104 protein-coding genes (2 of these 104 running past the window's edge) are annotated in these 113,931 nt (G+C 64.9%); 45 read left to right on the plus strand and 59 right to left on the minus strand.

The window, feature by feature from the left end; all coding sequences use genetic code 11:
- The 12 genes from CR105_RS11215 to mltG form a co-directional block, all read right to left on the minus strand.
- A protein-coding gene (locus tag CR105_RS11215; protein ID WP_099788527.1) for a YbaN family protein crosses the window boundary here: on the minus strand, positions 1 to 318 show its 5' portion. Its footprint begins 81 nt before the window's first position; 318 of the gene's 399 nt are visible here — the first part of the coding sequence; it begins with the start codon at positions 316 to 318; its stop codon lies beyond the left edge, outside the window.
- 144 nt (positions 319 to 462) lie between these two features.
- Positions 463 to 693 carry a DUF6139 family protein gene (locus CR105_RS11220; RefSeq protein WP_099788528.1) on the minus strand — a complete coding sequence of 77 codons (231 nt, stop codon included), beginning with the start codon at positions 691 to 693 and terminating at the stop codon, positions 463 to 465.
- Between the two features lie 115 nt (positions 694 to 808).
- A complete protein-coding gene (locus CR105_RS11225; protein ID WP_099788529.1) occupies positions 809 to 1,009 on the minus strand; it encodes a hypothetical protein in 201 nt (66 codons plus the stop codon).
- A 141-nt stretch (positions 1,010 to 1,150) separates the two neighbouring features.
- Positions 1,151 to 1,399: a hypothetical protein gene (locus CR105_RS11230; protein ID WP_099788530.1), complete on the minus strand. Its 249-nt coding sequence runs from the start codon at positions 1,397 to 1,399 to the stop codon at positions 1,151 to 1,153.
- A 112-nt stretch (positions 1,400 to 1,511) separates the two neighbouring features.
- Entirely contained in the window at positions 1,512 to 2,435 is a 924-nt protein-coding gene (locus CR105_RS11235) for a class I SAM-dependent methyltransferase (RefSeq protein ID WP_099788531.1), read from the minus strand.
- 182 nt (positions 2,436 to 2,617) lie between these two features.
- A complete protein-coding gene (locus tag CR105_RS11240; protein WP_229413890.1) occupies positions 2,618 to 3,247 on the minus strand; it encodes an ankyrin repeat domain-containing protein in 630 nt (209 codons plus the stop codon).
- Between the two features lie 49 nt (positions 3,248 to 3,296).
- Positions 3,297 to 4,079, minus strand: coding sequence for a TatD family hydrolase (locus CR105_RS11245; protein ID WP_099788533.1), 783 nt, complete (start codon positions 4,077 to 4,079; stop codon positions 3,297 to 3,299).
- 20 nt (positions 4,080 to 4,099) lie between these two features.
- Positions 4,100 to 4,618 (minus strand): GNAT family N-acetyltransferase, encoded by a 519-nt coding sequence (locus CR105_RS11250; RefSeq protein ID WP_099788534.1) that lies wholly within the window; start codon positions 4,616 to 4,618, stop codon positions 4,100 to 4,102.
- Between the two features lie 16 nt (positions 4,619 to 4,634).
- Positions 4,635 to 5,012, minus strand: a complete 378-nt coding sequence (locus CR105_RS11255; RefSeq protein ID WP_099788535.1) for a PilZ domain-containing protein — start codon at positions 5,010 to 5,012, stop codon at positions 4,635 to 4,637.
- A 10-nt stretch (positions 5,013 to 5,022) separates the two neighbouring features.
- Positions 5,023 to 6,060: a DNA polymerase III subunit delta' gene (locus CR105_RS11260; RefSeq protein WP_099788536.1), complete on the minus strand. Its 1,038-nt coding sequence runs from the start codon at positions 6,058 to 6,060 to the stop codon at positions 5,023 to 5,025.
- Positions 6,061 to 6,145: 85 nt separating this feature from the next.
- Complete coding sequence (gene tmk / locus CR105_RS11265; protein ID WP_099788537.1) at positions 6,146 to 6,775, minus strand: dTMP kinase; 630 nt, start codon at positions 6,773 to 6,775, stop codon at positions 6,146 to 6,148.
- A gap of 14 nt (positions 6,776 to 6,789) precedes the next feature.
- A complete protein-coding gene (mltG, locus tag CR105_RS11270; protein WP_099788538.1) occupies positions 6,790 to 7,776 on the minus strand; it encodes an endolytic transglycosylase MltG in 987 nt (328 codons plus the stop codon).
- 101 nt (positions 7,777 to 7,877) lie between these two features.
- Between mltG and ygfZ the strand changes: the two genes are divergently transcribed.
- Genes ygfZ through CR105_RS11285 form a run of 3 tightly spaced genes read left to right on the plus strand, consistent with a single transcriptional unit; the run spans position 7,878 to position 9,955 of the window.
- Positions 7,878 to 8,930, plus strand: coding sequence for a CAF17-like 4Fe-4S cluster assembly/insertion protein YgfZ (gene ygfZ, locus CR105_RS11275; protein ID WP_099788539.1), 1,053 nt, complete (start codon positions 7,878 to 7,880; stop codon positions 8,928 to 8,930).
- A gap of 3 nt (positions 8,931 to 8,933) precedes the next feature.
- On the plus strand, positions 8,934 to 9,224 hold the full coding sequence (locus CR105_RS11280) for a DUF4936 family protein (protein WP_099788540.1): 291 nt from the start codon (positions 8,934 to 8,936) through the stop codon (positions 9,222 to 9,224).
- Complete coding sequence (locus tag CR105_RS11285; protein ID WP_099788541.1) at positions 9,215 to 9,955, plus strand: NRDE family protein; 741 nt, start codon at positions 9,215 to 9,217, stop codon at positions 9,953 to 9,955. Before CR105_RS11280 ends, CR105_RS11285 begins: the two co-directional genes overlap by 10 nt.
- 44 nt (positions 9,956 to 9,999) lie before the next feature.
- On the opposite strand, the gene CR105_RS11290 is transcribed toward CR105_RS11285, so the two are convergent.
- The 5 genes from CR105_RS11290 to CR105_RS11310 all read right to left on the minus strand — a co-directional run bounded on the left by CR105_RS11290 (position 10,000) and on the right by CR105_RS11310 (position 15,365).
- Complete coding sequence (locus CR105_RS11290) at positions 10,000 to 10,902, minus strand: SDR family oxidoreductase (protein WP_099788542.1); 903 nt, start codon at positions 10,900 to 10,902, stop codon at positions 10,000 to 10,002.
- An 11-nt stretch (positions 10,903 to 10,913) separates the two neighbouring features.
- Positions 10,914 to 11,696 (minus strand): SDR family oxidoreductase, encoded by a 783-nt coding sequence (locus tag CR105_RS11295; protein WP_099788543.1) that lies wholly within the window; start codon positions 11,694 to 11,696, stop codon positions 10,914 to 10,916.
- 172 nt (positions 11,697 to 11,868) lie between these two features.
- Positions 11,869 to 12,171, minus strand: a complete 303-nt coding sequence (locus tag CR105_RS11300; RefSeq protein ID WP_099788544.1) for a Dabb family protein — start codon at positions 12,169 to 12,171, stop codon at positions 11,869 to 11,871.
- Positions 12,172 to 12,183: 12 nt separating this feature from the next.
- Positions 12,184 to 14,037, minus strand: a complete 1,854-nt coding sequence (locus CR105_RS11305; protein WP_099788545.1) for an acyl-CoA dehydrogenase — start codon at positions 14,035 to 14,037, stop codon at positions 12,184 to 12,186.
- A gap of 149 nt (positions 14,038 to 14,186) precedes the next feature.
- The gene (locus CR105_RS11310) at positions 14,187 to 15,365 is read right to left on the minus strand and encodes an acetyl-CoA C-acyltransferase (RefSeq protein ID WP_099788546.1); all 1,179 of its coding nucleotides are present in this window, start codon (positions 15,363 to 15,365) and stop codon (positions 14,187 to 14,189) included.
- Between the two features lie 257 nt (positions 15,366 to 15,622).
- Here CR105_RS11310 and CR105_RS11315 point away from each other — a divergent pair, with 257 nt between their 5' ends.
- Positions 15,623 to 17,326 (plus strand): MFS transporter, encoded by a 1,704-nt coding sequence (locus tag CR105_RS11315; protein ID WP_099788547.1) that lies wholly within the window; start codon positions 15,623 to 15,625, stop codon positions 17,324 to 17,326.
- Between the two features lie 182 nt (positions 17,327 to 17,508).
- Entirely contained in the window at positions 17,509 to 17,853 is a 345-nt protein-coding gene (locus CR105_RS11320) for a four-helix bundle copper-binding protein (RefSeq protein WP_099788548.1), read from the plus strand.
- A gap of 30 nt (positions 17,854 to 17,883) precedes the next feature.
- Here CR105_RS11320 and CR105_RS27770 read toward each other — a convergent pair whose 3' ends face one another.
- The gene (locus CR105_RS27770) at positions 17,884 to 18,114 is read right to left on the minus strand and encodes a hypothetical protein (RefSeq protein ID WP_131021678.1); all 231 of its coding nucleotides are present in this window, start codon (positions 18,112 to 18,114) and stop codon (positions 17,884 to 17,886) included.
- Positions 18,115 to 18,137: 23 nt separating this feature from the next.
- Here CR105_RS27770 and CR105_RS11325 point away from each other — a divergent pair, with 23 nt between their 5' ends.
- Entirely contained in the window at positions 18,138 to 19,781 is a 1,644-nt protein-coding gene (locus CR105_RS11325) for a DUF4394 domain-containing protein (RefSeq protein WP_099788549.1), read from the plus strand.
- A 534-nt stretch (positions 19,782 to 20,315) separates the two neighbouring features.
- On the opposite strand, the gene CR105_RS11330 is transcribed toward CR105_RS11325, so the two are convergent.
- The 7 genes from CR105_RS11330 to CR105_RS11360 form a co-directional block, all read right to left on the minus strand.
- Positions 20,316 to 22,403, minus strand: coding sequence for a 3-hydroxyacyl-CoA dehydrogenase NAD-binding domain-containing protein (locus CR105_RS11330; RefSeq protein ID WP_099788550.1), 2,088 nt, complete (start codon positions 22,401 to 22,403; stop codon positions 20,316 to 20,318).
- A gap of 136 nt (positions 22,404 to 22,539) precedes the next feature.
- Complete coding sequence (locus CR105_RS11335) at positions 22,540 to 23,244, minus strand: ABC transporter ATP-binding protein (protein ID WP_180288161.1); 705 nt, start codon at positions 23,242 to 23,244, stop codon at positions 22,540 to 22,542.
- Complete coding sequence (locus tag CR105_RS11340) at positions 23,241 to 23,993, minus strand: ABC transporter ATP-binding protein (RefSeq protein ID WP_099788551.1); 753 nt, start codon at positions 23,991 to 23,993, stop codon at positions 23,241 to 23,243. Before CR105_RS11340 ends, CR105_RS11335 begins: the two co-directional genes overlap by 4 nt.
- Complete coding sequence (locus tag CR105_RS11345; protein ID WP_099788552.1) at positions 23,990 to 25,261, minus strand: branched-chain amino acid ABC transporter permease; 1,272 nt, start codon at positions 25,259 to 25,261, stop codon at positions 23,990 to 23,992. Before CR105_RS11345 ends, CR105_RS11340 begins: the two co-directional genes overlap by 4 nt.
- Positions 25,258 to 26,202 carry a branched-chain amino acid ABC transporter permease gene (locus tag CR105_RS11350; RefSeq protein WP_099788553.1) on the minus strand — a complete coding sequence of 315 codons (945 nt, stop codon included), beginning with the start codon at positions 26,200 to 26,202 and terminating at the stop codon, positions 25,258 to 25,260. Before CR105_RS11350 ends, CR105_RS11345 begins: the two co-directional genes overlap by 4 nt.
- A 142-nt stretch (positions 26,203 to 26,344) precedes the next feature.
- Positions 26,345 to 27,589, minus strand: a complete 1,245-nt coding sequence (locus CR105_RS11355; RefSeq protein WP_099788554.1) for a branched-chain amino acid ABC transporter substrate-binding protein — start codon at positions 27,587 to 27,589, stop codon at positions 26,345 to 26,347.
- A 73-nt stretch (positions 27,590 to 27,662) separates the two neighbouring features.
- Positions 27,663 to 29,315 carry a 3-(methylthio)propionyl-CoA ligase gene (locus CR105_RS11360; protein WP_099788555.1) on the minus strand — a complete coding sequence of 551 codons (1,653 nt, stop codon included), beginning with the start codon at positions 29,313 to 29,315 and terminating at the stop codon, positions 27,663 to 27,665.
- A gap of 359 nt (positions 29,316 to 29,674) precedes the next feature.
- On the opposite strand from CR105_RS11360, the gene CR105_RS11365 reads away from it, so the two are divergent.
- The 6 genes from CR105_RS11365 (at position 29,675) to CR105_RS11390 (ending at position 34,126) form a co-directional block, all read left to right on the plus strand.
- Positions 29,675 to 31,069 (plus strand): protein adenylyltransferase SelO, encoded by a 1,395-nt coding sequence (locus tag CR105_RS11365; RefSeq protein WP_229413892.1) that lies wholly within the window; start codon positions 29,675 to 29,677, stop codon positions 31,067 to 31,069.
- Positions 31,070 to 31,088: 19 nt separating this feature from the next.
- Complete coding sequence (gene msrB, locus CR105_RS11370) at positions 31,089 to 31,484, plus strand: peptide-methionine (R)-S-oxide reductase MsrB (protein WP_099788557.1); 396 nt, start codon at positions 31,089 to 31,091, stop codon at positions 31,482 to 31,484.
- An 11-nt stretch (positions 31,485 to 31,495) separates the two neighbouring features.
- A complete protein-coding gene (locus CR105_RS11375; RefSeq protein ID WP_099788558.1) occupies positions 31,496 to 32,128 on the plus strand; it encodes a septation protein A in 633 nt (210 codons plus the stop codon).
- The gene (locus CR105_RS11380) at positions 32,125 to 32,400 is read left to right on the plus strand and encodes a BolA family protein (protein WP_099788559.1); all 276 of its coding nucleotides are present in this window, start codon (positions 32,125 to 32,127) and stop codon (positions 32,398 to 32,400) included. The genes CR105_RS11375 and CR105_RS11380 overlap by 4 nt, the downstream gene beginning before the upstream one ends.
- 109 nt (positions 32,401 to 32,509) lie before the next feature.
- Positions 32,510 to 33,289, plus strand: coding sequence for a peptidylprolyl isomerase (locus CR105_RS11385; RefSeq protein ID WP_099788560.1), 780 nt, complete (start codon positions 32,510 to 32,512; stop codon positions 33,287 to 33,289).
- Between the two features lie 69 nt (positions 33,290 to 33,358).
- Positions 33,359 to 34,126 carry a peptidylprolyl isomerase gene (locus tag CR105_RS11390; RefSeq protein ID WP_099788561.1) on the plus strand — a complete coding sequence of 256 codons (768 nt, stop codon included), beginning with the start codon at positions 33,359 to 33,361 and terminating at the stop codon, positions 34,124 to 34,126.
- 80 nt (positions 34,127 to 34,206) lie between these two features.
- Here CR105_RS11390 and CR105_RS11395 read toward each other — a convergent pair whose 3' ends face one another.
- Positions 34,207 to 35,022, minus strand: coding sequence for a hypothetical protein (locus CR105_RS11395; RefSeq protein WP_131021677.1), 816 nt, complete (start codon positions 35,020 to 35,022; stop codon positions 34,207 to 34,209).
- A gap of 264 nt (positions 35,023 to 35,286) precedes the next feature.
- On the opposite strand from CR105_RS11395, the gene relB reads away from it, so the two are divergent.
- Positions 35,287 to 35,490 (plus strand): type II toxin-antitoxin system RelB family antitoxin, encoded by a 204-nt coding sequence (relB, locus tag CR105_RS11400; protein WP_099788563.1) that lies wholly within the window; start codon positions 35,287 to 35,289, stop codon positions 35,488 to 35,490.
- Positions 35,465 to 35,740, plus strand: a complete 276-nt coding sequence (locus CR105_RS11405) for a type II toxin-antitoxin system RelE/ParE family toxin (RefSeq protein WP_099788564.1) — start codon at positions 35,465 to 35,467, stop codon at positions 35,738 to 35,740. The genes relB and CR105_RS11405 overlap by 26 nt, the downstream gene beginning before the upstream one ends.
- 89 nt (positions 35,741 to 35,829) lie before the next feature.
- Here the strand turns inward: CR105_RS11405 and purL are convergent, their stop codons facing one another.
- On the minus strand, positions 35,830 to 39,855 hold the full coding sequence (gene purL / locus CR105_RS11410; RefSeq protein ID WP_099788565.1) for a phosphoribosylformylglycinamidine synthase: 4,026 nt from the start codon (positions 39,853 to 39,855) through the stop codon (positions 35,830 to 35,832).
- A 275-nt stretch (positions 39,856 to 40,130) separates the two neighbouring features.
- Here purL and CR105_RS11415 point away from each other — a divergent pair, with 275 nt between their 5' ends.
- The gene (locus tag CR105_RS11415) at positions 40,131 to 41,759 is read left to right on the plus strand and encodes a tetratricopeptide repeat-containing response regulator (RefSeq protein WP_099788566.1); all 1,629 of its coding nucleotides are present in this window, start codon (positions 40,131 to 40,133) and stop codon (positions 41,757 to 41,759) included.
- 18 nt (positions 41,760 to 41,777) lie between these two features.
- Here the strand turns inward: CR105_RS11415 and CR105_RS11420 are convergent, their stop codons facing one another.
- The gene (locus CR105_RS11420; protein ID WP_099788567.1) at positions 41,778 to 45,374 is read right to left on the minus strand and encodes a hydantoinase B/oxoprolinase family protein; all 3,597 of its coding nucleotides are present in this window, start codon (positions 45,372 to 45,374) and stop codon (positions 41,778 to 41,780) included.
- A gap of 115 nt (positions 45,375 to 45,489) precedes the next feature.
- On the opposite strand from CR105_RS11420, the gene CR105_RS11425 reads away from it, so the two are divergent.
- A complete protein-coding gene (locus CR105_RS11425) occupies positions 45,490 to 47,010 on the plus strand; it encodes an NAD(P)H-hydrate dehydratase (RefSeq protein ID WP_099788568.1) in 1,521 nt (506 codons plus the stop codon).
- Here the strand turns inward: CR105_RS11425 and CR105_RS11430 are convergent.
- Positions 46,982 to 47,698, minus strand: coding sequence for an ABC transporter ATP-binding protein (locus tag CR105_RS11430; RefSeq protein WP_099788569.1), 717 nt, complete (start codon positions 47,696 to 47,698; stop codon positions 46,982 to 46,984). The two genes, CR105_RS11425 and CR105_RS11430, sit on opposite strands and share 29 nt — an antisense overlap.
- Between CR105_RS11430 and CR105_RS11435 the strand changes: the two genes are divergently transcribed.
- Entirely contained in the window at positions 47,697 to 48,323 is a 627-nt protein-coding gene (locus tag CR105_RS11435; protein WP_099788570.1) for an arylesterase, read from the plus strand. The two genes, CR105_RS11430 and CR105_RS11435, sit on opposite strands and share 2 nt — an antisense overlap.
- A complete protein-coding gene (gene mnmH, locus CR105_RS11440) occupies positions 48,320 to 49,375 on the plus strand; it encodes a tRNA 2-selenouridine(34) synthase MnmH (protein WP_099788571.1) in 1,056 nt (351 codons plus the stop codon). Before CR105_RS11435 ends, mnmH begins: the two co-directional genes overlap by 4 nt.
- A 21-nt stretch (positions 49,376 to 49,396) precedes the next feature.
- Here mnmH and CR105_RS11445 read toward each other — a convergent pair whose 3' ends face one another.
- From CR105_RS11445 to CR105_RS11455, 3 genes are all read right to left on the minus strand, one after another.
- On the minus strand, positions 49,397 to 50,335 hold the full coding sequence (locus tag CR105_RS11445; protein WP_099788572.1) for a universal stress protein: 939 nt from the start codon (positions 50,333 to 50,335) through the stop codon (positions 49,397 to 49,399).
- Positions 50,336 to 50,505: 170 nt separating this feature from the next.
- Complete coding sequence (locus CR105_RS11450; RefSeq protein ID WP_180288162.1) at positions 50,506 to 51,333, minus strand: universal stress protein; 828 nt, start codon at positions 51,331 to 51,333, stop codon at positions 50,506 to 50,508.
- A 249-nt stretch (positions 51,334 to 51,582) separates the two neighbouring features.
- The gene (locus CR105_RS11455; RefSeq protein ID WP_099788574.1) at positions 51,583 to 52,056 is read right to left on the minus strand and encodes a phosphate-starvation-inducible PsiE family protein; all 474 of its coding nucleotides are present in this window, start codon (positions 52,054 to 52,056) and stop codon (positions 51,583 to 51,585) included.
- Between the two features lie 152 nt (positions 52,057 to 52,208).
- Here CR105_RS11455 and CR105_RS11460 point away from each other — a divergent pair, with 152 nt between their 5' ends.
- The 3 genes from CR105_RS11460 to CR105_RS11470 all read left to right on the plus strand — a co-directional run bounded on the left by CR105_RS11460 (position 52,209) and on the right by CR105_RS11470 (position 55,976).
- Positions 52,209 to 54,977, plus strand: coding sequence for a cation-translocating P-type ATPase (locus CR105_RS11460; protein ID WP_099788575.1), 2,769 nt, complete (start codon positions 52,209 to 52,211; stop codon positions 54,975 to 54,977).
- Between the two features lie 121 nt (positions 54,978 to 55,098).
- Positions 55,099 to 55,524: a universal stress protein gene (locus tag CR105_RS11465; protein WP_099788576.1), complete on the plus strand. Its 426-nt coding sequence runs from the start codon at positions 55,099 to 55,101 to the stop codon at positions 55,522 to 55,524.
- A gap of 29 nt (positions 55,525 to 55,553) precedes the next feature.
- Positions 55,554 to 55,976: a universal stress protein gene (locus tag CR105_RS11470; protein WP_099788577.1), complete on the plus strand. Its 423-nt coding sequence runs from the start codon at positions 55,554 to 55,556 to the stop codon at positions 55,974 to 55,976.
- A 74-nt stretch (positions 55,977 to 56,050) separates the two neighbouring features.
- On the opposite strand, the gene CR105_RS11475 is transcribed toward CR105_RS11470, so the two are convergent.
- On the minus strand, positions 56,051 to 56,983 hold the full coding sequence (locus CR105_RS11475; protein WP_099788578.1) for a LysR family transcriptional regulator: 933 nt from the start codon (positions 56,981 to 56,983) through the stop codon (positions 56,051 to 56,053).
- Between the two features lie 177 nt (positions 56,984 to 57,160).
- Here CR105_RS11475 and CR105_RS11480 point away from each other — a divergent pair, with 177 nt between their 5' ends.
- From CR105_RS11480 to CR105_RS11505, 6 genes are all read left to right on the plus strand, one after another.
- Positions 57,161 to 59,668: an NAD-dependent epimerase/dehydratase family protein gene (locus tag CR105_RS11480; protein WP_099788579.1), complete on the plus strand. Its 2,508-nt coding sequence runs from the start codon at positions 57,161 to 57,163 to the stop codon at positions 59,666 to 59,668.
- A 54-nt stretch (positions 59,669 to 59,722) separates the two neighbouring features.
- Positions 59,723 to 60,037 (plus strand): hypothetical protein, encoded by a 315-nt coding sequence (locus CR105_RS11485; protein WP_099788580.1) that lies wholly within the window; start codon positions 59,723 to 59,725, stop codon positions 60,035 to 60,037.
- A 223-nt stretch (positions 60,038 to 60,260) separates the two neighbouring features.
- The gene (locus tag CR105_RS11490) at positions 60,261 to 62,222 is read left to right on the plus strand and encodes a serine protein kinase (protein ID WP_099788581.1); all 1,962 of its coding nucleotides are present in this window, start codon (positions 60,261 to 60,263) and stop codon (positions 62,220 to 62,222) included.
- Between the two features lie 17 nt (positions 62,223 to 62,239).
- Complete coding sequence (locus CR105_RS11495) at positions 62,240 to 63,451, plus strand: DUF444 family protein (protein ID WP_099788582.1); 1,212 nt, start codon at positions 62,240 to 62,242, stop codon at positions 63,449 to 63,451.
- Complete coding sequence (locus CR105_RS11500; RefSeq protein ID WP_099788583.1) at positions 63,451 to 64,827, plus strand: SpoVR family protein; 1,377 nt, start codon at positions 63,451 to 63,453, stop codon at positions 64,825 to 64,827. Before CR105_RS11495 ends, CR105_RS11500 begins: the two co-directional genes overlap by 1 nt.
- A gap of 354 nt (positions 64,828 to 65,181) precedes the next feature.
- Positions 65,182 to 66,705, plus strand: a complete 1,524-nt coding sequence (locus CR105_RS11505) for a tetratricopeptide repeat protein (protein WP_099788584.1) — start codon at positions 65,182 to 65,184, stop codon at positions 66,703 to 66,705.
- A gap of 18 nt (positions 66,706 to 66,723) precedes the next feature.
- Here the strand turns inward: CR105_RS11505 and CR105_RS11510 are convergent, their stop codons facing one another.
- Both CR105_RS11510 and CR105_RS11515 read right to left on the minus strand, forming a co-directional pair.
- Complete coding sequence (locus tag CR105_RS11510) at positions 66,724 to 68,457, minus strand: FAD-binding oxidoreductase (RefSeq protein WP_099788585.1); 1,734 nt, start codon at positions 68,455 to 68,457, stop codon at positions 66,724 to 66,726.
- Between the two features lie 9 nt (positions 68,458 to 68,466).
- A complete protein-coding gene (locus tag CR105_RS11515; protein WP_099788586.1) occupies positions 68,467 to 69,210 on the minus strand; it encodes an N-acyl amino acid synthase FeeM domain-containing protein in 744 nt (247 codons plus the stop codon).
- 301 nt (positions 69,211 to 69,511) lie between these two features.
- On the opposite strand from CR105_RS11515, the gene CR105_RS11520 reads away from it, so the two are divergent.
- From CR105_RS11520 to CR105_RS11540, 5 genes are all read left to right on the plus strand, one after another.
- A complete protein-coding gene (locus CR105_RS11520; RefSeq protein ID WP_131021676.1) occupies positions 69,512 to 70,432 on the plus strand; it encodes an EDSAP-1 family PEP-CTERM protein in 921 nt (306 codons plus the stop codon).
- Between the two features lie 145 nt (positions 70,433 to 70,577).
- On the plus strand, positions 70,578 to 72,101 hold the full coding sequence (locus CR105_RS11525; protein ID WP_099788588.1) for an XrtA system polysaccharide chain length determinant: 1,524 nt from the start codon (positions 70,578 to 70,580) through the stop codon (positions 72,099 to 72,101).
- Positions 72,102 to 72,111: 10 nt separating this feature from the next.
- Complete coding sequence (locus tag CR105_RS11530; RefSeq protein WP_099788589.1) at positions 72,112 to 72,894, plus strand: XrtA-associated tyrosine autokinase; 783 nt, start codon at positions 72,112 to 72,114, stop codon at positions 72,892 to 72,894.
- Between the two features lie 18 nt (positions 72,895 to 72,912).
- The gene (locus CR105_RS11535) at positions 72,913 to 73,737 is read left to right on the plus strand and encodes a polysaccharide deacetylase family protein (RefSeq protein WP_099788590.1); all 825 of its coding nucleotides are present in this window, start codon (positions 72,913 to 72,915) and stop codon (positions 73,735 to 73,737) included.
- Between the two features lie 88 nt (positions 73,738 to 73,825).
- Positions 73,826 to 75,010, plus strand: a complete 1,185-nt coding sequence (locus CR105_RS11540) for a TIGR03088 family PEP-CTERM/XrtA system glycosyltransferase (RefSeq protein ID WP_099788591.1) — start codon at positions 73,826 to 73,828, stop codon at positions 75,008 to 75,010.
- Here CR105_RS11540 and CR105_RS11545 read toward each other — a convergent pair.
- Together CR105_RS11545 and CR105_RS11550 are read right to left on the minus strand one after the other, a co-directional pair.
- Positions 75,007 to 76,122, minus strand: coding sequence for a glycosyltransferase family 4 protein (locus CR105_RS11545; protein WP_099788592.1), 1,116 nt, complete (start codon positions 76,120 to 76,122; stop codon positions 75,007 to 75,009). The genes CR105_RS11540 and CR105_RS11545 overlap by 4 nt on opposite strands.
- Positions 76,123 to 76,136: 14 nt before the next feature.
- Positions 76,137 to 77,573: an oligosaccharide flippase family protein gene (locus CR105_RS11550; protein WP_099788593.1), complete on the minus strand. Its 1,437-nt coding sequence runs from the start codon at positions 77,571 to 77,573 to the stop codon at positions 76,137 to 76,139.
- Positions 77,574 to 77,729: 156 nt separating this feature from the next.
- Between CR105_RS11550 and CR105_RS11555 the strand changes: the two genes are divergently transcribed.
- Together CR105_RS11555 and CR105_RS11560 are read left to right on the plus strand one after the other, a co-directional pair.
- Complete coding sequence (locus CR105_RS11555) at positions 77,730 to 79,010, plus strand: putative O-glycosylation ligase, exosortase A system-associated (protein WP_099788594.1); 1,281 nt, start codon at positions 77,730 to 77,732, stop codon at positions 79,008 to 79,010.
- A complete protein-coding gene (locus CR105_RS11560; RefSeq protein WP_099788595.1) occupies positions 79,007 to 79,915 on the plus strand; it encodes a polysaccharide deacetylase family protein in 909 nt (302 codons plus the stop codon). Before CR105_RS11555 ends, CR105_RS11560 begins: the two co-directional genes overlap by 4 nt.
- On the opposite strand, the gene CR105_RS11565 is transcribed toward CR105_RS11560, so the two are convergent.
- On the minus strand, positions 79,842 to 80,711 hold the full coding sequence (locus CR105_RS11565; protein WP_099788596.1) for a class I SAM-dependent methyltransferase: 870 nt from the start codon (positions 80,709 to 80,711) through the stop codon (positions 79,842 to 79,844). The two genes, CR105_RS11560 and CR105_RS11565, sit on opposite strands and share 74 nt — an antisense overlap.
- Entirely contained in the window at positions 80,686 to 82,527 is a 1,842-nt protein-coding gene (locus tag CR105_RS11570; RefSeq protein WP_099788597.1) for an asparagine synthetase B family protein, read from the minus strand. Before CR105_RS11570 ends, CR105_RS11565 begins: the two co-directional genes overlap by 26 nt.
- 312 nt (positions 82,528 to 82,839) lie before the next feature.
- Here CR105_RS11570 and CR105_RS11575 point away from each other — a divergent pair, with 312 nt between their 5' ends.
- The 3 genes from CR105_RS11575 to CR105_RS11585 are packed head-to-tail and all read left to right on the plus strand — an operon-like array spanning position 82,840 to position 84,733.
- Positions 82,840 to 83,085, plus strand: coding sequence for an acyl carrier protein (locus tag CR105_RS11575; RefSeq protein WP_099788598.1), 246 nt, complete (start codon positions 82,840 to 82,842; stop codon positions 83,083 to 83,085).
- The gene (locus CR105_RS11580) at positions 83,082 to 83,933 is read left to right on the plus strand and encodes a hydrolase 2, exosortase A system-associated (RefSeq protein WP_099788599.1); all 852 of its coding nucleotides are present in this window, start codon (positions 83,082 to 83,084) and stop codon (positions 83,931 to 83,933) included. Before CR105_RS11575 ends, CR105_RS11580 begins: the two co-directional genes overlap by 4 nt.
- Positions 83,930 to 84,733: a hydrolase 1, exosortase A system-associated gene (locus CR105_RS11585; protein WP_099788600.1), complete on the plus strand. Its 804-nt coding sequence runs from the start codon at positions 83,930 to 83,932 to the stop codon at positions 84,731 to 84,733. The genes CR105_RS11580 and CR105_RS11585 overlap by 4 nt, the downstream gene beginning before the upstream one ends.
- A 16-nt stretch (positions 84,734 to 84,749) precedes the next feature.
- Here the strand turns inward: CR105_RS11585 and prsR are convergent, their stop codons facing one another.
- Together prsR and CR105_RS11595 are read right to left on the minus strand one after the other, a co-directional pair.
- Positions 84,750 to 86,102 carry a PEP-CTERM-box response regulator transcription factor gene (gene prsR / locus CR105_RS11590; RefSeq protein WP_099788601.1) on the minus strand — a complete coding sequence of 451 codons (1,353 nt, stop codon included), beginning with the start codon at positions 86,100 to 86,102 and terminating at the stop codon, positions 84,750 to 84,752.
- Positions 86,103 to 86,125: 23 nt separating this feature from the next.
- Positions 86,126 to 87,553, minus strand: coding sequence for a TIGR03013 family XrtA/PEP-CTERM system glycosyltransferase (locus CR105_RS11595; protein WP_229413893.1), 1,428 nt, complete (start codon positions 87,551 to 87,553; stop codon positions 86,126 to 86,128).
- Positions 87,554 to 87,693: 140 nt separating this feature from the next.
- On the opposite strand from CR105_RS11595, the gene nadB reads away from it, so the two are divergent.
- From nadB to CR105_RS11610, 3 genes are read left to right on the plus strand one after another with little or no spacing between them, the layout of a single operon-like run.
- Positions 87,694 to 89,310: an L-aspartate oxidase gene (gene nadB, locus CR105_RS11600; RefSeq protein WP_099788603.1), complete on the plus strand. Its 1,617-nt coding sequence runs from the start codon at positions 87,694 to 87,696 to the stop codon at positions 89,308 to 89,310.
- Between the two features lie 55 nt (positions 89,311 to 89,365).
- Positions 89,366 to 90,262: a DMT family transporter gene (locus CR105_RS11605; protein ID WP_099788604.1), complete on the plus strand. Its 897-nt coding sequence runs from the start codon at positions 89,366 to 89,368 to the stop codon at positions 90,260 to 90,262.
- An 11-nt stretch (positions 90,263 to 90,273) separates the two neighbouring features.
- The gene (locus tag CR105_RS11610) at positions 90,274 to 91,098 is read left to right on the plus strand and encodes an NAD-dependent protein deacetylase (RefSeq protein ID WP_099788605.1); all 825 of its coding nucleotides are present in this window, start codon (positions 90,274 to 90,276) and stop codon (positions 91,096 to 91,098) included.
- Here CR105_RS11610 and nadC read toward each other — a convergent pair.
- The 9 genes from nadC to queE form a co-directional block, all read right to left on the minus strand.
- Positions 91,095 to 91,961: a carboxylating nicotinate-nucleotide diphosphorylase gene (gene nadC / locus CR105_RS11615; RefSeq protein WP_099788651.1), complete on the minus strand. Its 867-nt coding sequence runs from the start codon at positions 91,959 to 91,961 to the stop codon at positions 91,095 to 91,097. The two genes, CR105_RS11610 and nadC, sit on opposite strands and share 4 nt — an antisense overlap.
- The gene (nadA, locus tag CR105_RS11620) at positions 91,961 to 93,097 is read right to left on the minus strand and encodes a quinolinate synthase NadA (RefSeq protein ID WP_099788606.1); all 1,137 of its coding nucleotides are present in this window, start codon (positions 93,095 to 93,097) and stop codon (positions 91,961 to 91,963) included. The genes nadC and nadA overlap by 1 nt, the downstream gene beginning before the upstream one ends.
- Before the next feature lie 20 nt (positions 93,098 to 93,117).
- On the minus strand, positions 93,118 to 94,716 hold the full coding sequence (locus CR105_RS11625) for an ABC-F family ATPase (protein ID WP_099788607.1): 1,599 nt from the start codon (positions 94,714 to 94,716) through the stop codon (positions 93,118 to 93,120).
- Between the two features lie 156 nt (positions 94,717 to 94,872).
- Positions 94,873 to 96,150 (minus strand): NAD(P)/FAD-dependent oxidoreductase, encoded by a 1,278-nt coding sequence (locus CR105_RS11630; RefSeq protein WP_099788608.1) that lies wholly within the window; start codon positions 96,148 to 96,150, stop codon positions 94,873 to 94,875.
- Entirely contained in the window at positions 96,143 to 97,057 is a 915-nt protein-coding gene (locus tag CR105_RS11635) for an LD-carboxypeptidase (RefSeq protein ID WP_099788609.1), read from the minus strand. The genes CR105_RS11630 and CR105_RS11635 overlap by 8 nt, the downstream gene beginning before the upstream one ends.
- On the minus strand, positions 97,057 to 97,983 hold the full coding sequence (locus CR105_RS11640; RefSeq protein ID WP_099788652.1) for an alpha/beta fold hydrolase: 927 nt from the start codon (positions 97,981 to 97,983) through the stop codon (positions 97,057 to 97,059). The genes CR105_RS11635 and CR105_RS11640 overlap by 1 nt, the downstream gene beginning before the upstream one ends.
- 87 nt (positions 97,984 to 98,070) lie before the next feature.
- Positions 98,071 to 98,556, minus strand: a complete 486-nt coding sequence (gene tadA, locus CR105_RS11645) for a tRNA adenosine(34) deaminase TadA (protein ID WP_099788610.1) — start codon at positions 98,554 to 98,556, stop codon at positions 98,071 to 98,073.
- Entirely contained in the window at positions 98,549 to 98,995 is a 447-nt protein-coding gene (gene queD, locus CR105_RS11650; RefSeq protein WP_099788611.1) for a 6-carboxytetrahydropterin synthase QueD, read from the minus strand. Before queD ends, tadA begins: the two co-directional genes overlap by 8 nt.
- Positions 98,996 to 99,010: 15 nt before the next feature.
- Positions 99,011 to 99,646 carry a 7-carboxy-7-deazaguanine synthase gene (gene queE, locus CR105_RS11655; RefSeq protein ID WP_099788612.1) on the minus strand — a complete coding sequence of 212 codons (636 nt, stop codon included), beginning with the start codon at positions 99,644 to 99,646 and terminating at the stop codon, positions 99,011 to 99,013.
- 164 nt (positions 99,647 to 99,810) lie between these two features.
- Between queE and CR105_RS11660 the strand changes: the two genes are divergently transcribed.
- Positions 99,811 to 100,746: a sensor histidine kinase gene (locus tag CR105_RS11660; RefSeq protein WP_099788613.1), complete on the plus strand. Its 936-nt coding sequence runs from the start codon at positions 99,811 to 99,813 to the stop codon at positions 100,744 to 100,746.
- 111 nt (positions 100,747 to 100,857) lie between these two features.
- Positions 100,858 to 101,850, plus strand: a complete 993-nt coding sequence (locus tag CR105_RS11665) for a sensor domain-containing diguanylate cyclase (RefSeq protein ID WP_099788614.1) — start codon at positions 100,858 to 100,860, stop codon at positions 101,848 to 101,850.
- Between the two features lie 46 nt (positions 101,851 to 101,896).
- Here CR105_RS11665 and CR105_RS11670 read toward each other — a convergent pair whose 3' ends face one another.
- Positions 101,897 to 102,784, minus strand: coding sequence for a hypothetical protein (locus CR105_RS11670; RefSeq protein ID WP_099788615.1), 888 nt, complete (start codon positions 102,782 to 102,784; stop codon positions 101,897 to 101,899).
- A 236-nt stretch (positions 102,785 to 103,020) separates the two neighbouring features.
- Here CR105_RS11670 and CR105_RS11675 point away from each other — a divergent pair, with 236 nt between their 5' ends.
- Complete coding sequence (locus CR105_RS11675) at positions 103,021 to 104,805, plus strand: PHA/PHB synthase family protein (protein ID WP_099788616.1); 1,785 nt, start codon at positions 103,021 to 103,023, stop codon at positions 104,803 to 104,805.
- Here CR105_RS11675 and CR105_RS11680 read toward each other — a convergent pair.
- The 8 genes from CR105_RS11680 to CR105_RS11710 form a co-directional block, all read right to left on the minus strand.
- Positions 104,802 to 105,062: a hypothetical protein gene (locus CR105_RS11680; RefSeq protein WP_099788617.1), complete on the minus strand. Its 261-nt coding sequence runs from the start codon at positions 105,060 to 105,062 to the stop codon at positions 104,802 to 104,804. The genes CR105_RS11675 and CR105_RS11680 overlap by 4 nt on opposite strands.
- A 16-nt stretch (positions 105,063 to 105,078) precedes the next feature.
- Complete coding sequence (locus CR105_RS11685; RefSeq protein WP_099788618.1) at positions 105,079 to 105,867, minus strand: DNA/RNA non-specific endonuclease; 789 nt, start codon at positions 105,865 to 105,867, stop codon at positions 105,079 to 105,081.
- 33 nt (positions 105,868 to 105,900) lie between these two features.
- Entirely contained in the window at positions 105,901 to 106,065 is a 165-nt protein-coding gene (locus CR105_RS28305) for a hypothetical protein (protein WP_180288164.1), read from the minus strand.
- Positions 106,066 to 106,468: 403 nt separating this feature from the next.
- Entirely contained in the window at positions 106,469 to 107,566 is a 1,098-nt protein-coding gene (locus CR105_RS11690; protein WP_099788619.1) for an acyl-CoA dehydrogenase family protein, read from the minus strand.
- A 23-nt stretch (positions 107,567 to 107,589) separates the two neighbouring features.
- Positions 107,590 to 108,465, minus strand: a complete 876-nt coding sequence (locus tag CR105_RS11695; RefSeq protein WP_099788620.1) for an extracellular catalytic domain type 1 short-chain-length polyhydroxyalkanoate depolymerase — start codon at positions 108,463 to 108,465, stop codon at positions 107,590 to 107,592.
- 120 nt (positions 108,466 to 108,585) lie between these two features.
- Positions 108,586 to 109,776 (minus strand): sensor histidine kinase, encoded by a 1,191-nt coding sequence (locus CR105_RS11700; protein ID WP_099788621.1) that lies wholly within the window; start codon positions 109,774 to 109,776, stop codon positions 108,586 to 108,588.
- Entirely contained in the window at positions 109,769 to 110,452 is a 684-nt protein-coding gene (locus tag CR105_RS11705) for a response regulator transcription factor (protein WP_099788622.1), read from the minus strand. Before CR105_RS11705 ends, CR105_RS11700 begins: the two co-directional genes overlap by 8 nt.
- 18 nt (positions 110,453 to 110,470) lie before the next feature.
- Positions 110,471 to 111,457: a helix-turn-helix transcriptional regulator gene (locus tag CR105_RS11710; RefSeq protein WP_229413895.1), complete on the minus strand. Its 987-nt coding sequence runs from the start codon at positions 111,455 to 111,457 to the stop codon at positions 110,471 to 110,473.
- A 59-nt stretch (positions 111,458 to 111,516) separates the two neighbouring features.
- Between CR105_RS11710 and CR105_RS11715 the strand changes: the two genes are divergently transcribed.
- A complete protein-coding gene (locus CR105_RS11715; protein WP_099788624.1) occupies positions 111,517 to 112,158 on the plus strand; it encodes a LysE family translocator in 642 nt (213 codons plus the stop codon).
- A gap of 173 nt (positions 112,159 to 112,331) precedes the next feature.
- Positions 112,332 to 113,931, plus strand: the 5' portion of a protein-coding gene (locus CR105_RS29360; RefSeq protein ID WP_180288165.1) for a methyl-accepting chemotaxis protein. 44 nt of this gene lie beyond the right edge of the window; only the first 1,600 of its 1,644 coding nucleotides appear in the window; its start codon is at positions 112,332 to 112,334; its stop codon lies off the right edge, out of view.

Genomic DNA, 113,931 nt, shown 5'->3' on the forward strand with positions numbered 1-113,931 from the left:
AGCGATGCCGATCGCCAAAAGCAGCACGGCCAGCGGGACACTGTTGAGCTTAAACGCGGAGAACGCCAGGGAGGCCCACAGCAGCGTCAAGGTAATGATCTTGGCCCGTAGCGGTATATCGACGCCCTCTTCCATATTGCGTAAATATTGCCCGAACAGGCGATTGGACAGCAGCCAGCGATGCATGCGATCTGAACCGCGCGCGAAGCACGCCGACGCTAACAGCAGGAAAGGCGTGGTGGGCAATAAAGGCAGGAAAACGCCAAGGATGGCGAGCACAACGGCAATGCAACCGACGATATTCAGCCAAATCTTCATCACTGATTATACAACTGAAGCGTAAGCGTGCGCAGTCGCTTGAAAACAGGACGGTGGGAGGTGAAACGGCGGGTGTCCAGCCAGCCCCGGACGGCGCCGGGCAGCAATTCGACTGGACACGCACAGCTGGCGCGCAGCCAGGAATTAATGCAGTGCGGTTACCGCGTAACCCTTTTCGGCGATCTGCTCGGATACCTTGTTGATCGCGTAGTCGTCCAGGCTGTTGGCGCTGTCATCCATTTCAAACGCCCTGGCTTCTACCAGCCAGTCGGTGTTGGTCACTTCTTCGGGGATATTCCGGGCCTCCGGGACGGCCAAGTATGAGAACTTGCCGTCGTGCTCGGGCTCGGATCTGCGGTAAATGTCCAGGCGCATGATGTGTATTCCTATCAGTGAAGACGGACCGATGCTTTCGGGGTGAAAGTGAAGTCCGAACCTCACCTTAGGCCATCAGCGCAGTGCTGTCTGTTAAGTGCTGCACACTGGGCGCCTAGCGGCCCGGGCCGCTACCGAGAATGCGCGCAGGCAGCATGACGATCGCACGCAACAGGTCGAACACGGCTTCGACGCCAATGCCGATCAGGCGGAATGGCAACAACAGCAGCCAGAACACCGGGTAGAGCACCAGCGCGAGCAAAGCCAGCGGCCAGCACAGGAACAACACCAGCAACCACACCAGGAAACTCAGCATCTAGCGCTCCATTCAGGATGACGTTTAAGTGAGTATGACTGTAGTGCCGCGCGCTGTGTGGTGCAAATGACATGCGACGGAATGCGCGCAGGCGCCCCTGGAGGGTGAAATTCGGCGATAAGCGGGACAAGCCCCGGTGCGTTACTGGCCGACGCAGATGATCTTGGTGGCGTATTCGTTGGCGTTGGCTTTGCGGTTCGACGCCCAGTCGATCACTTCCTGCGCCTGGCCGACCGTCATGATCGACGCCTTTTCCTTGTTCTTGATGAAGGAAACGCCCTCGAACTTGCCTTCCTTGCTGCGCATGACTTTGGCGAACACGGGCGGCTTGCTTTCGCCATCGCTGAGTTTGTTTTGCTGGACGAGGTAACGCTGGTCGAGGTTTTCCATGGGAGGTGCTCAAAAATGTGGGGAATCAAGGACCACATTTTACGGCCTGGCGGCCAACTGCGCAGAGGAAAGCGGTCCGGCCGCGGCGGCCGAACCGAATCCTGTTGAAGACTTAGGCAAACTCTGCAGTGCGCAGGGCCGGCTGGGCAACTGTTTCGACCACCAGGTCGGCGCGGATCGCTGCCTGCAGCGACGGAATCGAACCGCCGGCGCGGTACTGGAAGCTGACCTGCAGCACATCGCCAGGCCGCGCGGCGATCGGCTGCGCCAGCGGCAGCGTCATGTAGTGGTTCAGCCAGTCGATGGTGCTCGACTCTTCTTCGACCACGGCGAGGATGTTCTTGGTGACAAAGCGCATCGCGTTGAGCGTTCCGGCTTTTTCGATGGGGAACTTGCCTTCCCAGGCGATAAGGGTGTCGGTCGGCTGGCTGAAGTCGAGCACGCTGTAGACGGTCGGCTGGGCAAGCTCGATCGTGCCCGGGTAAATCACCGTGGTTTCCTGGAACTGGACGATTGGCGCGTAGAAGCCTTCGAAGTCGTATTCCTGCTGCAACGGCTGGACCGCCATGATGACCGCTTCCGGCAGGAAGACCGGCAACGGACCGCCAAAGCGCGCTAGGTAGCGGCGCTTGAACGATTCCATCACTTCGACCTGCTTTTCGCGCAGCATGCCGACGTGGATCATTTCGCAAATGACGACATCGACCGGCTCCGGCGGCAGGTATTCGAAGGCATCGGCGTGGACGACCTCGACCTTGTGGCCGTTTGGGTTCATGGTCAGCATCTTGCGCGCTTCCTTGACCATGTCCGGGTTGAATTCGACGCAGTAGACTTTGTCGGCCTTGGCCGCGGCAAACCACGACAGCACGCCGGTGCCGCCGCCGAGCTCGAGCACCTTGGCGCCAGGCTTGACGGCATAGTTGATGGCCGACTTGAAACCGTGCATGCGATTCTGGTCCATCAGCATGTTGTGGTGGTAGTGGACGGGGATGAACTGCCCCAGGTAGCAGCTTTCGATTTCGCGTTCGTTCAACATAGGGTTCCTTTTGGTCCAGCCGCCCTGCCCTGTGCCGGGCCAGCGCCTGCGTGTTTTGTAGTACGACATGGCAATTATCGTTACAAAAGCACGTGGGCCATGCGGGGAGGTTAGAAGGTTTTACCTGTCAGTTCGGGCATTGACGAGGGCAGCCGCGACTTTTCGCGCGGCACATCCGAGTCTCAGCGTGGCCGTGCCAGGTGGGCGGCGATGGTGGCGGCGATGCGGGGCTTGTCGGCGCGCTGGGCGATCTGGCCGGCGGTAAGCGATTCGGTGTTCTTCAGGCTGGCGTCGGCGCCTTCGTCGAGCAAAAGCTGGACGGTGGATTCGTGGCCTTCGCGCGCGGCAATCATCAGCGGGGTAAATTTGGCCGGCGCCTCGGCGTCGATGTAGGCGTGGTGATCGATCAATGTCTTGGTGATGTCGTCATCTCCGCTGGCGGCCGAGAAGTGCAGCGCGGTCCAGCCCGGGCGGTTGACGATGGCGCCTTTCGCCAACAAGGCCACCACGGCCGGCTTGTTGTGCTTGAACGCGGCCATCATCAGCGCGGTGTTGCCGTTTGGCGCCTTCTGCTCGAGGTCGAGCGTCGGCTGGGACAGCAGCACGTTGGTCACGCGCGCCGACCCTTCGCGCAGCGCAAGGATCAGTGCGGTCTCACCGCTGATCGGATCGACGGCGTTCGCTAACACGGTGCCGCCCGCCAGCATCTTCTGGACGGTGCCGGGGTCATCCATCTGCACTGCGCGGAAGAAGCTTGCAAGCTGGCCGCGGTCCGCGGCCGCAGCCGGCGCCAGGCCTACAATCGCAGCCATGGTGATATAGCACCAGCGGCGCATGGTTCGGGTAACAATCGACATGAGCTTATCCCCGTACTACGTTGAAAAGGTTAAAGAAGTTATCCGTCGTGTGGGCTGCGACCTGGCTCAGCGGCACATCCTTGAGCGAGGCGATGTATTCGGCAACGTGGCGTACAAAACCGGGTTCGTTCATCTTGCCGCGGTGCGGCATCGGCGCCAGGTAAGGCGAATCGGTCTCGATCAGGGTGCGCTCAAGCGGCACCGCGCGCGCCACCGCCTGCAAGTCCTTGGCGCTCTTGAAGGTGACGATGCCGGAAAACGAAATGTAAAAGCCCATCGCCAGCGCCGCTTCGGCCACTTCCAGCGATTCGGTGAAGCAATGCATCACGCCGGCGACGCCGCCCTTGTCGGTGCCCGCGCCCTCTTCCTGCATGATGCGGATGGTGTCCGCGCTCGCCGCTCTTGTGTGAATAATCAGGGGCTTGCGCGTGATTCTTGATGCTCTTATGTGGGTGCGAAACCGCTCGCGCTGCCATTCGAGGTCGCCTTCCAGCCGAAAGTAATCGAGCCCGGTCTCGCCGATGGCGATGATTTTCGGGTGGTCCGACAGTTCGACCAGCTGTTCGACAGTCGGTTCCGGCGTGTCGATGTAATCTGGATGCACGCCAACCGAGGCGTAGATGTGCGGATATTGCTCGGCCAGCGCGAGCACTTGCGGGAAGTCGGGCAGGTCGACCGACACGCATAGCGCGTGGGTGACCTTGTTCTCTTCCATCTTGGCCAGCAGCTCCGGCATGCGAGCGGCCAGCTCGGGGAAATTGATGTGGCAGTGGGAATCGATATACATCCAGCGATTGTAGCCGGATGCTAGGCGACGCGCTTGCCGAGGATGATCAGGTCGCGCTCGATGCCGTCCAGGTTGGCCACCCGCGGCAGGTTCGCCCAGGTGTCGAAGCCGTATTTGCGGAACAGCGCCAGGCTCGCTTCGTTGTGGCCGAAGATGAAACCGAGCAAGGTGTGCACGTCGATATTCGGAGCGAAGGCGATCGCCTGCTCCAGGCAATAGCGGCCGATGCCCTTGCCGCGCCAGGCCTCGGCGATGTAGATCGACAGCTCGGCGGTGCCGGAATAGGCCGGCCGGCCGTAAAAATTGGAGTACGACATCCAGCCAATCACTGCCGGCTCGGCATCGGTGTCGTCGGCGGCATGAATGACCCACAGCGGCCGGCGGTCGGGATTATGGTCGGAAAACCATTTCTCGCGCGATTCCACGCTGACCGGCTCGGTATCGGCGGTCACTTCGCGCGAGGCGATGGTGGAGTTGTAGATGTCGACAATGACGGGCAGGTCTGCGGGATGGGCGAGGCGATGGGTATAGGACGGCATGAAGCAGCTTGGTAGATTAAAGAGTGTGGGTGGCGCGCGACGAACGCAGCGCGGCGCCGAGGATTTCTTCGATGCGCAGCTTGGCGCGCTGGCCGGTTTCGTCGTCGGGGAAATGCACGCCGATGCCCTGCGCCTTGTTGTTGTTGGCCGCCGGCGGCGTGATCCATGCCACCTTGCCGGCGATCGGATATTTGTTGAGGTCCTCCATCAGCGCCAGGATCAGGTAGATCTCGTCGCCAATCTTGTAGGGCTTGGCGGTGGGCACGAACATGCCGCCATTCTTGAGGAAGGGCATGTAGGCCGCGTAGAGTGCCGCTTTTTCCTTGATGGCAAGCGACAACACCGATGGCCGAGGAATCGTCGGGGCACTCGGGTCGGTGGGATTGCCGGTCATTCAATTCCTCTCAGGGGGTACAGCATGCAGTGTAATCAAGCAGCATTGCTTCTACAAATAATTTCGGCGACAGCGGATGGTCTGCGGTCGCGCGGCGCTCGTTCGTACTCTTGATTGCTTGCAACAGTTTAGCAGTGTGCACCGAGCCAGCCAGCGCCGCAAGTTCCTTCTTGTAGCGGGGGTAATACCTGATGTTGCCCGATAGTTTGAACGAAAACAGGTCGTATAGCCAGCGTTGCTGCCAAGAAACTAGCATACTCAACGGCGCTTTGCTCAACTTGTCGGCGATTTTCAGGGCGCCCTCGATGTTCGGACGGGCCAGCAACTGCAGCAGCGTTTCGAGGTCTTCGCGGTTGCCCGCTTCCGATTGCGCCAGTGCGGACAGCGGTGCCCCGCCCTGCTCGCGCAGCCAGCTGTCGGCGTCGGCCAGGCCTTGCTCCTTGAGCCAGCCGAGCGCGGCGGCGTTGTCGGGCATCGGCAGCGCAAACTTGCGGCAGCGCGACAAGATGGTCGGCAGCAGCCGGTCCAGGCTGTTCGATGACACCAGGAACACGGTGCCCGGCGGCGGCTCCTCCAGCGTCTTGAGCAAAGCGTTCGAGGCATGCAGGTTCAGCGTTTCGGCCGGGTACAGTACAACCACGCGCAGGCCCTGGCGGTGCGTCGAGATGTTCATGAAGTCGGACAGCTGCCGGATCTGTTCGATCTTGATCTCTTTCGACGGCGCCTTGGTCGCCTTGGACTTCTTGCCGGTATCGGCGTCGGTGCCCTCCTCGGCTTCAGGCGGCTCGTCTTCCAGCGCTTCCGGACGCACACGGCGGTAGTCGGGATGGTTGTGCTGGGTGAACCAGCCGCATGAGATGCAGGCGCCACAGGCGAAGCCATCGGGCTGGACGTTTTCGCACAGCAGCGATTGCGCGAACGCTTCGATGAAGCGGGCCTTGCCGGTGCCGGCTTCGCCATGGAACAGGATCGCGTGCGGCAAGCGTTCGCGCATTTCCTGCAGCTGTCGCCAAGCTTCGGATTGCCAGGGATAGATCGAATTACTCATTAAATTCAGGCGCTTGCGAGCTGTTGTTGAGGTGAGAGATTACTTTAACCACGTGTATGCGTGTCTACGTCCACTTGACGGAAACTTAAAGTAGTTTCTCAAGTATGCCAGTTAATGTCGCGCGGGTCTCTTCGATGCTTTTGGTGGAGTCGACCACGACGATGCGCTCAGGGAACTGAGCGGCGCGGCGTAAGTATTCTGTGCGGCAGGCGGCGAAGAAGTCGACCTTCTCCTGCTCGAACTTGTCGAGCGTGCGGGTGGCGTCGAGACGGGCGCGGGCAACGTCGAGCGGGACGTCGAACAGCAACGTCAGCGCCGGCTGCAGGTGCGGGTGCACCCATTGCTCCAGCGCTTCCATCTTGGCACGGTTGAGCCCGCGGCCGCCGCCCTGGTAGGCAAAGCTGGCATCGGTGAAGCGGTCGGAAATGACCCAGTCGCCGCGCGCCAGCGCCGGTTCAATGACTTGCGCCATGTGTTCGCGGCGGCTGGCGAACATCAGCAGCGCCTCGGTTTCGAGGTGCATCTTTTCGTGCAGCAGCATGTCGCGCAGCTTTTCGCCGACGGCGGTGCCGCCCGGCTCGCGCGAGGACACGACCGACTTGCCGCGCGCGCGCAACAAGTCGGCAACGAAGGCGATGTGGGTCGATTTGCCGGCGCCGTCGATGCCCTCAAAGCTGATGAACTTGCCTGGTACTGCGGTGCTATCCTGGGTCATGAAGGCTGCTGCGCTTATCGTTGATATTGGTTCACTGCCCGGTTATGGTCGGTCAGGTTGCCGGAAAATTTGCTGGTGCCGTCACCGCGCGAGACGAAATACAGCGCATCGGTCTTGGCCGGTCCCATCGCCGCCTGCAGCGACTCCACGCCAGGCAAGGCGATCGGTGTCGGCGGCAAGCCGGGCCGCGTGTACGTGTTGAACGGCGTATCGGTTTCCAAGTCCTTCTTGCGGATCTTGCCTTCGTACTTGTCGCCCATGCCGTAGATGACGGTCGGGTCGGTCTGCAGCAGCATACCGAGCTTGAGGCGGTTGACGAACACGCCGGCAATCAGCGCGCGCTCGGACTTCTGCCCGGTCTCCTTTTCGACGATCGAGGCCATCACCAGCGCCTGGTACGGATTGGCGTACGGCAGGCTCGGATCGCGCTTTTCCCACGCCGTCTTCAGGTGCGCCATCATCGTCGTGTGCGCCTGCTTGTAGATATGCATGTCGCTCGAGCCCTTGGCGAACAGGTAGGTGTCGGGAAAGAACAAGCCCTCCGGCGCCTTGTACTCAGGCGAGATCTTTGCCATCAGATCCTTGTCCGACAACCCTGCCGTTTCGTGCTTGAGGCCTTTGTTGCCGGCGATGGCCTGGCGCATCTGCTTGAAGGTCCAGCCTTCGATGATGGTCAGCGACTCCTGCGCGAATTCGCCGCGCACGAGCTGGTCGATCAGGCGGCGCGGCGTCGTGCCGCTCTTGAGCTCATAGCTGCCGGCCTTGATGCGCGAACTTTTCTGCGTCACCCGCGCCAGCAGCGAGAACAATACCGGGTTGACCGGCACGCCGGCCGCGGCGATTTGCTGCGAGGCCGCGCTGACGCCGCTGCCGGCGAGCACTGTGAACGGGATCGGCGCTTCCTGTGTCGAGATCGGCTGCTTTGCCCACCATGCAAAAGCGCCGACGGCAGCGACGGAGACGATAGTGCCGGCGATGATAGTTTTTTTTATGAAGCCCATTCTCACTCTTTTGGTTTTGCGGGGAGTCCGGCGGGAATTTCTCGACATCTCTATAATGAACCCGTAATGATAATGCTTTAAACAGAAACTATTGGGAATTTATGGATAACTGGAACGACTATCTGCTGTCCCAAGGCGCGCGCGTCAGCCCGGATGATACCTTGCAACCGGCACATTTTGGTCATGCATTGAACGTAGGCGAACTTGCCGCCGGCTTCGTGGCCGTAATTGGCGACCAGGGTCTCATCTCTGTGACCGGCGCGGACGCCGCGAGTTTCCTGCATAACCAGCTGACCAACGATGTCGAACACCTCGGCGCCGACGAAGCGCGGCTGGCCGGCTATTGCACGCCAAAGGGCCGGCTGCAGGCCACTTTCATGATGTGGCGCAACGCTGAATCGATCTACCTGCAACTGCCGCGCGAACTGCAACCGGCGCTGCAAAAACGCCTGTCGATGTTCGTGCTGCGCGCCAAGGCAAACCTGGCCGATGGCGGCGCCGGCGTGGTCATGCTGGGCCTCGGCGGCGCCGCAGCGCAAGCTGCTTTGCAACAGCATATCGGCACCTTGCCTGACCATCCTTACAGCAAGGTCGATAACCCGCTGGGCACCTTGATCCGCGTGGCCGACGTGTTCGGGATGCCACGCTACCAGTGGCTGCTGCCGTCCGGCATAGCCGCCACGATCTTGCCGGCGCTGCGAGCCACGCTCGCGCTGGGCGGCAGCCAGGCGTGGGAGCTATCGGCGATCCACGCCGGCGTGCCGCAGATTACCGTTGCGACACAGGAGCAATTCGTACCCCAGATGATCAACTTCGAGCTGCTCGGCGGCGTCAATTTCAAGAAAGGCTGCTATCCGGGCCAGGAAATCGTCGCCCGAAGCCAGTATCTGGGCAAGCTCAAGCGGCGCGCCGCGCTGGTAACGATCGACAATGCCGAGGCGAAGGCCGGCGACGAGGTGTTCGCCCTCGGCGACCCGGACCAGCCGTGCGGCATGATCGTCAATGCCGCGCCGAATGGCGCCGGCGGCGTCGATGCGCTGGTGGAATTGAAGCTGGCGGCGCTGGAAGAAGGCAACATCCGGCTCGGTTCGGCCGACGGTGCGCCGCTGGTTTTCAAGCCGATGCCCTACCCGCTCGACGCCATCGAGGTCTGAACCATGAATGACCTGTACATCTATTATCAGGTGACTGAAGAGCACGCCGCGGCGCTGGAACTGCGCGTGCGCGCGATGCAGGCGCGGCTCGCGGGCGAACGCGGCGTCAATGGCCAGCTCAAGCGGCGCCCGGAAGCGGCCGACGGCTTGCAGACGTGGATGGAGATTTATCCCGCCACACCAGCCGGCTTCGATACCGCGCTGGCCGCTGCGGTGCAGGACGCCGCGCTGCCTGAACTGATTGCCGGCAAACGCCACATCGAAATTTTTACGGATTTACACCCATGTGCTTGATTGTTTTTGCGTGGCAGGTTGTGCCTGGCGCGCCGCTGATCGCCGCCGCCAACCGCGACGAGTTTTATGACCGGCCCGCCAGTGCCGCCTGCAACTGGCCCGAGCACCCGCAGGTATATGCCGGCCGCGACCTCAAGGGTGGCGGCAGCTGGATGGGCATCACCGAGGACGAAGGCGCAGGCGGACCGCGCTTTGCCGCGCTGACCAATATCCGCGGGCCACAGGAACGCCGGCTCGATGCGCCCTCGCGCGGCGCGCTGGTGGCCGATTTTCTCGCCGGCGAGTTGTCGGCGCCCGACTACATCGCGCGCATTGCCGAGGGCGCCGGCGCGTATAACGGCTTCAACCTCGTGCTGGGCGACCGCAACAGCCTGTACTGGTTCTCCAACCGCGGCGACGGCGACGAGCGCAACGGCAAGGCGCTGGAGCCGGGCATCTACGGCATTTCAAACGGTTTGCTCGATTCGCCATGGCCGAAGGTCACGCGCACCAAGGCGCAGTTCGCCAGCCTGCTGTGCCAGGGCGCGCCGGAAGACGCCTACTTCGAGATGCTGGCCGACACGACCCGCGCGCCGGATGTGCGGCTGCCCGACACCGGCATCGAGATCGACCTCGAGCGCGTGCTGTCGGCCGTGTGCATCGAGACGCCGGGCTACGGCACGCGCACGTCGACGGTGGTGAAGTTGTACGCCCACGCGCCGGCCGAGCTGCACGAGCGCGTGCTTCAGTAGCCCCGCAATCGGCTAGCCGGCGCCGCTCGCGCGGTGGATAAAACTTACTGCTTCATCTTGGCGCGCAGCATGTCGCGGATGTGCGGCGCTGACTTGTACGGATCGCTCGGATTGCGCTGGTGTATGATCTCGTCCATCCGCTCGGCAACGTTGCCCAGCGCTCCAGGGTGCGAGTAGATGTAGAACTGGCCGGCGCCGATCGCCTCGAACGTGATTTGCGCCACGTCCGCCGCCGATACCTTGCCCGATTCCACCGCCTTCTGCGTCATCGCCTGCGCCGCCATCTGGCTGGCGGTCGGCCCGGCCGTCATCTTGACGTCGCGCGGCCGGTTGCGATGCGACTGGCTGATGCCGGTCGGCACAAAGTACGGGCACAGCACCGAGGCGCCGATCGGCGCCTCCACCAGTTGCAGGTCGTGGTACAGCGACTCCGACAGCGACACCACCGCGTGCTTGGAGACGTTGTAGACGCCCATTGTCGGCGCATTGAGCAGGCCGGCCATCGACGCCGTGTTGACGATGTGCCCCTCGAAGGACGGATCGCGCGCGGCGCAGTCGAGCATCAGCCGCGTGAAGATGCGCACGCCATGAATCACGCCCCAGACGTTGACGCCCAGCACCCACTCCCAGTCCGCCTCCGAGTTTTCCCAGATTAAGCCGCCCGAACCGACGCCGGCGTTATTGAACACCAGATGCACGGCGCCGAAGCGTTCCATCGTCGCGTCCGCCAGCGCCTGCACCTGCTCGCCTTTGCGCACGTCGCACAACATCGCCAGCACCTGGACGCCGCGCGCCTCCAGTTCGCTGCGGGCCTGGTCGAGCGCGTCCTGCTGCACGTCGGCCAGGACCACTTTCATGCCGCGCTCGGCTGCCTGGTTGGCGAATTCACGGCCCAGTCCGCTCGCGCCGCCGGTGATGACGGCGACCTTGTCGTTAAAGTTTTTCATCGTTGCCCTTGTCAGACCGCGGAAACGCCGCCGTCGATCGCCAGCGTCTGGCCGGTGATGTGTTTGCCGGCATCGGAAGCGAACAGCACGGTCGCGCCCTTCAGGTCCTCGCCGTCGCCAAGGCGGTTCAGCGGCGCCTCTTTGGCCATGTTGTCGGCGCCGACCGCAGCGAGCAGGCCGTGCGTCATCTTCGATGGGAAAAAGCCCGGTGCGATCGAGTTGACGGTGATGCCGTAGGCGCCCCACTCGCCCGCCAGGGTGCGGGTGAAGTTGATCACCGCGCCTTTCGACGTGTTGTAGGCCAGCGTTTTCATCGGGCCCGGCGGGTTGCCCGCCAGGCCAGCGATTGACGAAATATTGATGATGCGACCGTACTTACGTGGAATCATCGACGCCTTGCCGACCGCCTGCGCCACCAGGAAAATGCTGCGGATGTTCAGGTTCATCACCTTGTCCCACGCCTCGACCGGATAGTCTTCGGCCGGCGCGCCCCAGCTGGCGCCGGCGTTGTTGATCAGGATGTCGATCTGGCCGAGTCGCTTCATCGCTTCGTCCACCAGCGGCTGCACCTGGTCGTCTTTCGACAGGTCCGCGGCGATGGCGGACGCGTCGACGCCGCGCGCCTTCAGGTGGGCGACGGCCTCATCGAGCTCGGACTGCTTGCGTGCCGACAGCACGATGCGCGCGCCCTGTTCGCCGAGCGCCTCCGCCATCTGCAAGCCGAGCCCGCGCGAGCCGCCGGTAACCAGTGCCGTCTTGCCGGCAAGTGAAAACAATTCCTGGGAAGTACGCATTTTCTGTTGTCTCCTAATTAATTGGTGTTAGTCACCCCTGGGGTCAGTGCCGGCAAACGCACACGAGCTCAGCCGGCTACCGTTGAGGCCGTGTACGATTGCCGGCACTGACCCCGGTGGGGTTGTTGAGGCCGTGTACGATTGCCGGCACTGACCCCGATGGTTACGATGGTTAGATGTGGTAATCCATGCACTGGCGCGACTCGCGCACAGCGCCGATGAACGGTTTGAGCGCCTGGTGGGTCGGATGGTCGGCATAGGCGTCGAGCGCGCCCTTGCTGTCGAACGCCGAATACAGAACGATGTCGTAGGTCGCTTCAAGGCCAGGCTGGGCCAGCGCGACCTCGAACTTCAGCGTGCCCGGCACCAGCGCGGCGCACGCTTCGAGCTTTTCTTTCATCTTCGCGGCGTTGGTGGCGCGGTCGGCGCCCTCGGCGAAATCCTTCAGTTTCCACATGACGATGTGCTTGATCATTGCTGTTCCTGGTTAGAACCACGCGTCCTGCATGTCGAGCGTGGTGGTGTCGATGCTGGCCAGAAGGGCGAGTTGCGGTCCGACCTTCGGCAGTTCCCATTTGAAGAAGTAGCGGCACGCTTGCAGCTTGCCGCGGTAGAAATCCTGGTCGGTATCGGCCGCGCTAGTGAGCTGGCGTTCGGCCAGCATTGCCTGCTCGAGCCAGATCCAGGCGACCACGGCGTGGCCGACCGCCTCCAGGTAGACGCTGGCGTTGGCCAAGGTCTTGTTCATGTCGCCGGCGGCATACAGCGCAGCGGTCACGGTGGCAACGCGCTGCCAGATTGCATCGAGCTCGTCGGCATACGCTTGCAGTTCGGCCGAGGCGCCGTGCTCGCGCGCGTTGCTGATCGTCTTGCCGATCTCGGCGCTGACGGCGCGGAACAGCGCGCCATCCTGGATCGACACCTTGCGCCCCAGCAGGTCGAGCCCGTGGATGCCGTGCGTGCCTTCGTGGATCGCGTTCAGGCGGTTGTCGCGGTAGAACTGTTCGACGTTGTACTCGCGCGTGTAACCGTAGCCGCCATGCACCTGGATCGCCAGGCTGTTTGCCTCAACGCACCATTGTGACGGCCACGATTTGGCAATCGGCGTCAGGAAATCGAGCAGCTGGCCGGCGTGGCGGCGCGCCTCGTCCGACTCGGCGCTGCGTTGCTCGTCGACCAGCCGCGCGCAGTACAACACCAGGGCTAGCGCCCCTTCGGCATACGCTTTCTGCGCCAGCAACATGCGCCGCACGTCGGTGTGGCCGATGATCGCCACCTGTGGCTTGACCGGATCTTTCTCCGCTGGATGGCGCCCCTGGGGACGGTTGCGCGCGTAGTCGAGCGCATGCAGGTAACCGGTGACGCCGAGCACGGCTGCGCCGAGGCCGACGCCGATGCGCGCCTCGTTCATCATATGGAACATGTTGGCCAGGCCCTGGTGCACATTGCCGACCAGGTAGCCGATCGCGCCGGCCTTGCCGTGCGGCTTGTACTTGCCCTCGCCGAAGTTGAGCAGGCAATTGGTGGTGCCGCGGTTGCCCATCTTGTGGTTCAGGCCAGCCAGGACGACGTCGTTGTGCTCGCCCGGTGCACCGTTCTCGTCGAGCACGAACTTCGGCACGATGAACAGCGAAATGCCCTTGACGCCGGCAATTGGACGGCCATCCGGGCCGGGTATCTTGGCCAGCACCAGGTGCACGATGTTGCCGGCGAGATCGTGCTCGCCGGCGGAAATCCACATCTTGTTGCCTGTCAGCCGGTACTGGCGCTCGCCGTCGGCGCCGTCCACGGGATCCGGCTCGGCGCGGGTGGTGATGTCCGACAAGCTCGATCCGGCCTGCGGTTCCGACAAGCACATCGTGCCGAAAAACTGGCCGGCGAACATCGGCCGCACATACTGCTCGACCTGGCGCGGGGTGGCGCACTTGAGCAAGGTGTTGGCGTTGGCGACGGTCAGGAAGATGTAGGCCGAGGTGGCAACGTTGGCGGCGGTGAACCAGGCGACGGTCGCCTTTTCCATCACCGATGGCAACTGCATGCCGTCGAATTCGTAGTCCTGGCCGGCCGCCAAGAGGCCGGCAGCGGCGAAAGCGTCGAGCGCGGTCTTCACTTCCGGGATGATGGTGACGGTGGTGCCGTCGAAGTGCGGTTCGTTATTGTCGCTCTTCTTGTTATGCGGCGCGAACAGGTCGGTGGCAACTTGCTCGGCGGTGTCGAGCGCGGCGCTGAAGGTCTCGCGGCTGTGGTCTTCAAAACGCTTGCGGGTAGTCAGCGATTCGACGTCGAGCCATTCGAACAGCAAAAAGTCGAGGTCGCGGCGCGAGAGGATTTTTGATTGCATGGACGGATTCCTGGAACGTGCTCGACGGATCAAGGGGGGGAGCAAAGGGGTCTGACCCTGGTTGTTCGTTTGAGGGGCGGACCCCGGTTGAGCTTGCCACTGCGAACCGGGGTCAGCCCCTGAACTGAAACACCCGGGTCGGACCCGTCTCAGACCACTTCGAACAGGCCGGCGGCGCCCTGGCCGCCGCCGATGCACATCGTGACGACGACGTACTTCACGCCGCGGCGCTTGCCCTCGATCAGCGCGTGGCCGACCAGCCGCGCGCCGGACACGCCGTACGGGTGGCCGACGGCGATCGCGCCGCCATTGACGTTGAGGCGATCCATCGGGATGCCGAGCGTGTCGGCGCAATACAGCACCTGCACCGCGAATGCCTCGTTCAATTCCCACAGGCCGATGTCGGACACCGACAGGCCGGCCTTTTTCAGCAGCTTCGGCACGGCGTAGACCGGGCCGATGCCCATTTCGTCAGGCTCGCAGCCGGCCACCGCGAAGCCGCGGAAAATGCCGAGCGGCTGCAGGCCCTTCGCTTGCGCCGTCTGCGCGCTCATCACGATCGCCACCGAGGCACCATCGGAAAACTGGCTGGCATTGCCGGCGCTGATCACGCCGCCAGGCACCGCCGAGCGGATCTTCGAGACCGCCTCGAGCGTGGTGTCGGCGCGAATGCCTTCGTCGGCCGAAATCGTCACTTCGCGCGTCAGCAACATGCCGCTGGCCTTGTCGGCCACGCCCATGGTGGTGGTCATCGGCACGATTTCGGCGTCGAAGAGCCCGGCAGCCTGGGCGGCGGCGGCGCGCTGCTGGCTCTGCACGCCGTATTCGTCCTGGCGCTCGCGGCTGACCTTGTAGCGCTTGGCCACCGTCTCGGCCGTTTGCAGCATCGGCCAGTAGATTTCCGGCTTGTGCTCCATCAGCCACGGATCGGCCAGCATGTGGCGGTTCATTTCCTGCTGCACGCACGAGATCGACTCGACGCCGCCGGCGGCGTAGATATCGCCCTCGCCGGCAATGATGCGCTGCGCCGCGGTGGCGATCGTCTGCAGGCCCGACGAGCAAAACCGGTTGATCGTCATGCCGCCGGTGCTGACCGGGCAGCCGGCGCGCAGCGCGATCTGGCGCGCGATGTTGGCGCCGGTGGCCCCTTCCGGATTGGCGCAACCGATGATGACATCCTCGACCTCGCCAGCTTCGATGCCGGCGCGCGCGATCGCCGCCTGCAGCGCATGGCCGCCCAGAGTGGCGCCGTGCGTCATGTTGAACGCGCCTTTCCACGATTTGGCCAAGGCGGTACGGGCGGTCGATACGATGACTGCATCTAGCATGGAGATCTCCTGAGTAGGTAAATGTGTCTGTCGACACACGGTGTCGTTGCGTACGAGAATAGCACAATTTAGTACGGTCGTTCGCAAATTCTCGCAGTTCAAAAACGACACTTGCGTTAGCGATTTGGATATTCTTTTTGTCAGCTTGGCGTAAGTTTGCAGCAAGCCTGTCGTAAGTTTGGCAGTTCACACTGCGACACAGCTGACGAATACCGGCTATCCGATGAAATCAACATAATCAATACACGGAGACAAACATGGCAATTACCCCCGGCATGACCGCGGACGGCCGCAAGGCAGTCCCAGCACACACGGGCCTCACCAAGGAAGAGCGCAAGGTCATCTTCGCCTCGTCCCTCGGCACCGTTTTCGAATGGTATGACTTTTACCTGTACGGCGCCCTGGCGACCATTATCGGCACCCAGTTCTTCATTGGCGACGCCACCACGAAGTTCATCTTCGCCCTGCTCGCGTTCGCGGCCGGCTTCATCGTGCGTCCATTCGGCGCGCTGGTGTTTGGCCGGCTCGGCGACATGATCGGTCGCAAGTACACTTTCCTGATCACGATCTTGCTGATGGGCGCGTCGACCTTCCTGGTCGGCTTGTTGCCAAGCTACGCTACGATCGGCATCGCGGCGCCGATCATCCTCGTCACCTTGCGCATTCTGCAAGGCCTGGCGCTGGGCGGCGAATACGGCGGCGCGGCGACCTATGTCGCCGAGCACGCACCAGAAGGCAAGCGCGGCTACTTCACCTCGTGGATTCAGACTACCGCAACGCTGGGCCTGTTCCTGTCGCTGATGGTCATTCTGGGCACCCGTACCGCGATGGGCGAAGAGCAGTTCCTCGCATGGGGCTGGCGCATTCCGTTCCTGGTCTCGGTGCTGCTGCTGGCCGTGTCGGTCTGGATTCGCCTGTCGATGAACGAGTCGCCGGCATTCGCCAAAATGAAAGCGGAAGGCAAGACGTCGAAGGCGCCGCTGACCGAAGCTTTCCTGAAAGGCAAGAACGCCAAGATCGTGCTGCTGGCACTGATCGGCCTGACGATGGGCCAGGCCGTGGTGTGGTACACGGGTCAGTTCTACGCCCTGTTCTTCCTTGAGAAAACGCTGAAGGTCGACGGCGCGCTGGCCAACATCCTGATCGCCATTTCGCTGTTCCTGGCCACGCCGTTCTTCGTTGTCTTCGGTACGCTGTCGGACAAGATTGGCCGCAAGTGGATCATCCTGGGCGGCTGTCTGATTGCCGCGCTGACCTACTTCCCGATCTTCGGCGCGCTGACGCACTACGCTAACCCAGCCCTGGAAACAGCTCTGAAGAACTCGCCAGTGGTCGTGGTCGCCGATCCGGCAACCTGCCACTTCCAGTTCAACCCGACGGGCCAGAAGAAGTTCCCATCGTCGTGCGATATCGCCACCGGCATGCTGACGGCGGCATCGGTGAGCTACACCAAGGTTGACGCCCCGGCCGGTACGATTGCCAGCGTCAAAGTCGGCGACAAGGAATACACGTCGTTTAACGCCGGCATGGATCCAGCCGGCCTGAACTTCGACGCCGCCAGCAAGGCCAAGGAAGCGGTGATGAAGACCGAAGTGGGCGGCGCCATCAAGGCTGCCGGCTACCCAGCCAAGGCTGATCCGGAGCAGATCAACAAGCCGATGGTTGTCGCGCTGCTGTTCATTCTGGTGCTGTATGTCACGATGGTGTACGGCCCGATCGCGGCGATGCTGGTCGAAATGTTCCCCACCCGCATCCGCTACACGTCGATGTCCCTGCCGTACCACATCGGTAATGGCTGGTTCGGCGGTTTGCTGCCAACCACCGCCTTCGCCCTCGTCGCGTACAAGGGCGACATCTACTACGGCCTGTGGTATCCGATCATCATCGCCCTGATCACGTTCGTCATCGGCGCGCTGTTCGTCAAGGAAACCAAGGACAACGACATCTACGCTGCCGACTAAGACAGCCGTCGTTCCTGAAGGGAAAAATGCCGCTAGCGATAGCGGCATTTTTTTCGCCTTGCGTGATCTTCCCGTCCGGAAAAAAATCTTGGTGCCACGTATCGCGCGTTAGGCATTCGATATCGAAGAGTATCATTTTGGGTAAGGCACGTCGCCTGGACTAATACTTGGAGAGGATCATCATGCTCGACAGCGAAATGCACAACCTGCAGAACTGTATTGCCGCCTGCCAGGAAGCGATCCGCGCGTGCCAAACGTGCGCGGCCGAAGACATCCGCGCCGGCACGTCGCTGTGCGCGCTGATCAACCTCGACTGTTCCGACATCTGCACGGCAACGATGAATGCGATGGCGCGCAATTCGATTCATCATGGCGACTTCGCGGCCGTGTGCGCGCACGTGTGCCGGGCCTGCGCGACCGCTTGCTCGGTGCACGCCGAAATCCACGCCCACTACGCCGCCTGCCAGATTGCCTGCGAAAAATGCGCCTCTGAATGCGTCAAGCACGTCAAGGAACGCCACATCTGACCGCTCAAAAATTGGGGTCAGACCCGTTTGTTATCCTGCCCTTTTCTGTTCCGCCAAATATCGTCCGGGTCCGCGCTTATCGTTGACCCGGCTGTTTGGCGTCTGGCGAAAACGTCGAATATCAAACGGGTCTGACCCCATTTTTTTATTTTGCTTCTGGTGCATCCATTTGCACTCCTGAGGTGTAGTACAAGCATCAACTTCCGTCGCCGCGATCAGTTTTTGCTGATTCGCCGTGGCCAGTTGCAGCGTTGCACACATCGATAACTCAGGAGCCCAAGCCCATGAACAAACCTTTTTTTGCCAAACTAACTCTCGCCACTGCCGTCGCCCTCGCCCTCGCAGGATGCGGCAGCGATAACGATAACAACGTGCCTGAGGCGCCGCCGGCGCCGCCACCAGCGCCGCCAGCCGTGCCGGGTGATGTGTTCGTGCTGACTGCAAGCAACAAGTTGGCGTCGTTCAATCGCGATAGTGCGGCGACCATCCGCACTAACGTCGCCATCAGCGGCCTGGCCGCCGGCGAGAGCCTGGTCGGCATCGACTTCCGCCCGGCAGACGGCCTCCTGTATGGCGTCGGCAGCACCGGCCGCCTCTATACGATTGACACGACCACCGCCGCGGCAACACTGAAGTCGACGCTCACCGCGGATGCGACCGACACCACGTTGCCGTACGCGAGCTTGTCCGGCGCCCAGTTCGGCGTCGACTTCAACCCGGCGGCGGACCGCCTGCGCATTGTCAGCGACACCGGCCAGAACCTGCGCATTAACGTCGACACCGGCGCGGTAACCACCGACGGCCCCATCAACGGCGGCGCCGCGAATGCAGCGGTGACCGCGTCGGCCTACACCAACTCGTTCGCCGGCACCGCTAACACGGTGCTGTTCGCCATCGATTCGGCCAATGGCACGCTGTTCACGCAAAATCCGCCGAACAACGGCAACCTGAGCGTGCCAGTGACGCTGGGCATCACCGCCAGCAGCGTCAGCGGCTTCGATATCGACGCCGTCACCAATACCGGCTACGCCGTGTTCACCGTCGGCGGCGTGCGCAACTTCTACAGCGTCAACCTGACTGCTACCGGCAATGCGGCCACCGTTATCGGCGCCATCGGCGTGTCCGAAGACATCCGCGGCCTCGCCGTGCGCGGCGCCCGTACCCCGGCCGTGTACGGCCTGGCCGACGATGGCCGCCTGGTCAGTTTTGCCACGCTGACGCCGAACACGGTCACCGCGACGGCAATCACCGGCCTGGCCGCCGGCGAAACGGTGCTTGGCATCGACTTCCGGCCGAAAGACCGCCTGCTGTACGCGCTGTCGTCGACCGGCAAGATCTACACGATCGACCCGGCAACGGGCGCCGCGACAGTCAAGGCAACGTTGGCTGCGGACGCCGCCGATACCACCAACCCGTTCGCCGGCATCAGCGGCACCGCCTTCGCGGTCGACTTCAATCCGGTCGCCGACCGCCTGCGCGTGATCAGCAATACCGGCCAGAGCCTGCGCATCAACGCCGACACGGGCGCCACGACGACCGACGGCGCCATCAACGCGGCCGGCGCCTTGCCGATTGTCACCGGCGCGGCCTACACCAACAGCTTTGCCGGCACCACCGCGACGAGCCTGTTCGACATCGATACCGCTGCCGACACGCTGGCGCTGCAGAATCCGCCTAACGACGGCACCCTCAGCAACGTCGGCGCCCTCGGCGTCAATGCGAACGGCGACGTCGCCTTCGATATTGCCGGCGGCACCAACGGCCTGGCACTTGCGGCGCTGCGCACCAGCGCCGGCGGACCTAGCTCGCTGTACCGCATCGACCTGGTGACCGGCGCCGCCACGCTCGTCAACGGCACCGCGACGCCGGCGACATCGGTCGTTGGCACCGGCCTCGGCTTGCGCGATATCGCCATCGTGATCCGCTAAAGCTTGTCGGCCCTCCCCGGCGGGGTCAGTGCCGGCAAACGAACACGGTCTCATCAGTTCGCGCCAGCGCCCTGCGGGGTCCGTGCCGGCAAACGGACACGGTCTCATCAAAACGCACAAGAAAAAGCGATACGGCGGAGTTCGTGTTCAATTTCCGGCACTGACCCTGCAGGATGTACGGCGGAGTTCGTGTCCGTTTGCCGGCACTGACCCCGTTTGATGTGCACGACCACCCTCGTCAATGGCGCCGCAACGCCGGCCACTTCCGTCGTCGGCACCGGTCTCGGCTTGCGCGATATCGCGATCGTGATCCGCTAAAGCTTGTCGGCACTTCCCGGCGGGGTCGGCACTTCCGGCGGGGTCAGTGCCGGCAAACGGACACGGTCTCATCAGTTCGATCAAGAGAAAAGCGATACGGCCGAGTTCGTGTACGATTGCCGGCACTGACCCCGGTGGGTGGGCACTAAACAAACGGTCGTTGCATAAAAAATGCCGCTGAATTCAGCGGCATTTTTTTGTCGGCGATCGGATCGGTCAGCTGTTGAAGCCCTTGCCTTCGGCAGCAAGCTTGACCAGCAGCGGCGCCGGCGTCCAGGCGTCGCCATGGCGGCCCTTGGCGTACTTTTCCATCGCAATCAGCACGTTGAACAGGCCGACCGTGTCGGCGTAGAACATCGGGCCGCCGCGATACACCGGAAAGCCGTAGCCGGTCAGGTACACCATGTCGATGTCGGACGCGCGCATGGCGATACCTTCTTCGAGAATGCGTGCACCCTCGTTGACCAGCGAATACACGAGCCGCTCGACGATTTCCTGGTCGGAAATCTTGCGCCGCTCGACGCCGATGTCGGCCGAATGCTTGACGATCATCTCGTTGACGGCCTGGTTGGCGTACGCCTTGCGGTCACCCGCCTTGTAGTCGTACCAGCCGGCGCCGGTCTTCTGGCCGAAACGCCCCATCTCGCACAGCAAATCGGCCGTCTTCGAGTAAACGATTTCCGGCTTCTCGACGTAGCGCCGCTTGCGGATGTACCAGCCGATGTCGTTGCCAGCCAGGTCGCCCATGCGGAACGGACCCATCGCAAAACCGAATTTTTCCACCGCCTTGTCGACCTGCTCCGGCAGGCAGCCTTCTTCCAGCAGAAAGCCGGCCTGGCGGCTGTATTGCTCGATCATGCGGTTGCCGATGAAGCCGTCGCACACACCCGACACGACGCCGGTTTTCTTCAGCTTCTTCGACAGCGCCAGGGTGGTGGCCAGCACGTCCTTGCCGGTGGCCTTGCCGCGCACGATCTCCAGCAACTTCATCACGTTGGCCGGGCTGAAGAAGTGGGTGCCGATGACGTCCTGCGGCCGCCTGGTAAAACCGGCGATCTGGTCGACATCGAGCGTCGACGTGTTCGACGCCAGGATCGCGCCCGGCTTCATCACTTCGTCGAGCTGCGTGAAGACGGTTTCCTTGACGCCCATGTCCTCGAACACTGCCTCGACGACAATGTCGGCCTGCGCAATGTCGGCGTACGACAAGGTGCCGCTGATCAGGCCAACGCGCTGGTCGAACTTCTCCTGCGTCAGCTTGCCCTTCTTCATCGTGTTTTCGTAGTTCTTGCGGATCGTCGCGATACCCTTGTCGAGCGCTTCCTGCTTGGTTTCGAGCAGCACGACCGGGATGCCGGCGTTGACGAAATTCATCGCGATGCCGCCGCCCATGGTGCCGGCGCCAATCACGGCGGCCTGGCGGATCTCGCGCGTTGGCGTGTCGGCCGGCACGTCGGGAACCTTGCTGGCGACGCGCTCGGCAAAGAACGCGTGGCGCAGCGCCTTCGATTCCGGCGTCTGGATCAAGTGCAGGAAACGCTCGCGCTCGAACTTGATGCCGTCTTCAAACTTGTGGGTAACCGATGCGGCCACCGTTTCAACGCACTCGATCGGCGCCGGAAACGCGCCGGACATCGCCTTGACGGTGTTGCGGGTAAATTGCAGGAAGGCTTCGTGGTTTGGATAGTGAACCTTGCGGTCGCGCACTTTTGGCAGCGGACGCACATCGGCCACGTTGTTGGCAAAGGCGATTGCCGACGCCAGCAGGTCGGACCCGGTGGCGAACACTTCATCGAACAGCGCGGTGTCGGCCAGCTTTTCCGACAGGATCGGGGTGCCGGAGACGATCATGTTGATCGCCTTTTCCAGCCCGATCATGCGCGGCAGGCGCTGCGTGCCGCCGGCGCCAGGCAGCAAGCCGAGCTTGACTTCCGGCAGCGCGATCTGCGCCCCTGGCAGTGCCACGCGGTAGTTGCAGCCGAGCGCCAGTTCCAGCCCGCCGCCCATGCAGACCGAATGGATGGCGGCCACCACCGGCTTGGCCGAGTTTTCGACGACGTTGATGAGCGTGTGCAGAGTCGGCTCGGTCAGCGCTTTCGGCGAATTGAATTCCTTGATGTCGGCGCCGCCGGAAAACGCCTTGCCGGCACCGGTAATGACGATTGCCTTGACGGCGGCGTCGGCCTGGGCTTTGCGCAGCCCTTCCACGGCCGCGGTGCGCGTGGCAAGTCCCAGTCCATTGACCGGCGGATTGTTCAATGTAATGACGGCGACACTGCCATTGACCACGTAATCGGCGCTCATGTTTATTCCTTTGATAGTTAGACCAGCAATTCTCTACTATATCCCATAATAGTACGGTCGTTTTATTTTTATATGCGTGCCGCACTGCTCTATCGAGCTCGGCAGGATTTCGTCGCCTCCGCGGCAACGACGTCGTTCAGACTTCGAGCCACTCCTTGCGCACGTTGTCATCGCCACGCAGTTGTTCGGGCGTGCCCTCGAACACGATCGCGCCGTGCCCCATCACGTACACGCGTGCCGAGATATCGAGCGCGATCGCCAGCTTCTGTTCCACCAGCAGCACCGACACGCCCTTCTCCTTCAGCGCCAGCAGGTACTCGGCCACCAGCGCCACGATCTTCGGCGCCAGTCCCTCGGTCGGCTCGTCGATCATGATCAGGTCCGGGTCGCCCATCAGGCTGCGGCACAGTGTCAGCATCTGTTGCTCGCCGCCCGACAGCACGCCGGCGGCCACCGCGCGCCGCTCTTCGAGCCGCGGAAACATGCGGTACATGTCGGCCAGCGACCAGCGCCCGCCGCCGCCGGCTTTCTTCTGGCCGAGCACCAGGTTCTGTTCGACCGTCAGGGTAGGAAATATATCGCGATTTTCCGGCACGTAGGCAACGCCCTTGTGCGCAATCTGGAACGCCTTCAGCCCCAGCAGCTCGCCACCCCTGAAACGCACCGAGCCGGTGGCACTGACCTGCCCCATCACCGCCTTGACCAGCGTCGAGCGGCCGACGCCGTTGCGGCCCAGCAGGCTGACGATCTCGCCTTCGCCCACGCGCAGGTCGACCCCGTGCAGGATGTGGCTCTTGCCGTAGAACGCTTGCAGTTTGCTGATTTGAAGAATGTCGGTCATGAGTGTCCCAGGTAGGCGGCCTGCACATCGGCGCTGGCGCGGATGTTGGCGGGCGTGTCGAAGGCGATCATCTCGCCGTACACCAGCACCGCGATCTTGTCGGCCAGCCCGAACACCACGCTCATGTCGTGCTCGACCATCAGCAGCGTCTTGCCGACCGTTACCTTGCGGATCAGCTCGACCGCGGCGTCCGATTCCGAGCGGCTCATGCCGGCCGTCGGCTCGTCGAGCAGGATGACGTCGGCGCCGCCGGCAATGGTGATGCCGATCTCGAGCGCGCGCTGCTCGGCATACGTCAGCACGCCGGCCGGCACATCGCGCTGGCGCTGCAGGCCGATTTCTTCCAGCACCTGCTGGGCGCGCTCGTGGGCATCGCGCAGGCTGCCCAGGCGCTGCCAGAACGAATACTTGTAGCCGAGCGACCACAGCGCGGCGCAGCGCAGGTTTTCGTAGACCGACAGTTTTTCGAACAGATTGCTGATCTGAAAACTGCGCGCCAGGCCCAGCCGGTTGATCTCGAACGGGCGCAAGCCGGCCACGCTGCGTCCATGCAGCAAGATGTCGCCGCTGGTGATGCCGAAGCGCCCCGACACCAAATTAAATAGCGTCGACTTGCCGGCGCCGTTCGGCCCGATGATGGCGCAGCGCTCGCCCTTGGCCACCGACAACGTGGTGCCGCGGATGATTTCCGACTTGCCGAAGCTCTTGCGGACGTCTTTCAGCTCAAGTGCGTTAATGCGTGCGTTCATGCGCCGCCTCCCTTGATCTTGGCGACAATTTCTGCGTTGACGTCGTTCCACACCGCGCCGTACGCCGGCTGCGTCTGCCGGTAGCCGAACCACGACAGCGCCATCAGGGCGGCCGCCACCAGCCACGGCAGCGCCGAACGGGTGTCGGCCTGTACGCCGAACAGCCTGGTGACGCTGCCGTTGGCCGAGCCGAGCGTCATGTGATACAGCAGCTCGATGGCGATGACCAGGCCGAACAGGCCGACCAGGCTCACGGCGGACACTGCCAGCAGCGGCTTCCAGATGCGGCCGAACTTGCCGAACTTGGCCACCCGCAGCAGCAGCATCAGCAGGCTCGACAGCCCGGCCGGTGCGAAGCGCACCAGCGCGACGAAGAACAATCCCAGGTACAGCTGCCAGGCGGCAGTGAAGTCCGACAGCATCACGGAGAAGAAGATGCCGACGACGGCGCCCAGCAGCGGCCCGAAGAAGAAGCCGATGCCGCCGATGAAGACGAACAGCAAGATCGCGCCGGAGCGGATGGCGCTGACGTTTTCCGCGGTGACGATCTCGAAGTTGATGGCCGCCAGCGCGCCCGAAATGCCGGCGAAGAATGCCGACAGGATCAAGGTCAGGTAACGCACCCATTGCGTGTCGTAGCCGATGAACTCGACGCGTTCCGGATTGTCGCGCACCGCGTTGAGCATGCGCCCGAGCGGCGTCTGCGTGAAAGCGAACATGGCGATGGTGCTGATGAACAACCAGAACGCGATCAGGTAGTACACCTGGATCTGCGGGCCGTAGGTGATGCCCATGAAGGCCTGGCCGCTGACCCGGTTGGTGGTCACGCCGCCTTCGCCGCCGAAAAAGCCAGGGAACATCAGCGAGCTGGCAAACACCAGCTCGACGAGGCCGAGCGTGATCATGGCGAAGGTGGTGCCGGATTTTTTCGTGGTGACATAGCCGAACAGCACGCCGAAGGCCATGCCGGCAATGCCGCCGACCAGCGGAATCAGGGTGGTCGGCACATGCAGGCCGGTCTGGTTCATCGTGTGGACGGCGAAAAACGCGCCCAGGCCCGAATACACGGCGTGGCCGAACGACAGCATGCCGCCCTGCCCCAGCAGCATGTTGTACGACAGGCCGAAGATCATGATAGTGCCGATCTGCGACAGGATCGACAGCGAGGCGCCCTTGGTGAAGATCATCGGCGCGACCAGCAGGATCAGCGCGAAGCAGGTCCAGACCAGCCAGCGGCCCAGGTTGATGGGTTTGAAAGTGAGCATCATTCGCGCGTTCCCATCAAGCCTTTCGGCCGGAAAATCAGGATCAGCACCAGCAGCAGGAACGGCAGGATCGCCGCGCTTTGCGCGATGGTGACGTTCAGCACGCTGTAGCCCGGCGTGTCCGGTCCGATGTTGGCGCCGGCCCAGTTAAGCACGCTCATGAACGAGTAGTCGAGCGCGACGGCGAACGTCTGCAGCACGCCGATCAGGATCGAGGCGACGAAGGCGCCGGCGAGCGAGCCCATGCCGCCGACGACGACGACGACGAAAATGATCGAACCGACGGTGGCGGCCATGCCCGGTTCAGTGACGAATGCATTGCCCCCGATCACACCGGCCAGGCCTGCCAGCGCGCAACCGCCGCCGAACACCCACATGAAGATGCGCGGCACGTTGTGGCCGAGCGCTTCGGCGGCGTCCGGATGGGTCAGCGCGGCCTGGATGACCAGGCCGATGCGGGTGCGCGTGAGCGCCAGCCAGATGGCGGCCAGCATCGACAGCGCGACCAGCATCATGAAGCCGCGGTACATCGGAAAACTGGTGGCGAACAGCGTGAACAGCGGCCGGTCGAGTTCTTTCGGGATCGGGTACGGCACCGCGGCGCGGCCCCAGACCAGTTGCACCAGTTCGACCATCAGATAGGACAGGCCGAAGGTAAACAGCAGTTCGGGAATGTGGCCGTACTTGTGCAGCGGGCGCAGGCCGTAGCGCTCGACCAGTGCGCCGGCAAGGCCGACGACCAGCGGCGCGAGCACCAGGGCCGGCCAGAAACCGAGCTGGGTGCTGATGGTGTAGGCGATATACGCCCCCAGCATGTAGAAACTGGCGTGCGCAAAATTGAGCACGCCCATCATGCTGAAGATCAGCGTCAGGCCGGACGAGAGCATGAACAGCAGCAGTCCGTAACTGACGCCATTCAGCAAGGTGAACAGCGTAAATTCCATGGGATCTTTTGCGAAAAATGAGGAGATGAGGAGCGCCGTGCTCAGCCCCTAGCTCCAAGACCGTCATCCTCGCGCATGCGGCGATGACGGTCTTTAAGTTGCGGGGAGCAAGTCAAAGACCGTTGTCAGCGAACAAAAAGACCTACGCCCCTGGCCGCTTCATCTGGCACGACGTCGGCTGCCCGGCCATGTAGGCATCGATCTTCTTGTCCATCTTCCAGCCGAAGCCGGTGTTCTCCTGGTCGTACTTGACGCTCTTGCCGTCGACCTTGGCCCAGGTGCCGATGTACAGCGCCTGCTGCAACTGGTGGTCGGCCTTGTTCATCGTCACTTCGCCGTTCAGGCTGGTGAACTTGGCGCCCTCCATCGCGAACGCCACTTTCACCGGGTCGGGCGACTTGGCCAGCTTGATCGCCTGCGCCAGCATGCCGATGCCGCTGTGCGTCTGCGCGGCGTAGTAGTCGTCGTTGTACTTCTTCTTGAAGCCTTCGACGATTTCCTTGCCCTTGAAGGTATCGTTGTTGATCATCCAGTTGCCGACGATCTTGACGCGGTCGACGCCGGCCGCGCCCATCGCCGTCGGCACGCCCGTCGTCGCCCCATAGTAAGTGTAGAAATTGGCTTTCAGGTCGGCATCCTTGGCGGCGCGGATCAGCAGCGCCAGGTCGGCGCCCCAGTTGCCGGTGATGACCGTGTCGGCGCCGGACGCCTTGATCTTGGCGATGTACGGCGAGAAGTCTTTCACCTGCGCGATCGGATGCAGGTCGTCGCCGGCAATCTTGATGTCCGGGCGCTTGCGCTTGAGATATTCCTTCGCCGCGCGCGTGACGGCGTGGCCGAAGGCGTAGTTCTGGCCGATGATGTAGACGCTCTTGATGTCCTTGTTCAGCGCCATGTAGCTCGTCAGCGCTTCCATCTTCATGTCCGAATTGGCGTCGAAGCGGAAGTGCCAGAAGCTGCACTTGCTGTTCGTCATGTCCGGATCGATGGCTGCGTAATTGAGGAACACCACTTCCTTGCCCGGATTGCGGTCGTTGTGCTTGTTGATTGCATCGAGCAGCGCCAGGCCGACGCCCGAACCGTTGCCCTGCGTGATGTAGCGGTAGCCCTGGTCGATCGCCGCCTTGAGCTGGGTCAGCGATTCCTGCGGGCTGGCCTTGTTGTCGAAGCCGACCACTTCAATCTTGTGCTCGCCGGCCCATTTTTCCTTGGTGGCCATCTCTGCAATCGACTGGAAACTGTGCAGCTGGTTCGTCCCGACCGGCGCGAACGGGCCCGACAGCGGGTCGATGAAAGCGATCCTGACGGTGTCGGCCTGGGCAGCGAACGGCGCGGCAAGTAAAGCGAACGAAACCGCGGCGGCCAGGGGGCGAATGTGCATGCTCATGTGTCTCCATCCTTCATTGTAGTTTTAGTGGTGTGGGTACGGCGGGTGCAGCGAAAACGGTATTTACGCAAACTCAGGCGGCGGGCAGCTTATGCTCCTTGAACTGTTCGCGCAGCTTGTTTTTCTGGATCTTTCCGGTGGCGCCCATCGGCAGCGCCTCAATGAAAGCGACGTCGTCCGGCATCCAGAACTTCGCGATCTTTCCTTCAAAAAATGCCAGTAGTTCTTCGCGCGTGACGTCCATGCCCGGGCGCTTGATCACCAGCAGCAGCGGGCGTTCGTCCCATTTCGGGTGGGCGATGCCGATGCAGGCCGCCTGCAGCACGGCCGGGTGCGCCATCGCGATGTTCTCCAGGTCGATCGTGCCGATCCACTCGCCGCCGGACTTGATGACGTCCTTGCTGCGGTCGGTGATCTGCATGTAGCCGTCGGCGTCGATGGTGGCCACGTCGCCGGTCGGGAACCAGCCGTCCTGCAGCACGTCGCCACCTTCGTTCTTGAAGTAGCTTGAAATGATCCACGGCCCCTTGACCAGCAGGTGGCCGTAGGTGGATCCGTCCCATGGCAGTTCGACGCCGTCGTCATTGACGATCTTCATGTCGACGCCGTAGATCGCGTGGCCCTGCTTCTGCAGTATCTTGCGCTGCTCGTCCTTCGGCAGCGCCAGGTGCTTGGCCTGCAAGCCGCCGGCGGTGCCGAGCGGCGACATTTCGGTCATGCCCCAGGCGTGGATCACCTGCACGCCGAGCTTGTCGATGAGCGTGTCCATCATCGCCGGCGGGCAAGCCGAGCCGCCGATGACGGTGCGCTTGAAAGTGGAAAACGCGAGATTGTTCTGCAAGACGTGGTTGATCAGGCCGAGCCACACAGTCGGCACGCCCGCCGAGAACGTCACGCCTTCGGTCTCGAACAGTTCGTACAGCGACTTGCCATCCAGCGCCGCGCCGGGAAACACCATCTTGGCGCCGGACAGCAGCACCGAATACGGCAGCCCCCACGCGTTGACGTGGAACATCGGCACAACCGGCAGCACGGTGTCGGCGGCCGACACGTTCAGCGCGTTCGGCATTGCCGAGCCGTACGAGTGCAGCACGGTCGAGCGGTGCGAATACAGCGCCCCTTTCGGATTGCCGGTGGTGCCCGACGTGTAGCACAGCGACGCGGCCGAGTTCTCGTCGAACACGGGCCACTCGTAGTCGTCCGAATTGCTGGCGATCAGGTCTTCGTAGCACAGCAGGTTGGCGATCCCGGTTTCCTGCGGCATGCGGTCGCGGTCGGCCATCAGCACGAACGCCTTGACCGTCTTGCAATGGGCGGCGACCGCCTCGATCAGCGGCAGGAACGTCAGGTCGAAGAACAGATACTGGTCTTCGGCATGGTTGGCGATGTAGGCGATCTGCTCGGGATGCAGGCGCGGATTGACGGTGTGCAGCACCGCCCCTGAGCCCGATACCGCGTAATAGACTTCCATGTGGCGGTAGCCGTTCCAGGCCAGCGTGGCGACGCGGTCGCCCATCTGCACGCCGAGGCCCTTGAGCGCATGGGCCATGCGGCGGGCGCGCTGGTGGCAGTCGCGGTAGGTGTAGCGGTGAAGGTCGCCTTCGATGCGGCGCGAAACGATTTCCACGTGGCCGTAATGGCGCGCGGCGAACTCGATAATGCTGGAAACGAGCAACGGCTGGCTCATCATTTGCCCCATGACGGGGCTCTGTGGGTAGGACGTCATCTACTCTCCTGTGTACATCGCGGCAACGGAACCTCAGATTCGCACGACCGTGCTAAACCGGTCAATACTTTTCGATTGTGCAACGCACCAAGCGGCTCACAACGCTGGGGTCAGGTCTGACATTCGGACATTTCTGAAAGGAAATGTCCGAATGTCAGACCTGACCCCAGCATTTGGCGCCGTTACAGCCAGTTACCTTATATGTCGGGCGTGCGGGCATACATAAACTGGACGGTCACGTTAAAATGACATCATCGTGATCGCCCCCACAACTTCGACTGGACACTGCCATTTCCGCTGACGACCTGCCGCTGGGCAATTCTTTCGCCGCCCTGCCCCCCGCGTTCTACACGCGGCTGATGCCGACGCCATTGCCGGCGCCGTACTTTGTCGCCGCCAGCGCCAGGGCGGCCGCGCTCGTCGGGCTCGACCCGGCCATGCTCGCCAGCCAGGAATACGTCGAGCTACTTTCCGGTAATCGCATCGCTGCCAGTTCGCAGCCGCTGTCGGCGGTGTATTCCGGCCATCAGTTCGGCGTATGGGCCGGCCAGCTCGGCGACGGCCGCGCCATCCTCATCGGCGAACTGAACGGCAGCGCCGGGCCGATGGAACTGCAGCTCAAGGGCGCCGGCCTGACGCCGTATTCGCGCATGGGCGACGGCCGCGCCGTGCTGCGCTCGTCGATCCGCGAATTCCTCTGCTCCGAAGCGATGGCCGCGCTCGGCATCCCGACCACCCGCGCGCTGGCCATCATCGGCTCCAACCAGGGCGTGATGCGCGAAACGGTCGAAACGTCGGCGGTGGTCACCCGCATGGCGCCCAGCTTCGTGCGCTTCGGCTCGTTCGAACACTGGTTCTACCGCGACAAGCCGGAAGAACTGAAGGCGCTGGCCGACTACGTCATCCACACCTTCTACCCGGAACTGACGGCCGAACCGAACCCGTACACGGCGCTGCTGGCCGAAGTGTCGCGCCGCACCGCGCGCATGATCGCGCACTGGCAGGCAGTCGGCTTCATGCACGGCGTGATGAATACCGACAACATGTCGATCCTCGGCCTGACGCTCGATTACGGCCCGTTCGGCTTCATGGAAGCGTTCGACCCGAACCACATCTGCAACCACACCGACCAGCAGGGCCGCTACTCCTACGCCAACCAGCCGCAGGTGGGGCACTGGAATTGCTACGCGCTTGGCCAGGCGCTGCTGCCGCTGATCGGCGACGTCGACGATGCCCAGCAGGCGCTGGCCGTCTACGAGCCCGAATTTGCCCGCGCGCTCGATTACCACCTGCACGCCAAGCTTGGCCTGGTAACCGGGCGCGACGACGACCGCGCACTGTTCGACGGCATGTTCGCGCTGATGGCAGCCGACCACGTCGACTTCACCCAGTTTTTCCGCGCCCTCGGCAATTTCGCCGCCGGTGCCGACGCGCCGGCGACGCAACTGCGCGACATGTTCATCGACCGCGAATCGTTCGACGACTGGGCCGCGCAATACCGCCTTCGCCTGCGCGCCGAGAACAGCGTCGACGCCGAACGCAAGGCAGCGATGGACGCCGTCAACCCCAAATACGTGCTGCGCAACTACCTGGCGCAGGTCGCCATCGACAAGGCCCAGCAAAAAGACTATACCGAAATCACCCGCCTGCTCGCCGTGCTCGAGCGCCCCTTCGACGAACAACCCGACAACGAATCGTACGCCGCGTTGCCGCCGGACTGGGCCAGCCACCTCGAAGTTAGCTGCTCATCATAAACACCGCTTGAAAGACACCATGACCGACAAAGTAACCAAGACCGACGCCGAATGGCGCGACATGCTCGACCCGATGGAATACCAGGTCACGCGCCACGCCGCCACCGAACGTGCCTTTACCGGCAAGTTCTGGGACCACCACGAAAAGGGCATCTACACCTGCGTGTGCTGCAACACGCCGCTGTTCGAGTCGGACGCCAAGTTCGATTCCGGCTGCGGCTGGCCGAGCTATTTCAAGGCGCTCGACCCGGCCAATGTGATTGAAAAGACCGATCGCACCCATGGTATGCTGCGCACCGAGATCATCTGTGCAGTCTGCGACGCCCACCTCGGACACGTGTTTCCCGACGGCCCGCCGCCGACCGGCCTGCGCTATTGCATCAACTCGGCGTCCCTGCGCTTCGACCCACTCTAAACTCGGCCACCATGAAATTTTTGTTCGACCTGTTTCCCGTCATCCTGTTCTTCGCCGTCTTCAAGTGGGGCGAAGCGAACCAGGCATCAGCGCACGCGCTGGTGGCGCAGTACCTCAGCGGCCTGATCGCCGGCGGCGCGGTGCTGGCCACCCAGGCGCCGATCATTCTCGCCACCGTGGTCGGCATCATCGCCACGGTGCTGCAGATCGGCTACCTGCTGGCGCGCGGGCGCAAGGTCGACGGCATGCTGTGGATGTCGCTGGGGGTGATCGTCGTGATGGGCGGCGCCACCATCTACTTCCATGACGACAATTTCATCAAGTGGAAGCCGACCATCCTGTACTGGGCGTTTGCCGCAGCGCTGCTGGTCACCCAGCTGTTCATGGGCAAGAACCTGATGCGCAAGCTGATGGAAGAGAACATCAAGCTGCCGGACCTGGTCTGGAACAAGCTCGGCCTGGCCTGGGCGGCATTCTTTTTCGCCATGGGTGTGCTGAACCTGTTCGTCGCCTTCGTTGTCTACAAGGACAACACCAGCGCCTGGGTCAGCTTCAAGCTGTTCGGCTTTACCGCCCTGTTCTTTGTCTTTATCCTTGGCCAGGGCGTCCTTCTGTCGAAGTACATCGAAGAGGAAAAGGCATGAGCGCCCCCGGCCGTCCCGAACGGATCCGCGCGCTGCTGGAAGCGGCATTGCAGCCAAGCGTGCTCGAGCTGACAGACGAGTCGCATCTGCATGCAGGCCACGCCGGCGCAGCCTCTGGCGGCGGCCACTATCGCCTGAGAATTGTCTCTCAACAGTTCGAAGGTCTGAGGCTCGTCATGCGACATCGACTCGTGTATGATTCCGTGCACGATATGATGCACACTGAAATCCATGCCCTTGCCATCACTGCTTTGGCGCCGTCAGAACTGTGAAAACAGGCGCATGTTTCAGGGATTCTTAAGAAATCTGTTTCACAATGCGCCAACGCATAGTAAAAAATTAGATCTGTCTGTCCAAGCAACTTTCCAACAGGAATCAATAATGACCTTTAAGCCAGCCCGCTTGCTGTTAGCACTCCTTGCCGTTGCCGCTATCCCGGCCTTCGCGCAAAACCTCGCCGTTGTAAATGGTAAAGCCATCCCGTCGTCGCGCGCCGACGCCGTCGTCAAGCAGGTTGTGGCACAAGGCCAGCAGCCGGATTCGCCGCAGTTGCGCGAAGCGGTCAAGAAAGACCTGATCGTGCGCGAAGTGATGATGCAGGAAGCGGTCAAGGCTGGCTTCGAGAAAGATGCGACCGTCAAGTCGCAGATGGAAAACGCCCACCAGACCATCGTTATCAACGCGCTGGTGCGTGACTACATGACCAAGAACCCGATCAAGGATGCCGACATCAAGGCCGAATACGATCGCTACAAGGCGCAGGCCGGCGACAAGGAATACCATGTCCGCCACATCCTGGTCGGTACCGACGCTGAAGCGAAAGCGGTCATCGCCAAGCTCAAAGGCGGCGCCAAGTTCGAAGAGCTGGCCAAGACGTCGAAAGACACCGGCACCGCGGCCAGCGGCGGCGACCTCGACTGGGCATCGCCTAATTCGTTCCCGAAAGTGTTCAGCGACGCGTTTGTCGGCCTGCAAAAAGGCGCGATCACCGAGACCGCCGTGCAAACCCCGAACGGTTTCCACATCATCAAGCTCGACGACACCCGTCCTGCCAAGATCCCGGCCATGGAAGAAGTAAAAGGCCAGATCGAAGAAGCGCTGGCGCAGAAGAAGCTGCAGGCGTACCAGGAAGCGATGCTCAAGAAAGCAACCGTCAAGTAAACCCAGTACCACCGGCGCCCGCGGGCGCCGGCATCGCCGTCGTGAGACGCGAATTTTTAGAGGAAACGCATGAAACCAGCCATCCTGTTGTTAGCCATGACCTTCGTCGCCGCGCCGGCATTTGCGCAGAACGTCGCCACCGTCAACGGCAAAGCCATTCCATCGGCCAAGGTCGACCAGATCGTCAAGCAAGTCGTTGCCCAAGGCAAGCAGACCGATTCGCCGCAACTGCGCGAAGCGATCAAGAAAGACCTGATCAACCGCGAGGTGCTGATCCAGGAAGCCGACAAACAGGGTTACGGCACCCGTCCTGAAGTCAAGACCGCGCTCGAGAACGCGCGCCAGAGCATCATCATCAACGCGATGCTGGCCGACTACGTCAAGAAGAACCCGGTCAAGGACACCGAAATCAAGGCCGAGTACGACAAGTACAAGTCGCAGGTCGGCGACAAGGAATACCACGCGCGCCATATCCTGGTTGCCACCGAAGATGAAGCGAAGGCCATCATCGCCAAGCTCAAAGCCGGCGGCAAGTTCGAAGAGCTGGCCAAGCAGTCGAAAGACGGTTCGGCAGCCAATGGCGGCGACCTGGACTGGGCAAGCGCTGCTTCCTACGTGCCTGAGTTCTCGAAGGCGATGGTCGCACTGAACAAGGGCCAGATTACCGAAACTCCGGTCAAGACCCAGTTCGGCTACCACGTCATCAAGCTCGAAGAAACCCGTGCGGCAAAGATTCCGCCGTTCGAGGAAGTCAAGGCCCAGGTTGCCGAGTCGCTGCAGCAGCGCAAGCTGCAGGCGTACCGCGAAGAACTGATGAAGAAGGCCAAGGTCCAGTAAGCCGGACCTCGCCGCAAGAAAAAGCGCTTCGGTTTCGAAGCGCTTTTTTTACGCCTGGTGAATTGACCTTGCTTTGCGCATCAATCGCAATGCTGCGGCGCGCCCGGATACAGCCCGTTGTTGTAGGTGTCCAGCGTGGCTGCCCACGTCTTCTGCAGCGCGCAAGCGCCGTTCGGGCAGGTGTCTAACGTGGCGCTGGCAAACCACTCTTGCGCCGCATAATAGACGGCCTGCACGCCGGCCGGCGCCGAGGTCGGCACCGCCGTGTTCAGCCGCGCCGCCATGTACTGGTGCGCGAGGATGATGTAGGCGTTGCCGCGCGGCGGCGTGTTGAACAATTGCTGCCACGTCAGCCCGCTGAGGAAGAACTGCGCATCGCGGTCATACGGCGCCGACCACACGACGCCGGGCTTGCTCTTCCAGTAGCCCTGGGTGCGCACGCAGCCGATCACCGGGCAGCCGCACACCTGGGCCCCATATGCCGCGCCGGCCGCGTACGTCGTCGCGCCCGTCCCAACCTGCACGCTGGTGGTATTGCGCAGCGTGCCGAGGATGAGCGGCGCCGCGTCCGCCGAGAACAGGAAAGTCGTCGCGCCGGTGGCCGGGTCGATGATGCCGCGCTCCGTGCCCGCAATTTTAGGCAACACCAGCGCATCGGCATAGCCGTCGCGGTTCACCGCGTTCTGCACGCGGTATCCCACCGCAAGCGCGGCCGGATCGCCCTTGCCCAGCACCGTGACCACGCCCGAATAGCGCCATTTCCCCGTGGTTTCATCGACGCAGACGTCGAGCGTGGACGAAACGGCTGGCGCGGCCGGTTGGGCATGGCTGTGCTGCAGGGCGAACAGGAACGGAAGCAAGAGCAACACACGTGCGGGAATACGGCGGCAGTTCATGACGATTCTCCTTTGGCATACAACGCCCCCGGATACGGCGACTTGACGCGCTTCGTCAGGCTTCACCGAACCACTCGACAGGGTCGCTGTCAGCACATGGTGTGCCTTTAGCGAACGGTCAATCTTGTGTTAGCTCATCGACAGGTTTTGTAGAGTTTCGTCAACGAAAGATTGCGTGCGAACAGTAATTACGCAACGAAAGATCCGACGAAAAATGCGCCATTGATGAAGCGCTGTCGGTGGGTGTGGGTATAATCTAGAACGATGAAGAGCATTCTCACACCAATTGAGTCCGAATTTGCGACGACAGAAGAAGCCGAAGCGTACGCACGCTGGTTTCGGGCAAAGGTCGAGGCGTCACTTGCTGACCAGCGCCCGATGATTCCACACGATGAGGTGATGGCCACCCTGCGCGACGTGATCGAAGCGAATCGCGGGCCCAATGCTTCCGATCCTTTGGCGACCTGAGGCACAATCGGATCTCGCGGCGATCTTCGCTTATATCGCACGTAGAAATCCACAAGCAGCGACTGATCTCTACAGCCAAATCGAACGGCTGGTTTCCCAGTTACCACAGCACCCATACCTTTACCGCCCCGGGAGGGTGCCAAGTACGCGCGAGCTTATTGCCCACCCCAACTATATCGTCGTGTATCGGGTAGCTGCAGCAGCAATCGAGATTGTCTCTGCATTGCATTCGAGACAGAAATACCCCTGACCGACACGATTCACAGTCGCGCAGTCAGGAGAGTCAAAATGACGTGCAAGTGACCAGCCGCCAGGCGGCTGATCACATTTACGATCTGCTTACCCCACGAACTTGCGCGCATTGCGGAACATGCGCATCCACGGCGAATCCTCGCCCCACGCCTCCGGATGCCACGACTGCTGCACCGAGCGGAACACGCGTTCGGCGTGCGGCATCATCACCGAGAAGCGCCCGTCGGCCGTGGTCACGGCGGTCAAGCCCTGCGGCGAGCCGTTCGGGTTGAACGGATACGCCTCGGTCGCTTCGCCGCGGTTGTCGACGAAGCGCAGCGAACGAATCACCGCTGCGCTGTCGCCGGTCTGCGAGAAATCGGCGTAACCCTCGCCGTGGGCGATGGCGATGGCCGTCCTGGTGCCGGCCATGCCGGCGAAGAAGATCGACGGCGAGTCGAGCACCTCGACCATGCCGAAACGCGCTTCGAACTGCTCCGACTTATTGCGGGTGAACTTCGGCCACGCGTGCGCGCCCGGGATGATCGACTTCAGGTTGCTCATCATCTGGCAGCCATTGCAGACACCCAGTCCGAAGGTGTCGCCGCGGTTGAAGAAGCGCGCGAACTGCTCGGCCAACAGGTTGTTGAACAGTATCGTCTTGGCCCAGCCTTCGCCGGCGCCGAGCACGTCGCCGTACGAGAAGCCGCCAACCGCGATCACGCCCTGGAAGTCGTCGAGCTTGACGCGCCCGGCAATCAGGTCGCTCATGTGCACGTCGACCGCGGCGAAGCCGGCCTGGTGCATCACGTACGCCGTCTCGATGTGCGAGTTGACGCCCTGCTCGCGCAGGATCGCCACGCGCGGCCGCGCGCCGGTGCCGATGAATGGCGCCGCCACGTTCTCGCTCGGATCGAACGTCAGCACCGGCGAGATGCCGGGATCGGCAACGTCGAGCAGGCGGTCGTATTCGGCGTCGGCGCAGGCCGGATTGTCGCGCAGGCGCGCGATGCGCCAGCTCGTTTCGCTCCACAGACGGTGCAAGGCGCTGCGCTGCTCGCTGTAGATGGTCTTCGCGTCGCGCGTGAACTCGATCACGCCGCGCTCATTGAGCTTGCCGATGATATGGCTGCACGCGCCGAGCTGGTACTGGCGCAGCACGTTCATCACCGCGCTCTTGTCGTCGGCGCGCACCTGGATGACGGCGCCCAGTTCTTCGGCGAACAGCGCGCGCAAGGTCAGTTCATTGCGGCGCTCGGCCACCTGGCCGGCCCAATTCTTGGCGTCGCCCCAGTCGGCTGCGTGCTCGCCTTCCATCGCCAGGATGTCGAGGTTGACGGTGATGCCGGTGCGGCCGGCAAACGCCATCTCGCACAAGGTCGCATACAGGCCGCCGTCGGAGCGGTCGTGGTAGGCCAGCAGCTTGCCGTCGGCGCTCAACTGCTGGATCGCGGCGAAGAAGCCTTTCAGGTCGTCCGCGCTGTCGACGTCCGGCACGTCGTTGCCGAGCTGCTGCGTCACCTGCGCCAGCGCCGAGGCGCCGAGGCGGTTCTTGCCGCGTCCGAGGTCGACCAGGATCATCACGGATTCGCCCGCGTCGGCGCGCAACTGCGGCGTCAGCGTGCGGCGCACGTCGGCCACCGGCGCGAACGCCGAGACGATCAGCGACACCGGCGACACCACCGCCTTGCCGGCCTCGCCGTCAGTCCATGTCGTGCGCATCGACAGCGAATCCTTGCCGACCGGGATACTGATGCCCAGCGCCGGGCACAGCTCCATCCCGACTGCCTTGACGGTGTCGAACAGCGCCGCGTCCTGGCCTGGCTGGCCGCAGGCGGCCATCCAGTTGGCCGACAGCTTGATGTCCGAGATGTCCTTGATGGCGGCGGCGGCGATGTTGGTGATCGCCTCGCCCACTGCCATCCGGCCCGACGCGGCGGCATTGATCACCGCCAGCGGCGTGCGCTCGCCCATCGCCATCGCTTCGCCGAGGTAGCCCTCGAAGCTCATCGCGGTGACGGCGACATCGGCCACCGGCACCTGCCACGGGCCGACCATCTGGTCGCGCATGGTCATGCCGCCGACGCTGCGGTCGCCAATCGTGATCAGGAACGACTTGTCGGCGACCGCCGGCAGCAGCAGCACACGGCGCGCCACGTCGGTCAGTTCGAGGCCGGTCAGATCGACCGCCGGGAAAGCCTGCTGCACGTGCTGCACGTCGCGCTGCATCTTCGGCGGTTTGCCGAGCAGGACATCCATCGGCATGTCGACCGGGTTGTTGTCGCCCTGCGGATCGATCAGCTTGAGCTGGCGCTCTTCGGTGGCGACGCCGACCGGGGCGTACAGGCAGCGCTCGCGCTCGCACAGGGCGGCGAACAGCGGCAGGTCCTGCGGCGCGATTGCCAGCACATAGCGCTCCTGCGACTCGTTGCTCCAGATTTCCTTCGGCGCCATGCCGCTTTCTTCCAGCGGCACCTTGCGCAGGTCGAAGATCGCGCCGCGCTTGGCGTCGTTGACGATTTCCGGGAACGCGTTCGACAGGCCGCCGGCGCCGACGTCGTGGATCGAGATGATCGGATTATCAAGCCCCATTTGCCAGCACGCGTTGATCACTTCCTGCGCGCGCCGCTCCATCTCGGGATTGCCGCGCTGGACCGAGTCGAAGTCCAGGTCGGCCGTGTTGGCGCCGGTCGCCATCGACGAGGCGGCGCTGCCGCCCATGCCGATGCGCATGCCGGGTCCACCCAGCTGGATCAGCAGGCTGCCGACCGGGATGTCGTTCTTGTGGGTGTGCTGGTCGGCGATGCTGCCGATGCCGCCGGCGATCATGATCGGCTTGTGGTAGCCGAACACGGTGTCGCCGATATTCTGTTCATACGTGCGGAAGTAGCCGCCCAGTACCGGGCGGCCGAATTCGTTGGAGAACGCCGCGCCGCCAAGCGGGCCGTCGATCATGATCTGCAGCGGCGACGCGATGCGCTCCGGCTTGCCGTAGGCGCCGGCAGGCACCCGCTGGGCGAACGGCGCGGTGACGCTGGCGGCGTTTTCCCATGCGCGTTCAAACCCAGGGATCATCAGGTTCGACACCGTGAAGCCGGTCAGGCCGGCCTTCGGCTTGGCGCCGCGGCCGGTCGCGCCCTCGTCGCGGATCTCGCCGCCGGCGCCGGTGGAGGCGCCCTGGAACGGCGAAATCGCGGTCGGGTGATTGTGCGTCTCGACCTTCATCAAGGTGTGCGTCAGTTCGGTCGAGGCGGCGTATTCGTGGCCGGCGCCGCGCGGATAGAAGCGCGTCACGGTGGCCCCTTCCATGATCGACGAATTGTCGCTGTAGGCGACGATCGTGCCCTTCGGCTGCAGCTGGTGGGTGTTCTTGATCATCTGGAACAGCGACTTGTCCTGCTTCTCGCCGTCGATGACCCAGTCGGCGTTGAAGATCTTGTGGCGGCAGTGCTCGCTGTTCGCCTGGGCGAACATCATCAGTTCGACGTCGGTCGGATTGCGCCTGACGCGCGTGAACGCCTCGAGCAGGTAGTCGATCTCGTCGTCCGACAAGGCCAGTCCGAGGTCGCTGTTGGCAAACTCCAGCGCCGCCCTGCCTTCGCCGAGCAGGTCGACCGATTCGAGCGGCTTGGCGTCGAGTTCCTGGAACAGCTGCGCGGCCTGGTCGGCGTTGCGCAGCACCGACTCGGTCATGCGGTCGTGCAGCAGCGCCGCTACCGCCTGCAGTTCGCTGTCGGTCAGCTTTTTGGCCGCGCCGATGCCGGTGCCGAGGATGCCACCCTTGAGCTCAATGGCGTAGGCGATGCCGCGCTCGATGCGGTGCACATGCGCCATGCCGCAGTTGTGGGCGATGTCGGTTGCCTTCGAGGCCCACGGCGAAATGGTGCCGAAGCGCGGGATGACAAAGAACTCCTCCACGGCGCCGCCGGCTGCGGCGGCGTGCGCCGGCTCGCCGTAGGTCAGCATCGCCTCGATGCGGACGCTGTCGTCGGCCGACAGCGGCGCGCTCGAATCGATGAAGTGGACGAAGCGCGCCTGGACCGCGGCGACATGCGGGGCGGCTGACTGCAGTTGGCTCAGGAGGCGTTGGCTACGGAATGCGGACAGGGCGTTTGAACCCGACAGAATCAACATGGTTGGGATATAGGTTGATGCAGCGTGGCTGCGGGTTAAAGGTGGAGGCGGCAAAGGTGATGATCGAGGCAGGTTTACCAGGCCGCTATTATACCGCGTTGCACCATGAGGGCGCGCCGACCGGGCCAGCTGCTCATTGCTATTGCGTGGTAGATCAACAATAGCGTATCGTCCGGTTTCAAGACTTTCCGGCATTCGCCGTAAACAGTGGGACAAGCACGTAAAGCGACGAGACAAACCACCCCGGCCCGACCGGCACACCAGAGTAAAGCCCGATGCAAGAAAATAGCAATTTGACAGTTCTGGTCGTCGACCCCAACCCGGGGATGCGGGGCAGCCTGCAAAACATGCTGAACCAAGCCGGCATCAGCAAGATCGACTACGTGGTCAGCTCAGGCACGGCCATCAAGCAGCTGGCCAAGAAATCGTACGACATCATCCTGTGCGAGTACGACCTTGGCAGCGCCTCGGACGACGGCCAGGACGGCCAGCAGCTGCTCGAAGACCTGCGCCACCACCAGCTGATTGGCCTGCTGACCATCTTCATCATGATCACCTCGGAAGGCGTCTACAGCAAAGTGGTCAGCGCGGCCGAACTGACGCCGACCGGCTACATCCTCAAGCCGTTCACGGTCGACATGCTCAGCGCCCGCATCATGCGCGCGATCGAGCGCCGCCGCGCCTTCATCCCCGCTTACCAGTTGATCGGCCAGGGCAACCTGCGCGAAGCGATCAAGGCCTGCGCCGCGGCCGGCGCCGAGCATCCGCCCTACGCGCTCGACTTTGCGCGCCTGCGCGCCGAGCTGCACGTGAGTCTGAACGAGCTGGCGCAGGCCGAGACGCTGTATTCGGAAGTCCTGGCGGTCAAGCCGATCGGCTGGGCCGGACTTGGACTGGCGCGCACGCTGTTTGCCCAGGATCGCCAGGCCGAAGCCGAATCGCTGCTGGTCAAACTGGTGTCCGACAACCCGAAACTGATGGCGGCCTACGACTTGCTGGCGCGCTGCCACGAGCACAATGGCTCGCCCGTCAGCGCCCAGCGCATCCTCGAAGACGCGGTGGCGATTTCGCCGCACATGGTGCGCCGCCTGCGCAAGCTCGGCGAAGTCGCGTTGGAGGCGGGCGACGCCGCCGCCGCCGAGAAATCGTTCAAGCAGGTCGTCGCCAAGGCCAGGTACTCCGAGTTCCGCGACCCCGAGGACCATGTCAACCTGGTCAAGGCGCTTATCAAGAAGGGCGACCCGGTGCAGGCCGGCGGCGTGATCCGCGACCTCGAAAAGTCCATGCGCGGCAATCCGAGCCTCGACGCGTGCAAGGCGATATCGGCGGCGCTGCTGCACGAATCGGCCGGCAACAGCGCCGGCGCAACGGACGAACTCAATGCCGCGGTGCTTGCCATGCGAACCTGTCCGGCGTTGTCGGCCAACCTGCGCATCGGCCTGGCGCGCAGCTGCCTAGCCAACAAACTGGACAAGGAAGCGTCGGAAGTGATGCTGTCGGCGATGAACGACGGCGCCAGCGGCATCTCGATGCAGCAGGCGATCAGCGTGTTCGTCAAGGCCGGCCGGCCCGACCTGGCCGACGGCATCGGCGCCCAGCTGAAGGCGCAGGCGCAGGAACTGCTCAACGTCGCCGGCGAGAAAACCAGCATGGGCGACTTCAAGGGAGCGGTGCAGACGCTGCTCGAAGCGCGCCGCATGGCGCCAGGGAACATGGCGGTGATGGTCGCGGCGGCCAAAGCGATGCTGCGCCAGCTCGGCGAACTGGGATGGGACCACCCGCTGGCCGAACAATGCGACGGCGTCATCGACACCATCCGCAAGCTCGACGCCGCGCATGCGTCGCTGCTGCAGTTGAACGACGACTACATCAACGCCAAGCGCAAGTACGGTATCTCTGCCTGACCGCAACGCAGCCAGCGGCTAGCGACCGTAGCCGCCGCCTCCGGGCGTCTCGATGACGAACACGTCGCCGGCGCCCATCTCCACTTTGCCGATATGCGCCAGCGTCAAGGCGCTGCCGTCGGCGCGCTCGACGCGGTTCTGGCCCAGCGCGCCCGGGCTGCCGCCAGCCATCCCGAACGGCGCATGGATCCGGTTGTTCGACAGGATTGCTGCCGTCATCGGCTCGAGGAAGCGCACCCTGCGCACGCCGCCGTTGCCGCCGTGCCAGCGCCCCGCACCGCCCGAGCCGTGCCGGATCTCGTACGACTCGAGCCGCACCGGGAAGCGGAATTCGAGTATCTCGGGATCGGTCAGGCGCGAATTGGTCATGTTCGTCTGCACTACATCGGTGCCGTCGAAGCCTTCGCCGGCGCCCGAGCCGCCTGAAATGGTCTCGTAATACTGGTACCTGGCGTTCCCGAAGGTGAAGTTGTTCATCGTCCCCTGCGCCGCGGCCATCACGCCGAGCGCCCCGTACAGCGCATTGGTGATGCAGGTCGACGTCTCGACATTGCCCGACACGACGGAGGCCGGATAGCGCGGATTGAGCATCGAACCGGGCGGAATGATCACCCGCAGCGGCTTCAGGCAGCCGGCGTTGAGCGGGATCTCGTCGTCGACCAGCGTGCGAAATACGTACAGCACCGCCGCCATGCACACCGCCGATGGCGCGTTGAAGTTGTTCGGCAGCTGCGGCGAGGTGCCGGTGAAGTCGATTTCCGCGCTGCGCGTGGCCTGGTCGACCCGAATCGCCACCTCGATGCGCGCGCCGTTGTCGAGCTCCAGGTGGTAGTGGCCGTCCTTCAGCGCGGTAATCACGCGCCGCACCGCTTCCTCGGCGTTGTCCTGCACGTGCCCCATGTAGGCGCGCACCACGTCGAGACCGAAATGGGCCACCATCTTGCGCAGTTCTTCGACGCCCTTCTGGTTGGCCGCCACCTGCGCGCGCAGGTCCGCCATGTTCTGGTCGGGGTTGCGCGCCGGGTAGCGCGCACCAAGCAGCAAGGCACGCGCCTCGCTGTCGCGCAGCAGGCCGTCGACGCCGTCGACCAGCTTGAAGTTGTTGATCAAGACGCCTTCCTGCTCGATGAATTCGGAATCGGGCGGCATCGAGCCGGGCGTGGTGCCGCCTATGTCGGCATGGTGCCCGCGCGAGCCGACATAGAACAGGATGGTCTCACCAAGCTCGTCGAACACCGGCGAAATCACCGTGACGTCCGGCAGGTGGGTGCCGCCGTTGTACGGATCGTTGAGCATGAAGACGTCGCCGGATCGCATCGCGCCGGCGTTCGCCCGCATCACCGTCTTGATGCTCTCGCCCATCGAGCCGAGGTGCACCGGCATGTGCGGCGCGTTGGCGATCAGGTTGCCGTCGGCGTCGAACAGCGCGCAGCTGAAGTCGAGCCGCTCCTTGATGTTGACCGAATAGGCGGTGTTCTGCAACCGCAGTCCCATCTGCTCGGCGATCGACATGAACAGGTTGTTGAAGATCTCGAGCATCACCGGGTCGGCGCTGGTGCCGATCGCGCGCCGCTCCGGCAGCGCCTCCACTCGCCGCATCACCAGGTGGTTATGTGGCGTAACCTCGGCCTGCCAGCCAGGTTCCACCACCGTCGTCGCGTTGTCCTCGGCGATGATGGCCGGCCCGCCAATCAGGTCGCCGATGCGCAGGTCGGCGCGCCGGTACAGCGCGGTGGCGTGCCACACGTCGCCGCCGAACATGCGCACCGTGTCGGCCGGCGCCGGCGCGCCATCGCGCGGCGGCTGCGCGGGCATGGATTCCTGCGGCGCGCCGGAAGCGCCGATCGCCTCCACCGAGACCGCCTCCACCACCAGCGCCTTGGCCGGCATCAGGAACGAGAAGCGCTTCTTGTAGGCCGCCTGGAACTGGCGCATCATGCCATCCGGTTCGTCGAACAGCACGATGATGGCCGAGTCGGTGCCTTCGTAGCGCAGATGCACGCGCCGCACCAGCGTGATGCGCTGCGCGGCGACGCCTTGCGCGAGCAGCTCGTCGCGCACGCCGTCGCCAAGCTCGTTGAGCCGGCGCGCCAGCGCTTGCTGCCCAACGTCGGCCAGTTTCAGCTCCACCGCCGCTTCGCGCATCGCCGTCTGGTCGGCCAGGCCCATGCCGTAGGCCGACATGACGCCGGCCAGCGTATGCACGAACACCGTCTTCATGCCCAGCGCGTCCGCCACCAGGCAGGCGTGCTGGCCGCCGGCGCCGCCGAAGCTGGTCAGCGTGTAGTCGGTGACGTCGTGCCCGCGCTGCACCGAAATCTGCTTGATCGCATTCGCCATGTTGCCTACTGCGATGCGGATGAAGCCTTCGGCCACCTGCTCGGGCGCCGACGTGGCGCCGGTCGCCGCGCCGATGTCGCGCGCCATTTCGGCGAACCTGGCAGCGACGATATCGCGGTCGAGCGCCTCACTGCCGTCCGCTCCGAACAGGTGGGGAAAATACGCCGGCTGGATTTTTCCCAGCATCAGATTGCAGTCGGTGACCGCCAGCGGCCCGCCGCGCCGATAGCTGGCCGGCCCGGGATTGGCGCCTGCGCTGTCCGGCCCCACCCGATAGCGGCTGCCGTCGAAGTGCAGGATCGAGCCGCCGCCGGCGGCCACCGTATGGATGCTCATCATCGGCGCGCGCATGCGCACGCCCGCCACCTGCGTCTCGAACACGCGTTCGAACTCGCCCGAAAAATGCGATACGTCGGTCGAGGTGCCGCCCATGTCGAAACCGATCACCCGATCGAACCCGGCCAGCTGGCTGGCGCGCACCATGCCGACAATGCCGCCGGCAGGTCCCGACAGGATGCTGTCCTTGCCCTGGAAGGCGCGCGCGTCGGTCAGGCCGCCGTTCGACTGCATGAACTGCAGGTTCACGCCCGGCATCTGGCTGGCCACCTGGTCGACGTAGCGGCGCAGGATCGGCGACAGGTAGGCGTCGACCACGGTGGTGTCGCCGCGCGCGACCAGTTTCATCATCGGGCTGACCCGGTGCGACACCGATATCTGCGTGAAGCCGATGACGGCGGCGATGCGCGCCGCGGCCGCCTCGTGTTCGGTGTAACGGTAGCCGTGCATGAAGACGATGGCGAGCGAGCGCAGGCCCTGGTCATGCAGCGCCTGCAGCGCGGCGCGCGTGGCCGCTTCGTCGAGCGGGCGCAGGACGTCGCCATGGGCGCCCACGCGCTCGTCGATTTCAATCACGTCCGAATACAGCAATTCGGGCAGTACGATGTGGCGGTCGAACAATCGCGGGCGGTTCTGGTAGGCGATGCGCAAGGCGTCGCGAAAGCCGCGCGTGATCGCCAGCGCGGTCGGCTCGCCCTTGCGCTCGAGCAGCGCGTTGGTGGCCACGGTGGTTCCCATCTTCACCGCCTCGATGCGCGCCACCGGGATCGCGCCGTCCGCGCCCAGGCCCAGCAGGTGGCGGATGCCGGCCACCGCGGCATCGCGGTAGCGCTCTGGATCGTCCGACAGCAGTTTATGGGTGGCCAGCTGGCCGTCCGGCCGGCGCGCGACGATGTCGGTAAACGTGCCGCCGCGATCAATCCAGAACTGCCAGTCCATGCCTGCTCCTCGCTTTTGTTAAGCTTCCTGACGTATTGTATTCGCCCCCAGCGCAAAAATTAGCGAAAATGCACAGTCACCGGCGCTAAAATGCCTGGTCAACCCGGGAGATTCGATGAAGCCTTTATATACGGTGGCGCAGATTCGCGCGATCGAACACGCGGTCTCCGCCACGCTCGAACCGGGCGCGCTGATGCAGCGCGCCGGCCACGCCGCCGCCAATGTCGCGCTGGCGCTGCTGGCGGGCCTGGCCAACCGCAGCGTGCTGCTGCTGGCCGGCCCCGGCAACAACGGCGGCGACGCGCTGGAGGCGGCCGCCAACCTGGCCCACGCCAGCGCCGGCGTCGATGTCGCGGTGATCCACCTGCCGGGCACTCAGGCCACGTCGCCGGAAACGGCGGCCGCCCTCGCCCACGCCGCCGAAAGCCAGGTGCGCTTTCTCGGCGAACTGCCCGACCTCGAGCCTGGCCTGGTGATCGACGGCCTGTTCGGCATTGGCCTGGCGCGCGCGCTCGACGGCCCGGCCCGCGCGCTGGTGGAAGCGGTCAACGCGCTGGGCTGGCCAGTGCTGTCGCTCGATGTGCCGAGCGGGCTCGATGCCGACAGCGGCGCCGTCGTCGGCCCGGACGGCGTCGCCATCCACGCTGCGCGCACCCTCACCTTTATCGGCGACAAGCCAGGCCTGCATACGTTCGAAGGCGTTGACCATGCCGGCGCGGTGCAGGTCGACGCGCTGGCGATAGCCGACGCTCACTTCCCGCCCGCGCAGGCGCAGCTGAACGAACCGGCGCTGTTCGCTCGCTGCGTGAAGCGGCGCCTGCACAATTCGCACAAGGGTAGCTTTGGCGACGTCGCCATCGTCGGCGGCGCGCATGGCATGGCCGGTGCGCCCACGCTGTCGGCGCGCGGCGCGCTGTTCGCCGGCGCCGGCCGCGTGCTGGTGGCCGCGCTCGATCCTGGCCCGGCCTTCGACAGCGTGCAGCCCGAAATCATGTTTCGCAGCGCCGCCGACTTTGCCATCGGCGAAGGCACGCTGGTGATCGGTCCCGGCATGGGCGGCTCGGCGCTCGCGATGGAGCTGCTGGCCAAGGCCCTGGCCGGCGACGCCGCACTGGTCATCGACGCCGATGCGCTGAATCTGATCGCGGCCAGCGTCGACCTGCGCGAGCGTGTAGCCGGCCGCTCGGCGCCCACCGTGCTCACGCCGCATCCGCTGGAAGCGGCGCGCCTGCTCGGCGTCACGGTGGCCGAAGTCCAGCGCGACCGGCTGGGTTGCGCCCGCGCGCTGGCCGCCAGCCTTCAGTCGATTGTCGTGCTCAAGGGTGCCGGCAGCGTGATCGCCGACGTCGATGGCGCAGCGGTCGTCAACGCCACCGGCAACCCCGGCCTGGCCACGGCCGGCACCGGCGACGTGCTGGCCGGGATCTGCGGCAGCCTGCTGGCGCAGGGATGGCCGGCGCGCGAGGCGGCGCTGGGCGCGGTGTGGATCCATGGCGCCGCCGCCGACCGCCTGGTCGAACAGGGAACCGGCCCGATCGGCATGGTCGCCGGCGAACTGCCCGCGGCGGCGCGCTCGGTGCTCAATGAACTGGTGGCTGCCAGCGCGGTCAGACCAAACGGCCGGCCGCAATCGTGATGGTGCGCCCGCAGCGCGCCGCGATCGAGGTGTCGTGCGTGACCAGCACCAGGGTCGAGCCGCGTTCGCGATTGAGTTCGAACATCAGCTGGATGACCGCTTCGCCGGTGGCCGCATCAAGGCTGCCGGTCGGCTCGTCGGCAAACAGCAGCGGCGGCTCGGTGACGAAGGCGCGCGCCAGCGCCACGCGCTGCTGCTCGCCGCCGGACAGAAACTTGGGATAATGCTTGAGCCGGCTGTCGAGGCCGACCCGGCCCAGCATCGCCGTCGCCTTCGCGCGCGCGTCCGCCTCGCCGCGCAATTCGAGCGGCAGCATGACGTTTTCCAGCGCGTTCAGGTGCGCCAGCAGTTGGAACGACTGGAACACGAAGCCCAGCTTGGCCATCCGCAGCCGCGCACGGCCATCCTCGTCGAGGGCGAAAATGTCGACGCCGTCGAGGATCACGGTACCGGTCGATGGATTGTCGAGTCCGGCCAGCAGGCCGAGCAAGGTGGACTTGCCGGAACCGGACGCGCCCACGATCGCGAGCGTCTCAGCCGGTTGCACTGTAAAATCGACGCTGTGCAAGATGGTCAGTTCGCCGCTGGCGTCGGCTACCTTCTTCGATAGCTGGCGAACTTCAATCGCCGCCGGCTTGCCGGCTTGTTCGTTAACATAACTTTTGGATGCTTCCTGGATGTCACGCATGCTTGCTTTTCTCACTAAATGGATGCTCGGCGCGGTGCTGTTGCTGGCCGCGGCGCTCGCCCATTCTGCACCAAAAACGGTGCTCGTGCTCGGCGACAGCCTGTCGGCCGAATATGGCCTGAGCCGCGGCAGCGGCTGGGTCGCGCTGCTCGAACAAAAACTCAAGGCCGAGAAGGTCGACGCCCGCATCGTCAACGCCAGCATCAGCGGCGAAACGACCAGCGGCGGGCGCACCCGCCTGCCGGCACTGCTGACCCAGCACAAGCCGGCGCTGGTGGTCATCGAGCTTGGCGCCAACGACGGCCTGCGCGGCCTGCCGGTCGCCGCCGCCGAGGCCAACCTGCGCGCGATGGTCGACATGGCGCGCAAGAACGATGCGCAGGTGCTGCTGGTGGGCATGCGCATGCCGCCCAATTACGGGCGCGATTACACCGAACGCTTCTTCAGTATGTACAAGACCATCTCGACCCAGATGAAGGCGCCGCTGGTGCCGTTCATGCTCGAAGGCGTGGCCGAAAAGCCGGCGCTGTTCCAGGCCGACCGCCTGCACCCGACCGCCCAGGCCCACCCGGTCATCCTCGCCAACATCTGGCCGAAGATCCTGCCGCTGGTCAAAGCCCGATGAGATACCCGGCCATCCAGAGTTTCGCCGACGTGCTGCCGGTGCTGGGCGAATTCGACGCCATCATCGACGTGCGCAGCGAGTCCGAGTTCGCGCTCGACCATATTCCCGGCGCCATCAACTGCCCAGTGCTGAACGACGAGGAACGCATCCGCGTCGGCACCATGTATGTACAGGTGAACTCGTTCGAAGCGAAGAAGCTCGGCGCCGCGCTCGTGTCGCGCAACATCGCCCGCCACATCGAAGAGCTGTGGATCGGCAAGCCGCGCGACTGGAAACCGCTGATCTACTGCTGGCGCGGCGGCAACCGCAGCGGCGCCATGGCGCACGTGCTGGCCCGGATCGGCTGGCCGGCCATCCAGCTCGACGGCGGCTACAAGGCCTACCGTGCCCACGTCAGCGAGGACCTGGCGGTGCCGCCGCGGCTCGCCTTCAAGGTCATCTGCGGCACCACCGGCAGCGGCAAGAGCCGCCTGCTCGAAGTGCTCGACGCGATCGGCGCCCAGGTGCTCGACCTCGAGCAGCTGGCCGCGCACCGCGGTTCGGTACTGGGCAACCTGCCCAGCCAGCCGCAGCCGTCGCAGAAAATGTTCGAAACGATGGTGTGGGAAAAGCTGCGCCAGTTCGATTCGTCGCGGCCGGTCTTCGTCGAGTCCGAAAGCAAGAAGGTCGGCAACCTGCGCGTGCCCGACGCCTTGATGGAACAGATGCGCCTGTCGCCGTGCATTTCGCTGACCCTGTCGCGGACCAATCGGGTGCGCCTGCTGATGGAGGACTATCGCCACTTCACCACCGATCCGGCGTTGCTGAACACCCAGCTCGAGTGCCTGGTCAAGCTGCACGGGCGCGACAAGATCACGGCCTGGCACGACATGGCCAACGACGGCCGCATGCCGCAACTGGTCGACGAATTGCTGGTGAACCACTACGATCCGGCCTATATCAGGTCGATCGACCGCAATTTCACGCTGTTCGGCCACGCCGAGGTGCTCGAGTTGCCCGACATCGGCAAGGACGATTTCCTCGCCGCCGCGCACTATCTGCACGCTCGATAGCGCCCTGCCCGCCGGTCGCCGTCAGGTCGCCTCTAGCGGCGGACCGAAACCGGCTGGCTTGACCGCTAGCAGCGCACAGTCCAGCTTGCGAAACACGTTCTCCGCCGTGTTGCCAATTACAAATCCGGGAATGCCGGTGCGTGCGACGGTGCCCATGACCAGCAGATCGATATGGTGGTCGGCGACAAACTGCAGGAGCGCCTTGTCAGGCTGTCCACGCACGTGATGGACGTGCAATTGCCCAACAATGGCCGACTTCTTCACTGCCCTGTCAAGGGCGGTGCGGTGGACGCGCTGAGTCTGCAGCACCGTATCGAGGATCTCTTCGTCCGACATTTCGATCCATACGTTGTCGCGGAGATATTCTTCGAATGGGAAATCCCAGCACGATACGACTTGCAATTCGCAGCCAAACTGATCCGACACGGAACGCGCCAAGCGGAGGAGGCGCGCGGACAGTTCTTCCGCTTCCCGGTCCGCGCCCTGCGGGTCGATTGCGACTGCCACCTTTACCCCGTCGGTCCTGTCGAACCCCGGGCGGCTCAACCATACCGGGCACGGGCATTTGCGCAACAGTTCCATGTCCACGGCCTTAAAGCCCCGGTCGGCATCGTCTTGTTCAGCTTCCTTGATCAGCAGATCGGCTCCATGTCGCTGCACGTGTTGAATGATGCGCACGGCCGGCGTGCTGCCACTGTCCACATGAATCGGTACCGGCACATCTTCTGCACTTATGCCCGTTGCCGCGCGTGCCGCCAGGATCGACGCGTCAAGATGCTGAACCAGCGAAGCTTCATATCGCTCACGATACTTCGCTTGCTTTGCGGGAAACTCCGGGCAGACGATCAGGGCACTGAGGTCGGCCTGATTGCGACGAGCGGTAGCCAGCGCCTCCTCGAGGGCTGTTACGTCGTCCGTGACTGCCTGGCTGGCAAATAGTATTTTCTGGAATGTTGACATTATTTGCTCCGTGTTTGTCCGCGCGAGGGCAACGGATGGGAGTACTCGGATGGCTGAACGCCATTTTCGACCCTCGGCATCAGCTTAAATCGTAGCGCAATTTAGGCGAAAAAACTGGCCGTGGGCGTCAACGACGAGCGATTTACGGGCGGCCAAGGACTCCGCGCGCATCAGTGCGCCATCCATACCGGCACCTCCATCGACTCGAGCACGGTGCGGCTGGCGCCCCCCATCACCATCTCGCGCAGGCGCGAGCGACCGTAGGCGCCCATGACCAGAAGATCGGCGCCGCATTCGACACTGGCCCGCACCAGAGCCGCACCGGCATCGGTGCCGGTGCTGTCGATATCTTCTTCGGCGTTGACGCCGTGGCGTGCCAGAAATACCGCCATGTCGGCGTCCGTCTCGGCAGCGGCGCCTCCTTCGTCGACGATGAGCAAATGCACTTTGTCGGCGTTGCACAGCAGTGGCAAGGCACTGCCGATCGCGCGGCGCGCTTCATTGCTTCGGTTCCATGCCACCGCAATGCGCGCCCCGACGCTGGCGAACTCGCCGCGCGCCGGCACGACCAGCACCGGCACGGCGTTGTTGAGCATCACCCACTCCGGCAGGTCCGATCGTGTGCTCGGGTCGCAGTTCGGTCCCCTGGCCTGGCTGACGACGATCAAGTCGCTGCACATTCCATGCATGGCCAGCGCCAATGCGGGGTCCAGTTCCACCAGGCGCGTTTCGAACGACACGACGCCCATCGCACGCATCTGTTGCTCGAATGTCGCCAATGCGGCAGTGCAGCGCCCCCTCGCCGGTTCGATATCGATCGGCGTCAGCGGCACAACCGGATCAATCGCCGTCCGCACAAACCCCGCTGGCAGCCAACCTGTCGCCGCCAGGCCGATCAGGTGCGCCTCGTACTTGAGCGCGAGGTGTGTGGCCATCTTGAGGCGTGCTTCACAATGCTTGCTGTCGTCGATGTGCACAACAATAGTTTGCAGGGACATTTCCTTCTCCTTGTGGTAGGTTGATCTGGACGGCGATGCCCGCAGGAGAACGCTTGTGCGGCGATGCAAGGCTGGTTCCATCGTCGAGCTAGGCTATGGATATGCTAGCGCAAAGTGGGCTTTTTGCTAGTGACGCAAATGGAATGTTTGCCCCACTACAGGTCGCCAGGCGCGGATTTCAAACGACTCCCCGTTTCGCCTCGCACATCGAGCTCGGCCTCATAGCTCATGCGAAATAACCGAGCTCCCTCAAAGTTCGCCATGCCCTTCGATGGAGGTATTTTTCACCACTGCGAGCCAATAGGCGATAGCCAGTGCGAGCACGAGTGCAGCGGTGGCGAACACATACTCAGGACTCACCACTTTGTAATCCAACACAATGACCTTGCGTGCGACTGCCATGAACGCTGTCGCTAAGACAATTTTGATATGGATGACGTTCTCGCGCAGGTAACTGGTAATATTAATGAAAATCTCGATCGCAATCAGCACGGCCATGAACGCACCGAACGTCGCGAAAATATCGCTTATTTCAAGCAAGAAGTACGGATGCGCAACGATGCGTGTATACAGGACGTAGACCACGTCTGCCACGCCCCACCAGATCACGAGAACCATTAGCACGGCCAGAACTCGCACGGCATAGCGTATGAGTTTCACGAGCATCCTAATGAGGGGATCGTTCACCCCATGCGGCCCCTGTGGCGGAGTGTGTGCGCTCATTTCAATTCTCCTGAACAAATGGTTGAGATGGTAATTTTGGCCTATATTCATTAAGTTAGTCGATTTTTGATCTGTCAACTTGCCTGTTTCATTTCCGCACTCGATTTTTCTTTGGATTTTTACGAATCCGCTTATTGAAAGGAAATGCTTATATGTCAGGCTCGAGCTCCTTAGACGACACTGTCCAGGTCGATTGGCACGCGCTCGCGCCGGACGCCGCCGCCAAACTGCTGCAGAGCAATCCGTCGATCGGACTCACGATGGGCGAGGTCGGGGACAGAATGCAGCGGTTCGGCGCAAATCAGATGACGGCGCAGAAGCGGCCCAGCGAATTGATCCGTTTTGTCCTGCAATTCCATCAGCCGCTCATGTACATCCTGCTGATCTCGACCGTGATCACCGCAGGTATGGGTAAATGGGTCGATGCGTCGGTCATATTCGGCGTCGTTTTTATCAACGCCATTGTCGGCTACCTGCAAGAGGCGAAAGCAGAGAAAGCGATCGAAGCGCTGGCAAACATGGTCGTTACCGAGGCGACAGTGCGGCGCGGCGGGGAGAAGCTGCGGATTGTTTCGGTGCAACTGGTACCCGGGGACGTCGTACTGCTGCAATCCGGTGACCGCGTCCCAGCGGATCTGCGCTTGCTGCAGCAACGCAGTTTGCAGATCGAGGAAGCGGCGCTAACCGGCGAATCTGTTCCCGTCGCAAAGCAAACCGATCCGTTACCGTCTGAAGCGATTCTGGCTGACCGCACCAATCTGGCGTTTGCCGGCACGATGGTCAGCGCCGGTCAAGGCGAAGGCGTGGTCATTGCAACCGGCGACCGAACCGCGATGGGCCGCATCGCCGGGTTGATAAGCCTGGTGGAGGATTTGCAGACGCCATTCACGCGCAAGATCGCACAATTTAGCCGTCGGCTGCTGTATGTGATTCTCGGCCTCGCAGTCTTGATTTTCATCGCCGGCATCCTGCGCGGAACGCCTTGGCCGGAGATGCTCATCGCAGCGATCGCACTGGCAGTTGGCGCCATCCCCGAAGGGTTGCCCGCCGTGGTGACGATTACGCTGGCCATCGGCGTGCTTCGCATGGCGCGCCGCCACGCGATCATCCGCAAGCTGCCCGCGGTCGAGACACTCGGCAGCACCACGGTCATCTGCTCGGACAAGACCGGTACGCTGACGCAGAATCAAATGACTGTGCAGGAAATTCATGCCGGCGGGCGGCTCTACCACGTCACAGGCAGCGGCTATGAGATGGATGGCAAGATCCATTTCAAGCACGCGCCAGTCATTGTGGGCGAGAACGTCGCACTCATCGAAACACTCGGTGCCGGCTTACTGTGCAACGATTCGCGGCTCGTCGTCGACGCCAGCGGCCACACTACGGTGCAAGGTGACCCGACCGAGGCGGCGCTCATCGTCGCCGCGCAGAAGGCGGGGCTGTCCGAGCAAGAATTAAGCAGGTCCTGGCCGCGAATTCAGACGATCCCTTTCGAGTCCGAATACCGTTACATGGCCACGCTCCATGGCAACGATGCCGAACCAAAAATGATCTACATCAAAGGCGCGGTCGAAGTACTGCTGGAAAAATGCACGCAAGCGCTCAACGAGGCCGGCGAGGTCGCACCCATGGATAAAGCGCTCGTGCTCGGCGAAGCCGAGGAAATGGCCACCCGCGGCCTGCGCGTTCTCGCCTTCGCCCGGCGTCCGATGGCGCCGGATCATTGTTGCCTGGAACACGAGCACGTTGCTGCCGGCCTCACCCTGCTTGGTCTACAGGGGAAACTCGATCCACCGCGGCCCGAGGTGATCAAGGCTGTTGCCAAGTGCCGCGCCGCCGGCATCAACGTCAAGATGATCACGGGCGACCATGTCCTCACCGCCAAGGCTATCGCCTCGCAGATCGGCCTGGGTGGCGGCACGGCTATCATCGCCCTCACGGGTCGTGAACTGGAAGCTCTCGACGACGAGGACCTAGCCGACGCCGCTGAGAACGCAACCGTATTCGCTCGGGTGGCGCCCGAGCAAAAACTGCGGCTAATCAAGGCGCTTCAGGGGCGCGGCCATGTTGTCGCGATGACCGGCGATGGCGTCAACGACGCGCCCGCGCTCAAGCAGGCTGATATTGGTGTGGCCATGGGCATCACCGGCACAGACGTTACCAAGGGAGTCGCAGACATGATTCTGACTGACGACAACTTTGCGTCAATCGAGGCGGCAGTGGAGGAAGGACGCGGGGTTTTCGACAACCTCAGCAAGTTCATCTTGTGGATACTTCCCACCAATGGCGGGGTGGCGCTTATATTGCTCGTCGCGATCATCGCCGGGATCACATTGCCGATGCTGCCCACGCAGTTACTGTGGCTCAATCTGGTCACTGCCTTGCTTCTGGGGCTGACATTGGTCTTCGAGCCGAAGGAAAGTGACATCATGCAGCGTCCGCCGCGCGACCCGAAAGAGCCGCTGCTCACCCGCTCGCTGCTAATGCGTACCGCGCTGGTGTCGCTGATCTCGCTCGCTGGTGCGTTCGGTCTGTTCGCTTGGGAAAAGGGCATCGAAGGCACGAACCTCGACGAAGCGCGTACGGCCGTCGTCAACGTCATCGTGATGGTCCAGACCTTCTACCTTCTGAACTGCCGAAGCCGGAGCCATTCGATGTTTTTCATCGGCGCTTTCTCCAATCCCTGGCTGGTCGCAGGCATTGCATCAACTTGGCTGGTGCAGATCGCCTTCACCTATTCGCCTGTATTAAACCGGCTGTTCCACACCGCCCCCGTGCGAGCCGAAGCGTGGGCCTATATCGTCAGTATCGGCATCTTCACCTTCGCCGTGGTCGAGCTGGAAAAATGGTTGTACTGTCGCGCGCGACGGCCGCTCAAAAATTACCCAGCTGATGCATCGGTCGCTGGCCGAAGCGACTGAGCCGAGCCGGCGCAGCAACCCAAGCACGGAGCGACAACTGCTGGGCGACGTATTGAACTCCAAGTGCCATGTGTAGTCTTACTAGGGCATCGCGCGTGCTGGGGCGATCGTAGGAGCGGAAATGAGAAAACTGCTTGTACCTTGCGACGGTTCGGAAAGTGCATTGCACGCGGTGCGCCATGCTGTTTCGGAGGCGCTGGCCGGACCGGCGGCCGAGATCCACTTGTTGCACGTCATTGAACCAATGACGCCGGTAACGTTAGCCGAAGCGCTTTCCGCACCACGCCTGGACGAGCGCTTCCCCCCTCAGGCGGCGCAGGCGCTGGAGCCAGCCTTGGCCCTTCTGGATGAGGCCGGTACTACATACACGCTCCATTGCCAGTTCGGGCAACCCGCGCCCGAGATTGCAGCGTACGCGCGTGACGCCAATTGCGACGAGATCATCATGGGGACCAGGGGCCGGGGTGCACTTGCAAGCCTCATCATCGGATCGGTTGCGATGCAAGTGGTGGAACGGGTCGACATTCCGGTAACGCTGGTCAAATAGGCCCATCCTTCGAGCAGGCCGAGGACGACATGAAAAAAATACTCGTTCCCATCGATGAGTCAGCAAACGCCCTGCGGGGGATACAATATGCGGCCGGGCTGGCTCGCGCCAATCCGGCCGTGCAGCTCGACCTGTTGCACGTCCTCGATCCAACCAAATCACGCCCCTATTCAGCCCTGTCGTCCGGAGAACTGACGCGCCTCGCGCCCGAGGAATTCGTACGGAGCATGAGTGCAGCGCGCGAATTCCTGGACGCCGAAGGCATCCCGTATGAGGTGCATTGTCGGATGGGAGATCCGGCCAGCCAGATCATCGACCACCTCGCCGAATCGGCGATTGCCGCAGTGGTCATGGGCACGCGTGGACATGGACTGATGGGAAACCTGCTCCTTGGTTCCGTGGCATCGCGCGTAGTTCGCTATGCTCAAGTTCCGGTTACACTCATCAAGTAAAGCTGACGGAAGAGCCGCGCCCCGTCCGGCGAACGGAACCTGACTGCGCGCTACCCACCGTTACCTGCCGACCTTTACTCGGCTGAGGGTACGGTTGAACTGACCGACGTTGAGCCCATTGCCCCGGTCTCGCGCAGCAGAAAATGCAAGAACGTTGTGGCGATCAAGGACAACGGACGCGCTCGACGATACAGCACATACCAGGCGCGCTCAAGCGGGAAGTGCTCTACGGCTAGTTCCTTGAGACCTTCGTTGGCGGGAGGATGGCCCAGCACATGGCGTGACAGGATCGACAACCCCATTCCCCCTGCAACTGCCTGCTTGATTGCTTCATTGCTACCCAAGGTCATACGCACACGGAGTGAAATCCGTTGCTTGGCCAAATAGTCGTCGACAGCCATTCGCGTACCCGATCCTTCCTCGCGCATGATGAATCGTTCGGCAACGAGATCGAGCAACCGGAGCGGCGGCGGCCGGGAGTAGGAATAGCCCAGCGGGGCCACGACGACTAGCGGATTGTCCAGGAAAGGAATGACTTCGAAGGACTCGTCGGCCGGCGGCAGGCTCATGATGTAGAGCTCGTCGAGGTTGTCCTTGAGCCGTTCCAGCACCTGATCTCGGTTGAGCAATCCCAATTCGATATCGATGCCGGGATAGCGTTCGCAAAAAGGGCCCAGCATACGCGGAATGACGTACTTGGCCGTGGTCACCATCGACAGGCGCAAGTGGCCACGACGTACTCCTTTGTAATCGGAACAGGTCACTTCGAACCGGGCCCAGGCGTCGGTCATTTCACGGCAGGTCTGGTACAGCTCCTGCCCGACCTGCGTTAGCCGCACCCGCCTGCCGACCGGCTCAAACAGCGGCAAGCCAATCGCTTCCGACAGTTGCCGCATTTGAATCGATACCGAGGGCTGCGTCAGGTGCAGCTGCTCGGCAGCTCGGCTGAAGTGCTCGCTACGCGCCACAGCTTCGAAGATTTGCAATTGTCGCAAAGTCACATGCATGGCGACTCCCATCAATAGATGCTTCTCTATGAATCAGATTAGAAATCCTAACTATTCTTTATAACCGAGCCAGCGTAAATTTGTCCCGTCCCTCTTTCCTACATTGTAGCGATTAGCCAGTATGGCGCGGCAAGCGGCCTGCCGGCAGCAACCCGACAAATCATCCGGAGAAAACTCATGGACCAGCCTGTCGTTCTCATTGCCGGCGGATACGGCCGTATCGGCCGTGCCATTGCCAGCGTTCTGGCGCCGCGCTATCGTGTCGTCGCGCTGGAGCGGCGCTGTGGACAAGGCGCTAGGGACTGCATCGAAGCGGACATCTCGTCGGACGAAGAGCTCACGCGGGCGATGGAACAGTTTCGCGCCAGTTTCGGCGGGCGCATCGCCAGCGTCGTCCACTTGGCGGCATACTTCGACTTTTCCGGTGAAGACCACCCTGCCTACGGCGCCGTCAATGTGGATGGCACGCGGCGGCTCCTGCGTGCCCTGCGGGGGTTCCAGGTTGAGCAGTTTATCTATGCCAGCACCATGCTCGTCCACACTGCCACCTGCCCTGGCATCCCAATCACCGAGGACGGCACGCTGACACCCAAGTGGGCCTACCCGCGTTCGAAAGCGCAGGCGGAGGAAGTGGTGCGCAGCGAGCGTGGCGCCATTCCTGCAACCATTTTCAGAATTGCAGGCGTGTACACGGACGCGGGCGAGGTGCCGTCACTGACCATGCAGATTCAGCGCATCTACGAACGCCAGTGGGCCAGTCACCTCTTCCCTGGGGACCCGTCGCATGGACAAAGTTTCGTGCATGTCGACGACCTGGCGCAGGCCTTTGCGCAGGCTGTCGATCGCCGCACCAACCTGCCGCCCGAAACAACCATCCTCATCGGCGAGCCAGTAACGGAGAGCTACGAAGCACTGCAGAACCTGATCGGCCAGCTGCTTCACGGTGAACCGTGGGAAACGCGCAGCATCCCGAGGAGCGCCGCGTCGGCCGGCGCCTGGGTGCAGGCCAGGGTAGAAGACATCGTCCCCGACGCCATCGACGGCGGCATCGAGCCTTTCATCAAGCCCTTCATGATCGGGCTCGCCGACGACCATTATGAAATCGATATAGGCCACGCGCGCAAGCTGCTGGGGTGGGAGCCCAAGCGGCGGCTGCGCGACACTCTGCCGGCAATGGTGGACATGTTGAAGCGCGATCCGCCGGCCTGGTACCGGCGTAACGGCATTGCCCTGCCGCCCCGGCTGGCCGAGGTGTCCGATGCCGCCGCGCCTGAGCTGCCTGCCGATCAGCTCATCGGGAAATACGAAGCGCTACAGCGCGACGCACACCAGCGTACGCTCTGGTGCCATTTCGCTAACGTCGCGCTCGGCGCGTGGCTGGTGTCGAGTCCCTTCGTGTTCGGTCTGGCGCAACACTGGATGGAAGCGGTGGCGCCGGTGGCGCCAAACGGACGCGGTCTGGAATTCAGCCACACCTGGATGACAGCGAGCAACGTCATCACGGGCCTCCTGATCATGCTGTTTTCGCTGCTGTCGATCTCGCGCTTCAAGGGCTGGGCTCGCTGGACGGTGGCCTTGCTAGGGATCTGGCTGCTGTTCGCGCCACTCGTTTTCTGGACCCCCAGCGCGGCCGCCTATGCAAACGATACAATCGTCGGCGCGCTCGTGATCCTGCTAGCGGTAGGCATTCCGAACGCGCCTGGTGAAAGCATGGTCGGTCAAATGACCGGCCCTGACATACCACCCGGATGGAGCTACTGCCCGTCGAGCTGGAACCAGCGCATGCCGATCGTCATCCTCGCCTTCGTCGGGCTATTCGTGTCGCGCTACCTTGCTGCCTACCAGATGGGGCACATCCCCGCGGCATGGGATCCCTTCTTCGGCAACGGCACCGAACAGATCGTCACGTCCTGGCTCTCCGAAGCGTGGCCGGTAGCGGACGCCGGGCTGGGCGGCGCGGTGTATGTGCTGGAAATCGTGACGGGTATCATCGGTAGCCGCCGTCGCTGGCGCACGATGCCTTGGCTGGTGCTGGCTTTTGGTGTCATGATCGTGCCGCTGGGCGCGACCAGCATCTTTTTCATCATCGTGCAGCCGGTATGGCTGGGTGCCTGGTGCACCCTCTGCCTGATCGCGGCACTGGCGATGCTGGTCCAGATCCCCTACTCTTTCGACGAGATCCTGGCAACACTGCAATTTCTGCGCAGCAGTCGGCGCCAGGGCAAGCCGCTGCTGCGGGTCCTCATCTTCGGCGGCACCTGCCCCGGCGACGCCATCGACCGCTCAGACGACTTCACGCTACCGGCAAGGAAGGTCGTGCGAGAAATGCTCCGGGGCGGCGTGACCTTCCCCTGGACTCTGTGGGCCAGCATGGCGATCGGCATGCTGTTGATGCTCACGCCGCTGCTGTTCGGGACGCAAGGCGCTGCAGCGGACAGCGACCATGTCATCGGTTCACTGGTGGTGACCTTCAGCATCATGGCATGGGCTGAGGTGGCGCGGCCGCTGCGCTACGTCAATGCTGCGTTCGGGGCCTGGCTGGTCCTGGCGCCGTGGCATATCGCAGGCTTTTCAGTTCCCGCAGCCGCTGCCACTGTCGCTGCGGGCGTTGCCCTGATCGTGCTATCGATACCGAAGGGCGCGGTGGAGAGTCACTACGCCCAATGGGATGCCCGCATTGTGTAAAACTTGTCCCGACCTGCGTCCCGCCCTTTCAGATTGTTACATGGAGAGTTCATCATGAGTCCCGAAAATACCGAGCTATGCCTGGAAGTGCTGTCCGCGGTCGCGTGGGCCGACGCCGAGCTGACCATCGAGGAGATCGCCAAGGCGGTCGATCTGCTCGAGCCGATGAATTATTTGCCGAGGCACCGAATCGAAGAAATCTTCATGCTGCCGCGCCATCTGCCACATCCAGCCCGGCTACGCGCACTAGCGCCTGAAGAGTACCTGCGTCTGCTTCAGGACGCCAATCACGTAGCGGCCTGCTTCAAGGGCGTGGCGCCCGAGGAATTGCATGTATTGCGTACCCTGCAGATGGCCTTGCATGTGTGAGTGGCCCGATCCAGGTGGCCCCGCCGATCTCATTTCCAGTTCGTCGCGGCCGGGCCCGCGGCAAACGCATCGGTCCGCCCGCTCGCCGCAATTGGCCGGACCTTAGGCGTTCGAGGCGCCAATTGGTTCAACCGCGCGCGTTGACGCGCCTCACCCGCTGCATCATCGTGGGGCAGATACTGGTTACTGACGCGACGACTTCGCGCTTGAAACCGGAGGCACCGTGACGCAACCTGGCGACGCTCTTCATCCCCGTCCGTCGGATCAGGACAGCTTCATCGAAAGCCTCAGCCTGTTTGCCCAGCAGCACAGGGCCGGTCACTGGTCGGGCCCATTTTCCGCATTCATGCCCGAGGTCCTGGCGCTGGCGCCCGAACGGGTCGCGCGCAGCTCCCACCAATATATATGGGACATGATCCGCGCCACCTTCGTCCAGGATGCCGACGGCAAGGACCACTGCAAGCTGTTCGAGGACGAGCTGTTCGGCATCGACGAAGCGATCGACCGCGTCATCGATTACTTCAAGGCCGCGGCGGCCGGCTCCGAAGTGGGCCGGCGCCTGCTGCTGCTGCTCGGGCCGCCGTCGGGCGGCAAGTCCACCCTCGTCATCCTGCTCAAGCGCGGGCTGGAAGAATACAGCTACACCGACGAAGGCGCGCAGTACGCCATCACCGGCTGCCCGGTGCACGAGTCGCCGCTGCACCTGGTACCGCACAGCATGCGCGCCAGCTGCCGCAACACCTACGGCATCGACATCGCCGGCGAACTATGCCCGCATTGCCGCGCGCGCCTCGAAGACCAGTTCAGCGGCGACTTCATGCAGATGCCGGTCGAACGCTTCTTTATCTCCGAAGCCGGCCGCAGCGGCATCGGCACCTACGCGCCGCACGACCCCACCACGGCCGACCTGGCCGACCTGGTCGGCTCTATCGACCTGTCCAAGGTGGCCGAGTATGGCGACGAAGGCGATCCGCGCGCATGGTCCTGGTCCGGCGCCGTGTACGCGGCCAGCCGCGGCGTGCTCGAAATGATCGAGATCCTCAAGGTCAAGCGCGAGTTCCTCTACCTGCTGCTGACCCTGACGCAGGAAAAAAACGTCAAGGTGTCGCGCTTTCCGCTGATCTACCTCGACGAAACCATCCTCGCCCACACCAACCTGGCCGAGTTCCGCAAATTCCTGCAAGAGAGCGAAAACGAAGCGCTACTCGATCGCATGGTCATCATCCAGGTGCCCTACACGCTCAACTACAGGGAAGAAGCGCGCATCTATCACAAGCTCATTTCCTCGGCGGCGCCGGCGTTTCGCGACGTCCATCTCGACCCGCATGTGCTGCATGCGGCGGCCGTGTTCGCGATCCTCAGCCGCATCCAGGAAAGCGACGACAAGGAAGTCGAACTGGTGCGCAAGGTGCGCATCCATGCCGACGAGGAAGTCGAAGGAGTGAACCGTTCCGATGTGCGACGGGTCAAAGAAAAGGACAAGGCGCCGGACGAGGGACTGGCCGGTGTGTCGCCCCGTTTCGTCATCAACGCGCTGTCGAACGCCATCATCCAGTCGAACCAGAAGAGCCTGTCGACGATGGACGTGCTGCTCGCGCTGAAAGACGGCATCGAGAGCGACGCCCGCATCGATCCGAAGAAAAAGCGCAAGTGGGTCGACTACCTGGTACTGACGCGCAAGGATTTTTACAACCGCTGGGTCAAGGAAGACGTGCACAAGGCGCTGTTCGTGTCGTTCGAACAGGAAGCGCAGGACCTGCTCAACAAATATCTCGACGAGGTGGAGGCGATGCTCGACAACCGCCACATCAAGGATCCGATCACCAGCGAAGAGCGGCGCCCGGACGAGCGCTTCCTGCGCGCGGTCGAAGAGAAGATCCACATTTCCGAATCGGGCAAGCAGTCGTTCCGCCAGGAGGTGGTGCGCAAGGCGATGGGCGCCTACAAGCGCGGCGTCAAGTTCGGCCTCGACAGCCATCTGCAGCTCAACGACGCGGTGCAGCAGTATCTGTTCGAGCAGCGGCGCGACGTGCTGCGGCTGGTCAGCTCGGCCAAGCGGCCCGACGACGAGGTGCGCAACAAGGTCTCGGCCGTCGAAAAACGGCTGGTCGATGAATACGGCTACGACAGCCACAGCGCACGTGAAGCGCTAAACTATGTGACGACTTTGCTGGCGCAGGAATAGCCAGTGCGGGAGGCGGCGTGACGGCGACGATCAATACGGCCTGGTACGACCTGTTTTCGCGCGGTGCGCGCGACTGGCTGCGGCACAACGATAAAGTGCGCGAAGCCGTCCTCAGCCACTTGCCCGAGCTGATCGCCGGCCCCGACCTGATCACCGGCTCGCAGCAGCGCACCGTGCAAGTGCCGGTGCGCCTGCTCGAACACGCCCGCTTCAAGCTCGCCGACGGCCGCTCCAGCAGCGGCGCGGGCCAGGGCGACGGCCAGCCGGGCGACGTGCTGCATCCGGCTCCGCAGGGCAGCGCCGGCCAGGGCGAGGCGGGCGAAGGCGGCAATGGCGAAGGATCGCTGCAGCTGATGCTCGAATTCTCGGTCGACGAGGTGATGGACTGGCTGTGGGAGGAACTCAAGCTGCCCGACCTGAAACCCAAGCCCAACAGCCGCGTCGACGAGCCCGACCTGGTGCGCGAAGGCTGGGACAAGCGCGGCGCGCCGTCGCGGCTGGATCGGCGCCGCACCGCAAAAGAGGCAATCAAGCGGCGCGCGGTGCAGGCCGACCCGGTGCCGTTTACCAACGAGGACCTGCGCTTTCGCCAGATCGTCGCCCGTCAACGGCCCAGCACATCGGCGATGGTGTTCTTCGTCATCGACGTTTCGGCAAGCATGACCCAGCTCGAACGCAAGCTGGCCAAATCGTTCTTCTTTTTCGCGCTGCAAGGCATTCGCCGCAAGTACGCCAAGGTCGGCACCCGCTTCATCGCCCACACCACGCGCGCCTGGGAGTTCAGCGAAGCGGAATTCTTCCAGGTATCCGGCAGCGGCGGCACCATCGCCTCGAGCGCGCTTCGCCTGACGCTCGACCTGGTGCGCAGCGAGGTTGACCCGGCGCACGAGAATATCTACATGTTCTACGCGTCCGATGGCGAGAACTTCACCGAGGACCGGGCAGCAGCCAGCCAGGCGCTGACGGAGCTGGCCGGCAACCTGAACTACATCGGCTATGTCGAGACGCTGCCGGGCATGCCGCGCTCGCTCGACACCGAGATGCGCCGCTTGTGCAGCGACCTCGAACGGCGCGGCCTGCCGGTCGGCAGCAGCATCCTCGCCGGCACCGACGACGTCTGGCGCGCGCTGCGCAAGTTCTTTATCCAAGAAGCCGGCGCGGAAGGCGGCGCCGGCGCAGCGGCCGACGCTCGCGCCGTTCCACGCGGCGCCGGGCGGGAAGCGCTCTGATGAGCGCGGCCGCCGGCACGCCGTCCCAGTGCCTGGCCGAGTACGCCGAGCGCATCGAGGCGCTTGGGCGCGAACTGGGCATGGATTTTTTTCCGGTCAGTTTTGACCTGGTGCCGAGCAGTTTCATGGTCGAGATCGCCGTCTACGGCTTGCCGGTGCGGATGCGTCACTGGTCGTTCGGCGTGCGCTACATCCACCACCTGGTGCGCCAGCACATGGGCCACTCGAAGATCTTCGAAGTCATGTTTCCGGGCGATCCTTGCCAGGCGTTCATGCTCGAACACAATTCGCTGGCCGAGAACACCCTGGTGACGGCGCACGTGCTCGGCCACGCCGACTTCGCCAAAAACAATCAGCTGTTCGCCCGCTTCATCGCCATGGCCGGCAGCCACATCCTCGAACAGAGCGCGGCGCGCGCCAACCGGCTCGAGCGCGCCCTGGCCGCCCATGGCCAGCAGCGGGTCGAAGCGGTGCTCGATGCCGCGCTGGCGCTGGAAACGCACATCGACATCAACCAGCCGCTGCACCGCGAGCGCTATGCCGAGTTTGTCGCGCCGGTCGCGCAAGCGCCGCCTGACCCGTTCCGCGACCGGTTCGCCCGCCTGCCGGGCGAACAGCGGGCGGCGCCGGCGAAGGCGCCGCCGCAACCGGAAACGGACCTGCTGTGGTTCATCGCGCACTACGCGCCGGACATGGAAGACTGGGAGCGCGACATCTTCCTGGCGGTGCGCGAAGAAGCGTTCTATTTCCATCCGATCTATGCCTGCCAAATCATGAACGAAGGCTGGGCGTCGTATTGGCATGCGCGGCTGCTGCGCGAGGCCACGTTCCTGCCGTCCGACCTGTACGTGTCGGCCATCAAGTCGCATTCCGACGTCGTGCGTCCTTTCGCCGGCGGCCAGCAGCTGGCGCTGTCGCTGAACCCCTACCACCTCGGCTTTTCGATGTGGGAGCACATCATCGCCAGGCACGGCATGGAAACGGCGCGCCAGGTCGTGCGGGAGGAAGACGACTTCGGCTTCATTCGCAACTACCTCGACGGCGAACTGGCCGAGCAGCTCGACCTGTTCGTCTACGAAGAGCGCAAGGACGGCGAAACGAAGGTGGTCAGCCGCGACATCCATGCGATCCGCGAGGCGATCCTGGCGCCGAAGTTCAACTTCGGCGCGCCGGCGGTGACGGTGGCCAAAGTGGGCGCCGACGGCAGCCTCGACCTGCGTCACGACTACCTGCGCGACGGACGCGGGCTCGACCTCGGGCAGGCCGAGCGGGTCGTCGATTATGTGACGCGGGTATGGCGGCGCCCGGTGACCTTGCATACGGTCGACTTCCGCGGCGTCGTCAGGGTGTTGCCGGCGAAGAAACCGCTTGGCTGATCGCCCGCGGCGCCTGTCAGGTCTGACTGTTGCTCCCGGTTATGTTGAGATTCCTCAACAAGCGCGCCGGCCGCTTGCCTACCCTGTTAGTGACCCACATCAACTGTCGCACCCAGGAGGATTGCATGATCCGGCCAACCAGGACCCTCAAGGCCCGCTACCATCGGCGTGTCGCGCTGGCGCTGTCGCTCGGCATGGCGCTGGGCGCCTGCCAGCGCGGCACCGATCCGAGCGCGCTGATCGCCGAGGCGCGCAACTACCGGCAACAGGGCGACATCGGAAGCGAAGTATCCGGCGGCCACCGAATCGCTGCAACAGATCCTGCGCGGCGCACCGGATTACTACCCGGCCATTTTGCTGCTGGGCGCGGTTGCATCGGCCACCGGCGCCAACCAGCTGGCCGAACAGCAGGTGCAAAAATTTCTCGCCGCCTATCCGGGCCACTTGCAAGCGACCAAGCTATTGGCCGCCCTGCAACTGCGCGCCAACAACAGCAGCGCCGCGCTGGAACTGATGGCGCCGGTGCTGGCGCGCCACGCCGATGACGCCGACCTGCTGACCCTGGCTGGCGAAGCGCACATGCGCGCGCGCCATTTCAGCCAGGCCGCCGACTCCTTCGAGCGCGCCAGCAACTTGCGCCCGCGCACGTCGAGCCTGCATACCGCCGCCGCGCTTGGGCGCCTGGCCAACGGCGAACACGAGCGCGCGCTGGCCGAACTCGAACGCGCCGCGGTACTCGATGTCAAGTCGCCGCGCAGCGGCACCTTGCTGGTGATGGGCTTCTGCTGGCAAGAGCGTGCCTGGCGCGACAATCCCGATTCGCTATCGCTGGCGCTCAGGCTGACCGATTATTACGTGCGCGGCGGCGACACCCGCAAGGCGCTGGTATTGGCGCAAAAACTGCAAGCCGGCAATCCATCCAACCCGGACGCGCTGGCCATGCTGGCGCACGTGCACGTCGCCAAGAAAGATCTGCTGGCGGCCGCCGATGCCTACACCAGGCTCGCCGTCTTGCTGCCCACGTCGGCCAGGCCGCACATGAAGTTGGCCGCGCTGCAACTGGCGATGCGCGACGAGCGCGCCGCCACCGCCGCCTTGCGCAAAGCCATCGCCATTGAACCGGGCCTGATGGACGCGCACCAGACGCTGCTGGCGATGCTGCTGGCGCAAAAAAAATTCGCCGAGGCCGTACAGCTGGTGCGTGCCATGCAGCAGCGCCTGCCGCAGGCGAGCGGCGGCTACAAGCTCGAGGGCGACCTGCGCACGGCGCAGGCCCAGCCGGCCGCGGCGCTGGCGGCCTACGAACGGGCCTTCGCGCTCGAGCCTGCCAGCGCGCTGATGGTGCAGCTGCACGGCGCGCTGGTGGCGGCCGGCAAGCCGGGCGAGGCCGACCAGCGCATCGCCGAGTGGCTTCAGCGCAACCCCGACGACGTGCCGGCCAGGCTGCACGACGCCAGCAGCAAGCTGGTAAGAACCAACTTTCCCAAAGCAATCGAACAACTGGAGGAAGTGCTGCGGCGCGATCCGAACCACGTGCTCGCCCTCAACGACCTGGCCTGGAGCTACCAGCGCATAGACGACAAGCGGGCGCTCGCCTTTGCCGAGCGCGCCTACAGGCTGGCGCCGGGCAGCCCGGCCATCATGGACACGCTCGGCTGGATCTGCGTGGAAAATGGCGACCTGGCGCGCGCGCTGCCGCTGCTGCAAAAAGCCAGCGCGCTCGCGCCCGACGCCAGCGAAATCCGCTACCACTTCGGGCTGGTGCTGGCCAGGTCGGGCGACAAGCGCGGCGCCCGCCGCGAACTCGAGCGCCTGCTCGCCTCGACGGTCGATCCGTCCCGCCGCGCCGAGGCCAAGGCCTTGCTTGCCACCTTGTAAGGCAGACGATGCGCCAGCTTAGGTGCCAGGTCCCGGTGGCAGCGGCCCCGGCCGTCCCGTTTGTCGGCGAATTTGACACACCTGCGCGCCCGCCCTGCCCGGCTCATAACGCCCCGGCGCGATGATGCCGTCCGGGTCGAGCGCGCGCTTGATCCGGCTGACCACCTTCCAGAATACGTCGCCATGCGGGTCGAGCCCTGCCATCGACTGGATGCCGACGCGGTATGGAATGTATCCGGCGCGCATTACCGTATCGAACAACGCCCGGTAGCATTGCTTGGCGCGCGCCACTTCCGCCGGGTCTTCCTTGTCGTAGGCGACGGTAATGACGCCGCCGAGCGAGCGCTCGTTGATCATGCTGAAGGTGACGAACAGGTCGAAGCCATGCTCCTCGAAGATCGGCGCCACCATCGCGTGCAGCGCCAGCGCGTCGGCGCCGCGCATCGGCAGGATTGGCGAGACCCACAGCAGCCCGCAGTTGTCCGCCGCCGGGTTCGCCTGCAGCGGAAACTGCGCCGGCAGGCCGCCGCGCCGGCGCCAGTAGGCCCCTGCAAGGAAGCGTCCGTTCGGCACGCCGCGGTTCATGGCAAACAGCGCCTCGCCCATCGCCACCTGCGCGCGCAGGCGCTCGCCCAGGCCGAAGTAGCCGAGCAGACGCGCCAGCCGGGCGCCGATGCGCAGCTTTTCCTCTGTAAGAAAAGTCGACGTTGCTGCCGTGCCACGCAGGGCCCGGCGCAGCGCATCGCGCGCCGCCGCCACTTGCGCGCGGCTGCCGTACAGGGCGCCCGACACCGTCCACGCGCCGGCGCCGGCTTTTTCGCGCAAGGCGCGCCGCACCGCCTTCGGCACCGGCGCCTGGTCGCCGGCCTGCTCGCGCGGGAAGGCACGCCCGCCCGAAATGACGCGCAGGTCGTTGCCGATATGAACGATGCTGCGCAAGGTGCCGTCGAGCCTGAGCGGACGCAGCGCATCGACCACCGGGCCGATATCGGCGTGCTCGGGCACCGTGCAGATGAAGTGGTTGATGCATTCGGCCTTCGGCATCAGCCAGATGCCGACCTGGGTGACGACGCCGAAATTGGACTGGGTGAACAAGCCGTCGAGGAACGGGCCTACGCCGTACGGAAACAGGTGCGCCGCGCGCGCATTTGGATAGTGGCCAAAGCCGGTGTCGAGCACTTCGCCGCTGGCCAGCACCACCTGCAGCCCGGCGATGTGCTGCAGCCGGTTGCCGTACGGCGAATGGCCGAAACCGCGTTCGAGGATGTTGCCCAGAAAGCTGGTGTCGGGGCCGGCGCCGGTGCAGTCGGTCCACAGGTCGATCTGATGCGTGCGCAGGTAATCGGCCAGCTGCTGCTGGGTCACGCCCGGCTCGATCACCGCATACGCCAGTTGCGGGTCGACCTGCACGATCCGGTTCATGCGCGACAGCTCCAGCACGACCTGGCCGTCGGTGACCGCGCAGGCGTCGCCGTAGCCCCAGTTCTTGCCGGTGCTCACCGAGTACAGCGGGGTCTGGTGACGGCGCGCCAGGTTGACCAGCGCGATCACTTCGGCGCGCGAGGCGGCGCTGACTACCGCCAGCGGCGCCGTGCTGCGCGAGGCGGTGCTGCGCGCATAGCGCTCGAGCGTGTCGGCGTCGTCGCGCACATGCTCGGCGCCAACGACCTGGCGCATCGCCCGCAGCAGCAGCGCGCCGCGGCCGGCGCTGCCAGGTCCCCTGCCTTCGTGTCTTGCATCCTGTTCAGCCATGGCCGTTCCTTAGTTGAGTCCGGCGATCAGGCGGGCGGTGATGCCCGGCTCGTCGGTCGACGCGAAAAAGTAGGGATAGAACGAGCGTTCCTCGCCGTGCTGCTCCATCAGGCCGCCCCAGCGGGCGATCTGCTCGCCCATCTGCTCGAGCGGCAGGCGCAGCAGCACGGCCGGCGCGCCGACCCGGCTGCATTCGCGCTCGGCGCCGAAATCCTGGAATCCCAGCATGCGCTGATAGAACATCACGTGGCGCGGATTGACCTCGATGACGTAGTCGGAATAGCGGTGGATGTTGCGCGCGTAAATGTAGGAGATGTGGATCAGCGAGGCAAACACGCGCTTGCTCACGCCCTTGTCGATGGCCAGCCGCGACGGTTCGCACAGGCGCCGCCCCTGCGCGCGCAGCAGCGCCAGCTTGTCGCCGAAGTTGTCGTCGGCCGGCAGCTGCACCTCGCTGTCGAGGCACAGGCTCATCGTGCCGACCAGCATGCCGCCGGTCTCGGCGTACAGGGTGATCTTGATGGCTTCATGGAAGCGGTTCGGCTCGAACGCGTAGCCGCGCCACCCGTACATCTTGCGGATCAGCAGGCTGGCCGCCTCGCGGTGGCGCGCCGAGCTGGCCATGCGGATGTGGAAGATCTGGACGTCGAGCGGGTGGTCGAGCGCCGGATCGGTGCCGTGTTCGCCGATGCACAATTCGCGCGCGCCGGCGGGAGCTGCAAATGTCGCGATGGGTAATTCATCCTGAATCATGGTGTCGTCCTCCGGTTGGCCAGGCACGCCGCGCGCGGGCCTGGATTGATGAGTTGTCAACGTCAGACAGAGTCATGCGTAGAACAGTTCCGGCCTCAGCAACAGAGTTTGCCTTTGGACAAATCAAGGTTTTTTTCGGAAATTCTTGCACATGCTGCCGAGGCGGCTTGCCGGCCGCACGCGTCGATTGCCATGTCCTTGATTCCACAGTCGAAATTGGCATGGCATGAAGCTTGCGAGAAGCTGTGGCAAGGGCCGCGGCGCCCGAGTCGTTCAGTTCTTGTCCACCGGAGGGCCAGCGATGAATCCATTGCAAACGAACATGCTCAATGCGCTGGTCGGCGCCGCCATCGCGCTGACCGCCATCGCCACCGCCGCGCCCGCGCGCGCCGAGGCCTTCGCCCAGTCGATCCTGGTGATCGACAATCTGCGCCTCACGCGTGCCAACGGCACGCCGTTCCGCGGCGTCGATTTCGCCGCCTTCAGCGGCGGCAGCGCCGGCTACGCCGGCAGCGGCCTGAACGGCCAGTTCGCCAACCTGCTGCAGGCCGGCAGCGGCGACGTCCCCCAGCAAGTGGTCGGCGCCTTGCCGCCGCGCCCGGAAAACAGTTTCCTGCCGTTCGCCCACCCCGCCGGCGCCAGCTATGGCGCCGCCGACCAGTTCATGACGGGCGAACTGATCACCACCGCCGCCGGCGCGGCCGGCGCCACCCTCAGCAGCCGCGCCGACGCCGCGCTCGGCGCGGCCGGTGCGGCGACGGGCAACGCCGGCATGGCGAGCGCGACGACCTTCCTGTTCGAACTGGGCGCCGACGAATTGATGACCATCTCGTTCGACGCCTTCGCCTTCAGCGCGGCAAGCGTCGACGGCGCCCAGAGCCAGCAGAACAGCGCCAGCGCCCAGCTGGCATGGACCATCAGCGTGCTCGACGTGACCAACGGCGCCGTCGTGTTCACCTTCCAGCCCGAGGAACTCAACGCCATGAGTCACGTCGGCCGCGCCACCGGGCTGGCCGGAACCAGCAGCTACGACCCGGGCTGGATGGCGTTTTCGGCCACCGTCGGCGCGCTGAGCGGCGGCACCGCTTACCACCTGTCAATCTCCCAGTCGGCCGCGGCAAGCGTGCTGGGCGCCCAGCCGATGCCGGAACCGGGCACCTTGTCGGCCATCGGCGCCGGCCTGCTGGCGATGGCCGCGCTGGGCCGGCGCCGACGGCGCTGATGGTGTCGCATCGCTGGAAAGTTTTGATTGGAATCAACACGGCCGGATGTAGCAATTTTTGGCACTTGTGCCAGCCATATAATCATGCAGCGGCGGAGCCGGCAGTACCGCTCTCCTCGCCGCGCGACACGGAGACCGACAGGACATGGAGGAGCTCATCACCCAACTGCTGTCCAGCGTGAGAGGCATCTGGAAATATCGCTGGCTCGCCGTCGCGCTGATGTGGGTGGTCGGCATTGCCGGCTGGACCCGCGTGGCCACCTTGCCCGACGACTTCCAGTCGACCGCCCGCGTGTTCGTCGATACCCAGAGCATTCTGAAGCCGCTCCTGAGCGGCATGGCGACGATGCCCAACGTCGAGCAGCAGGTGGCGATCATGAGCCGCACCCTGCTGTCGCGGCCGAACGTCGAGCGCGTCATGCGCATGGTCGACCTCGACGTGCGCGCGACCACACCGCGCCAACACGAGCAGCAGGTCGAGCAGCTCACCGCCAAGTTGAAGATCAGCGGCACCAGCACCTACGACATCTACACCATCAGCTACAACCACAACAACCCGAAGCTGGTGTGCGACGTCGTGCAGTCGCTGCTGACGATCTTCGTCGAAGGCAGCTTCAAGGGTAAGAAAGGCGACTCGCAAAAGGCGGTGCAGTTCATCGACGAGCAGATCAAGAGCGTCGAGCAAAAGCTGGTGGCCACCGAGAACGCCGTCAAGGAATGCAAGATGCGCAACAGCGCGCTGCTGCCGCGCCAGGGCGTCGACTACGGCGCCCAGCTGGCGGTGGCGGCCGACGCGCTCAATACGGCGCGGCTGGAACTGGCCGAAGCGCAGCAGTCGCGGCGCGCCATCAAGGCCCAGGTCAGCGGCGAGGCGCCGCTGTCGGCGCTGGGGCTGCGAGCGCCCGTCAATCCGGAAATCGACGCCCGCCTGGCCGCCGTCAACAGCAACCTCGACAACCTGCGCATGCAGTACACCGAACGGCATCCCGACATTGTCGCCGCGCGCCGCCTGATCGCCCAGCTCGAAGCGCGCCGCATCGACGAAGCGCGCCACCGCGGCGCCGACTTCGACCCGGGGCGCAATTACAGCCCCATGCTGCAGCAGCTGAAAGTGGCGCTGACCGAGGCCGACGCGAAGGTCGCGGCGATCAAGGTGCGGGTCGACGAATACGCCGCCCGCCACGAGCGCCTGCGCGCGCAGAGCAATGCGGTGCCGGAAGTGGAGTCGCAGCTGGCGCAACTGAACCGCGACTACCTGATCAACAAGGACACGTACGAAAAACTGATCGGCCGGCGCGAGGCGGCCAAGCTGTCGGGCGAACTGACGTCGACCACCGAGATGATGACGTTCAAGATCATCGACCCGCCGACGATGCCGGTCGCGCCGATCGGCCCGAACCGCCCGCTGCTGCACAGCGCGGTGCTGCTCGCCGCGCTGGCGGTCGGCATCGCCGCCGCCTGGTTCATCAGCCAGGCGCGCCCGACCTTCGACGGCCCCGGCACGATGCGCCAGGTCACCGGCCTGAACGTGCTGGGCACGGTGCAGATGAACTGGACCGCCGCCGAGACGGTCAAGCGGCGCCGCGCCCAGGTGGCGCTGGCGCTGGCTTTCCTGTCCTTGTTGCTGTGTTACGCCGCGATCCTGGCGTCGTCGCTGCTGAGATTGTGAGGAGGCCGCCATGACCGATACCGTTTTCGATCCGGACAGCGCCGGTCTAGCAGCGGCGACCGAGCACGCCGGCGTCCGCTTCGTCGACATCAACCTGGCGCGCCTGCACCAGATGGGGATGGTGACCCACGACGGCGGGCGCACGCCGGCCGCCGAGAACTTTCGCATCATCAAGCGCCCGTTGCTGCGCAGCGCGGCCGCCGCGATCGCCGCCGGGCGCAAGAACGGCAACCTGATCGTCGTCACCAACGCGCTGCCCGGCGAAGGCAAGACGTTTTGCGCGATCAACCTGGCGATGAGCATCGCGATGGAAAAGGACCACACGGTGCTGCTGGTCGACGCCGACGTCGCCCGGCCGTCTGTGCTGAAGGTGCTCGGGCTGCCCAACACGGCCGGGCTGATGGACGTGCTGCTGTCGGAGCGGCGCGCGCTGGCCGACGTCATGCTTAAAACCAACATCGCCGGCCTGTCGATCCTGCCGGCCGGGCGCAGCAACAAGCACGCCACCGAACTGCTCGCCAGCCAGAGCATGAGCCTGCTGCTTGACGAGATCGCCGGGCGCTATCCGGACCGCATCGTCGTGTTCGACTCGCCGCCGCTGCTGCTGACGACCGAGGCGACCGTGCTGGCCGGCCAGATGGGCCAGGTGGTGCTGGTGGTGGAATCGGAAACGACCACCCAGCGCGCCGTGCGCGAGGCGCTGCGCCGGCTCGACCAGTGCGCCGGCGTCAATCTCATTTGCAACAAGACGCGCGCCTTTCCCGGCGACGATTACTACGGGTACTACGATTGATGTCGACGAAAGACCATCATGGACCGCCCGCTGCAGCAAAATGCCATGACGCTCGACGTGGAGGACTACTTCCACGCGGCCGCGCTGGCGGCGTATTTTCCGCGTGCCGGCTGGCCCGGCCTGGCGCCGCGCGTCGAGCGCAATGTCGCGCTGGTGCTGGCCACGTTCGAGCGCGCCGGCATCAAGGCGACTTTTTTCACGGTCGGCTGGATCGCCCGGCGCCACCCGGCGCTGGTGCGCGCCATCGTCGCCGGCGGCCATGAACTGGCCAGCCACGGCTATGCGCACCAGCGCTCGTGGGAGCAGTCGCGCACCCAGTTCCGCCGCGACATCGTCGGCAGCAAGCAACTGCTCGAAGACATCGGCGGCGTGGCCGTGCTGGGCTACCGGGCGCCCTACTTTTCCGTCAGCGTCGACAACCGCTGGATCTTCGACACGCTGTTTCGCAGCGGCTACCGCTACAGCTCGAGCATCGATCCGGCCTGGCCGCAGCGCCTGCCGTCGGCCGCGCGCACGCCGCGCTTCGCCTTCTTCCCGTCGGGCGCCTCCGGCATCCTCGAGCTGCCGGTGGCGACGATCCGCCTGCTGGGGCGCAACCTCGGCGCCGGCGGCGACGCCTTCGGGCGGCTGCCGTATGCCGTCACGCGCGCCATGCTGCGCTCAATCAACCAGGCCGAGCGCCATCCCGTCGTGTTCCATTTCGAGCCGGCGCTGCTCGACGCCGCGCCGCCGCGGCGCATCCTGCAGTACGCCGGCCCGGGCCGCATCGAACGGCGCCTGCTGCTGCTCAGTGCGGATTTCCGCTGGGACCGCATCGACAACATCTTTCCGGTGCTGCCGTGACGCGCACCGCTGAACCCGGACCAGGCAGAGGCCGCACTGACCTGGCTCCTTCACCTTGCGCGGCACAACCTTCTGTGCGGAGTAGATCATGGCAGCGACAGTAGAACAACCCCGGCTGGTGGTGCACCTGGTCCACCAGCTCGACGTCGGCGGTCTCGAAAACGGCCTCATCAACCTGATCAGGCACATGCCGCCGGAGCGCTACCGCCACACCATCGTCTGCCTGAAGGACTACACCGAGTTCCACGCCCACATCAAGGAGCGCGGCGTCGAGATCATCAGCCTGAACAAGCGCGAGGGCAAGGATTTCGGTCACTACATGCGCATGTACAAGACCTTGCGCGCGCTGCAGCCGGACCTGATCCACACCCGCAACCTGTGCGGCTTCGAAGGCCAGCTGGTGGCCGCGCTGGCCGGCATCAAGCTGCGCGTGCACGGCGAACACGGCCGCGACATGAGCGACCTGTATGGCAAGCGCCTGAAATACCAGGTGCTGCGGCGCGTGCTGCGCCCTTTGATCGGCCATTTCATCGCCGTCAGCGCCGACCTCGAGCACTGGCTCATCGACAGTGTCGGCGCCGAACCGGAGCGCGTCTCGCAGATTTGCAACGGTGTCGACAGCGTGCAGTTCCATCCGCGCCTGGGGCCGCCGGCAGCGGTCGGGCCGGCCGGCTTCATGCACGACAATGCGTTCGTCATCGGCAGCGTCGGGCGCATGGTCGACGTCAAGAACTACCCGACCCTGGTCGAAGCGTTCTTGCGCCTGATCGCCTCGCCCCACCCGGCGCACCAGCGCCTGCGCCTGTTGATCGTCGGCGACGGTCCCGAGCGCGCCGAATGCCTCGACATGCTGACCCGCGCCGGCGCCTCGCACCGCGCCTGGCTGCCGGGCGAGCGCACCGACATCGCCCAGCTGCTGCGCACGATGGACCTGTTCGTGCTGCCGTCGCTGGCCGAAGGCAGCTCCAACACCATCCTCGAGGCGATGGCCACCGGGCTGCCGGTGGTGGCCACCGCCGTCGGCGGCAACACGGAACTGGTGCATCCGGGCTTTACCGGCATCCTGGTGCCGCCCCGTTCGCCCGACCTGATGGCGGCGGCGATTGCCGACTACTGCCGGATTCCGGAGATGGGTGCGCGCCACGGCATGCGCGCGCGCAGCCAGGTGATCGCGCGCCACAGCCTGCCGGCGATGGCGCGCGGCTATCTGGCGGTGTACGACTCGCTGCTCGGCCACGCGCCGTGCGCCGGCACCGAGCCGCCGCGCCGCTAGCGCTGCCCGCAGGAGGGCGCGCTAGCGGCGATCGCTGCCGCCAGTCCGTGCTCGCGCCGGCCGATCTCCTGCGCGTCGGCGTAGTAGCCGGCCAGCTGCAGCGCCACGCTGTCCCACGTGTACTGGCGCACCAGCGCGCGCACCCGCTCGCGCGGCGGCGGTGCCTCGAGCAGGTCGAGCAGCGCGCTTTTCTGCGCGCGGCTGTCGTTCCAGCGCGCCGTTTTTACCGCAAAATCGCAGTTCGGCAGTTCCAGCGCGCTCTCGTCGCTCATCACCACCGGCGTGCCCGCCGCCAGCGCTTCGAGCACCGTGATCGGGAACGCTTCGCCCTGGCTGGGCAGCACGAACACGGTGGCCGCCGCATACGCGCTGGCCAGCATCCGCGTCTGCTGGCGCAGCGCGCCCATGCAGATCACGCCGGGCACCGCGCGCAGGCGCCGCAGGTAATCGGTATCGCGCTCGGTCGCTTCGCCAATCACCACGAACGGCAGCGCCAGTTCCGACAGCGCCTGTGCGATGCCCAGCTGGTTCTTGTACGGCGAGACGGCGCCGACCATCAGCGCGAACTGGCCATGGATGCCGGTGCGGGCGCGAAACAGTGCCGCATCGGCGTCGAACAGGTGCGCACTGACGCCGTTGGGCAGCACGCGCACCTTGGCCGGATTGATCAGGAAGGCATTGCGGATCGCCGCGCGCTCCGATTCGCCCAGCGCCACCACCAGGCTGGCCAGCTGCAGCACATGGCGCGTCTGCGCGTAGCTGGTCTGCACGTCCCATGCGGTCAGCTTGCCGAGCACGCGGTCGGCCAGCCGCGCGCGGGCGCCGTTGGAGCGGTTCCAGCCGGGCGCGATCAGCGCCGACAGCACCACCGGCACCTTCAGCGCCACCGCTTCGTCGACGATGCGGTGGTTGCCGTTGACGGCGGCGAACACGTGCACCAGGTCGTAGTCGTCCAGGCGCGAACGGAACGGGTCGACCAGTTCAGCCTCGATGGCGCCGCGGCCGGGAACCTGGTCGAGCCGGTTCAGCGCGTTGACCGTCTCGCGCACCTGCACCTGGACGCTGCCCTCGCGCTGGAACAGCATCGGGTAAGACAATATGCCAACGCGCATCGGGCGCCTCCGGGTTAATGCGACAGCGCCGCGGCCAGCTTGCGGCGCGCCAGGTCGAGTTCGTCGATCAGCGGATGGCGGACCAACACGATGCCGGCGAACCACAGCAGCACGCTGGCGACCCCGGCCACCACCGCCAGCGCCGGCGAATCGGGCGACAGCGCCAGCACCGACAACGGCGCCAGCACCGCCAGGCCGGTCAGCAACAGCCCCTTGAACGAGGCCGCCGCCACCTGCGCGATGCTGATGCCGCCCAGCCGGGTCAGGCAGCGCATGGTGAATGTCACGCGGAACACGGTGGCGCCGACGATGGCCCAGGCCACCGCCGACAGCCCGAACGGCGCCGCCAGCATCAGCAGTGCGATGCGCAGCATCACCGTCATGCCGTCCAGCCGCGCCTGCGGCGCCGCCTGGCCGATCGCGACGAGGAAATAGCGCGACATGCAGGAGATGCTATACAGTGCCGACGAGAAACACATGATGCGGATCAAGGGCCCCGCGGCGTCCCATTGTTCGCCGTACAGCAGCCGCAGGATCGGCAGCGCCATCACCGCCACACAGGCGAAGAACGGCCAGGCGAAGGCGGTCATGTAGCTCACCGTGCGCAGGTAGGCTTCGCGCGCGTCGCCGCCGCCGCGCACGTGCGCGGCGTACAGCGGATAGACCACCGGCGTGACGGCGTTGGTGATCGCCTTGTGGAACACCGCCAGCACCGCGATCGCCTTGCCGAAGATGCCGACCGCATCCATGCCGATCATCTTGCCGATCACCAGGTCGGGCGCGGCGGCGCCGGCTTCGTCGATCAGGTTGCCGCCGGTGGCGTAGGCGCCGAACACGATCACCCGGCCGATGCCGGCGCGCGCCGGCAGCCACGGCATCCGCGGCGGACTGAGCCACAAACTGAGCAGCAGCGCCGCGCCCGTTGCCGCCACCGAACCCCACGCCATGCTCATGAAGCCGAAGCCGTGCCAGGCCAGGGTCACCGACACCAGCACGCTGCACAGGCCATGCGTCAGGTTGATCGCGCAGATGGCGCCAAAGCGCATCTCGCGGCGCAGCATCGGCAGGATCACCGAGCTAAATGGCAGCAGCACGAAGTTCACTGCCAACAGCTGCAGCAACGGCGCCAGCTGCGGCTCGCGGTAGAAACTGGCCAGCGGGTAGCCGAGCAGCGCGATCAGCGCCGCCAGCGGCCAGGCGAACAGGAAGCTGGCGCCGAGCACCGCGCGCAGCTTGGCCTCGGTCAGTTCGCGCTCCTGCACCAGGTACTGGCCGGCGCCGAAGTCGCGCAGCACCTGCGCCACGCCGAGCAGCACCGCGGCGACCGCATAGATGCCGGTCTCGGTGGGCGTGAGCAGGCGCGAGATGATCATGCCGCCGGCCAGCGACAGCAGCACCAGCACGTATTTTTCGACAAACGAAAACAGCAGCGAGACGCGCGTGGTGCTCATGGCCGCGCCTTCGGCAGGGCTGGCGCGCCATTGCGGATGCCCATGAGAACGGTCAACAAGCGCGTTTCCCCCTGATCTAGTATTGCCTCAACCACAAAATTCCAGTCTAGCGATGAGCCCGGCGCTATTGTTGCGTGGTGTCAAGGAGTCCTGTCCGTGCGCGACATCCTCGTTACCCTCGTTGTGTTCGGCGCTCTTCCCTGGGTACTGCGCTCGCCCGTCAACGGCGCCCTGCTATGGGTCTGGATCAGCGTGATGAACCCGCATACGCAAGGCTGGGGTTTCGCCACCGCCTTCCCGTTCGCGCTGGTCGTCGCGCTGGTGACGATGGCGAGCATGCTGATCACGCGCGAGCCGCGCCGCCTGCCGTCGACCCACGTCAGCCGCGTCATGCTCGCGCTGACCGCGTGGATGTGCGCCACCTTGCCGTTCTCGATGTTCCCCGAGCTGTCGCTGGAGATGTGGTGGAAGGTCATGAAGATCATGCTGATGAGCTTCGTGTGCATGATGCTGGTGAAGTCCGAGCGCGACATCCGCCGCCTGGTGTGGGTGCTGGCCATCTCGCTCGGCTACTACGGCGTCAAGGGCGGCGTGTTCACCTTGCGCAGCGGCGGCGGCAACCGGGTGTGGGGCCCGGCGGGCACCTTCATCGGCGACAACAACGCCATCGCGCTGGCGCTGATCATGGTCATTCCGCTGATGGTATTCCTGCGCCAGCACAGCACGCGGCGCTGGGTCCGGCACGCCCTGGCCGCATCGATGCTGCTGTGCGCGCTGGCAGCGCTGGGCGCCTATTCGCGCGGCGCGCTGCTGGCGATCGCCGCGATGGTGCTGGTGCTGTGGCTCAAAAGCCGCAGCAAGATGGCCGCCGCCGTGATGCTGGCGACGGCCGCGCCGCTGCTGATCGCCTTCATGCCGCCCGAGTGGGGCAGCCGCATGGAGTCGATCCGCAGCTACCAGGCGGACGGCTCGGCGCAGGGGCGCCTGAACGCCTGGGGCATGGCGTGGAACCTGGCGCGCGACCGCTTCTTCGGCGGCGGCTTCGCCATCTACGAAGAGCCGGTGTTTGCCATCTACGCGCCCAACCCGGCCGACCTGCATGCGGCCCACAGCATCTACTTCCAGATGCTCGGCGAGCACGGCTTCGTCGGTCTGGCGCTGTACCTGCTGCTTGGCCTGCTGGCGTGGCGCGACGCCGCCTGGATCATCCGTCACGCCGCCCCGGTGGCAGAACTGCGCTGGGCGGCGGGACTGGCCGCGATGATCCAGACCAGCCTGACCGGCTTCGCCGTCGGCGGCGCCTTCCTCAGCCTGGCGTACTTCGATCTCCCCTACTACCTGGTCGGCATCCTGGTGACCACCCGCGTGCTGGTCGAGCGCGCACTGGCGGTGCCGGCCGCGCATGCGGCCGGCGCGCCGGCGAAGGCCCTGGCATGAAGCTGAAGCTGCAGCTGCCGCTGTCGATCCTGATCTATCACCGCGTGCTGGCCGGACCGGACCGGCTGTTCCCCGAACAGGTCGACGCCAGGCGCGTCGAGCAGCACATGCAGCTGGTGCACCGCTGGTTCCGGGTGATGCCGCTGACCGAGGCGGTACGCCGGCTGGCCGAGCGCAGCCTGCCGCCGCGCGCGGCCTGCATCACGTTCGTCGATGGCTACGCCGACAGCGCCGAGGTGGCGCTGCCGATCCTGCGGCGCCACGGCGTCAACGCGACGTTTTTCGTCGCCAGCGGCTTTCTCGACGGCGGCTGCATGTGGAACGACGCGGTGATCGAAGCGGTGCGCAATGCGCCGGGCGATCGCATCGACCTCGGGCGCGCCGGCTTCGGCATCCTCGATATCGGCTGCCCGGTGCGGCGCCGCGCGGTGATCGACATGCTGATCGCCGCCCTCAAGTACCTGCCGCCGGAGGAGCGCATCGAGCGCGTCAAGCGCATGGCGCAGCGCTTTACGCCCACCATGCTCAGCTCCGACCAGCTCATCGCGCTGCACCGCGCCGGCATGGAGATCGGCGCCCATACGATCAGCCACCCGATCCTGGCGTCGATTTCGAACGCGGCCGCGCGCGCCGAAATCGCCGGCGGGCGCGCGCGGCTGCAGGACATCATCCAGGCCGAGGTGAAGATGTTTGCCTATCCGAACGGCCGGCCCGGGCACGATTTCGAGGAACGCCACGCCGCCATGCTGCGCAGCCAGGGTTTCGCCGGCGCCGTCACCACCGCATGGGGCGCCGCGCGCGCCGGCAGCGATCCGTTCTACCTGCCGCGCTTTACGCCGTGGGATCGCGGTGCCGGCCGCTTTCTGCTGCGCATGGCGCGCAATCTGCTGCTGCCGCCGGCTTGAGCGCCAGCAGCACCGTGTACGGCGTGGCCATGTGCGCGCAAAAGCGCAGCGGCGCCACCGCGCGCACCAGCGCCAGGATTGCGCGCGCCGGCGCCCGGCGCCCGGCGAGGCCGGCCAGGTCGAAGCGGTCCAGGCAGCGCAGCCCGGCGTGGCCGAGATGGCGCCGCAGCCCGTACACGGTAAACCAGTGCAGCGCCGGGTAAGTGGCGTAGTTGGCCAGGTGCGGGCGCGTGGTGCGCGCCAGCTGCTCGCAGCGGCGCTTGACGAAGCCGGGGTACCACGAATACAGCGGCAGGCGGTACTCCTGCTGGCGCGGGCACAGCGCGTTGGTGGTGCTGATGTACAGCGCGCCGCCGGGACGCAGCACGCGCAGGCATTCGGCGATGCAGCCGCGCCAGTCGGCCACGTGTTCGAGCAGCTCGGGCAGGATGCACACGTCCATCGACTGGTCCGGCCACGGCAGCGCATTGGCGGCGGCGACGTCGAACACGATGTCAAGGCCGGCCGCCGCGGCGCGCCGGCGCGCCAGCGCCACCAGCGCCTCGTTGATATCGACGCCGAACGCCTGGTGGCCCTGGGCGGCCCACAAGTGCGCCTGCCTGCCGGCGCCGCAGCCGACGTCGGCCACGTTCAGCGGCCGCGCCGCGCCGTCGAGCACCTTCAGCAGCGCCACCTGGATCGCGGCGAAGCGCTGCCGGGCCGGCGCTGCCTCGCTGTGCGCCGCCTGGTAGCGGTAGAAATTGGCGTGGCTGCCGGTGTTCCACCCGGGCTCACTGACGGCAGGTTTCCGCAGCATCCTCGGCCTTTCTGATCATCGGTGTGTGCACGGTGCCGAAACGGCGCTGGCTGAACCACTGCTCGAGCATCATCAGCAGCCACACCATCCTGCCGTGATAGGCGGGATGCTCGGCCACCCGGGCAGCGAGCAGCGTGTCGATGAACGCCGGCCGCACGATCGCGCGCCGCTTCAGGTCCGACAGGCTGTCGAGGGCCAGGCTGCGCATGCGCGGCTCGCTTTGCAGCCAGAGCCCGAACGGCATCGCCGCGGCGCCATGCTGTTGCGCTGCTCTGCGCGGCAGCAGCGAGCGCACGGCGTCGAGGAAAAAGGGACTCGACTTGACCCCGTCGAGCTTTTGCCGCGGCGTCAGGCGCGCCGCAAACGCCACCACGGCGTCGGCCAGGTAGGGGAAGCCCGCCTCCAGTCCCGACAGCTCGCACGCCTTGGCCATCGACGGCAGCTGCACGTCGGCCAGCGCGTACTGCAGGTCGAGCGCGATCAGCTGGCTGACCTGGCTGGCGCCGTCGGACAGCCACCAGCTTTGGCTTAGCAGCGCGGCCGGCGCGGTCGGATCGACGCCGGCCAGAAATGCTGTCTCGAACACTTCGGCGCTGCCGTAGCCATGCAGCGGGTTGCCGGCCTGCAGCCGGCCCGGCAGGCCGGTCATCGCCTGTTCTATATAGCTGCGCGCACGCCTGAGCGGGGCGCCGCCGACGCCGCCGGCCAGCTGGAACAGCAAAGGCTCGACCAGCGTCTGGCGCAGCGCCGACGGGATCTTTTCGTACTGCGACAGGCGCGCCTGCTGCGAGTACTGCGCCCTGGCGCCGAACAGTTCGGCGGCGCCGTGTCCGCCCAGCAGGCGCTGCGCGCCGTCGGCGCGCGCCAGCTCGGCGCCGTACAGCGTGGCCACCACCGCCGGGTCGCCGAGCGGCTGGTCGAAGCCGGCGGCCAGCCGCGCGATCGCGTCGGCCACCTCGGCGGCGCCGATCGCGCGTTCCTTGTGCGCGGTGCCAAGCAGGCGCGCCAGCGAGCGCGCGCGTTCCAGCGTGCCGTCGTCGTCGCCATGGTAGCCGACCGAATACGTGCGCACCGCTTCGGCGCCGCTGCCGTTTAACAGCGCCGCCACCGCAGCACTGCCTGGCCCGCCCGACAGCAGCACGGCGCCGCTCTGCCCGCCGAGCGCCGCCGCGCTGGCGCTGCGCACGGTGTCGATCATCTCCTGCTTCAGGTCCGCACTGCCCTCTGCCAGCGACTCGTGGAACTGCAGCTTCCAGTAACGCGTACGCGCCAGCCTGCCGCCCTGGAAATGCAGCGACTCGCCGGCCAGCAGGCGGCGCTGGCCCTTGTAGATCGACGCCGGCGCCGGCACGCCGTGGAAGTACAGGTAGTTATACAGCGCCTGCGGATCGATCTCGCGTCGCGCTGCGGGGTGCTGCACCAGTGCCTCGGCCGAACTGGCAAACACCAGCGTGCGGCCGACCTGCTGATACAACAGCGGCCGCGACGCGCTGCGGTCAACCGCCAGCAAGGCCTCGTCGCGTTGTTCGTCGAGCAGGGCGAAGACGAAGTGGCCCGACAGCGCCGAACACAGCTTCGGCCCGTGGCTGCGCCACAGCCGCGCCACCGTCTCGGCCGGCGCGCCCCAGGCGGCAACCAGCAGGCCGTCTTCGTGCAGCAGGCTGCCGCTGCCGGCACCGGCGGCCAGTGCCAGCGCGCCCGCACCATGTTGTCCGAGCCGCAGCGTCGCGCCGCCGAAGCGGCACAGGGGCGCTGCCATCTGCTCGATCGGCAGCGCGCCCGGATCGTGCGAAAACCAGCCGCACAAGCCGCTCACGGCATCGCCCTGGCGGCCGGCGTGCGGCTGGCCGCGACAGGGTTGAAATGATCTGGTAACTCGGCCATGGCTTCCTCAAAAAGCCTTGCGTCAAGGAATCCATCATTGAGAAAAAGCGCGCCCGGCTCATTGACACTAGTCAATCAATACGGCTGAGTCGGTAGCTTGTGCGCTATCAAGATCGGCGCAATTTCAGGGGTGTCTAATTAATATGTTCGTTGAGCCAGGGCTCACCGACTTACCCGCGATTTAACATTGCAACAAAGCCCACCGCTTCGGCGCAGCCACGTTGCCCTTTTGGCTGGAACCGGCATGAAACATCTTGACACCGTCAAGCTCATCCTCGGCGACTCGCTGGGCGTCAATACTGCCCACCTGCACGCTCAATCCCTGCTGCTGGGCAGTTTGCCGGAACTCGATTCAATGGCCGTCATCAGCGTGATCGCCGCGCTGGAAGACCACTTCGGCATCGCCGTCGACGACGACGACATCCGTGCGCGCCACTTCGCCACGGTCGGCAGCCTCACCGAATTCGTGCAGGAGATGCTAGCGCCATGAACGCCCCGTTACTCATCACTTCCCACGCCGAGCCGTTTTTCTTCAACGTCGATCCGGGTACCCGTTTCTGCCTGTACCACCCGCCCAGCCAGAGCGTGCCGGCGCGCGGCGCCATCCTGTACGTGCACCCTTTTGCCGAAGAGATGAACAAGACGCGCCGCATGGCAGCGCAGCAGGCGCGCGCGTTTGCCGCGATGGGGTTTGCCGTGCTGCAGATGGACTTGTTCGGCTGCGGCGACAGCTGCGGCGACTTCCACTCCGGCCGCTGGGAGCAATGGAAGCGCGACCTCGCCGTCGCCGCCGACTGGGTCTCGGACCGCACCAGCGGGCCGCTGCACCTGTGGGGCGCGCGGCTCGGCGCGCTGCTGGCGCTCGATTTCGCCACCACCCGCAAGGTCGACGACGTCATCTTGTGGCAGCCGTTCGTCAGCGGACGTACCTGCATCAACCAGTTCCTGCGCCTGCGCCTGGCCACCGGCATGGACCGCGACGACCCCGCCGCGCCGCGCAGCACCGCCGCGCTGCGCGCCGAACTGGCCGCAGCCGGCAGGCTGGAAGTGGCAGGCTACGAACTCGACGCGGCGATGGTGCGCGGGATCGACGCCTGCGATGCGGTCAACCTCAAGCTCCTGCCGTGCACCGTGCACTGGTTTGCCAGCGGCGCGCCGGCTGCGCGTCGGCTGTCGGCCGGCGCCGCGCGGCTGGCCGAGCGCTGGGCGCCGCTCGGCGTCAAGCTGTACTTCCACCCGGTCGACGGCGTGCCGTTCTGGGCCACCAGCGACATCGCCGAGTGTCCCGCGCTGCTGGCCGCCACCACGGCCGTATTTGCTCCGGCCGTGCTGTCATGAGCAGCCCCGAACAGCGCGCGCTGCGCTTTACCTGCGAGGGCAGCGGCCTGGTCGGAATCGTCGAGGTGCCCGAGCGCCCGCTGCCGCGCGGCGTGCTGATACTTACCGGCGGACCGCAATACCGGGTCGGCAGTCACCGCCAGTTCGCCATGCTGTCGCGCACCCTGGCCAAGCGCGGCATACCGGTGATGCGCTTTGACCGCAGGGGCATGGGTGACAGCGAAGGCGAGCCGCGCAGTTTCGATCACATCAACGAAGACATCCAGGCCGCGATGCGGACGTTTTTCATGCAGGTGCCCGAGCTGCGCGAAGTGGTGATCTGGGGCCTGTGCGACGCCGCCACTGCCGCTGCCTTTTACGCCGCCGGCGACGAACGGGTCACCGGCCTGGTGCTGCTCAATCCATGGGTGCGTACCCCCGAAGGGGCCGCCCGCGCGATGCTGCGCCACTACTACCCGGCGCGGCTCGGTGAAGTAGCGTTCTGGAAGAAGGTCGCCAGCGGCAAGCTCGATTTTAGCGCCAGCGCCAGCGCGCTGCGGCAGAACGTCAGGCTGGCCGCCAGCGACCGCGGTTCGCTGCTGCCGCAGCGGGTGCTCGACGGCCTGGCCCGTTTCGAAGGCCGCGTGATGGTGGTGCTCAGCGGCGAAGACCTGACGGCGGCCGAATTCGCCCGCCTGATGGCGCGCCACAACGTGCGCGCCAAGCGGGTCGACGTCAAAGGTGCCAACCACACCTTCTCGAGCGAGAAATGGCGCGACCAGGTGGCCGAGGCCAGCGCCAACTGGCTCATGTCCTGGTAAGGCGCCCCGCCGGCGCCTAGCCGCCGCGGATGCCGTGGTAGTGCATCAGGTCATAGACGGTCGGGCGGCTGACGCCGAGCAGTTCACCCGCTTTTGCGATATTGCCGTCCGCGCGCGCCAACGCCAGCACCATTACCTTGTATTCGGCCGCATCGCGCGCCTGGCGCAGGTTGACCGGCGCTTCCTGCTCGATTACGCCGGGCAGGTCGAGATCGGCCAGGCCGATGCGCGGCCCGTCGGCCATGATCACGGCGCGCCGGATGCAGTGTTCGAGCTCGCGCACGTTGCCCGGCCACGGGTATTGTTCGATCGCCTGCAGCGCCGCTTCCGACAGCGCCATCGATGGCCGCCCTTCGCTGACGCAGAAGCGGTTGCGGAAGTGGTGCGCCAGCAGCACGCTGTCGCCGCCGCGCTCGCGCAGCGACGGCAGCCGCAGCACGATTTCGCTGAGCCGGTAGTACAGGTCCTCGCGAAAGCGTCCCTCGCGCACCAGCGCCTTCAGGTCCTGGTGAGTGGCGCAGACGATGCGCACGTCGAGCGCGATCTCGCTGCGCCCGCCGAGCCGCTCGATGACGCGCTCCTGCAAAAAGCGCAGCAGCTTGGCCTGCAGTGCGAGCGCCATGTCGCCCACTTCGTCGAGAAAGAAGGTGCCGCCATGCGCCATTTCCAGCTTGCCCAACGTCTGCTGGCCGGCGCCGGTAAACGCCCCCTTTTTGTGGCCGAACAGTTCGCTCTCGAGCAGCTCCTCGGGAATCGCCGCGCAGTTGATGGCGACGAAGCGATGCGCGCCGCGCCCGCCCATCGTATGCAGCGCGCGCGCCAGCAGCTCCTTGCCGCTGCCCGAGTCGCCCGACAGCATCACCGTGGCCGACGACGGCGCCACCCGCTCGACGTCGCGGCACAGCCGCAGCATGCCGACGTCGCGCGTGACGATGCCGGCCAGCGGCGAATCGGCCTCGATCTGCAGCATGCGGCGATTCTCCTGCTGCATCTGGTGCAGATTGAAGGCGCGGCTGATCACTAGGCCCAGCAGGTCGGCGTCGAACGGCTTCTGGTGGAAGTCGTACGCGCCCAGGCTGATCGCCTTTAGCGCGTGGCTGCGCTCCTGGTTGCCCGACAGGACGATGACCTTGGTATCGGGCGCGTGCTCGAGGATCTCCTGCAGCGTGGCCAGGCCTTCGGTCGCGCTGTCCGGATGCGGCGGCAGGCCCAGGTCCATCGTCACCACCGCCGGCTGGTGGCGCCGCACCTGCGCCAGCGCGCTCTCGCGGTCCGACGCCAGCACCACCTCGTAGGCGTCGAAACTCCAGCGCAGCTGCTTTTGCAGTCCAAGGTCGTCCTCGATCACCAGCAGTTTCGGCTTACCCATTCAATCGCTCCTTCGTAAGATTGCTAGCGGCTGCCTTTTCCGAATACCACCACCTGGACCGTATCGATCAGGATCAGCAGGTCGAGGAACAGGCTGTTGTTCTTCACGTAGTACAGGTCGTACTGCAGCTTGCGGATGGCGTCCTCGGTCGAGGCGCCGTACTTGTAGCGCACCTGCGCCAGGCCGGTGATGCCCGGCTTGATGCTGTGCCGGACGTTGTAGTAAGGGACCTCGCCGATCAGGCGCTCGACAAAATAGGCGCGCTCCGGGCGCGGCCCGACGAAGCTCATCTCGCCCTTGAGCACATTGAACAGCTGCGGCAGCTCGTCGATGCGCAGCATGCGCAGCCAGTGGCCGACACGGGTAATGCGCGGATCGTCCGGCGCCGCCCAGGTCGGCGGGCAGCCTTCCTCGGCATCCTTGCGCATGCTGCGAAACTTGAACACCTCGAACAGTCGCCCGTCCCTGCCGACGCGCTCCTGGCGGTAGAACACCGGGCCGCCGTCCTCCCAGGCGATACTGGCCGCGGCCACCAGCATCGCCGGCAAGGTGACCAGCCCGATCACGCTGCTGGCGGCCAGGTCGAACAGGCGCTTCGAGCTAGCGCAAATGAAGCTCTGGTCGAAGCCGCCGCCGAAAATGAGATAGCTCGGCTGCAGCGAGTCGATGCGGATCTGGCACGCCTCGCGCTCGAAAAAGGTGGCCGCGTCGATCACCTTGACCCCGCCCAGCGCGCAGGCGAGCAGCTGGCGGATTGGGAAGGCGCTGCCGCGCCGGTTGGTGACGGTGACGACGATCTCGCTCGCCTCGTAGCGGCGCGCCATTTCCAGCAGCGAGTCGCCCATCGGCAGCAGGTTCGCCTGGCCGATGCAGTTCGGCTCTCCCGGCAGCGGCACGCAGCCGACCACGTGAAACTGGTGGAAGCCGAATTTGCTCGCCGCCAGCTCCATGCACTCGCGCGCCAGCGGGCCGCTGCCGACAAAGATCAGGCGCGCCTCCAGCAGCGCCGATTCGGCCGACTTGAACACCACCAGGCGCGTGAGCAGCACGCCGCTGGCGCCGAGCGCGAAAATCACGCTGCTGATGCCGCGCCCGAAGTAGATCTCGGGACGCACCGCGATCAGCGCCGACAACAGCGCGAAGCCGAGCGCGAACGACGGCATGATGCGGATCAAGGTGGTGCGGATACCTTCGCGCGCGCTGTGCTGGTACATGCCCAGCGCGCTCATGCTGAAGATGATCACCAGCGCGAACGTCAGCGACGACAGGTACAGGTTATCGGCGCGGAACTGGTCGCGCACGTCGGAAAACCACAGCGCCGACGCCAGGCTGGCCGACGCCAGCAGCATCGCCAGTTCGAGCACCAGCAATATGAACGCCATCTTGGAAACGTAGTGATTAAAGATCCGTATCACGGCTCCTCCCGGCACGTTGCGGCCGCGCGTAGGCATGCTGCCGCCCCTACGATGATGGCGGAGTATTGCTCAAGAGGCATTGATTCGGGACAAGCAAGCTCGGTGGAAACGACCGTCCGGCACGCCACCGGCAAATCGTCTATAGTGATGCTCTGTACACATCACCGCGAATTCCCATGAAATTTGACGTCGCTATTGTCGGCAGCGGACTGGCCGGCCTGTCGGTCGCCCTGCATTTGGCGCAGACGCGCACGGTTGCCATCATCTCCAAGCGCGCGCTGCTCGACGGCGCCAGCAACTGGGCCCAGGGCGGCATCGCCGCCGTGCTCGACTCGGGCGACAGCCACGAAGAGCACATCAACGACACCCTGGTTGCCGGCGCCGGCCTGTGCGACGAACCGGCCACCCGCTACATCGTCGAGCATGGCCGCGAAGCGATCGAGTGGCTGATCGAGCAAGGCGTGCCGTTCACCCGCGACGCCTCCGCCGAAATGGGATTTCACCTGACGCGCGAAGGTGGCCACAGCCAGCGCCGCATCATCCATGCCGCCGACGCCACCGGCCACGCGGTGCAGCTCACGCTCGAACAGAAAGTGCGGGCGCACCCGAACATCACGCTGTTCGAGCAGCACTGCGCGATCGACGTCATCAGCTCCGACAAGATTGGCGCCCGCTCCGCGCACGCGCAAGCGGTCACGCCGCGCTGCCTGGGCCTGTACGTGCAGGATGAAAAAACCGGCAACGTGCTGACGTTCGAAGCCGAACACACGGTGCTGTGCACCGGCGGCGCCGGCAAGACCTACCTGTACACCACCAATCCCGACACCGCCACCGGCGACGGCATCGCGATGGCCTGGCGCGCCGGCTGCCGCGTGTCGAACATGGAGTTCATCCAGTTCCACCCGACCTGCCTGTATCACCCGTTCGCCAAGTCGTTCCTGATCACCGAAGCGATCCGCGGCGAAGGCGGCCGCCTGCTGCTGCCGCCGGAGGCCGGCGCCGCCGCCGGCACGCGCTTCATGCCGATGCACGACGAGCGCGGCGAACTGGCCCCGCGCGACGTCGTCGCCCGCGCCATCGACTTCGAGATGAAAAAGCGCGGCATCGACTACGTCAACCTCGACATCAGCCACCAGCCGCCCGAGTTCTTGAAGGAGCACTTCCCGACCATCTACGCGCGCTGCCTGGAGCTTGGTATCGACATCACCAAGCAACCGATTCCGGTGGTGCCGGCCGTGCACTTCACCTGCGGGGGCATCGTCACCGACCTGGCCGGACGCACCGATCTGCAGGGCCTGTACGCAGTCGGCGAAACCGCCTGCACCGGCCTGCACGGCGCCAACCGGCTGGCCAGCAATTCGCTGCTCGAGTGCCTGGTCATCGGCCGCGCCTGCGCCCAGTTCGTCGCCGCCCAGCCCAAGTTCGAGCTGCCGGCGCTGCCGCAATGGGACGAGAGCCGCGTCACCAACGCCGACGAGGAAGTGGTCATCTCGCACAACTGGGACGAGCTGCGCCGCTTCATGTGGAATTACGTCGGCATCGTGCGCACCACCAAGCGGCTCGAGCGCGCGCAGCACCGCATCGTCATGCTGAAGGAGGAAATCGACGAGTACTACCGCAACTTCCGCATCACCCACGACCTGCTCGAACTGCGCAACCTGGTCGACGTCGCCGGCCTGATCGTGCAAAGCGCGCTGTCGCGCCACGAAAGCCGCGGCCTGCACTTCAGCCGCGACTTCCCCGCCACCTTGCCGAAGGCGCTGCCAAGCGTCCTGACGCCGCCGCGGCGCTGACCGCAAGCGCCATTACAACGACCCGCTGACCAGCGGGTTTTTTCTTTCCCAGCTTATGAACCGCAAACTGACCGCCTCCACCGCCCTGCTGCTGACGATACCGCCACTGCTGTGGGCCGGTAACGCCATCGTCGGCCGGCTGGTGCGCGACGCCGTGCCGCCGATGACCTTGAACCTGCTGCGCTGGGCCATCGCGGCGCTGATCCTGGTGCCGATCGGCTATGCGATCCTGCGCCCCGGCAGTGGCCTGGTCAGGGACTGGCGCCGCTACAGCATGCTCGGCCTGCTCAGCGTCGGCCTGTACAACTCGATGCAGTACCTGGCGCTGCAAACGTCGACGCCGATCAACGTCACGCTGGTCGCAGCCGGCATGCCGGTCTGGATGCTGCTGGTCGGCGCCCTCTGCTTCGGCAAACCAGTGCGGCGCAGCCAGATGGTCGGCGCGGTGCTGTCGATTGCCGGCGTGCTGCTGGTGCTCTCGCGCGGCGAATGGCGCCAGCTGGCCGCGCTGCGGCTGGTGGCCGGCGACGTCTACATGATCCTCGCCACCATCTCGTGGTCGTTCTACAGCTGGCTGCTGATGCAGCCGAAGGACAATCCCGAGATCCGCCGCGACTGGGCCGCATTCCTGCTCGGCCAGGTGGTGTATGGCGTCATGTGGTCGGGCGTGCTGGCCGGCGTCGAATGGTCGGTGCGCGATGTGCACATCGACTGGAGCTGGCAGGTGGCAGCGGCGCTGCTGTTCGTGGCGATCGGCCCGGCGGTGATCGCGATGGGCTGCTGGGGCGCCGGCGTGCAGCGCTCCGGGCCGACGGTGGCCGCATTCTTCACCAACCTGACGCCGCTGTTCGCGGCCCTGATGTCGTCGGCCTTTCTCGGCGAGCTGCCGCACCTGTACCACATCGCCGCGTTCGCGCTGATCGTCGGCGGCATCGCCTGGTCGTCGCGCTGAGGCAAACCGCCATGCTAGACCAATTGGCCAGCTTCTTGCAGCATCATCGCCAGGTGATGGTGCTTACCGGCGCCGGCATCAGCACCGCCTCCGGCATCCCGGATTACCGCGGCCGCGACGGCGTGCGGCGCGGTAGCGCTCCAGTGCAGGGGCCGGAGTTCCGCAAGTCCGAGGCCGTGCGCAAGCGCTACTGGGCGCGCAGCATGATTGGCTACCCGGTCATGGCGCGCGCCGAACCGAATGCGGCGCACCGCGCCATCGCCCAGCTGCAGGCCGACGCCATGCTGGGCGTGCTCGTCACGCAGAACGTCGACGGCCTGCACCAGCGCGCCGGCAGCACTGACGTACTCGAACTGCACGGCACCATCCACCAGGTCGTCTGCCTCGACTGCCATGCCGGTTTTGCGCGCAGCTACGTGCAAGGCCTGCTCGAAGATCTCAATCCCGGCGTGACCGGAACCTTGGCCACGGCAGCGCCCGACGGTGACGCCCACGTCCAGCCTGAAGCGCTGGAGCACTTCCATGTGCCGCACTGCGTCCACTGCGGCGGCACGCTCAAGCCCGATGTCGTTTTCTTCGGCGACGGCGTCGCGCCGGACGTGACGCGCGCGGCATTGGCGCGCATTGAAGCGGCCGACGCCTTGCTGGTGGTCGGCTCGTCGCTGATGGTGTTTTCGGGGTTTCGGTTCTGCCGCATGGCGGCGGCAAGCGGCAAGCCAATCGCCGCCATCAACCTGGGCATCACGCGCGCCGACGACCTGCTGACATTAAAGCTCGACGCCTCGGCCGAACAGCTGCTGCCCGCGTTGCACGGGCAGCTCAGGGGCCTGGATTAATCGACGATGCGCAGCGAATAATCGGTCGCCTGCACGTCCTTCGTCAGGCTGCCGATCGAGATGCGGTCGACACCAGTGTCGGCGATCGCGCGCACGCTGTCGAAGTTGACGCCGCCGGACGCTTCCAGCAGCGCGCGGCCGTCATTGAGCTTGACCGCCTCGCGCATCGCATCGATCTCGAAATTATCCAGCAGTACCGACACGGCGCCGTTCTCCAGCGCCTCGGCCAGCTGCGCCAGCGTTTCGACTTCGATCTGCACCGGCTTGCCGGAGTTGAGTGCGGCCGCGGCGGCCAGCGCCTTGGCAACGCCGCCGGCGGCGGCGATGTGATTTTCCTTGATCAGGATGCCGTCGAACAGCGCCATGCGCTGGTTCTGGCCGCCGCCGACGCGCACCGCGTACTTCTGCGCCTGGCGCAGGCCCGGCAGCGTCTTGCGCGTGTCGAGGATGGCCGCCTTGGTGCCGGCCACCGCGTCGACATAGCGGCGCGTGGCGCTGGCCACACCCGACAGCAGCTGCAGGAAGTTGAGCGCGGCGCGTTCTGCCGTCAACAGCGAGCGTGGCTCCGCCTCGATGGTGCACACCACGCTGCCGGCGCGCATCATGTCGCCCTCGGCGTACTGCCAGTCGATGTCGGTGTTCTGGTCGAGCGCCGTCATCACGCCCTCGAACCATGGCGCGCCGCACAGCACTGCGTCTTCGCGCACGATCACGCGCGCACGCACGCGGATGTCGTCCGGTACCAGCTTGCCGGTCAGGTCGCCGCTGCCGATGTCTTCGAGCAGCGCCGCCAGCAGGTTCGATTCGAAGGCCGACTGCAGCGCAGCGTCGAACACCTTGTACGGATTGCGTAAGTTACTCATCATGCCGGCCCGACTCCTGAAAACAGTGCTGCTTCTTGTGCCAGTTCGCCGGTCGGCAAAGCCCTGGCCTTTTTCGCCGCCGCGAAGTCGAGCATGCGGTCGATCGAACGGACCGCCAGTTTGCCGATTTCCGGATCGACGAACACTTCGTTATTGCCGTTTTCGAGCACCGCGGCCAAATTGCGCAGGCCGTTCATCGCCATCCACGGGCAGTGCGCGCAGCTCTTGCAGGTGGCGCTGTTGCCGGCGGTGGGCGCTTCGATGAAGTGCTTGCCGGGCGCGGCGATGCGCATCTTGTGCAGGATGCCGTTGTCGGTGGCGACGATGAAAGTGGTCGCGTCCATCGTCTGCGCCGCGTTGATCAGCTGCGTGGTCGAGCCGACCACGTCGGCCAGCGCCACCACGTTGGCCGGCGACTCCGGATGGACCAGCACCTTCGCGTCCGGATAGTCGGCCTTGAGCAGGTCGAGTTCGACGCCCTTGAATTCGTCGTGCACCAGGCAGGAGCCCTGCCACAGCAGCATGTCGGCGCCGGTCTTTTTCTGGATGTAGCCGCCCAGGTGACGGTCCGGCGCCCACAGGATCTTTTTGCCCTGCGCGTGCAGGTGGGCGACGATATCGAGGCCGATCGACGACGTCACCATCCAGTCGGCGCGCGCTTTAACCGCCGCGCTGGTGTTGGCATACACGACCACGGTGCGATCGGGATGGGCGTCGCAGAAGGCGGCAAATTCGTCGGCCGGGCAGCCCAGGTCGAGCGAACAGGTCGCGTCCAGGTCAGGCATCAGGATGCGCTTTTGCGGACTGAGGATTTTCGCCGTTTCGCCCATGAAGCGCACGCCTGCCACCACCAGCGTCCTGGCCGGATGGTCGCGCCCGAAGCGCGCCATCTCCAGCGAATCGGAGACGCACCCGCCGGTTTCCTCGGCCAGGTCCTGCAGGTCGGCGTCGACGTAGTAGTGGGCGACCAGCACCGCCTCGCGCTCCTTGAGCAGGCGGCGGATCTTGTCTTTCAGTTCGCTGCGCTCGTCCGCGCTCGGCGTCTCCGGAGCGCGCGCCCAGGCCTGCGCGGTGCACGACAGGCCCGCTTTCGGATGGTCGTATTCGACGGACTTGATCGGCATGATGCTCTGCATGGCTAAATCTCCCGTCGCAATTAATCGATGCCCTGGCTCTTCAGGTAATCCTCGTAGCCGCCCTGGTAGTCGACGATGCCGTCTTCCTTGATCTCCAGGATGCGCGTGGCCAGCGAAGAAACGAACTCGCGGTCGTGCGAGACGAAAATCAGGGTGCCGGTGTATTTTTCAAGTGCAATGTTGAGCGACTCGATCGACTCCATGTCCATGTGGTTGGTCGGCTCGTCCATCAGCATCACGTTGTGGCGGCCGAGCATCAGCTTGCCGTACATCATGCGGCCTTTTTCACCACCCGACAGCACCTTGACCGACTTGCGCACGTCGTCGCCGCCGAACAGCAGGCGGCCGAGGATCGAACGGACCGCCTGGTCGTCGTCGCCTTCCTTGGTCCACTGGCCGATCCAGTCGGTCAGCACTTCATCGCGTGGAAATTCCTCGGTCGGATCCTGCGGCATGTAGCCGACGTTGGCGTTCTCGGCCCACTTGACGCGGCCGGTGTCCGGCTGCAGGCTGCACAGGTCGCCGCCGATGGCGCGCAGCAAGGTGGTCTTGCCGGCGCCGTTGGCGCCGATGATGGCCACGCGCTCGCCCGCTTCGACCATGATGCTGAAGTTCTTGAACAGCTGGTGGTCGTATTTCTTCGAGATGCCTTCCACTTCCACCGCCAGGCGGTGCAGTTTCTTCTCGGCTTCGAAGCGCACGAACGGGTAGGCGCGCGACGACGGCTTGATGTCGTCGACCTTGATCTTCTCGATCTGCTTGGCGCGCGACGTTGCCTGGCGCGCCTTCGACTTGTTGGCGGCGAAGCGGCGCACGAAGTCCTGCAGCTCGGCGACCTTGTCCTTGGCCTTGGCGTTGTTGGCCAGCTGCTGGTTGCGCGCCTGGGTCGAGGCAAACATGTACTCGTCGTAATTGCCCGGATACACCTTCAGGGTGCCGTAATCCATGTCGGCGACGTGGGTGCAGACCTGGTTGAGGAAGTGGCGATCGTGCGAGATGATGATCATCGTCGAGTTACGGTCGTTGAGCACGTCTTCGAGCCAGCGGATCGTGTTGATGTCGAGGTTGTTGGTCGGCTCGTCGAGCAGCAGGATGTCCGGATTCGAGAACAGCGCCTGCGCCAGCAGCACGCGCAGCTTCCAGCCTGGAGCTACCGAGCTCATCGGGCCCTGGTGCTGGTCGATCGACACGCCGGCGCCGAGCAGCAGTTCGCCGGCGCGCGCCTCGGCCGAGTAGCCGTCGTATTCGGCGACCTTGCTCTCCAGTTCGGCCGCGTGCATGTAGTCGTCGTCGGTCGCTTCCGGGTTGGCGTAGATCGCATCGCGTTCCGAGATGGCGTTCCACAGCTCGGTGTGGCCCATCATGACGACGTCGAGCACGCGCATGTCTTCGAAGGCGAACTGGTCCTGGCGGAGTTTGCCGAGGCGCTCGTTCGGATCGAGCATGACGGTGCCGGCGGACGGCTCGAGGTCGCCGCCGAGAATTTTCATGAAGGTCGACTTGCCGCAACCGTTCGCGCCGATCAGGCCATAGCGGTTGCCGTCTCCGAACTTGACGGAGATATTTTCGAACAGCGGCTTGGCGCCGAATTGCATGGTGATATTTGCGGTAGAGAGCACTGGATAAAGCCTTTAAGCGAGGATTTCTATTAACCGGTTATTTTACCATTTTGCGCTGTACTTCTGCGGCAGGCGGCGAATTTCGGGTGTCAGGTCTGACATTCCGACAAATTCGGACAAAATGTCCGAATGTCAGACCTGAAACCAGCTTTTGCACTATTCGCGCAGGCGGTCGCGCAGCTCGTAGTACCAGTAGGTCAGCTGCGCGGCGAACAGGCCCGCCGCACCACCCGTCGGCGGCAGTTTCCACGGCGCGAAGCGGGCCAGATCGGCACCGTCGCCGCACAACGCTGCCGCCAGCACTTCGCCGGCCAGGGTGGTGGGCGCCACGCCGTGACCGCCGAAGCCCATGCCGTACCACTGGCCGTCGGGCAGGCGGCCAAGTTGCGGCATCTTGTGGCGCCCGTAACTCATCTTGCCGCTCCAGGCGTAGTCGACTTTCACGCCGGCCAGTTGCGGGTAGACGCGCAGCATGTCGCCATACAGCAGCCGGGCGACGTCCGCGGGCGACCTTTCGCGCACGGCAATGCGCCCGCCCCACAGCAGGCGCGTGTCGGCCAGCGGACGGTAGTAGTCGAAGGCGAAACGGGTGTCGTAGACGGCGGCGCCGGTGCGCAGCGCCGTCTGCATGCGCTCGCCCAGCGCCTCGGTCGCCATCACGTAGGTGGCAATCGGCAGCATGGCGCCGGCAAGTCGGGGTGACAGGCGCTCGAGGTAGCCGCCGCAGCAGATCACGACGTCGCGCGCGCGCACCTCGCCGGCCGCGGTGCGCACGCGCCAACCTGAGCCGTCGCGCACAATGCCGGTGGCGCGGCTTTGCTCGTGGAGTCGGATGCCGCCGCCGGCCAGCGCGCGCGCCAGCCCGCGGGCATACTTGAGCGGGTGAAAGTGGAAGGCGCCAGGCTCGAACAGCGCGCCGGAATAACGGTCGGTCAGCAGCCGGCCGGCAAGTTCGGCGCGGCCGATGCGCTGCCACTCGACGCCAAGGCTGTCGGCCATCAGGCGCTGCTGGGCGTCGAGGATGCGCTCGTCGCCAAACCAGTTGGCCAGGTAGACGCCCTCCTCGCGCAGCTCGCAGTCGATCTCGTATTGACGGATGCGGCGGCGGATGGTGGCGACGGCGTCGAGCGTCAGCGCGTACAGCTTGCGGGCGTTGTCCAGGCCGACCGCGCGGACCAGGCCGCGCTCGCCGAGCGAGAAGCCGCCGAACACGAAGCCGCCGTTGCGCCCGGAGGCGCCGTAGCCGACCGTGGCGGCCTCCAGCAGCACCACGTCGCGCTGGCCGCGTTCCATCAGCGACATCGCTGTCGCCAGGCCGGCAAAGCCGCCGCCGATGATGCAGATCGCATAGTCGGCCTTGCCATCGATTGCCGGGTAGTCGGCCGCGGCCGCTGTCGCCCGGTAGTAATGCTGACCGGGCAGTGGCTCAGGCATCGCCGAGCGTGGGGTAGCCGCTCATGGTCAGGCGGAATCGTTCGCTGTCCGATACAAGGGTCGCGTCGGCGCCGAACGGGATCGTCACGCGCTTGTCGATGTGACCGAACTGCAGCCCCGTCAGAACGGGCAGCGGCAAGGTGGCGCGCAGATAGGCGAGCATGCCGTCGAAGTCGTAGCCATGGTCGGCCGGGCCGAGCCGGTAGCCGGAAAAGTCGCCCAGCACGAGCGCCTGCTGCCGGCCGAGCACGCCTGCCTGCATCAGTTGCAGCAGCATGCGCTCGACCCGGTACGGGTGCTCGCCGATGTCTTCAAGGAACAAGATGCCGCCATCGATCTCCGGAAAATAGTCGGTGCCCAGCAGCGAGACCAGCATCGCCAGGTTGCCGCCCCAGATCTTGCCGGCCACATTGACGCTCGGATTGCCCGCCGCAACTTCGGTGATCGTGTGGGTCGGGCCGGCCAGGCACCGCCAGAAATTGTCGAGCGTGAAATCGACCGGTTCGGCGGCGCAGAAATCGCCGGCGAACATCGGCCCGGCGTAACTGAGGCCACCCGTTTTCTTGTACAGCGCCATGTGGAAGGCGGTCAGGTCGGAAAAGCCGACGAAGATCTTGCCGCTGGCGGCCACCGCGTCGAAATCGATGCGCGGCAGCAAACGCGTCAGGCCGTACTGGCCGCGCAGCGCGATGACCACCTGGACGTCGGGGTCGGCCACGGCCGCCTCGAGCTGCGCCAGGCGGCCGTCGTCGCTGGCGCCGAAGCGCTGGAACGCCTGCGCCGGATCGTAATAGTTGTGGACGACGCAGCCGCGCCGCTCCAGCAGTGCGATGCCGCGCGGGATGACGGAATCGTCGGCCGGACGGCCGGCGACCGCGACGATGGCAATGCCAGGTGGTGTTGTCATTATTGTTTTTCGAAGAGGCGTGGAAGGTTGTCTGGCGCCATCTTACCGCGCGCATGCTGGTCGATCAAGGCAAGCAGCCTTTCGATCAGTTGCGGCGGCAAGTCGTGCCCCATTCCTTCGATCACCTCGAGCCGGGCATCGGGCACCAGGCGCGCCGTGTCGACGCCGCACGCCAGCGGCACCAGCGGGTCGGCGGCGCCGTGGATCACCAGCGTTGGCCGCTCGATCTGTTTCAGCAGCGCCACCCGGTCACCGGAGGCGATGATCGCCAGCATCTGGCGGGCAAGGCCGGCGGGACAGACGTTGCGCCGCATCGCCGCCGCCACCCGCTGGCGCAATAGTTTTTCAGGTGTCGGGTAGGCTGGGCTGCCGATGGCGCGGAAGATGGCGGCGCCGTGGGCGGCCAGTTGCTCGAGGTCGGTGGTGTCGGGCGGGCGCCGCGTCAGCGCCGCGCGCGCCGCCGGCGTCGGGCCAGGCAAGCCGCGCCTGCCGCTGGTCGACATGATGGACGCGAGCGTCCGCACGCGCCCGGGGTGGCGCGCCGTCAGCACCTGGCCGATCATGCCGCCCATCGACACGCCGACGATGTGCGCCCTGGCTACGCCGAGTGCATTGAGCACGCCGAGCGCGTCGGCCGCCATGTCATCGAGGCGGTAGCGGCTGCGTACCGGCAGGCGCAGCCGCGACAGCAGCCAGGCCAGCGCCAGTTTGGGCGTGCCGTCCGTATCGAATTTGGTGGACAGCCCGCAATCGCGGTGATCGAAACGGATGACGTAATAGCCGAGCTCGACCAGGCCATCGACGAAGTCGTCCGGCCAGGCGGTCAGTTGCATGCCAAGGCCCATCATCAGCAGCAGCGGAATCCCCTTGGGATCGCCGGCAGTCTCGTAGGCAATGCTGATGCCGTTTGCAGTGAGGTTGGGCATGATGGAACGCTGGTTCTCGTGCGTCCAGCATACCATTATTGATCCGCTTGATGCACCTGCGCGCGTGCGAAATCGGGCCTGCCAGGCCTACTCGGGCGTGCCCAGCGGGACCAGCGAGCGCGCCCGCGCGCGCCGTTCGGCAAAGAAGCCGCGCAGCATGGCGCTCGCTTCATCGGCCAGCACGCCGCCGACCAGTTCGGTGTGGTGATTGAGCTGCTCTTGCGCGAACAAGTTGAGGACGGAGCCGCAGGCGCCGGTTTTCGGATCGGCGGCGCCGTACACCACGCGCGCCAGGCGCGCATGCAACATGGCGCCGGAACACATCGCGCACGGCTCGAGCGTGACGAACAGTTCGCAGCCGGGCAGCCGGTAGTTGCCGAGCTTTTCGGCAGCCGCGCGCAAGGCGACGATCTCGGCGTGGGCGGTCGGATCGTGGCGTCCGATCGGCTGGTTGCAGCCGACAGCCACCACTTCGCCATCCTTGACGACGACCGCGCCGACCGGCACTTCGCCCAGGGTCCATGCATGTCGCGCCTGCGCCAGCGCCAATTGCATGAAATCGATATCAGGCATCGGTGATCTCGGCCCAGCAGTTGGGCGTTTCGTGCAGCACCAGTTTGTGCAGGTGCAGGCCGGTGCCGAAGCGATCCTTGAAGACCGCTTTCAGGATGTCGAACGCCACGCGCGCGAGGTTCTCGACAGTCGGGATGCGGTCGATCACGACCGTCTTGTGGCCGGGCAAGGTGGCGAGGAACTCGCGCACCGCGTCGTCGCGCTCGTAGACGATGAAGGCGTGGTCCCAGACGTCGACCAGGTGTTCCTTGGCGAGCGACTTGATGTCGGAAAAGTCCATGATCATGCCGTTGTCGGAACTGCCTTCGACGTCAATGACGGCGCCGGTCAGCGTGATTTCCAGCGTGTAGCGGTGGCCATGCAGGTTGCGGCACTGGCTCTTGTGGTCAGGAATCCGGTGTCCGGCATCGAATTCGAGCTTGCGGGTAATGGTGAGCATTGCTTCTTGTTTCTCTTAAGGTATCTGTAACAGTTTGTGGGTTTGCAAGCTGAGCTTCCAATGCGGATGCAGCTTGCAGGTTTCGATCGCCAGGCGCGTGTTGTGGGCTGCCAGCGGGCCGTCCATCGGCTGCACGAAAAAATTGTCGAACTCGAGCTGCTCGTAGGCGCGCAAGTTCTGCCCCGATTGCGGAATCACGACCTTGATCTCGTTGCCTTTGGTGACCACCAACGTCGAGCCCATCTTCGGGCTGACGCAGATCCAGTCGACCCCGGCCGGCACCGGCAAGGTGCCGTTCGTTTCGATGGCGATCTCGAAGCCGACCGCGTGCATCGCCGCAATCAGCGCGTCGTCGAGCTGCAGCAGCGGTTCGCCGCCGGTAAAGACGACGTACTTGCTGGCCGGGTAGGCGGATGGCCACAGGGTGTCGATTTCGGCCGCAAGCAACGCCGGATCCGGGAACTTGCCGCCGCGCTCGCCGTCGGTGCCGACAAAGTCGGTGTCGCAAAACGTGCAGACGGCGCTGGCGCGGTCACTCTCGCGTCCGGTCCACAAGTTACAGCCGGCGAAGCGGCAGAACACGGCCGGACGGCCGGCGTGGGCGCCCTCGCCCTGCAGCGTGTAGAAGATTTCTTTGATGCTGTATGTCACTGTAAACCCCGATCGTCAACCGACCATTATAACGCGCCGTTGCGTACCAGTCGCGGAAGCGGCATTCCGGCCGCTTCCTGATACTGTTGAGTTTGGACAAGACCCGAGTTCCTACAGCAATGTAACTTCACGCCATACGATTCGATCAATGTGTGAAGGAAGTGATGAAGATTGCAACGCGCCATCTCGCCGGCAGCGCCATTGCGCTGGCCGCCCTCGCCCTGGCAGTGGCCGCCGCACTCGGCAAGTGGCCCCCTACCCAGCCGCTGGTGCCGCTCGCCGCCCTGTGGCTGGCGTTGCTGGGATGGGGTTTCCATGCCGCGCTGCGGCGCCACTTGCAATTTCACGATCAGCTCGCGTTTGCGCAATCTCAACTTGAACTCGAACGCCGCGCTCGCGCCCTCGCCGAGCAAACGCTGGAGCAGACGCATACGGCGCTGTGCCGCAAGATCTTGCAGCAGGACCAGCTGCGAGACAGCGAGCGCAACCGCATCGCGCGCGATATTCACGACGACCTTGGCCAGCATTTGATGGCGCTGAAGATCGAACTGTCGCTGATGCAGGGCAGCAGCCAGGGCGTCCATCCGCCGATCCACCGCAAGATCGGCGCGCTGATCGACCAGCTCGGCCTGACGATCCAGTCGCTGCGCCGCATCATCAACGACCTGCGCCCGCTGGAACTGGAACACGGCCTGCGCGCGGCGATGGAACGGCACCTGTCCGAGTTTTCGCGGGTCAACGGCATCCGCCACCAGCTCGATGCCGACCCGGAAGCATTAATGGGTATCACTGACCACGCCATCGACGCGATGCTGTTTCGCATCCTGCAGGAGTCGCTGGCCAATGTGGCGCGCCACGCCGAGGCAACCGAAGTGAAGATTGCACTGACGCGCCGCGGCGACCTGCTGACCCTGGACGTGCGCGACAACGGCATCGGCATGGCCGGCCACCCCGCCACCCATGGCTGCGGCCTGGCCGGCATCGCCGACCGCGTGAGCGCCGTCGGCGGCAAGTTCGTCATCGACAGCAAACCGGGCGCAGGCACGGCGCTGACGCTGTCGATACCACTGTTGCGCCCGACGGCAGTTCAATCAGGCTGATCCGACCAACGTTTGCTGTAAATCAAGCATTGGCAAGCTCGTCGTAGCAAAATCGGAACTTGTCGGTAGTCAATCTTTTGCCCACAGGATAGTTTTTTTACAGGACCTTCCATGCACACGACAACAACAAGAACGCAGCCGTCCGACATTGCCGCCCCCAGCCAGGACCGCAGCTTCGGCAACAAGCTGCTCGAAATGCTGGCCGTCCCTGCGTTCGTGCTCGACACCAGCTGCAAAGTCATGCTCTGGAACCGCGCCTGCGAGCGCCTCACGGGGGTGCCCAGCGGCGAAGTACTCGGCACGTCCGAACACTGGCGCAGTTTCCACGACCAGCCGCGGCCCAGCCTCGCCGACCTGGTGATGCAGCAGCGCACCGATGAAATCCGCCTGATCTATCCGCGCCAGGCCAAGCCGCATGACGCCACCGCGCTGTGCGCCGAAAGCTGGTGCGAGATGCCGCGCGTGGGCGAACGGCGCTACCTGGCGGCCGACGCCAGCCCGATCCTCGATGACGGCGGCGCTCTGGTGGCGGTGGTGCAGACGCTGCGCGACCTGACGGACGAGAAAATGGCGCAGATCAAGCTCGAACAGCTGGCCACCCGCGACGGCCTGACCGGCCTGGCCAACCGCCGCTGCTTCGACGAAACGCTGCACGCCGAATGGGCGCGCGCACTGCGCCAGAAGCAGCCGCTGTCGCTGCTGATGGTCGACGTCGACAACTTCAAGGCCTACAACGACACCAACGGCCACCTCGGCGGCGACGAATGCCTCAAGCGCATCGCCACCGCCGTGGCCAGCGAAATGCGCGCCAACGACCTGGTGGCGCGCTACGGCGGCGAGGAATTCGCCGTGATCCTGCCGAACGAATCGCTGAAAGGCGCCGCTATCGTCGCCGAACGCATCCGCTGCCGCGTCGAGCGGCTGAAAGTGGCCAACGCCGGCGGCCCCGACGGCAACGTTACGGTCAGCATCGGCGCCGCCACTGCCATCGCCTCGCAGGAGGCCACGCCCAGCCAGCTGGTCGGCATCGCCGACGCCGCCCTGTACCGCGCCAAGCACATGGGGCGCAACCGCATCAGCCTGCCCTTCGCGGAAGCGAGCTGACCGCGTGCCGGCGCCCAGTCGCCGGCAATCGCGGTCCCGTCGCTGATCAGGACGTCATTTTCTCCCAACCGTGGCGCACCGCCGCCTTCATCTTGTCCCAGGCCGAATGGGGATGACGGCTTTCCCAATCGCTGCGCAGTGCCGGCTCTACGTCGCGCCACGGCTGGCCATGATAGGTCTCGCCACCCGCCATCTCGGAGCCGTAGCGGTAGGCCGGTTCGTAGTCGTCGAAGTCGCCGCCGGCGGCGCTGGCGGTGTGGTGACTGCGGTAGTACGCTTCAATTTCCTCAGCCGTTTCCGCCTCGGCGCCTTGCGACGGATCGTCCATGCGGTCGAACACGCGCACGCCGCGGCGCTGCGCGGGCACCGGCGAGAGGCCGGCGGCGCCTTCGAAAAATTGCTGCGACCCCTGGCCGGTCGCTTCATGCATCGACTCCCGCAGCCCTTGCACCGACCCTAGCGCGCCTTGCGCCGCACCCTGCCCGCCCGCCATGCTCTGCTGCGACATCGATGCGGACTGATGCTGCGCGTCCGTGCCCATCCGCACGGTATCGCCGGCCGGCGCGCCGCCGCTCCATGCCGCCGCCTGCTCGTCGATGTCGACCGGGCCGAAACGCTCGACGATATCGGCCGCGCGCTCGACGTCAGGTTCGTTGGGCGCGCTCAAGGTCAGCACGTGGTGCCCGCGCGTGACCGCGTCCGAATACTTCTGCACGTATTCGCTGTCGTCAGTGCCGAACATGCTGCCCAGGAAGTTCCTGATGCTGTCGCCGATGCCTTCGCTGTGCGCTGTCGCTGCCTGGGCCGGCGCGCCGGTCGGATCGGCCGCGCTCAGGTTCATCTGCTGCGGCGAGAAGCCGGCTGCCGCCAGCGCGTCGATGGCGGACTGCGCGTCCCCACGGTTGGCGAAGACTGCAATAAGTGTGCGTTGCATGATGGGTTCCTTGAAAAATGTTCCGAGCCACTTGTTACGAGCCACTTGGCGCCCTGGCTGCCGGTGCTTGCGAAAACACAGCCGCACCGACGACTCAGAGTACTCCAAAAGCACCGCCGACCTGCGCACCATTGACCTCGCTCAAGCGTGTATTTCGCCCCAGGCAGAAGCTGAAAGAAACGCGCCGCCGGGCGCCGAGGAACGTTATGCCAGAGCAGTCTGTATCACCGTATTCGATGTCCTATTCAGTCCCGCCGGAGTCAATATCGCCGCTCCTCTACCAGCGGGCAAATCCACGTGAGCCGCATGGCGACGAGACTGAGCCGCCGGAAGCGGCCGACCGCCTGCTCCACGCCATGATGGCGAGCGCCACCGGTGGCGTGGCGCCAACCAGCCTGGCGCTGGCGGCAACCGACTGGCTGATGCACCTGGCGATGTCGCCGGCCAAGTGGCAGCAGCTGGTGCAAAAGGCATATCGAAAGAACATGCGCTGGTTCAGCTATGCCAGCCAGGCCGGCTTCGGCGCACCCTGTGAGGCCTGCATCGAGCCGCTGGCGCAGGACCAGCGGTTCCGCAGCCCGGCGTGGCAGATCTGGCCGTACAACCTGATGCAGCAAGCCTTCCTGCTGAACCAGCAATGGTGGCACAACGTTACCACCGGCATCGACGGGGTCACCCGCCACCACGAACAGGTGGTCTCGTTCGCCGCGCGCCAGCTGCTCGACATGGCGTCGCCACTGAACTTCGTCGCCACCAATCCGGACGTCAGCGCCGCGGCATGGCGCGAAGGCGGCGCCAATTTCCTGCGCGGCGCCCTGAACTTCGCCGAAGACCTGCAGCGTGCCGCCACCGGCCAGCCGCCCGCCGGCACCGAGCAGTTCCGGCCCGGCCACGAGGTCGCCGTCACGCCAGGCAAGGTGATCTTCCGCAATCACCTCATCGAAGTGATCCAGTACGACCCTGCCACTCCCACCGTGCACGCCGAGCCGGTCCTGATCGTGCCGGCCTGGATCATGAAGTACTACATTCTAGACCTGTCGCCGCATAATTCGCTGGTGCGCCACCTGGTCGGGCGCGAGCACACGGTGTTCATGATTTCGTGGCATAACCCGACTGCCGCCGACAGCGAACTTGGCATGGACGACTACGTGCGCGACGGCGTAATGGCCGCGATCGACGTCGTCTCCGAGCGCGTGCAGGGACAGCGCATCAACGCCGTTGGCTATTGCCTCGGCGGCACTTTGCTGGCGATCACGGCAGCTGCGCTGGCCGACAGCGGACGCGAGCAGCTCAATTCGCTCACCCTGTTGGCGGCCCAGACCGACTTCTCCGAAGCGGGCGAACTGATGCTGTTCATCGACGAGGGCCAGATCGACTGGCTGGAAGACCTGATGTGGCAACAGGGCTACCTCGACAACCGGCAGATGGCCGGCGCCTTCAAGCTGCTGCGCTCGAACGACCTGGTATGGTCGGTTGCGGTCAACCAGTACCTGCTCGGTCGGCGTGCGCCGATGACCGACCTGATGGCGTGGAACGCCGACGCCACCCGCATGCCGCGCCGCATGCACAGCGACTACCTGCGCCACCTGTTCCTCAACAACGACCTGTTCTCCGGCCGCTACCGGTTCGACGGCGACCCGATCGCGCTGTCGGACATCGGCAAGCCGCTGTTCGCGGTGGCAACGATGCGCGACCACGTCTCGCCATGGCGCTCGGTGCACAAGATCCACCTGGTGCCGAACTGCGACATCACCTTCGTGCTCACCAGCGGTGGCCACAATGCCGGCATCGTCAGCGAACCGGGTCACCCGGGTCGCAGCTTTTACATCGCCAACCGTCCCCAGGGCGAACTCTACCTCGACCCGGACACCTGGGTCGCCGCGGCCGAACAGCGCGTCGGCTCGTGGTGGCCCGCCTGGCTTACCTGGCTCGACCAGATGTCGGTGAGCGGCATGGTGGCGGCGCGCGCGGTCGAGGAAGGACTGGGCGCGGCCCCCGGCAACTACGTGCTGGAGCGTTAGTTGAACGGGTTGTCCACCGTTTGCGTGCCGGCCGGCGGTAACGCATCCGGCAGCGGCGACGCTTCCATGTTTGCCACGGCGGCGGCCAGCAGCCGGAGCAACAGTTTCGCCCGCGCCAGGCCGGCCTTGTCAAGCGTGAGGTCGACCTCGCCGGCGATGGTGATGCGGTCGAGGCGGTTCTCGACCGTGAGGTCGCCGACTTCCAGCACGTCGGCCTCGTTGGCGAAGGGCGTAAAATTCAATGGGGATTCGCTCATTGGCGGGTTTCCTTGGTTACAAGCGCAGCAGGTACGCCGATTTCTTGCGTTTGATGTTCGGCAGCCGCAGCATGGTGTGCTTTTGCTGCGGCGTCAACGACGGCAGCAGGTCAATGCCGACCACCGCCTCCAGTTGCGCTACCGACATCGCCTGGTACTCGGCGTCGGCGCGATTTTCGATGAACCAGGCTGCGCCGGCGCGGCGGCGCGGACTGTACACCAGTTTATACACATGGCTCGGCACCATCACGTTGCCGACCTTGCGCAGGCGTGCGCCGATGAATGCCGGGCCGGTGATGACATACAGCGAGCCCTCCTTCTTCGCCATCTTGCGCACCGTGCCCTCGATGCTGGCCCACACATGGCGATTGATGTCGGCGTCCTGCGGCACCATGTTAGCGAGCGTAAAACTTTCATGCTGCGAGCGCCGGTCCGGCATGTTGCCGTTGGGCGCCATGTGGCCGCGGTCGAAGCCGCTGCGGGCATAGTCGGCCAGTTCGGCGCGCTGCGATGGCGGCAGCCGCGGCTCGGCATGAAATGAATTCTCGCGCGACAGCTCCTTTGCCGCGTGCAGATTATCGGCCCGGAGGAATTCGGCCGACCACAGCGGCGTACGGGTCACCCCCGAATGCATCACGCCGAAGACGCCGAAACACAACTCGCGCGTCGCGTTGACCAGTTTCGGGTTGCGGATTTCCGGCAGGCGGCCGTCGACATAATGCGCCGGGCAATCGCCCGCGAACGCCGGCGCGGCGGCCAGCAACAGCCACGCGAGCACCGCCGCGCCAAACCTTTTCTGCAGCATGAATTCCTAGCTGAAACAAATCGACGCCGCATTCTATCCGAGAAACCAAGGCAACGGCAGCGCAGCTAGGCCCAGGCGCAGCGGCGGCAGGCTCCACGCTGCAAGCCCCGGCGCCAGCTGCAGGACCGCCGACACGGCCGCCGACTCGGCGCGCCTGATGGTTTTTCTGCGCAGCGCCACCGACAGCCCGATCAGCATCGCCCGTGGCAGATTGCGGTGACGGCCGCGAGCATGGCGCTGGCCAACGTCAGGCCGCCCAGCTGTCTATCCCTATCGGAAATACGCCGTTCCGGCTGCTTCCCCAAGCGGGGTCAGTGCCGGCAAACGCACACGGACTCGTCACTGACCGATCCTGCGGATGAGCCTGCTTCCCCAAGCGGGGTCGTGCCGGCAACCGCGCACGGACTCGTCACTGACCGATCCTGCGGATGAGCCCGTGTGCGTTTGCCGGCACTGACCCCGCTGGGGATATGGACGCTCGTTGCGGATGGGCTCGTGTGCATTTGCCGGCACTGACCCCGCTGGGGTATGGACGGTCGTTGCGGATGAGCCCGTGTGCGTTTGCCGGCACTGCCCCCCTGGACAGCTGCCCCTTGGGCCGCTACGGCAACAGCAGCGCGTGCTGGCTTGCCGTATGCAAGTCACGCCAGACGCGATTGATCTCGCTATCTTCGTGCGCAGCGCGCAGGCCGCAGCACGGGTACAGCTCATCGACCGCGCTGCGCCCCGCCTCGACCAGCGACAGGGAGGCGGCATGTAATTCGGCGCAGTCCTGCTCCGGCAGCGTGACGCCGTCGACAACCTGCTGCCAGGCACGGTCGAGCAACCGGTAGAAGCGGCTGCGGGCGGCAGCCATGCTTTCGGTCGCGTCGGCCAGCCGGCGCGCCACCTCGGGCGACTCGGCCAGCGCCATCGCGGCCAGCGGATGCCGTCGTCCGGCGATCGCCTCGGTTGCCAGGCGCACGAAATGCGCCGCCATGCCGGCCACGTTGGCCGCCAGCGTTACGAATGCCAGGCTGAGAAACGGAAAGCGGTAAAGCGGGCCAGCCGCGGTCGCATGGGCTGGATCGATGACGAAGCCGTGGTCCGCATGGACCCATCGGTTGTCGATGCGATAGGCGTGCGATGCGGTCGCGCGCATGCCGATGCTGCGCCACGTGCTCAACAGCTCGACATCCTGCGCCGGCACCAGGAAGGCGCGGATGCGCTGGGCGCCGGCATCATCGAGCAACGGCACGCCATCCTCGCGCAGCACCGCGTTGAGCGTGAAGTGCGTGGCCATCGGCGCCCCGCTGGCGAAGTCCCAGCGGCCGCTGATGCGAAAGCCGTCGCCATCGACATCGGCGAAACCGGTCGGCGCGCCGCTGCCGGCCACGCACACGCGCTTGCCGCCAACAATGTCGCGCGCCAGCGCCGGCGGCAGGAATCCGGCAAACCAGCCGGCGCCGGCGCACAGCGTGACGACCCAGCCCATGCTGCCATCGACGCCGGCGATTTCCTCCTCAAGCCTGACGACTGCCGGCAGCGGCAGCTCAGCCCCGCCGGCGGACTTCGGCGCCAGCATGCGCAACCAGCCGCGGCGGTGAATCAGGGCCTGCTGCACCGGATGCAAAAAGCGAGCGGCATCGGCGACCGGCGCGTAACGAAGGATGCGGCCGAGATCGCGTTCGACGAGGGAGTGCTTGAATATATTTGACATTCAAGCATTTTCCCACGGGATCGCTATTTGCGGTGCTTGGCGAGAAATTGCCAGATCACTTCGTTGCCGTCGATGTCGCGGCTGGTCAGGCCGATCGGCAGGCCAACGTTAAACGGATCGGCGCCGGGCCAGGTGTGGCCGCCTTCCCGGACCGTTATCAACGCAACGCTCTGGGCGCCATTGCTTAGCTCTTGGTACGACACGTCGGTGCCGTCGCCGGTGTCCGGGTTGATCAGCCGTGGCGCCACCGCCGTGGCCGCGATGCCGTTTTGCTTGAGCCAGTAACTGTAGGTCGCTTCCGCCGACAGGTAGCCGGTGCTCTTGCCACCGTAGGCGACGACCTTGTCCGCCGTTCCATGGATCAGCATCATGCCGACCTTGCCTGGTTTTGTGTGGTGCTGCACCACGGGTTCGGGCATCGGCGCGCCGACCGCGGCGACAGCCGCGAACAGATGCGGCAACTCGGCAGCGGCGCGCAACGCGAAAAAGCCGCCGCGCGACAGGCCCGTCGCATACACCCGCTGGCTGTCGATGCGAAACTCTTGCGTCAATTTGGCCAGCAACGCTTCAGCAAATCCGATGTCGTCGGTGCCATCGAGATACGACTGCCCGAAGCCGACATTCCAGTCCTGTTTGATGCCCGACGGGTAGACGACGATAAACTGGTGGCGCTCGGCCGCCTTGTTCATCTGCGTGTACAACATCTGTTCGGCCATCGTCATGCCGCCACCGTGAAAGTTGAACACCACGGGATAGCGCTGGTCGGGATTGGCGGCATACGACGCTGGCGCGTAGACGAGGTATTTACGCTTCTCTTCTTTGTGGACCAGGGTTTTCACCTGGGCGACGGCTGCAGTGGACACTGTCAGCAGGATCAGCAACTGGATCAGGAATTTCATGGTGCGTTCTCGTTGAAGGTAATGGAGAACGCAGCTTAGTGAAGCGGCGGTGAAATCGAGGTGAAATGCGTCGGGATTCTTGCTCGAAAACTGTCAACGGCACCCCCTACCATGCATGCACTAGCACGGCACAATATCTACCCGATAAACCGCATCGCCCGGATGAAAGCTCACTTGCCATCCCATGGCGCCGGCAACGCGAACCAGCAGATTCTGTCCGTGCGCAAAGCCCTGGATGCGCAGCTCCTCCGTTACCGTGTTGAAAATGCTGAGACAGCCATCGGCGAACACCACCCGCAATTGCGACCCGGCCCCGCCATGAAACAGCGCGTTGCTCAGGCAGTTGTTGATCAGCAGCGCAGTCAGTTGCGGATTGCCCTGCACCGCCAATCGGTCGGGCAACTCGATCGCCAGTTGCCGGTCATCCCACCGGCCGCCCTGCAACAGCTTCAACATGCTGTGCTCGATGCACATGCGCAAATCGAGCGCCTCCGCCGGAATGTGTTCGGCGCGTGCCAGCGCGAACAACACTTCGATGGTGGCACGCACCTCATCGAGGCCGGCCTGCAACTGCGCCACGTCGAGCGGACGCGAGCCGGCCAGCGCGAGCGTGTTATTCATCACCGTCAGCGGCGTGCGCAGTTCATGGCTGACGTCGCGCGTGAACGCATGTTCGCGCCGCAACGCATCCTGCAGCTGCCCGAAGCTGCCGGCCAGCCGCTGCGCGAGAAAGCCGATCTCATCTGGTCGCCCATGCGCGCTGAAATCGATCGCGCTGTCGAGCTTCACGCCGCGCGCTTCGTGCGCCAGCACTTGCAGCGGCAACACCAGGCGCCGCGCCAGCAGGTAGGCCAGCAGCAACGCCAGGCCGAGCAGCGCGAGCGCGACCGCGATCAGCACGCCGCCGACGTCGGCGACCAGTTGCGACACCACCAGCAGTGGCGCCGCATCGGCCAGCATGTACAAGCGCACACCGCCGGCAACGTCCAGCGCTCTCAGGTGATAGTGCTGCCCGGTCCGCGTAAACACTTCGGCGCGCCGGGCGGTGGGCGTGGCGGACTGCCGCACCGCATCCGGCAACGCGTCGAAGCTGCGGTAAACGCGGATCAGGTCGTTGGCCACCGGCCCGACCTTGCCGTGCTGGCGGAAATACGTCGCGGCGGCAACCGCCTCGCGCTCGAGCAGGCGGTCGAGCACCATGTCTTCGGTGACATAGGCGATCACGACCGCAAGAGCGGTGTAGCAGACGCAGATCAGCACCGTGAATCCGGCCAGCGCGGCGAACAGGCCCTGTCGGATCGTCTTAAACATCGAGCCGGTAGCCCAGTTGTTGAATCGTCGTGAGCATGTTGCGCCCGCTTGCCTGTTCAAATTGCCGGCGCAGCGAATAGATGTGCGATTTCAGCGCGTCGCTGTCTGGCGGACTGGCGCCCCACACATGCTGGACCAGCTGCGTGCGCGACACCGCTTGCGGGTGCTGCTGACACAGCAGCAACAATATCTTGAAGCCGATCTGCGTCAGCGCGACCGGCGCGTCCTGGTACAGCACCCGCATTTCCTTCGGCAACAGCGTCAGCGGCCCGAGCACCATTTGTTGATGCACATGCAGATGGCGGCGCCGTGCCAGCGCTTCGCAGCGCAGGGCCAGTTCGCGCAGGTCGAACGGCTTGGTCAGGTAGTCGTCGGCGCCTTCGCTGAAACCGCGCGCCTTGTCCTCGAAATCGTCGCGCGCCGTCAGCATCAGCACCGGCACGTTGCTTGGCGCCTTCGCCTTGATGTCGCGGCACACCTGCAAACCGTCGATGTCGGGCAAATTCAAGTCCAATAGCACGACGTCGTACGCTTCGCGGGTGGCCAGATCGATTGCCAGCGCGCCGTTGCCGGCGTGGTCGGTCTGCCAGCCCAGCCCGTCCAGGAACTCGGCCACCTGGCGGGCGATGGTCGGATGGTCTTCGACCAGCAAGATGCATAGCGCAGTTCGGTTCATGTTCGCGATTCTAGCCCATCAGCCGAGCTGCGCCATCGCCGCCAGCCGGCCGGCCAGCGCGGCGACACTGGCGCGCAGCGCCTCGGGCGCGACGATGCAGGCGTCGAACGGCGCCGCGCACAGCTGGCGTGCGAACCAGTCAAGGTCGTCTGCCTGGCCGCGCAGGCGCACGCCATCGGCGGTCGGTTCGAAGAAGCCGATTTCATCGAAGAAGTGCGCGCTGGCCGATTGCAGGTCGGTTTTCAGGATCACCTCGATCGCATGCGCGCGCGTGATGCCGGCGATCGATTCGCGCAGGTAAGCCAGCGCATCGAAGCCGTCCGGGCGGGCAAATGTCAGCGGCCGCGGCGCGATGCCGGCGATGCGGTCGAGCCGGAACGAGCGCATGCCGCCACGCAGCCGGCACATGCCGACCAGGTACCAGCAGCCGCCGCGCAACGCCAGGCCGTACGGATCGACTTCGCGTTCGCTGCGAACGCCGTCCTGGCCCCGGTAATGCAGCAACACCCGCTGCTGCGCCAGCGCCGCCGAACTGAGCGCGACGAGCGTCTCGTTGGCCGACGGCGCCCTCGACGGCGCGGCAAAGTCGAGCCGCACCGTCTGGCTCACCGCCCGCACCCGGCGCTTGAGCTCGGCGGGCATGATCCGCTCCAGCTTGGCCTGCGCGCTTGCCGCCGCCGGCGCCGCTTCAGCCAGCGCCAGGCCGCGCGCGGCCAGCAGGCCGACCGACAGGGCCAGCGCCTCGTCGTCGGTAAACATCATCGGCGGCAGCTTGAAGCCGGCCATCAGCGCGTAGCCGCCGTCGCGCCCGCGCCGGCTGGTGATCGGGATGCCGATCTCCTCCAACGTGACGATGTAGCGGCGCACCGTGCGCGTGTCGATGCCGAGCCGAGCCGCGATGTCGGCGCCGCTCAGCTGGGCATGGGTCTGCAGCAGTTCGAGCACTGCCAGCACGCGGGTGGTCGGATGGTACATGGCCGAAAGATAACAGATTAATAGGGCCAATTCTGTCCTGATTGCAATTTATCCTGCGCTGGCCTCTTTACCAACCCAGGAACCGAATCATGCTCAGCACCGCACAGTTGTCGCTCTACTTCGTCGTCGTCTTCGGCATCATCGCGCTGCCCGGCATGGACATGGCCTTCGTCATGGCCACTTCGCTGCTGGGAGGGCGGCGCGCCGGCATGGCCGCGGTCGCCGGCATCGTCGCCGGCGGGCTGTGCCACCTTGCGATGGCCGGACTCGGCGTCGCCGCGATCCTGCGCTGGTCGCCGGCGCTGTTCCAGCTGATGCTGATCGGCGGCGCCGCCTACATCGCATGGATGGGCGTGGCGTTCCTGCGCAGCAGCGGCATCGCCCTGCCCGGCCACGCCGGCGCGCTGTCGTCGCCGCGCCAGGCGTTTCGCCGCGCGATGGTAACCAGCCTGCTCAACCCGAAAGCCTACATCTTCATGTTCGCCATCTTCCCGCAATTCTTGCAGCCATCGCTCGGCCCGCTGTGGATCCAGGCCGGCATGCTCGGCGCGATCACCTCGCTGACCCAGGCCGGGGTGTATGGCGCCCTGGCGCTGGCCGCGGCGGCGTCGAGCGGCTGGTTTGCCGGCCACCCCGGCGCCAGCCTGTTGGTGGCGCGCGCCACCGGCGTGCTGCTGCTCGGCGTCGCCGGCCTGACCGCCAGCCAGGCATTTTCCTACGTGCCGCTGTAGCGGCCATGACGGCGCCACACCGGAATTTTGAACTTGCCCGGAGCCGCTGAGGTCTAACGTAATGACGAAGTAGCAGGAAAGTTACATTCTATAAATATTTTTCCCGTTCATAATTATTAACGTTAGAATCTTTGCACCGTAAATCCGGCAAATGATTGTGAATGGGACACGCAATGAACATTTCAGACTTGAAAATCGGACAACGCCTCAACCTGAGCTTCGCGCTCACCATCGCGCTGCTGGCGGTGGTGGTCGCGGTCGGCGCGTCGCGGCTGGCCACGATCAGCGCCGACATCGACGTCACGCTCAACCAGCATTACCAGCGCGTCAGCGAACTCAATCGCATCAAGGGCACGCTCGAGCGCCAGTCGCGCCACCTGCGCAATGCCTTGCTGCTGGGCGACGGCGTGCCCGCCCGCGCCGAGCTCGACGCGGTCGACCAGCTCGGCACCGAAGCGGCGCGCGAACTCAATCAGCTCGGCGCCCGATTGTCGTTGCCGCAGGCACAAGCCTTGTATGCGCGCATCGGCGCCGCCGGCGCCGCCTTCGCCACCGAACGCGACCAGGTGGTCACCCTGGCGCGCGCCGGCCAGAAAGACCAGGCCGGCGCGCTGCTGGTGGCCGCCATGGCGGCCAAACAACAAGGTCACATTGATGCCATCGACGCGCTTATCGCTCTCCAATCGGGCCTGATGCACGCCGCCGGCGCGCACGCCGTCGACAGCGCCAGCCTGGCGAGCAAGACGATGATCGTGCTCGGGGTGCTCGGCGGCGCGCTGTCGATGCTGACGGCCTGGTTCATCACGCGCGGCATCGTCGCGCCGATCCGCCACGCGGTCAAAGTGGCGCGCACGGTCGCCTCGGGCGACCTCAGCAGCAGGATCGAGGTGCGCAGCAAGGATGAAGTCGGCCAGCTGTCGGCGGCGCTCAAGGAAATGAACGACAGTCTCGCGCGCATCGTCGGCCAGGTACGCGGCGGCACCGACACCATCGGCCAGGCCGCCAGCGAGATCGCCGCCGGCAACGAAGACCTGTCGAACCGTACCGAACAGCAGGCCGGCACGCTGGAAGAAACCGCCGCATCGATGGAGCAGATCACCGGCGCGGTGCGCCAGAACGCCGAAAGCGCGCGGCTGGCCGAGACGCTGGCGCTGTCGGCGTCGACCCTGGCCGGCCAGGGCGGCGCGGTGGTGGCGCAGGTGGTGACGACGATGGAGTCGATCGATGCGGGCTCGCGCAAGATTGCCGACATCATCGGCGTCATCGATTCGATCGCGTTCCAGACCAACATCCTGGCGCTGAACGCGGCCGTGGAAGCGGCGCGCGCCGGCGAGCAGGGCCGCGGCTTCGCCGTCGTGGCCGGCGAAGTGCGCACGCTGGCGCAACGCTCGGCGGCGGCGGCGCACGACATCAAGCGCCTGATCGCCGACTCGGCCAGCGAGGTCGACGCCGGCGCCCGGCTGGTCGGCGAAGCGGGCCGCACCATGGCCGCCATCGTCGCCAGCATCGGACGCGTCAGCAGCATCGTCAGCGACATCGCCGCCGCCAGCGGCGAACAGCTCGACGGCATCGTCGACGTCAACGCCGCGCTGGCGCAAATCGACCAGGTCACCCAGCAGAACGCCGCGCTGGTCGAGGAAGCGGCCGCCGCCGCCGGGTCGATGCGCCAGCAGGCCGGCGAGCTGTCGCGCGCGGTCGGCATTTTCACGCTGACGGCGGCGCCGCGCAAGAGCGCCGCCGTGGTGGCGCTGGCCGTCGCCGCGGCACCAGCGA

The organism is Massilia eurypsychrophila, assembly GCF_002760655.1.
Lineage (GTDB): Bacteria > Pseudomonadota > Gammaproteobacteria > Burkholderiales > Burkholderiaceae_D > JAFCUW01.

Bases quoted from the DNA above. Each gene is read 5' to 3' on its own strand.
- CR105_RS11220 (WP_099788528.1), bottom strand. From the start codon at position 693: ATGCGCCTGGACATTTACCGCAGATCCGAGCCCGAGCACGACGGCAAG.
- CR105_RS11225 (WP_099788529.1), bottom strand. From the start codon at position 1,009: ATGCTGAGTTTCCTGGTGTGGTTGCTGGTGTTGTTCCTGTGCTGGCCG.
- CR105_RS11230 (WP_099788530.1), bottom strand. From the start codon at position 1,399: ATGGAAAACCTCGACCAGCGTTACCTCGTCCAGCAAAACAAACTCAGC.
- CR105_RS11235 (WP_099788531.1), bottom strand. From the start codon at position 2,435: ATGTTGAACGAACGCGAAATCGAAAGCTGCTACCTGGGGCAGTTCATC.
- CR105_RS11240 (WP_229413890.1), bottom strand. From the start codon at position 3,247: ATGGCTGCGATTGTAGGCCTGGCGCCGGCTGCGGCCGCGGACCGCGGC.
- CR105_RS11245 (WP_099788533.1), bottom strand. From the start codon at position 4,079: ATGTATATCGATTCCCACTGCCACATCAATTTCCCCGAGCTGGCCGCT.
- CR105_RS11250 (WP_099788534.1), bottom strand. From the start codon at position 4,618: ATGCCGTCCTATACCCATCGCCTCGCCCATCCCGCAGACCTGCCCGTC.
- CR105_RS11255 (WP_099788535.1), bottom strand. From the start codon at position 5,012: ATGACCGGCAATCCCACCGACCCGAGTGCCCCGACGATTCCTCGGCCA.
- CR105_RS11260 (WP_099788536.1), bottom strand. From the start codon at position 6,060: ATGAGTAATTCGATCTATCCCTGGCAATCCGAAGCTTGGCGACAGCTG.
- tmk (WP_099788537.1), bottom strand. From the start codon at position 6,775: ATGACCCAGGATAGCACCGCAGTACCAGGCAAGTTCATCAGCTTTGAG.
- mltG (WP_099788538.1), bottom strand. From the start codon at position 7,776: ATGGGCTTCATAAAAAAAACTATCATCGCCGGCACTATCGTCTCCGTC.
- ygfZ (WP_099788539.1), top strand. From the start codon at position 7,878: ATGGATAACTGGAACGACTATCTGCTGTCCCAAGGCGCGCGCGTCAGC.
- CR105_RS11280 (WP_099788540.1), top strand. From the start codon at position 8,934: ATGAATGACCTGTACATCTATTATCAGGTGACTGAAGAGCACGCCGCG.
- CR105_RS11285 (WP_099788541.1), top strand. From the start codon at position 9,215: ATGTGCTTGATTGTTTTTGCGTGGCAGGTTGTGCCTGGCGCGCCGCTG.
- CR105_RS11290 (WP_099788542.1), bottom strand. From the start codon at position 10,902: ATGAAAAACTTTAACGACAAGGTCGCCGTCATCACCGGCGGCGCGAGC.
- CR105_RS11295 (WP_099788543.1), bottom strand. From the start codon at position 11,696: ATGCGTACTTCCCAGGAATTGTTTTCACTTGCCGGCAAGACGGCACTG.
- CR105_RS11300 (WP_099788544.1), bottom strand. From the start codon at position 12,171: ATGATCAAGCACATCGTCATGTGGAAACTGAAGGATTTCGCCGAGGGC.
- CR105_RS11305 (WP_099788545.1), bottom strand. From the start codon at position 14,037: ATGCAATCAAAAATCCTCTCGCGCCGCGACCTCGACTTTTTGCTGTTC.
- CR105_RS11310 (WP_099788546.1), bottom strand. From the start codon at position 15,365: ATGCTAGATGCAGTCATCGTATCGACCGCCCGTACCGCCTTGGCCAAA.
- CR105_RS11315 (WP_099788547.1), top strand. From the start codon at position 15,623: ATGGCAATTACCCCCGGCATGACCGCGGACGGCCGCAAGGCAGTCCCA.
- CR105_RS11320 (WP_099788548.1), top strand. From the start codon at position 17,509: ATGCTCGACAGCGAAATGCACAACCTGCAGAACTGTATTGCCGCCTGC.
- CR105_RS27770 (WP_131021678.1), bottom strand. From the start codon at position 18,114: ATGTGTGCAACGCTGCAACTGGCCACGGCGAATCAGCAAAAACTGATC.
- CR105_RS11325 (WP_099788549.1), top strand. From the start codon at position 18,138: ATGAACAAACCTTTTTTTGCCAAACTAACTCTCGCCACTGCCGTCGCC.
- CR105_RS11330 (WP_099788550.1), bottom strand. From the start codon at position 22,403: ATGAGCGCCGATTACGTGGTCAATGGCAGTGTCGCCGTCATTACATTG.
- CR105_RS11335 (WP_180288161.1), bottom strand. From the start codon at position 23,244: ATGACCGACATTCTTCAAATCAGCAAACTGCAAGCGTTCTACGGCAAG.
- CR105_RS11340 (WP_099788551.1), bottom strand. From the start codon at position 23,993: ATGAACGCACGCATTAACGCACTTGAGCTGAAAGACGTCCGCAAGAGC.
- CR105_RS11345 (WP_099788552.1), bottom strand. From the start codon at position 25,261: ATGATGCTCACTTTCAAACCCATCAACCTGGGCCGCTGGCTGGTCTGG.
- CR105_RS11350 (WP_099788553.1), bottom strand. From the start codon at position 26,202: ATGGAATTTACGCTGTTCACCTTGCTGAATGGCGTCAGTTACGGACTG.
- CR105_RS11355 (WP_099788554.1), bottom strand. From the start codon at position 27,589: ATGAGCATGCACATTCGCCCCCTGGCCGCCGCGGTTTCGTTCGCTTTA.
- CR105_RS11360 (WP_099788555.1), bottom strand. From the start codon at position 29,315: ATGACGTCCTACCCACAGAGCCCCGTCATGGGGCAAATGATGAGCCAG.
- CR105_RS11365 (WP_229413892.1), top strand. From the start codon at position 29,675: ATGCCGACGCCATTGCCGGCGCCGTACTTTGTCGCCGCCAGCGCCAGG.
- msrB (WP_099788557.1), top strand. From the start codon at position 31,089: ATGACCGACAAAGTAACCAAGACCGACGCCGAATGGCGCGACATGCTC.
- CR105_RS11375 (WP_099788558.1), top strand. From the start codon at position 31,496: ATGAAATTTTTGTTCGACCTGTTTCCCGTCATCCTGTTCTTCGCCGTC.
- CR105_RS11380 (WP_099788559.1), top strand. From the start codon at position 32,125: ATGAGCGCCCCCGGCCGTCCCGAACGGATCCGCGCGCTGCTGGAAGCG.
- CR105_RS11385 (WP_099788560.1), top strand. From the start codon at position 32,510: ATGACCTTTAAGCCAGCCCGCTTGCTGTTAGCACTCCTTGCCGTTGCC.
- CR105_RS11390 (WP_099788561.1), top strand. From the start codon at position 33,359: ATGAAACCAGCCATCCTGTTGTTAGCCATGACCTTCGTCGCCGCGCCG.
- CR105_RS11395 (WP_131021677.1), bottom strand. From the start codon at position 35,022: ATGAACTGCCGCCGTATTCCCGCACGTGTGTTGCTCTTGCTTCCGTTC.
- relB (WP_099788563.1), top strand. From the start codon at position 35,287: ATGAAGAGCATTCTCACACCAATTGAGTCCGAATTTGCGACGACAGAA.
- CR105_RS11405 (WP_099788564.1), top strand. From the start codon at position 35,465: ATGCTTCCGATCCTTTGGCGACCTGAGGCACAATCGGATCTCGCGGCG.
- purL (WP_099788565.1), bottom strand. From the start codon at position 39,855: ATGTTGATTCTGTCGGGTTCAAACGCCCTGTCCGCATTCCGTAGCCAA.
- CR105_RS11415 (WP_099788566.1), top strand. From the start codon at position 40,131: ATGCAAGAAAATAGCAATTTGACAGTTCTGGTCGTCGACCCCAACCCG.
- CR105_RS11420 (WP_099788567.1), bottom strand. From the start codon at position 45,374: ATGGACTGGCAGTTCTGGATTGATCGCGGCGGCACGTTTACCGACATC.
- CR105_RS11425 (WP_099788568.1), top strand. From the start codon at position 45,490: ATGAAGCCTTTATATACGGTGGCGCAGATTCGCGCGATCGAACACGCG.
- CR105_RS11435 (WP_099788570.1), top strand. From the start codon at position 47,697: ATGCTTGCTTTTCTCACTAAATGGATGCTCGGCGCGGTGCTGTTGCTG.
- CR105_RS11430 (WP_099788569.1), bottom strand. From the start codon at position 47,698: ATGCGTGACATCCAGGAAGCATCCAAAAGTTATGTTAACGAACAAGCC.
- mnmH (WP_099788571.1), top strand. From the start codon at position 48,320: ATGAGATACCCGGCCATCCAGAGTTTCGCCGACGTGCTGCCGGTGCTG.
- CR105_RS11445 (WP_099788572.1), bottom strand. From the start codon at position 50,335: ATGTCAACATTCCAGAAAATACTATTTGCCAGCCAGGCAGTCACGGAC.
- CR105_RS11450 (WP_180288162.1), bottom strand. From the start codon at position 51,333: ATGTCCCTGCAAACTATTGTTGTGCACATCGACGACAGCAAGCATTGT.
- CR105_RS11455 (WP_099788574.1), bottom strand. From the start codon at position 52,056: ATGAGCGCACACACTCCGCCACAGGGGCCGCATGGGGTGAACGATCCC.
- CR105_RS11460 (WP_099788575.1), top strand. From the start codon at position 52,209: ATGTCAGGCTCGAGCTCCTTAGACGACACTGTCCAGGTCGATTGGCAC.
- CR105_RS11465 (WP_099788576.1), top strand. From the start codon at position 55,099: ATGAGAAAACTGCTTGTACCTTGCGACGGTTCGGAAAGTGCATTGCAC.
- CR105_RS11470 (WP_099788577.1), top strand. From the start codon at position 55,554: ATGAAAAAAATACTCGTTCCCATCGATGAGTCAGCAAACGCCCTGCGG.
- CR105_RS11475 (WP_099788578.1), bottom strand. From the start codon at position 56,983: ATGCATGTGACTTTGCGACAATTGCAAATCTTCGAAGCTGTGGCGCGT.
- CR105_RS11480 (WP_099788579.1), top strand. From the start codon at position 57,161: ATGGACCAGCCTGTCGTTCTCATTGCCGGCGGATACGGCCGTATCGGC.
- CR105_RS11485 (WP_099788580.1), top strand. From the start codon at position 59,723: ATGAGTCCCGAAAATACCGAGCTATGCCTGGAAGTGCTGTCCGCGGTC.
- CR105_RS11500 (WP_099788583.1), top strand. From the start codon at position 63,451: ATGAGCGCGGCCGCCGGCACGCCGTCCCAGTGCCTGGCCGAGTACGCC.
- CR105_RS11510 (WP_099788585.1), bottom strand. From the start codon at position 68,457: ATGGCTGAACAGGATGCAAGACACGAAGGCAGGGGACCTGGCAGCGCC.
- CR105_RS11515 (WP_099788586.1), bottom strand. From the start codon at position 69,210: ATGATTCAGGATGAATTACCCATCGCGACATTTGCAGCTCCCGCCGGC.
- CR105_RS11520 (WP_131021676.1), top strand. From the start codon at position 69,512: ATGAATCCATTGCAAACGAACATGCTCAATGCGCTGGTCGGCGCCGCC.
- CR105_RS11525 (WP_099788588.1), top strand. From the start codon at position 70,578: ATGGAGGAGCTCATCACCCAACTGCTGTCCAGCGTGAGAGGCATCTGG.
- CR105_RS11530 (WP_099788589.1), top strand. From the start codon at position 72,112: ATGACCGATACCGTTTTCGATCCGGACAGCGCCGGTCTAGCAGCGGCG.
- CR105_RS11535 (WP_099788590.1), top strand. From the start codon at position 72,913: ATGGACCGCCCGCTGCAGCAAAATGCCATGACGCTCGACGTGGAGGAC.
- CR105_RS11540 (WP_099788591.1), top strand. From the start codon at position 73,826: ATGGCAGCGACAGTAGAACAACCCCGGCTGGTGGTGCACCTGGTCCAC.
- CR105_RS11545 (WP_099788592.1), bottom strand. From the start codon at position 76,122: ATGCGCGTTGGCATATTGTCTTACCCGATGCTGTTCCAGCGCGAGGGC.
- CR105_RS11550 (WP_099788593.1), bottom strand. From the start codon at position 77,573: ATGAGCACCACGCGCGTCTCGCTGCTGTTTTCGTTTGTCGAAAAATAC.
- CR105_RS11560 (WP_099788595.1), top strand. From the start codon at position 79,007: ATGAAGCTGAAGCTGCAGCTGCCGCTGTCGATCCTGATCTATCACCGC.
- CR105_RS11565 (WP_099788596.1), bottom strand. From the start codon at position 80,711: ATGCTGCGGAAACCTGCCGTCAGTGAGCCCGGGTGGAACACCGGCAGC.
- CR105_RS11575 (WP_099788598.1), top strand. From the start codon at position 82,840: ATGAAACATCTTGACACCGTCAAGCTCATCCTCGGCGACTCGCTGGGC.
- CR105_RS11580 (WP_099788599.1), top strand. From the start codon at position 83,082: ATGAACGCCCCGTTACTCATCACTTCCCACGCCGAGCCGTTTTTCTTC.
- CR105_RS11585 (WP_099788600.1), top strand. From the start codon at position 83,930: ATGAGCAGCCCCGAACAGCGCGCGCTGCGCTTTACCTGCGAGGGCAGC.
- prsR (WP_099788601.1), bottom strand. From the start codon at position 86,102: ATGGGTAAGCCGAAACTGCTGGTGATCGAGGACGACCTTGGACTGCAA.
- CR105_RS11595 (WP_229413893.1), bottom strand. From the start codon at position 87,553: ATGCCTACGCGCGGCCGCAACGTGCCGGGAGGAGCCGTGATACGGATC.
- nadB (WP_099788603.1), top strand. From the start codon at position 87,694: ATGAAATTTGACGTCGCTATTGTCGGCAGCGGACTGGCCGGCCTGTCG.
- CR105_RS11605 (WP_099788604.1), top strand. From the start codon at position 89,366: ATGAACCGCAAACTGACCGCCTCCACCGCCCTGCTGCTGACGATACCG.
- CR105_RS11610 (WP_099788605.1), top strand. From the start codon at position 90,274: ATGCTAGACCAATTGGCCAGCTTCTTGCAGCATCATCGCCAGGTGATG.
- nadC (WP_099788651.1), bottom strand. From the start codon at position 91,961: ATGAGTAACTTACGCAATCCGTACAAGGTGTTCGACGCTGCGCTGCAG.
- nadA (WP_099788606.1), bottom strand. From the start codon at position 93,097: ATGCAGAGCATCATGCCGATCAAGTCCGTCGAATACGACCATCCGAAA.
- CR105_RS11630 (WP_099788608.1), bottom strand. From the start codon at position 96,150: ATGCCTGAGCCACTGCCCGGTCAGCATTACTACCGGGCGACAGCGGCC.
- CR105_RS11635 (WP_099788609.1), bottom strand. From the start codon at position 97,057: ATGACAACACCACCTGGCATTGCCATCGTCGCGGTCGCCGGCCGTCCG.
- CR105_RS11640 (WP_099788652.1), bottom strand. From the start codon at position 97,983: ATGCCCAACCTCACTGCAAACGGCATCAGCATTGCCTACGAGACTGCC.
- tadA (WP_099788610.1), bottom strand. From the start codon at position 98,556: ATGCCTGATATCGATTTCATGCAATTGGCGCTGGCGCAGGCGCGACAT.
- queD (WP_099788611.1), bottom strand. From the start codon at position 98,995: ATGCTCACCATTACCCGCAAGCTCGAATTCGATGCCGGACACCGGATT.
- CR105_RS11660 (WP_099788613.1), top strand. From the start codon at position 99,811: ATGAAGATTGCAACGCGCCATCTCGCCGGCAGCGCCATTGCGCTGGCC.
- CR105_RS11665 (WP_099788614.1), top strand. From the start codon at position 100,858: ATGCACACGACAACAACAAGAACGCAGCCGTCCGACATTGCCGCCCCC.
- CR105_RS11670 (WP_099788615.1), bottom strand. From the start codon at position 102,784: ATGCAACGCACACTTATTGCAGTCTTCGCCAACCGTGGGGACGCGCAG.
- CR105_RS11675 (WP_099788616.1), top strand. From the start codon at position 103,021: ATGTCCTATTCAGTCCCGCCGGAGTCAATATCGCCGCTCCTCTACCAG.
- CR105_RS11680 (WP_099788617.1), bottom strand. From the start codon at position 105,062: ATGAGCGAATCCCCATTGAATTTTACGCCCTTCGCCAACGAGGCCGAC.
- CR105_RS11685 (WP_099788618.1), bottom strand. From the start codon at position 105,867: ATGCTGCAGAAAAGGTTTGGCGCGGCGGTGCTCGCGTGGCTGTTGCTG.
- CR105_RS28305 (WP_180288164.1), bottom strand. From the start codon at position 106,065: ATGCTGATCGGGCTGTCGGTGGCGCTGCGCAGAAAAACCATCAGGCGC.
- CR105_RS11690 (WP_099788619.1), bottom strand. From the start codon at position 107,566: ATGTCAAATATATTCAAGCACTCCCTCGTCGAACGCGATCTCGGCCGC.
- CR105_RS11695 (WP_099788620.1), bottom strand. From the start codon at position 108,465: ATGAAATTCCTGATCCAGTTGCTGATCCTGCTGACAGTGTCCACTGCA.
- CR105_RS11700 (WP_099788621.1), bottom strand. From the start codon at position 109,776: ATGTTTAAGACGATCCGACAGGGCCTGTTCGCCGCGCTGGCCGGATTC.
- CR105_RS11705 (WP_099788622.1), bottom strand. From the start codon at position 110,452: ATGAACCGAACTGCGCTATGCATCTTGCTGGTCGAAGACCATCCGACC.
- CR105_RS11715 (WP_099788624.1), top strand. From the start codon at position 111,517: ATGCTCAGCACCGCACAGTTGTCGCTCTACTTCGTCGTCGTCTTCGGC.